Source organism: Pseudomonas sp. PME37.24/025 (assembly GCF_055556615.1).
This window is the reverse complement of the sequence record NZ_JBVHNK010000020.1, coordinates 1-94,578: the sequence shown is the minus strand read 5'-3', so window position 1 is coordinate 94,578 and position 94,578 is coordinate 1. Positions and strand designations below refer to the sequence as shown.

Annotated in this window: 86 protein-coding genes and 1 pseudogene; 36 read left to right on the top strand and 51 right to left on the bottom strand. The window is 57.9% G+C overall.

All coding sequences use genetic code 11. The features are described 5' to 3' along the window. From ACZ3HH_RS27940 to tnpC, 3 genes are all read left to right on the top strand, one after another. A partial coding sequence (locus ACZ3HH_RS27940; RefSeq protein WP_465809544.1) for an isochorismatase family protein occupies window positions 1-398 on the top strand: 398 nt, incomplete at its 5' end. 176 nt (window positions 399-574) lie between these two features. Further along, a complete protein-coding gene (gene tnpB, locus ACZ3HH_RS27935; RefSeq protein ID WP_429438229.1) occupies window positions 575-910 on the top strand; it encodes an IS66 family insertion sequence element accessory protein TnpB in 336 nt (111 codons plus the stop codon). A gap of 61 nt (window positions 911-971) precedes the next feature. Beyond that, window positions 972-2,549: an IS66 family transposase gene (gene tnpC / locus ACZ3HH_RS27930; protein ID WP_465809542.1), complete on the top strand. Its 1,578-nt coding sequence runs from the start codon at window positions 972-974 to the stop codon at window positions 2,547-2,549. Here the strand turns inward: tnpC and lgt are convergent. The 5 genes from lgt to ACZ3HH_RS27905 all read right to left on the bottom strand — a co-directional run bounded on the left by lgt (window position 2,546) and on the right by ACZ3HH_RS27905 (window position 5,649). After that, window positions 2,546-3,355 (bottom strand): prolipoprotein diacylglyceryl transferase, encoded by an 810-nt coding sequence (lgt, locus tag ACZ3HH_RS27925; RefSeq protein ID WP_429438234.1) that lies wholly within the window; start codon window positions 3,353-3,355, stop codon window positions 2,546-2,548. The genes tnpC and lgt overlap by 4 nt on opposite strands. Before the next feature lie 364 nt (window positions 3,356-3,719). After that, window positions 3,720-4,028, bottom strand: a complete 309-nt coding sequence (locus ACZ3HH_RS27920) for an antibiotic biosynthesis monooxygenase family protein (protein WP_052964378.1) — start codon at window positions 4,026-4,028, stop codon at window positions 3,720-3,722. A gap of 44 nt (window positions 4,029-4,072) precedes the next feature. Beyond that, window positions 4,073-4,786, bottom strand: a complete 714-nt coding sequence (locus tag ACZ3HH_RS27915; RefSeq protein WP_465809539.1) for a helix-turn-helix transcriptional regulator — start codon at window positions 4,784-4,786, stop codon at window positions 4,073-4,075. After that, a complete protein-coding gene (locus tag ACZ3HH_RS27910) occupies window positions 4,779-5,033 on the bottom strand; it encodes a helix-hairpin-helix domain-containing protein (RefSeq protein WP_465809552.1) in 255 nt (84 codons plus the stop codon). Before ACZ3HH_RS27910 ends, ACZ3HH_RS27915 begins: the two co-directional genes overlap by 8 nt. A gap of 235 nt (window positions 5,034-5,268) precedes the next feature. Further along, complete coding sequence (locus ACZ3HH_RS27905) at window positions 5,269-5,649, bottom strand: hypothetical protein (protein ID WP_465809538.1); 381 nt, start codon at window positions 5,647-5,649, stop codon at window positions 5,269-5,271. A gap of 373 nt (window positions 5,650-6,022) precedes the next feature. Here ACZ3HH_RS27905 and ACZ3HH_RS27900 point away from each other — a divergent pair, with 373 nt between their 5' ends. After that, window positions 6,023-6,673 carry a competence protein CoiA family protein gene (locus tag ACZ3HH_RS27900; RefSeq protein ID WP_465809536.1) on the top strand — a complete coding sequence of 217 codons (651 nt, stop codon included), beginning with the start codon at window positions 6,023-6,025 and terminating at the stop codon, window positions 6,671-6,673. A gap of 168 nt (window positions 6,674-6,841) precedes the next feature. On the opposite strand, the gene ACZ3HH_RS27895 is transcribed toward ACZ3HH_RS27900, so the two are convergent. Further along, complete coding sequence (locus tag ACZ3HH_RS27895) at window positions 6,842-7,057, bottom strand: hypothetical protein (RefSeq protein WP_465809534.1); 216 nt, start codon at window positions 7,055-7,057, stop codon at window positions 6,842-6,844. Window positions 7,058-7,392: 335 nt separating this feature from the next. Between ACZ3HH_RS27895 and ACZ3HH_RS27890 the strand changes: the two genes are divergently transcribed. The 3 genes from ACZ3HH_RS27890 (at window position 7,393) to ACZ3HH_RS27880 (ending at window position 9,394) form a co-directional block, all read left to right on the top strand. Beyond that, window positions 7,393-7,761 carry a 4-fold beta flower protein gene (locus ACZ3HH_RS27890; RefSeq protein WP_465809532.1) on the top strand — a complete coding sequence of 123 codons (369 nt, stop codon included), beginning with the start codon at window positions 7,393-7,395 and terminating at the stop codon, window positions 7,759-7,761. Between the two features lie 333 nt (window positions 7,762-8,094). Next, the gene (locus ACZ3HH_RS27885) at window positions 8,095-8,997 is read left to right on the top strand and encodes an endonuclease/exonuclease/phosphatase family protein (RefSeq protein WP_465809530.1); all 903 of its coding nucleotides are present in this window, start codon (window positions 8,095-8,097) and stop codon (window positions 8,995-8,997) included. Further along, window positions 8,990-9,394, top strand: coding sequence for a hypothetical protein (locus tag ACZ3HH_RS27880; protein WP_465809528.1), 405 nt, complete (start codon window positions 8,990-8,992; stop codon window positions 9,392-9,394). The genes ACZ3HH_RS27885 and ACZ3HH_RS27880 overlap by 8 nt, the downstream gene beginning before the upstream one ends. Window positions 9,395-9,724: 330 nt before the next feature. On the opposite strand, the gene ACZ3HH_RS27875 is transcribed toward ACZ3HH_RS27880, so the two are convergent. After that, window positions 9,725-11,023 carry an N-acetylmuramidase domain-containing protein gene (locus tag ACZ3HH_RS27875; protein WP_465809526.1) on the bottom strand — a complete coding sequence of 433 codons (1,299 nt, stop codon included), beginning with the start codon at window positions 11,021-11,023 and terminating at the stop codon, window positions 9,725-9,727. Continuing rightward, window positions 11,023-11,616, bottom strand: coding sequence for a hypothetical protein (locus tag ACZ3HH_RS27870; protein WP_465809524.1), 594 nt, complete (start codon window positions 11,614-11,616; stop codon window positions 11,023-11,025). The genes ACZ3HH_RS27875 and ACZ3HH_RS27870 overlap by 1 nt, the downstream gene beginning before the upstream one ends. 532 nt (window positions 11,617-12,148) lie before the next feature. On the opposite strand from ACZ3HH_RS27870, the gene ACZ3HH_RS27865 reads away from it, so the two are divergent. Together ACZ3HH_RS27865 and ACZ3HH_RS27860 are read left to right on the top strand one after the other, a co-directional pair. Continuing rightward, the gene (locus tag ACZ3HH_RS27865; RefSeq protein ID WP_465809522.1) at window positions 12,149-14,269 is read left to right on the top strand and encodes a hypothetical protein; all 2,121 of its coding nucleotides are present in this window, start codon (window positions 12,149-12,151) and stop codon (window positions 14,267-14,269) included. Continuing rightward, entirely contained in the window at window positions 14,244-14,429 is a 186-nt protein-coding gene (locus tag ACZ3HH_RS27860; protein ID WP_465809520.1) for a hypothetical protein, read from the top strand. The genes ACZ3HH_RS27865 and ACZ3HH_RS27860 overlap by 26 nt, the downstream gene beginning before the upstream one ends. Window positions 14,430-14,828: 399 nt before the next feature. Here ACZ3HH_RS27860 and ACZ3HH_RS27855 read toward each other — a convergent pair whose 3' ends face one another. Next, window positions 14,829-15,653 (bottom strand): hypothetical protein, encoded by an 825-nt coding sequence (locus ACZ3HH_RS27855; RefSeq protein WP_465809518.1) that lies wholly within the window; start codon window positions 15,651-15,653, stop codon window positions 14,829-14,831. A gap of 672 nt (window positions 15,654-16,325) precedes the next feature. Between ACZ3HH_RS27855 and ACZ3HH_RS27850 the strand changes: the two genes are divergently transcribed. Then, complete coding sequence (locus ACZ3HH_RS27850; protein ID WP_465809516.1) at window positions 16,326-17,873, top strand: hypothetical protein; 1,548 nt, start codon at window positions 16,326-16,328, stop codon at window positions 17,871-17,873. Between the two features lie 100 nt (window positions 17,874-17,973). Then, the gene (locus tag ACZ3HH_RS27845; RefSeq protein ID WP_465809514.1) at window positions 17,974-19,950 is read left to right on the top strand and encodes a hypothetical protein; all 1,977 of its coding nucleotides are present in this window, start codon (window positions 17,974-17,976) and stop codon (window positions 19,948-19,950) included. Between the two features lie 396 nt (window positions 19,951-20,346). Here the strand turns inward: ACZ3HH_RS27845 and ACZ3HH_RS27840 are convergent. From ACZ3HH_RS27840 to ACZ3HH_RS27820, 5 genes and pseudogenes are all read right to left on the bottom strand, one after another. After that, window positions 20,347-20,445: pseudogene (locus tag ACZ3HH_RS27840) on the bottom strand (response regulator); the annotation flags it as partial. A gap of 170 nt (window positions 20,446-20,615) precedes the next feature. Further along, on the bottom strand, window positions 20,616-21,947 hold the full coding sequence (locus ACZ3HH_RS27835; RefSeq protein WP_367372441.1) for a deoxyguanosinetriphosphate triphosphohydrolase: 1,332 nt from the start codon (window positions 21,945-21,947) through the stop codon (window positions 20,616-20,618). Window positions 21,948-22,186: 239 nt separating this feature from the next. After that, window positions 22,187-22,528, bottom strand: coding sequence for a hypothetical protein (locus tag ACZ3HH_RS27830; RefSeq protein WP_465809512.1), 342 nt, complete (start codon window positions 22,526-22,528; stop codon window positions 22,187-22,189). Further along, complete coding sequence (locus tag ACZ3HH_RS27825; RefSeq protein ID WP_367372439.1) at window positions 22,525-22,914, bottom strand: phage holin family protein; 390 nt, start codon at window positions 22,912-22,914, stop codon at window positions 22,525-22,527. The genes ACZ3HH_RS27830 and ACZ3HH_RS27825 overlap by 4 nt, the downstream gene beginning before the upstream one ends. A 1-nt stretch (window position 22,915) precedes the next feature. Further along, a complete protein-coding gene (locus ACZ3HH_RS27820) occupies window positions 22,916-23,230 on the bottom strand; it encodes an ElaB/YgaM/YqjD family protein (protein ID WP_465809509.1) in 315 nt (104 codons plus the stop codon). A gap of 305 nt (window positions 23,231-23,535) precedes the next feature. On the opposite strand from ACZ3HH_RS27820, the gene ACZ3HH_RS27815 reads away from it, so the two are divergent. Then, a complete protein-coding gene (locus ACZ3HH_RS27815) occupies window positions 23,536-24,744 on the top strand; it encodes an ammonium transporter (RefSeq protein ID WP_465809507.1) in 1,209 nt (402 codons plus the stop codon). A 1-nt stretch (window position 24,745) separates the two neighbouring features. On the opposite strand, the gene ACZ3HH_RS27810 is transcribed toward ACZ3HH_RS27815, so the two are convergent. Then, the gene (locus tag ACZ3HH_RS27810) at window positions 24,746-26,458 is read right to left on the bottom strand and encodes a cation:proton antiporter (protein ID WP_465809505.1); all 1,713 of its coding nucleotides are present in this window, start codon (window positions 26,456-26,458) and stop codon (window positions 24,746-24,748) included. A gap of 210 nt (window positions 26,459-26,668) precedes the next feature. Here ACZ3HH_RS27810 and ACZ3HH_RS27805 point away from each other — a divergent pair, with 210 nt between their 5' ends. The 3 genes from ACZ3HH_RS27805 (at window position 26,669) to ACZ3HH_RS27795 (ending at window position 28,362) form a co-directional block, all read left to right on the top strand. Then, entirely contained in the window at window positions 26,669-26,905 is a 237-nt protein-coding gene (locus ACZ3HH_RS27805) for a glutaredoxin family protein (protein ID WP_465809550.1), read from the top strand. Between the two features lie 173 nt (window positions 26,906-27,078). After that, window positions 27,079-27,399, top strand: coding sequence for a hypothetical protein (locus ACZ3HH_RS27800; protein ID WP_007895054.1), 321 nt, complete (start codon window positions 27,079-27,081; stop codon window positions 27,397-27,399). A gap of 72 nt (window positions 27,400-27,471) precedes the next feature. Next, a complete protein-coding gene (locus tag ACZ3HH_RS27795; RefSeq protein WP_123357674.1) occupies window positions 27,472-28,362 on the top strand; it encodes a pseudouridine synthase in 891 nt (296 codons plus the stop codon). 89 nt (window positions 28,363-28,451) lie between these two features. On the opposite strand, the gene ACZ3HH_RS27790 is transcribed toward ACZ3HH_RS27795, so the two are convergent. After that, window positions 28,452-28,673 carry a YgdI/YgdR family lipoprotein gene (locus ACZ3HH_RS27790; RefSeq protein ID WP_007895056.1) on the bottom strand — a complete coding sequence of 74 codons (222 nt, stop codon included), beginning with the start codon at window positions 28,671-28,673 and terminating at the stop codon, window positions 28,452-28,454. 76 nt (window positions 28,674-28,749) lie between these two features. Continuing rightward, a complete protein-coding gene (gene mobA, locus ACZ3HH_RS27785) occupies window positions 28,750-29,352 on the bottom strand; it encodes a molybdenum cofactor guanylyltransferase MobA (protein ID WP_465809502.1) in 603 nt (200 codons plus the stop codon). A gap of 81 nt (window positions 29,353-29,433) precedes the next feature. Between mobA and moaB the strand changes: the two genes are divergently transcribed. Together moaB and ACZ3HH_RS27775 are read left to right on the top strand one after the other, a co-directional pair. Continuing rightward, a complete protein-coding gene (gene moaB, locus ACZ3HH_RS27780) occupies window positions 29,434-29,973 on the top strand; it encodes a molybdenum cofactor biosynthesis protein B (protein ID WP_008075630.1) in 540 nt (179 codons plus the stop codon). Beyond that, window positions 29,957-31,183, top strand: a complete 1,227-nt coding sequence (locus ACZ3HH_RS27775; protein WP_465809500.1) for a molybdopterin molybdotransferase MoeA — start codon at window positions 29,957-29,959, stop codon at window positions 31,181-31,183. The genes moaB and ACZ3HH_RS27775 overlap by 17 nt, the downstream gene beginning before the upstream one ends. A 62-nt stretch (window positions 31,184-31,245) precedes the next feature. Here the strand turns inward: ACZ3HH_RS27775 and ACZ3HH_RS27770 are convergent, their stop codons facing one another. Beyond that, window positions 31,246-31,554, bottom strand: coding sequence for a hypothetical protein (locus ACZ3HH_RS27770; protein WP_007895062.1), 309 nt, complete (start codon window positions 31,552-31,554; stop codon window positions 31,246-31,248). A gap of 326 nt (window positions 31,555-31,880) precedes the next feature. Here ACZ3HH_RS27770 and yegS point away from each other — a divergent pair, with 326 nt between their 5' ends. Further along, on the top strand, window positions 31,881-32,798 hold the full coding sequence (gene yegS, locus ACZ3HH_RS27765; RefSeq protein ID WP_465809497.1) for a lipid kinase YegS: 918 nt from the start codon (window positions 31,881-31,883) through the stop codon (window positions 32,796-32,798). On the opposite strand, the gene ACZ3HH_RS27760 is transcribed toward yegS, so the two are convergent. From ACZ3HH_RS27760 to ACZ3HH_RS27750, 3 genes are all read right to left on the bottom strand, one after another. After that, entirely contained in the window at window positions 32,782-33,441 is a 660-nt protein-coding gene (locus ACZ3HH_RS27760; RefSeq protein ID WP_465809495.1) for a response regulator, read from the bottom strand. The two genes, yegS and ACZ3HH_RS27760, sit on opposite strands and share 17 nt — an antisense overlap. Then, entirely contained in the window at window positions 33,438-34,331 is an 894-nt protein-coding gene (locus ACZ3HH_RS27755) for a sensor histidine kinase (protein ID WP_465809548.1), read from the bottom strand. The genes ACZ3HH_RS27760 and ACZ3HH_RS27755 overlap by 4 nt, the downstream gene beginning before the upstream one ends. A 450-nt stretch (window positions 34,332-34,781) precedes the next feature. After that, complete coding sequence (locus ACZ3HH_RS27750; RefSeq protein WP_465809493.1) at window positions 34,782-35,252, bottom strand: hypothetical protein; 471 nt, start codon at window positions 35,250-35,252, stop codon at window positions 34,782-34,784. 459 nt (window positions 35,253-35,711) lie between these two features. Here ACZ3HH_RS27750 and ACZ3HH_RS27745 point away from each other — a divergent pair, with 459 nt between their 5' ends. Both ACZ3HH_RS27745 and ACZ3HH_RS27740 read left to right on the top strand, forming a co-directional pair. Further along, complete coding sequence (locus ACZ3HH_RS27745) at window positions 35,712-36,647, top strand: chemotaxis protein CheV (protein ID WP_052963960.1); 936 nt, start codon at window positions 35,712-35,714, stop codon at window positions 36,645-36,647. A 266-nt stretch (window positions 36,648-36,913) separates the two neighbouring features. Further along, window positions 36,914-37,720 carry an MOSC domain-containing protein gene (locus tag ACZ3HH_RS27740; protein ID WP_465809491.1) on the top strand — a complete coding sequence of 269 codons (807 nt, stop codon included), beginning with the start codon at window positions 36,914-36,916 and terminating at the stop codon, window positions 37,718-37,720. A gap of 74 nt (window positions 37,721-37,794) precedes the next feature. On the opposite strand, the gene ppnP is transcribed toward ACZ3HH_RS27740, so the two are convergent. The 8 genes from ppnP to ACZ3HH_RS27700 form a co-directional block, all read right to left on the bottom strand. Next, window positions 37,795-38,079: a pyrimidine/purine nucleoside phosphorylase gene (gene ppnP / locus ACZ3HH_RS27735; protein WP_007895072.1), complete on the bottom strand. Its 285-nt coding sequence runs from the start codon at window positions 38,077-38,079 to the stop codon at window positions 37,795-37,797. Between the two features lie 74 nt (window positions 38,080-38,153). Next, window positions 38,154-38,702 carry a 3'-5' exonuclease gene (locus tag ACZ3HH_RS27730; protein WP_465809488.1) on the bottom strand — a complete coding sequence of 183 codons (549 nt, stop codon included), beginning with the start codon at window positions 38,700-38,702 and terminating at the stop codon, window positions 38,154-38,156. A gap of 71 nt (window positions 38,703-38,773) precedes the next feature. Then, a complete protein-coding gene (locus ACZ3HH_RS27725; RefSeq protein WP_465809486.1) occupies window positions 38,774-40,726 on the bottom strand; it encodes an acetyl/propionyl/methylcrotonyl-CoA carboxylase subunit alpha in 1,953 nt (650 codons plus the stop codon). A gap of 116 nt (window positions 40,727-40,842) precedes the next feature. Next, complete coding sequence (locus tag ACZ3HH_RS27720; RefSeq protein ID WP_465809484.1) at window positions 40,843-41,640, bottom strand: enoyl-CoA hydratase/isomerase family protein; 798 nt, start codon at window positions 41,638-41,640, stop codon at window positions 40,843-40,845. Beyond that, window positions 41,637-42,794, bottom strand: coding sequence for a citronellyl-CoA dehydrogenase (gene atuD / locus ACZ3HH_RS27715; RefSeq protein ID WP_052963949.1), 1,158 nt, complete (start codon window positions 42,792-42,794; stop codon window positions 41,637-41,639). Before atuD ends, ACZ3HH_RS27720 begins: the two co-directional genes overlap by 4 nt. Before the next feature lie 134 nt (window positions 42,795-42,928). Further along, window positions 42,929-44,545, bottom strand: coding sequence for a geranyl-CoA carboxylase subunit beta (atuC, locus tag ACZ3HH_RS27710; RefSeq protein ID WP_465809481.1), 1,617 nt, complete (start codon window positions 44,543-44,545; stop codon window positions 42,929-42,931). A gap of 2 nt (window positions 44,546-44,547) precedes the next feature. Then, complete coding sequence (locus ACZ3HH_RS27705) at window positions 44,548-45,462, bottom strand: SDR family oxidoreductase (RefSeq protein ID WP_465809479.1); 915 nt, start codon at window positions 45,460-45,462, stop codon at window positions 44,548-44,550. Between the two features lie 12 nt (window positions 45,463-45,474). Beyond that, window positions 45,475-47,277, bottom strand: coding sequence for an acyclic terpene utilization AtuA family protein (locus tag ACZ3HH_RS27700; protein ID WP_465809477.1), 1,803 nt, complete (start codon window positions 47,275-47,277; stop codon window positions 45,475-45,477). A gap of 178 nt (window positions 47,278-47,455) precedes the next feature. Here ACZ3HH_RS27700 and ACZ3HH_RS27695 point away from each other — a divergent pair, with 178 nt between their 5' ends. From ACZ3HH_RS27695 to ACZ3HH_RS27680, 4 genes are all read left to right on the top strand, one after another. Further along, complete coding sequence (locus ACZ3HH_RS27695; protein WP_465809475.1) at window positions 47,456-48,082, top strand: TetR/AcrR family transcriptional regulator; 627 nt, start codon at window positions 47,456-47,458, stop codon at window positions 48,080-48,082. Between the two features lie 92 nt (window positions 48,083-48,174). Further along, window positions 48,175-48,969, top strand: a complete 795-nt coding sequence (locus ACZ3HH_RS27690) for a substrate-binding periplasmic protein (protein WP_465809473.1) — start codon at window positions 48,175-48,177, stop codon at window positions 48,967-48,969. A 165-nt stretch (window positions 48,970-49,134) separates the two neighbouring features. Continuing rightward, entirely contained in the window at window positions 49,135-49,974 is an 840-nt protein-coding gene (locus ACZ3HH_RS27685; RefSeq protein WP_465809471.1) for a sugar-binding protein, read from the top strand. Between the two features lie 149 nt (window positions 49,975-50,123). Further along, complete coding sequence (locus ACZ3HH_RS27680; RefSeq protein WP_465809469.1) at window positions 50,124-51,137, top strand: GNAT family N-acetyltransferase; 1,014 nt, start codon at window positions 50,124-50,126, stop codon at window positions 51,135-51,137. A 154-nt stretch (window positions 51,138-51,291) separates the two neighbouring features. On the opposite strand, the gene ACZ3HH_RS27675 is transcribed toward ACZ3HH_RS27680, so the two are convergent. Further along, a complete protein-coding gene (locus ACZ3HH_RS27675) occupies window positions 51,292-51,840 on the bottom strand; it encodes an RNA polymerase factor sigma-70 (protein ID WP_007894994.1) in 549 nt (182 codons plus the stop codon). Between the two features lie 380 nt (window positions 51,841-52,220). On the opposite strand from ACZ3HH_RS27675, the gene ACZ3HH_RS27670 reads away from it, so the two are divergent. Together ACZ3HH_RS27670 and ACZ3HH_RS27665 are read left to right on the top strand one after the other, a co-directional pair. Then, window positions 52,221-65,204, top strand: coding sequence for a non-ribosomal peptide synthetase (locus ACZ3HH_RS27670; protein ID WP_465809467.1), 12,984 nt, complete (start codon window positions 52,221-52,223; stop codon window positions 65,202-65,204). Between the two features lie 200 nt (window positions 65,205-65,404). After that, window positions 65,405-66,217, top strand: a complete 813-nt coding sequence (locus tag ACZ3HH_RS27665; protein WP_465809465.1) for an alpha/beta fold hydrolase — start codon at window positions 65,405-65,407, stop codon at window positions 66,215-66,217. Between the two features lie 121 nt (window positions 66,218-66,338). Here the strand turns inward: ACZ3HH_RS27665 and dsbG are convergent, their stop codons facing one another. The 4 genes from dsbG to ACZ3HH_RS27645 all read right to left on the bottom strand — a co-directional run bounded on the left by dsbG (window position 66,339) and on the right by ACZ3HH_RS27645 (window position 70,544). After that, complete coding sequence (gene dsbG / locus ACZ3HH_RS27660; protein WP_465809463.1) at window positions 66,339-67,106, bottom strand: thiol:disulfide interchange protein DsbG; 768 nt, start codon at window positions 67,104-67,106, stop codon at window positions 66,339-66,341. Next, the gene (locus ACZ3HH_RS27655) at window positions 67,082-67,948 is read right to left on the bottom strand and encodes a TlpA family protein disulfide reductase (RefSeq protein ID WP_465809461.1); all 867 of its coding nucleotides are present in this window, start codon (window positions 67,946-67,948) and stop codon (window positions 67,082-67,084) included. Before ACZ3HH_RS27655 ends, dsbG begins: the two co-directional genes overlap by 25 nt. Continuing rightward, window positions 67,948-69,684: a protein-disulfide reductase DsbD gene (dsbD, locus tag ACZ3HH_RS27650; RefSeq protein WP_465809459.1), complete on the bottom strand. Its 1,737-nt coding sequence runs from the start codon at window positions 69,682-69,684 to the stop codon at window positions 67,948-67,950. The genes ACZ3HH_RS27655 and dsbD overlap by 1 nt, the downstream gene beginning before the upstream one ends. Window positions 69,685-69,848: 164 nt before the next feature. Beyond that, the gene (locus tag ACZ3HH_RS27645) at window positions 69,849-70,544 is read right to left on the bottom strand and encodes a hypothetical protein (protein ID WP_465809457.1); all 696 of its coding nucleotides are present in this window, start codon (window positions 70,542-70,544) and stop codon (window positions 69,849-69,851) included. A 323-nt stretch (window positions 70,545-70,867) separates the two neighbouring features. On the opposite strand from ACZ3HH_RS27645, the gene ACZ3HH_RS27640 reads away from it, so the two are divergent. The 5 genes from ACZ3HH_RS27640 (at window position 70,868) to ACZ3HH_RS27620 (ending at window position 75,518) form a co-directional block, all read left to right on the top strand. Beyond that, window positions 70,868-71,548, top strand: coding sequence for a response regulator (locus ACZ3HH_RS27640; RefSeq protein WP_030132275.1), 681 nt, complete (start codon window positions 70,868-70,870; stop codon window positions 71,546-71,548). Beyond that, window positions 71,545-72,870 (top strand): ATP-binding protein, encoded by a 1,326-nt coding sequence (locus ACZ3HH_RS27635; protein WP_465809454.1) that lies wholly within the window; start codon window positions 71,545-71,547, stop codon window positions 72,868-72,870. Before ACZ3HH_RS27640 ends, ACZ3HH_RS27635 begins: the two co-directional genes overlap by 4 nt. 297 nt (window positions 72,871-73,167) lie before the next feature. Next, window positions 73,168-73,653, top strand: coding sequence for a GNAT family N-acetyltransferase (locus tag ACZ3HH_RS27630; RefSeq protein ID WP_008075586.1), 486 nt, complete (start codon window positions 73,168-73,170; stop codon window positions 73,651-73,653). Window positions 73,654-73,796: 143 nt separating this feature from the next. Beyond that, complete coding sequence (locus ACZ3HH_RS27625; RefSeq protein WP_465809452.1) at window positions 73,797-75,209, top strand: diaminobutyrate--2-oxoglutarate transaminase; 1,413 nt, start codon at window positions 73,797-73,799, stop codon at window positions 75,207-75,209. Between the two features lie 81 nt (window positions 75,210-75,290). Next, entirely contained in the window at window positions 75,291-75,518 is a 228-nt protein-coding gene (locus tag ACZ3HH_RS27620) for an MbtH family protein (RefSeq protein ID WP_007934245.1), read from the top strand. Between the two features lie 249 nt (window positions 75,519-75,767). On the opposite strand, the gene ACZ3HH_RS27615 is transcribed toward ACZ3HH_RS27620, so the two are convergent. The 10 genes from ACZ3HH_RS27615 to soxR all read right to left on the bottom strand — a co-directional run bounded on the left by ACZ3HH_RS27615 (window position 75,768) and on the right by soxR (window position 83,556). Further along, window positions 75,768-76,685, bottom strand: coding sequence for a metal ABC transporter substrate-binding protein (locus ACZ3HH_RS27615; RefSeq protein WP_465809449.1), 918 nt, complete (start codon window positions 76,683-76,685; stop codon window positions 75,768-75,770). Then, entirely contained in the window at window positions 76,686-77,585 is a 900-nt protein-coding gene (locus ACZ3HH_RS27610) for a metal ABC transporter permease (protein WP_007906536.1), read from the bottom strand. Further along, a complete protein-coding gene (locus tag ACZ3HH_RS27605; protein ID WP_465809447.1) occupies window positions 77,585-78,448 on the bottom strand; it encodes a metal ABC transporter ATP-binding protein in 864 nt (287 codons plus the stop codon). The genes ACZ3HH_RS27610 and ACZ3HH_RS27605 overlap by 1 nt, the downstream gene beginning before the upstream one ends. After that, window positions 78,445-79,374 carry a metal ABC transporter substrate-binding protein gene (locus tag ACZ3HH_RS27600; RefSeq protein ID WP_465809445.1) on the bottom strand — a complete coding sequence of 310 codons (930 nt, stop codon included), beginning with the start codon at window positions 79,372-79,374 and terminating at the stop codon, window positions 78,445-78,447. The genes ACZ3HH_RS27605 and ACZ3HH_RS27600 overlap by 4 nt, the downstream gene beginning before the upstream one ends. Before the next feature lie 35 nt (window positions 79,375-79,409). After that, window positions 79,410-79,985, bottom strand: a complete 576-nt coding sequence (locus tag ACZ3HH_RS27595; RefSeq protein ID WP_465809546.1) for a DUF6162 family protein — start codon at window positions 79,983-79,985, stop codon at window positions 79,410-79,412. An 8-nt stretch (window positions 79,986-79,993) separates the two neighbouring features. Continuing rightward, the gene (locus tag ACZ3HH_RS27590) at window positions 79,994-80,314 is read right to left on the bottom strand and encodes a hypothetical protein (RefSeq protein ID WP_465809443.1); all 321 of its coding nucleotides are present in this window, start codon (window positions 80,312-80,314) and stop codon (window positions 79,994-79,996) included. Next, entirely contained in the window at window positions 80,311-80,853 is a 543-nt protein-coding gene (locus ACZ3HH_RS27585; protein ID WP_465809441.1) for a thiamine pyrophosphate-binding protein, read from the bottom strand. Before ACZ3HH_RS27585 ends, ACZ3HH_RS27590 begins: the two co-directional genes overlap by 4 nt. Continuing rightward, a complete protein-coding gene (locus ACZ3HH_RS27580; protein WP_465809439.1) occupies window positions 80,850-82,055 on the bottom strand; it encodes a PepSY-associated TM helix domain-containing protein in 1,206 nt (401 codons plus the stop codon). Before ACZ3HH_RS27580 ends, ACZ3HH_RS27585 begins: the two co-directional genes overlap by 4 nt. A gap of 329 nt (window positions 82,056-82,384) precedes the next feature. Then, window positions 82,385-82,843, bottom strand: a complete 459-nt coding sequence (locus ACZ3HH_RS27575; protein WP_192344136.1) for a VOC family protein — start codon at window positions 82,841-82,843, stop codon at window positions 82,385-82,387. A 245-nt stretch (window positions 82,844-83,088) separates the two neighbouring features. Further along, window positions 83,089-83,556: a redox-sensitive transcriptional activator SoxR gene (soxR, locus tag ACZ3HH_RS27570; protein ID WP_465809436.1), complete on the bottom strand. Its 468-nt coding sequence runs from the start codon at window positions 83,554-83,556 to the stop codon at window positions 83,089-83,091. A gap of 94 nt (window positions 83,557-83,650) precedes the next feature. Between soxR and ACZ3HH_RS27565 the strand changes: the two genes are divergently transcribed. Then, window positions 83,651-84,016, top strand: a complete 366-nt coding sequence (locus ACZ3HH_RS27565; protein WP_465809434.1) for an antibiotic biosynthesis monooxygenase — start codon at window positions 83,651-83,653, stop codon at window positions 84,014-84,016. On the opposite strand, the gene ACZ3HH_RS27560 is transcribed toward ACZ3HH_RS27565, so the two are convergent. The 4 genes from ACZ3HH_RS27560 to msuE form a co-directional block, all read right to left on the bottom strand. Further along, window positions 84,013-85,116 (bottom strand): sigma-54 interaction domain-containing protein, encoded by a 1,104-nt coding sequence (locus ACZ3HH_RS27560; RefSeq protein ID WP_465809432.1) that lies wholly within the window; start codon window positions 85,114-85,116, stop codon window positions 84,013-84,015. The two genes, ACZ3HH_RS27565 and ACZ3HH_RS27560, sit on opposite strands and share 4 nt — an antisense overlap. A gap of 24 nt (window positions 85,117-85,140) precedes the next feature. Further along, the gene (locus ACZ3HH_RS27555; RefSeq protein WP_465809430.1) at window positions 85,141-86,328 is read right to left on the bottom strand and encodes an acyl-CoA dehydrogenase family protein; all 1,188 of its coding nucleotides are present in this window, start codon (window positions 86,326-86,328) and stop codon (window positions 85,141-85,143) included. Between the two features lie 210 nt (window positions 86,329-86,538). Further along, a complete protein-coding gene (gene ssuD / locus ACZ3HH_RS27550) occupies window positions 86,539-87,684 on the bottom strand; it encodes an FMNH2-dependent alkanesulfonate monooxygenase (protein ID WP_465809428.1) in 1,146 nt (381 codons plus the stop codon). A gap of 10 nt (window positions 87,685-87,694) precedes the next feature. Next, window positions 87,695-88,258, bottom strand: coding sequence for an FMN reductase (msuE, locus tag ACZ3HH_RS27545; RefSeq protein ID WP_008006482.1), 564 nt, complete (start codon window positions 88,256-88,258; stop codon window positions 87,695-87,697). Between the two features lie 390 nt (window positions 88,259-88,648). On the opposite strand from msuE, the gene ACZ3HH_RS27540 reads away from it, so the two are divergent. From ACZ3HH_RS27540 to ACZ3HH_RS27525, 4 genes are all read left to right on the top strand, one after another. Then, window positions 88,649-88,918 (top strand): hypothetical protein, encoded by a 270-nt coding sequence (locus ACZ3HH_RS27540; protein WP_465809426.1) that lies wholly within the window; start codon window positions 88,649-88,651, stop codon window positions 88,916-88,918. A 101-nt stretch (window positions 88,919-89,019) separates the two neighbouring features. Then, a complete protein-coding gene (locus tag ACZ3HH_RS27535) occupies window positions 89,020-89,634 on the top strand; it encodes a LysE family translocator (RefSeq protein ID WP_465809424.1) in 615 nt (204 codons plus the stop codon). 205 nt (window positions 89,635-89,839) lie between these two features. Beyond that, window positions 89,840-91,006, top strand: a complete 1,167-nt coding sequence (locus tag ACZ3HH_RS27530) for a cysteine desulfurase family protein (protein ID WP_465809422.1) — start codon at window positions 89,840-89,842, stop codon at window positions 91,004-91,006. Between the two features lie 55 nt (window positions 91,007-91,061). Further along, on the top strand, window positions 91,062-92,870 hold the full coding sequence (locus tag ACZ3HH_RS27525; protein WP_465809420.1) for an aminopeptidase P family protein: 1,809 nt from the start codon (window positions 91,062-91,064) through the stop codon (window positions 92,868-92,870). Window positions 92,871-93,039: 169 nt separating this feature from the next. Here the strand turns inward: ACZ3HH_RS27525 and ACZ3HH_RS27520 are convergent, their stop codons facing one another. From ACZ3HH_RS27520 to ACZ3HH_RS27510, 3 genes are all read right to left on the bottom strand, one after another. Beyond that, complete coding sequence (locus tag ACZ3HH_RS27520) at window positions 93,040-93,321, bottom strand: hypothetical protein (protein WP_030132257.1); 282 nt, start codon at window positions 93,319-93,321, stop codon at window positions 93,040-93,042. 169 nt (window positions 93,322-93,490) lie between these two features. Then, complete coding sequence (rhtA, locus tag ACZ3HH_RS27515; RefSeq protein ID WP_367372388.1) at window positions 93,491-94,378, bottom strand: threonine/homoserine exporter RhtA; 888 nt, start codon at window positions 94,376-94,378, stop codon at window positions 93,491-93,493. Beyond that, window positions 94,375-94,578 (bottom strand): hypothetical protein (locus tag ACZ3HH_RS27510; protein ID WP_465809417.1); only part of this gene is annotated, 204 nt, incomplete at its 5' end. The genes rhtA and ACZ3HH_RS27510, both read right to left, overlap by 4 nt.

The window sequence follows — 94,578 nt, the reverse complement described above, 5'->3', positions numbered from 1 at the left end:
GTGCTCCAATTTTTCTCTCGCGCCACATCGGGCCCGCTGGATCTCCAATCGAACCAGGCAGCCCGTTGACGATGGTTGCGCAGGAACTGAAACTTCTGGGTGGAGAGGTGGTATTCGAAAAGCGGCGGCCTAACGCCTTCGAAATGACCGACCTGGCGGACAATTTGCGGTCTCGCGGGGCTACCGGTGTGGTAATCACTGGCATGAAAACTCAATACTGCGTCGACAGCACCTGCCGTGCTGCTCGTGATCTTGGCTTCGATGCGGTACTTGTCGCCGAAGGTCATACCTGTTCAGACACGCCAGTGATGAAAGCTAAGGACATCGTTGCTCATCACAATGCAACTCTTGACGGGCCGTTCTGCCAGCTAGTTCGGGCTGAGGAGTGGAGCTTCTAGCAGAGCCCGAAACTACGGGAATACACATGACTTGCCGTAAGCACTGGCACCATGTGACATTCCCGTGCTTTAAATGGGACGTTATGGGTCTGCTGTATATCAAAGATACGAACACCGTCGCATCTGGTGATAGGCCGCAAGATGTATTGCCGGAACGCTTACCGTGGACTTACTCAATGATTCGCATCGACGCCATCTGGCTCGCCACCGAGCCCATGGACATGCGTGCCGGCACTGAAACGGCGCTGGCCAGGGTGATCGCGGTGTTCGGTGCGGCGAAGCCGCACTGTGCTTATCTGTTCGCCAACCGCCGCGCCACTCGTATGAAAGTGCTGGTGCATGACGGGATTGGCGTCTGGCTGGCTGCTCGCCGGTTGAACCAAGGCAAGTTTCATTGGCCCGGTATTCGGAATGGCTGCGAGATGGCGCTGGATACCGAGCAACTTCAGGCCTTGGTGCTCGGTCTGCCCTGGCAACGCGTTGGGGCTGGCGGTGCAATCACACTGCTTTAACGCCTGCCATTAGCCCATTGGTCTATCGCCGCAAACGGCCTGCTCTGGCAAAATTCGCGGCATGACTTCATCGCCCAATCTCGACCAAATGTCCCCTGACCAACTGCGTGCCCTCGCGGCGCAGTTGCTGTCCCAGGTTGATTCTCTCGGGCAGCAAGTCGACCGGATGGGCAAGAAGAACGACCGCGACCAAACCATCATCGAGCAGCTCACCCACGAAATCGCTTGGTTCAAACGTAACAAGTTTGCCAAGCGCAGTGAGCAATTGAGCCCTGCCCAAGGCAGCCTGCTCGACGACCTGCTCGACACCGACATCGCGGCCATCGAAGCCGAGCTGAAGGCGTTGAATCCGCCGGCTGCGCCGGCCGAACCACGCAAGCAGCCTAAGCGTGTTTCCTTGCCAGCGCAGTTTCCGCGTACCGTGATTTATCACGAACCCGACACCACCCAATGCGCCTGCGGCTGCCAGCTCCAGCGCATCGGCGAAGACGTCAGCGAGAAGCTGGATTACATCCCGGGCGTGTTCACCGTCGAGCAGCATGTGCGCGGGAAATGGGTCTGCCGCAAATGTGAAACGCTGACTCAGGCTCCGGTTCCGGCCCAGGTAATCGACAAGGGCATCCCGACCGCTGGGCTGCTGGCTCACGTGATGGTGGCCAAGTTCGCCGACCATTTGCCGCTGTATCGGCAAGAGAAAATCTTTGGCCGCGCCGGCCTGGTTATCGCCCGCTCGACCCTGGCGCAGTGGGTCGGCCAAACTGGCGTGCAGCTCCAACCCTTGGTCGACGCACTGCGCGAAACAGTGCTTGCTCAAGGTGTGATCCACGCTGACGAAACGCCGGTACAGATGCTCGCGCCGGGCGAAAAGAAAACCCATCGCGCTTATGTCTGGGCCTATTGCACTACGCCTTTTTCGGCGCTCAAGGCAGTGGTGTACGACTTCAGCCCAAGCCGTGCGGGCGAACATGCACGCAACTTTCTTGGCCAGTGGAATGGCAAGCTGGTTTGCGATGATTTTGCCGGCTACAAAGCCAGCTTCCAGCAAGGCATCACCGAAATCGGCTGCCTGGCCCACGCCCGCCGCAAGTTTTTCGATTTGCACGCGACGAATAAAAGCCAACTGGCTGAGCAGGCGCTGCACTCAATTGGCGGGTTGTACGAAATTGAACGGCAAGCGCGGGAAATGACCGACGAAAATCGCTGGCGAATACGCCAGGAAAAAGCGGCCCCCCTTATCGACGCACTGCATACCTGGATGTTGGCCCAGCGCGACCTTGTGCCCGAAGGGTCGGCTATCGCCAAAGCTCTGGATTACAGCCTTAAGCGCTGGACGGCACTGACTCGATATATCGAGGACGGGGCTGTGCCCATCGATAATAACGCGGTCGAAAATCAGATAAGGCCGTGGGCACTTGGACGCTCGAACTGGTTGTTCGCCGGGTCGCTACGCAGCGGTAAGCGGGCAGCTGCGATCATGAGCTTGATCCAGTCGGCACGCATGAATGGGCATGATCCATATGCCTATCTCAAAGATGTGCTGACGCGGCTGCCGACGCAGCGGGCGAATGAGATTGAGCAGCTGCTGCCGCACCGGTGGCAAAGCTTCACCCTTCTTGCCCACAGCGGGCCTATTGCCTAACTCGTTTGCTCGCATAGCAATTTTCTACCACTCCGTTTGGCTAGAAACATGAGCATCAGCCCGACGAGAATAGGCGGAATGCTCAACAGTTGGCCAACGTTTAGTGGCAAGGAATAGTCATAGCTGGCTTGGTGCATCTTGGTGAATTCAAGCAGGAATCTCGCCGAGAAGACTGCTGACAAAAACAACCCGCTCAGGAACCCCGGTTCCAGGGAGAGGCGGCGTTTCTGGTACAGCAAGAACATCAGCAAAAACATTGCTAGATAGGCGCATGCTTCATAGAGTTGTGTGGGATGCCTAGGCAGCGTATCAATTCGGGAGAATACAATTGCCCACGGAATATCGGTCGGATTACCGGCGATCTCAGAATTGAAGAAATTGCCCACTCTGATCAGGCAGCCGCCCAAAAGAGCTACTATGGCAATTCTGTCCAGCAGCCAGAGATAGCCAATGTCGGAACGACGTCGGCAGAATAGATAGAGGCTAAGGGCGAGTCCAATAGCGCCGCCGTGGCTTGCTAGCCCGCCTTTCCAGATGGCTAGGATTTCCGCAGGATTGCTGAAGTAAAACGCTGGATCATAAAACAGCACGTGCCCAAGTCGGGCGCCGAGCACTGTACCCAAGCCGAGATAGATCAACAGAGCGTCCAGGTCACCCTCAGGCTTATCTTCTCGTCTGAAGATAAACCTCATGATCGCCATACCGAAGCCAAACGCGGCTGCGAACAGGACACCGTACCAATGGATATCGAGCACTCCGAACCGCATCAGTACAGGGTCGGTGTTCCATACAAAATACTGCTCCATCGCGCAATCTCTCCTTGTCTAGCAGACGCTTCCACTTGCAGTTATCCCTTTCCCTGTAAATCAATGCGCTACAGATGAAGCCTCATGGGCCGCAAGCTCTGTCACAGGAATCAGTTCGCAACCATATCAGTTCATCGGCCATGGAGCACTTAGCCGCAGGAATCAGGGCATATGGCATAGAGGTGATTGATAGCTCTGAGTCACGCGATGCGAGTTGGGCGGACGATACGTTTTTTCGAAACGGTTTTACCAGATAACGTCAGTTTGCAGCCCGGAGCCTAGCAATAGGTAATGGAAGTGACGACACCGATGCCTGACAGCAAAGGCATCGCTGTCTCTTGCCTGCTCTGGCAGTCCGTCGGGGTCAACTCATCTCTGGAACGAGGTGACTCATGAACGTCAGGTTTTCAATAGCGTACATATACTCGGAGAATCTCGGATCTCCATCGTTGAACGCCTTTGCCACTTTCTGTGCGTTCTCAAGACTGTCCCACATTGCCAAATCCGCGAAGATTCGGTCGTCGCTCATAGGGCAGTACGCGTGGTACTCAATCAAACCCGGAAAGGTCTTTAACGTTTCACGGAGCCCTGCGCGGAGCACAGGCACTTGCGCAACGCATTCCTGTTTGACCTTGAAAATGGCTAATTCGAGTACATGAGATGAGCGCTGCATAGGGATGACCTGCTGTGTGTTAGGGAGCCCCAATTATCAGTGGCTCATACTGACAGCGTAGTGTCAGTAGTGGTGATCGCTTTCCACTGGCTTGCCTGGTGTTTCATATACGCTTGGAGATCAAGTGCAGGATTGTCGGGTGATGGTTGTTGGGCAATGGCGATGGAGGCTATGCGATCGACCCGAAAATCGCGGTAAGCCGCCCTGGCACTACACCAGCTTCCAACCGTCCACTTTCCTCCCCAGTAGAAAAGGCCAAGGGGGGAAATGAGGCGTTGCGAAACTGCACCGTCCAAGCTGGTATAAGTTATCGTCAGCGCCTGAGCGTTTTCGATGGCATTTCGAAGGGTTGCCAAATGGCCACGCGTCGAGGAAGGTGTTGTTCCAAGTGCCCTGATTTTTGCCGTGCTGGGGTCAACCTTGTGATGGACTATGGATGCTGAGATTTTGCTCAACAACATCCTTGCAGCAGCACTTAGATCGTTATCGGCGGAAGCGGAAAGCATTTCCATCCCGAGCATCAATGCATCCAGTTCGAGCCTGTTCAACGTTAAAGGCGGCATCTCAAAATCGGCATCCAAGGCATACCCCACGCCAGCGGTACCATAGATTGGGATTCCACTGAAGGAAAGGTCGTCGATGTATCGATAGATTGAGCGAACGGAAACGCCAATTCGGCTAGCCAGTCGTTCAGCAGAGATTGGCTGATGGACACGAATCAGATTTACCAATTGAAATAAGCGATCAGCTTTACGCACCTGGTGTGCTCAACTGAGAGTCCTTTGCAAGCTCAATGGCCGCGGTAATGGCGGCCCGAGCTTGGGGGCTATTCTTCCAGCAAGTCGATCCCAATGCTGCCGATGCCTGAGCCAGGATGTCACAAGCATTCGCTTTGCTGAGCACAGCTAGCGAGTCAATGCCCATCTGCTCAAGGCGAGCGATAACGGCCGGCCCCACGCCCTTTAGGGCCAACAAGGCATTATGTTCCGTCAGTGGAAATGGCATCCGTAAACTCCTGTTATCGGCCAATGAGGCAACCGGAGTTTGCCCGACGAGAGAGGGCATCTCAATAGATGGACTAAGCGTAAGCATCAGGAAGGTGGGTTCGGCAGACGGACGATACGCCTGCCAACCCAGCGCGCGGGTGAGATCGAGCAGCTGCTGCCGCATCGATGGATACCGGCCTGACTAACGTAGAGCGATTCGGTCGCACGCTTGTCGGAAGCAAGCTATCGCCTGCTCAATCTGGCAATGCCTTAGCAATTGCCGCTTCAAGCATAGGTTTGGCTGCGTCATGCAAGAGTTGGCCGTGAGCGCCTACGACATGTTCGAAATCAAGCCTCAGAAGCCTCTCGAAGTCGGCGACAAGGCTGCCCCCCTCGGGCGTGACGCGTTTCAGCCAAGGGCCGCCAATAAGTAGCGTCAGCTTAAAACCCATCATTCGAAGTACGCATCTGCTAAGGAAAGTCGTGTAACTCCAGTCGGCCCAATATTGAATGCTATCCGTGGTGATGAGCAGTTTTAGATTCTTCAGCAGAAGACACGCCTCAGGGTATTTGGCCGCTTCATACACGATAAACTGTGCATCAGGCATCGGCGGAGACGCTGCGGCGTTGATCACATGGTTTGCCATAGGCACCTTGTAAGTCGTTACAGGGTTTGGCCTTCTCAACCCATCATTATTCCTTGTTGCTCGGGGTTCCGAATGCAACGCCACTGTTGACAACATAATCTCAATCTAACGACTGACTTCTAGGTCTCATTGCACCGGAATCGAACCCCCAACGACTTTTTCAACTGTATCAGACGATCTCTGCCCTTCTAGAGGGGTCATTTGCATCGATTTCTGTCGGTGCTGACCGACTGCTTCGGGTCGGTAGCCTGCCTAACGAGCGAAAACTTGATCGATCAGGTGTCGATTTTCGGGCTTGCGCCACCCTAGAGCAGTGGTAGATTGTTGAAACTCGTCGATTCAAGGATAGAAGCCAAAGCTCATGTTTTTAGCGCAAAGCGCCAATGGCATCCGAATCTCCGCTACACGTGACGAACGTGGGTTTTGCCCAAGCTGTAATGAGCAACTGACGGCAAAGCTGGGGGATATCTATGTATGGCACTGGAGCCATAAGCCCGGACAGGCATGCCCATACCGGAAGGCCACAACCTTCTGGCAATACGCATGGATAAGCCACTACCACTCCATGGGTGGGGGGTGGGAAGTTGAGGCCCAAGCGGGTAGTTTTGATTTTGACGGAGTCAATCGGGAGACAAAGCACTCCTTGATGCTGGCAGAAAAACTAGATCAGCCAGCGCTTCAAGCCTTTCTCATTGCCTCGCGTGAACAAGGCCTGAAGCCCATCATCATTTTCCATCCGAAAGTCTTCAAAGGCTTTCAGTTCAAAGACAACCAATTCCAGCACCCTCGTCGTGCCGACAACAGTTGGGTTTTCTTCTTTTCACATGCCTTTCATGGGCACAAGCGAACCGCTTCGTTATGGCTAGATATAGATAAGGGAATTGCCCCCTGCTTCGGATTGAGTGCCGGGGTCTACAACCTGTACTACTCCGGAGACTCCCACGCAGCAATCACCGTTAACCCTACTCCCAGATTGAAACGCCTGCTCGTACCGAAGGGTGTGACTGATTGAAAATCAGCAGGTTTAGGAGATTAGTCAGGTAGATGCTCTAAATCGCCCCAGGTTTCGTAGGCGACACGACCGGCCGCTGTGGGTCGACAGCTGCCCGTGAGGTGAACCGGACTCGTTCCCCGAATCAACCTCAACATGACTGTCGACAGGCCTTGGGTATGCAATCGGTTAACCGATGTCCAACTTTTTCAATCGAGCCAGACCTTGTTTGATATGGCCAGCGTTTTCAGCCATGGTCCACAGTGCGCCACGGACATTTTCGCCCACCTCCTGTGCCCCTTGCTCCTCAACCAGCAGTGTCAATTCCATAATGGCCGCCTCCAGGGCCTGCTGGTTTTCGAACAACCTTTCCAGTACATCTGGCAGTGAATAATCGCTTGGCATTGTGTCGATTCCTTTCGAGAAAGCCCAAGCATAGCAACGATAGTGCCCGCAGTTGTAGCCTGGAAGAAGTGGCGAAAGAGTTGTGTGGCTGAGCCCAGCAGATTTGGGAATGGGGGACAATGGGGGATGGGGCAAAAATGGGGAAAACCGTACGCCAAACCGTGCCATTCGATGCCTACTATGCATTTATGCAAGCAGGCAAGAACGGGCGTTACGGCCAGTAAACACGGGCCTCTAGCGCCAAAGCCGCCACATACCCAAGCACAATCAGGGTGTGATGCTCGGGGGCCGAGCTATGCTTTCGATCACATTTCTAAAGGCGGGAGGGAAAGCTCATGGCCTATGTGACTTTCTATGATCGGCAAGGCTGTGCGGTGGCTTGGTTCGATGACGAGCAGGAAAATCCTGCCATCTATCTTTATAGCGGTAGGCCGGTTGCCTGGATCTCAGATGAGTCCGTCTATGCTTATTCGGGAGCGCATCTCGGGTGGTTCATTGACGGTTGGATTCGAGACTCGCATGGTCGTGCCGTGTTCTTCACTCCAAATTGCGGCGGTGGACCAGTCCGACCTGCGCGCCATGCCCGCCCTGCGAGGGGGGCACGACAAGCGAGACCTGCACGCAGTGCTCGTCATGCTCGCCCTGCTAAGCCTGTTAGAACGACATCTTGGTCTCCACTGAGTGGTGACGCTTTCTTTTCATGATTAGGCTTTAGGGCATATTTAGGGCAAATCAAGGGCCGTATCAGACCGCAATAGGCCGAGAGCGCACCGAGAAAACCGAGATTTTGTTGGCCTGTAGCGGCCTACGCAAATGGCCGAAGGGGTTCGAATCCCTATCCGCGACTACATTTGCCCCAAGCGACTGCCAAGCAATGGTTATGATCAACAACCTGCCAGTATCCTACTCAAAATTAATGAGGAGATGGAGGCGCAGATTGCATCCTCCTACTGAAAGAAATCTGTTATTTTTTGCTCCTTTCCATTTCGTAAAGTGCTTTTTTCAGGTTGGAGTCGGCGTGTGCTAGGGAAAGTCGAATGAATATAACGTTCGCTTGGTGGAATGTCGGTCTAAAACCTCCTGTCGCGTCCGCAAAAGAGCCCAGCGCAGCGTCAGCCCTACGACCATGGTTCGGTTTTTGCCACCTTGACGAGCTAATGAACCTTGATTTAATTGCATTCGGTGAGGTTTCGGACTCTTTCGTTCGTACCGCTGGCCAGTCATTTCTCCGGGCGGGATTTGAATCTTTAAGTATTACAGGCAAAGAAGGACGTATAATTTTCGATATCGCTATTTTTTATCGAAGTGAGAAGTTGGAGTTTGTAGAAAGTACGAATATCGTCCATCCACACTATTCTGGCAGCCTTAGAGTGGCGGTTAGGGTCAAATTTGTGATTGCAGAAACTAAAGAGATATTTTATTTTTACGTTTCTCACTGGCCCAGTCAGATGTCACGCCCTGAGCTTGGTAGAGACGAGCTTGGATATGCGTTAAGAGCAGACATAGACTCTATTTTTGAGGAGGATGGGTTTGACGCGAAAATAATACTTATGGGGGACTATAATAATGAGCCGTTCGATAAACCTATTTATGATAAGTTAGTCGCGACACGAGATAGGCGGGTGGTGGTGGATAAGCCGTACATTATGTACAACCCTTTTTGGCGCAGCTTAGGTGGGTTGCAACCATATAGCCGCAGTGGAAAAATTTCGCCATGTCATGGCACCTATTACTACAAGTCTAGCTCCCATGTAACAAAATGGTTCACCTTTGATCAGATAATAGTCTCATCCGCTTTCATGGGGCATAGTACTTGGCACTTAGACGAAGAACGTACCAGTGTCTTTAACTATCATGAGGATGCTTATTTGAATGGGTGTTTTTTCAAAAACTTCGATCATTTACCTATATTTGGAAGGGTGACAAAACATTATGACTGATTTCAGATCAGCCCTCGCAGCTGGGCTTGGTATGGCAAGAAAAGTTGATCTAAACAAAAAAGAAATCGATGATAAATTTGAGTATATATCTGAGATGCTTTATGAAGGGACATCACGGAATGTGGCATTGGTGTTCACTGAAAATTTGGGTCACAAGGAAGCCATAATAGGGAATCGAGTACAAAATATATATGTTGTCTCTCAACGTGATTCGGGTAAGGGGGCGAAGATAGGTACCGTTGTTCGGGACGAAAGCTATGGATATCCTGTATCGATTGAAGCAGCGTCCTCCAAGTTTGTTTGTGCAACTGCGGAGGAAATAGAAATTGCATTTTCTGAGATTGTTCAAATAGGTACAGTGGCAAATGCGATATTCAGCCTGGTTGATGAAGAATAATAGTGAGGTGGGATTTTTTCTAACTGTGATAGTAGCTCAGTATAGAGGCGATGTCGGACTTGGCATGTCTATAAATACTGACTTCTACCATCGCGGTCAGCTTCCTATCTTAATCTACTCGGGCCAATCAAATCTCGCTATTCTTGCCGTGCTGATGTGGAGTGATCCTGCTGAAAACCAATGATTAAAAGCGTCAACCTTACGTGCTATAAACTGAGGATTGAGTTGCCCTTAATTTCGTGACATACCGAATGTTCGCAACTGCCGTATCAAGGACCAGACGTTGGCAAAGCTTGTCGGTAACAAGCAAGGGACCGTGCCAGCGGGTGTTTATTTTCCGTGTTTGAGTTTTTTATAAGCCGCTTCCAACTTGTCGTCATAAGCATTTGCCCGGTAGCCAGATCCATTGTAAGCATAGGCAAAATTCGCCCAGTTCAGGTCCCTTAACAGGTCGACAAGAGGCGTTTTTCGAAAGGTCTTAAATTTTATGAATTCACAAAATGCCTTTAGGTGGTCACGCTCATGACTTCGCATGCAGCCTACATACTCATCAACACTTTTATAGCCCAGATCTCTCCAATGATATCCCATTATTTGAAACAGCCCCCAAGAAGCGGATTCCAGAGCCGCAGCCGGATGAATCATCTGGGCTCTCGCAAGCCGATCACGCTCTTTGACAGCATTGCCATAGTGCTCCCGGGTCCAATGAGGGTAGAGAATGTCACGATTCCCCGAAGCCAGACGCTGAGGGTCAAGGCCATATTTTTTCAGGCGTGTCCAAAACACATGCCCTTCGAAAAGGGTTTTCGGGAAGCCATCTATAAACCCACGGCCATTTGACTCAACCTTGTAGACTGCTCGAACTATCTCCGGAGTCAGGTTAAGGTCAGTGGCGGCGTCGGTTATATCGACATCAGCCAGCCAGAAAATATTGGCAGATTTTGTAGGGTCGGCAATCGAAGCATCCAACGTGTTCCATGTCTTCGGACCAACTATGCCATCCACAATCAGTTTATTATCACTCTGAAATTTTATAACTGCGGCTTCTGTATTGCTATCAAACTCTCCGCTTGGACTTTCGATAAGTTGTAGTTTCCGAAGTTTTTCTTGAAGTCTTAAAATGAGTGTGTGATCTTGACTGCCCTTGCGCAAGTTTACCAATTCTCCAGCGTCTGCCATCTGGATAATCGCTGAATGTCGATCTTCGCTGGAGACTGCTACTAACTCAAGATCCTGAGAGAGTTGCTCTAGGTCAGAAACGACACTTGTTGGCCAGGCGCCCAAGTTTCTTTCAAAGTGAGAAGTGTCAACGTTTGACGCATCACGGCCACCCCAGCGGTTTCTATCATCGAGATCTTCCCAGTGCTTGCCTACCCCATCAAGTTCATTAATAGAGGATACCCAAGCAAAATTGCCGCCAAGCTCTTTGAAAAAATTCAAATCCATGGCACATTTGCGTAAGTGCATGCTGTCCATTGTCTTGGCTCTACCTTCACGTAGGTAAATCTCTTGCATCTCCGGTTTGCGTTCCAACTCGCCGCCAGTAACAAAGAAACCGGTCGACTCAGCAAAAGTCAAAAGATTTCTTATGTCATTCAGGAATTTGATTTGCTCATGAATTAAGCTCATTATCTTTGTTCATCTTTAGAGGTTTGCACTTTAAGCACCTGACTGAGCTGTGCTGATTTATTTGCACTACCTTGTGAGCTACCGAAGTAGAATCCAAGTATTTGAGTCAGCGCCGCAGATAGCACACCAAGAATATAAATCACCACTTCCTTTTGCTTCTGCACTCCCCCGTCATCCGTTATTCCCAACAGGTGAATAAAATAGGCAAATAGAGTAAATGTTAAACATACAATACCTACCGCCAATCCAGGCTGTATGGCTTTTGCATACCATGGAACATTAGGATCAGTTAGAATGTTGCTCATATTTGCTCTGGCATCTGCAATATCAGCAAGTTGTACCTTGTAGTGATCGAGCTGGAGTTTCGACTCTTCAAAACCAATTTTATTGTTCTCAAGCTGTATCCTCAATAATTCCTCTTCGTGCTCCATTTGAAAAGTTTTAAGCTTCTGGATATCCTCATTGCTGAAAGCCGCTTGGTCTAGCTTGACTCCGGTCTTTTCTTCTACGAACTCTTTACCTTTAACCAGAGCTGCATTGGCCACGAGCCTGAGTCCAGCTGTTATAAGTCCTGCAATAAACGGAGCCATCATGCCTCCTGGTTTCCCGGCTTAGCTACGTAAAGTCATAGGAGTGCAACATAGAGTTTCAATTTCTAAACCTGAAATCCTACTGCAATTTAATTTAGCTTATCGCAAGCTTGCATTTTGTCCGCACCTTTCACGACCGTTTGTCTGAAACGTTAGTTGTCGAGACTTACTGTTTCACTGACAATACACCCGTTAGATATTTCAATTAGCTATAATTGTTAATTCATTTTTATTTCGAGTTTCAACGAACAGCGCTTCTCGCCCTTAAATCATCGCCAAGCTACCACTTCGGGCATATTAGCTATCCACGGGTATTGCTCTTTCTTCTTGTATCGCACCACGTCCTGCACCACATCGAACTCCATAGATGGGTACCGCGAATGATTCTGAACTTGCAGGGTCGCATTTCCTAAGCTTTGCTGATCGGCAGGGTGGCGTTATGTCTCCACCTGCAGCGACCCAAAGATGGCACGCATGAGCGCCTTGGACAGCCTTCTCTGCTCATAACTTCGATTCCCAAGGGAGGTAGTCACCCATGAGCAAATTCTCTCTGTCCATCCTTAATGTCGCTGTCTTGGCAATTGCGATCACAACCGCAATCACTGGCTGCTCCGGGATGTTCGACACGATAGCCGACACGGTATTGGCCAACGAAGTGCGCTTTGATGATCGAGAAGCCCCACGTACGGCTTACGCGATTTCGGCTTCTGCTGATGAAGTGCAATTGGTGGGTGGGCAAGGCAACGGCCTGAGTTGCAGCCTGCCGCCTGGCACGCAGACGTTGGCATTCACCCGCGGGAGCAAACAAGCACCTATTGCGTTGCAAATGCGCCAAGCCTGTGCCTTCCATGACTACTGCTATCGCCACGGCAACGCGACCTACGGTTACAGTCAGGCCGACTGCGATTTCATGTTGCAGCAGCAGGCCTTCCGCTTGTGCAAGTACATCAATCCCAAAACGACCATCAGCAAATGCGAGACCAACGCGCGCAAAGTCACCCTTGGCGTGCGCTTGGGCGGTTTTGGTAATTTCAAGAGTGCCCGCGCGCCAAAAGACGAGAAGGCCTCCACCTTCCTGGAGTTCGATCCTTACCCGGTGCGAGCTAATACCCACCGGGTAGTACGCATTGCGGATGCTCCACGTCAGTGGGTGCGCGATGGTCTGCTTCCTAAGGCCGCTTACCACTTCGACATCCGGCCTTCAGGTAGCCTGGTGCATGTCTTGGGCTGGAAGTCCGACGGCAGCATGGTCTGCTCAAGCTTCAAATTGTCTGCCTCGTACGACGCCATCAACGGCCCGCCTATGGTGGTACGTGATTCGCCTGGCGGAGAAGACTGGTTCGTGTGGTGGAAGCGCCGCGAATTGACCGACACATATGGTGATTTCGCGCTCCTTCCACCCGGTCGTGCAACGCGCCAGGACTGGGTGGAAACTGCAGGCGGTGTTACTACGAACACAAGCGCAGGGCAATGCGAAAGCAAGGAGATGTGGAGCAGCAACGATGATGGCCCGGCCCCTGTGCCACTAGCCTTCGTTATCAGAAACCGGAACTTTAAGTTTTCTGAGCTGCATCCTGTTAACGCGGCTAACACGCCGGGTGTGGTGCGCCTTATGGGCTTGAGTACCCATTCGTGCAGCGAAGGCACAAAGGACTACTCGCCGTGCGTGGTGGACGTGGCATTTGACACGACGCTACGGCAGTTTCGCGAGGAGCCTGCGAGCCGGCACCTGTATCGCGTCACTGAGCGTAACTGTAGAAAAGACAAGTCGGATGGCACACCCCTAGATAGTTGCGACCGCTATCGTAATTATGTGGGTGCGCCATTTGTGATTGCGCACGATAGCCCGCCATCCTTGATCTGGATGCGCCGCGGTACCGGCAACGGCGATGGCTATGAGAACGGTGCCATGGTGCGCCACTACACCGTGGGCAAGCCCGGTAAGGATGTAGCTATCGACCTTGGAGAGAAGGTGCTGACGGAGTTTCCCGAAGCCATGGAGCCAGCTTTCATTATCAACGCGACATCGGCCAGCCCAACCTTTGTGAGCCTGGAGGCTGGTAGGGACGGGGTCCAATTGCATACGCAGACTGCAGCACCAAAGGGCGAGCAGTCTGCGACAACCACGTTGGAATGCTTCCGTAACGCGCCTACCTCTTGGCTGCACCGTCCCACCTATTTGGTACAGGACCCACACGACGCGAGCCGGAGTTACATCGTGTTCTCACGTGTGCGGCTGAACGATATACAGGGCAAGGTGTTCGCGCAGGCCGCCGAACTGGAAGTCGCCGTGGCCACACTAGCTAACGGCGCATGCCCTGGTTCTGGTGTTCGAGAGTCTACCTTCCCTACTTTCTTCAAAGGCTTTGCTGAGAAGCATGAGCAGGATGCCGCCGTTGCCGTTGCCATTGCCGTTGCCGCCGGCAAAAAAACCAGCAATGCCGATATCGACTTGGCGAAGGAGGCTATTGGTCCATATGCTGAACGGGTACGCGGCGGTCAGATGGTGCTAGCCGATGTAACCGACGACGGTGTCCCAGATCTAGTGCAGGTTGCCGAGATACAGAGCGAGCGGCGTTTCCGTGCCGGTTTATTGAAGGGCAGCATCGACACTTTAGGTCTGCGCTTCAGTGAGTTTTCTGATCACAAACCCTAATAGCTTTTTGATGATCATGCCTACTGATAACGATCTGCAGAGCGCGCTTGGGCGCTGGTGGATCCTGAACTCCGGCGTCCAGTTGAGCGCCTACGGCCATGCTTTGGAGGCGTTTGACCTTGCTGAGGCAAGCCATTACCAAGCTGTGGTGCAGCAGTAAAGGTGGTATTGGTGAAGCGCAAGGGCGGCTAACCTTCAAAATCGAAAGTTCACTGACCCAGAGGAAATCAGTGAAGCCGACATTGAAGAGGCTGCGTGTGAGTGTCGTGATTTGTAGCGCCTAGAGGGCGTCGTACTTTGCCAACGCAGTATAGGCGCTCTTACGCTGTACCCGGCGCCCTCCTGTTCAGTACGAGTATCAGTCTCTCTGGCCCTTAAAGTATTTGCGGATTACATATTTACTTCCGGATGAGTTAGTTGTTTTCATCTTTCTAGTAAAAACTCCCTATTGCATACCAGTACATCAAGTGCATGAGGGCGTTGTCCGGCGCCAATGTTTGATCGCCAGTGCCCTCTCTACATGCATGCCCGTGTGCAATGCTAGGTTAGGCAGTGCCAGTTATTCCATTTGTTGCCGGAACCAGGATGGAAGTGAACAATGCTCTTTTCCAGCGACTCGTAATACGGGGTCATTAATCATGAGTTCGACTTGATCACCATATAGTGTCCAGCCGACAAGTTGCAGTCTTGCACTCATATCTCGGACTACCAGGTCGGATTGCTCAAGCCTTTTTTTTGAATATTCACCCGGTAGAACCTTGGTAGTGTGGCTGGTGAAATCATACAAGATATTGATATCTATTTGATTATCGCTATTTATTAAGTCATCCCTTTTCACTTTTACAACGGCTCTACCTATAACTTCTGCATTGATCGGCTCGTTGCGTAAAGTGTTAGCCTCAATGGCCGCCATAATGCTGGAGTTGCGAGGATCACGTAGAGACTTAAATGTTGGTGCAAAAAGGCCCGACGTACTGGCAAAAACTTGAATGTCAAATCCTGAGTTTGTTTTTTCAATTGCAGCATAACCGGTGGCGGACAGCTCTATGCGCTCTATTCTTAGGGCACACCCCTTATCAATTTGAAGATTGATCGGTTCCGTGCGGAAATATATGTAGTCTGATCCTCTGTGCGCAGCGGTTAAGTACCATGCGGATAGCTCGTACTCTCCTAAGAATGAGGAGTCGATTGCTGTCAAACCTATGGTCGGGTAGCCGGAGTGTATGGTTACTAATGTTGCTGCCACAAGTGTTGCCCAAAATATATTGAAGGCGACCTTTAATTTTGGCGAGTGAAAAATGCGACCAAGGAAAAGCATCCAGATGTATGGAGTGAAAATTATCAATACCCAAAATAGTTTCTCGGATAAGGTGGGAATGATCACTGGATTTCCGCCTAAGATCCAAAGGGCGCGACCCCCCAAGTATGGGGCTAAAGTTAAGGCGGATAGGAGGGTGAGGATAACGGTGAGGACTCCGTCTGGCACCTTCAAACCGGAAAGAATCTCAAGTAAATTTTTGCTCTGCGGGAGCATGTTGCGCTTTAGGCTATTGCGACCTAGTCGCCTAGCAGGGAGAGGCTGACGCGGTAGCATATACGTTATCCCCTACATTCCACCTATAATTAATGGGTAGCTGCCGCGCATCCAAGATGCTTTGTTTCTGTGTCTAGCTTGTTGCATACGTCAAAGTCTAGGGGAAAGTTAGAAAATTTCCTCGACTGTTGCTACAAATTTTTCGTTTGAGCCTGGAGGCACTCATACGAATGCACTGTCCTGAGAGCAACTTCCTTCATGAGGCAGTTAAACGGCAGGTTTGGCCGAGGCTGTGTAAAAACGTTTTCGAGCGCGGCAGGTACTCAAAACCGGACTGGAAATCGTGCTTCTGCGTGAAATCCATAATTAGCAAAGCTCAGAGAATGCGAATCTTCAAATTAGGCGCCTCTTGAGCTCGTGGAACAGTTCGCTTGTGCTTTCAAAAGCCCGTTCTACACTTGCTGAAATCGTACAGAGCCATCATTTTGATGTCATGCAATATGACTCAAGGAGGAGTGTGTAATGAAACGTTTCGTTCCTACGCGCGATTGGAACATCATCCCTCTGCTGGTGACCTGTGTACTACTAACCAGTTGTATCTCGGTTCCAACGGGAACGACGCAGGTCTATCGCAAATCGGATGTTGCCAAGCCTGCAACCCCTCCAGCACAACCAGCCGCGGGTGCGGTGGTGTTTGACAAAACGCTGTTCAAGAACGCAGTCGATCCCCATTTGACCATCCGCAAGGCCGGTACTGATAAAAGCAACGCTGATGTGTTTGCCATCTATCTCAGCGATGGCTATTTCAAGTACCTGAAAGACATGGGCGGTGTTAACGAGGTTGTGGTGGTGGCCGAGTTCACTGAAACCAACGCTGGCACGGAGTCAGATACTGTTACCCGTGTACTGGGCCCCTATTTCGGCGTGTCCGACAAAGCCCGTACTCCATTCCTCAACAAGCTGCTCTACGGTCCGAAAACACTCGACGCCGACCACCTCAACATGAAGCTTACGGTGATTGAGTACGACCAGGGCGAGAACCAGAACTCTGCCGCATTCCTAGACTTCATCCAGTCCGTCACCCAAACCCTTTCCCTGGCCAACCCGGTCACAGCTGCGGAACAAGCCTTCGCCAAGGAAATTGCCAAGAGCCTTCTGAGCTTGAACAAAGATGATGTAGTCATGGAAATCGACATGAACTTCACCGGCAATGCCGGTCAGTTGGCGAAGATGGATTACAACGGCTCCTACATTCCTTTGAGTGTGGGGGACTATGTCTTGATCAACAAAGAGCACTGTGTTTCGGCCAATTGCTTTTTGCAGATGACGAATGAAGGAAGTTCCTGGAACCCCTTCGCCTGGATCGGTGATATCGCCATGCTGGTGCCCACTGCCGTGCGCCGTGGCTGGGCGGATACACCCGATGGCCCAGCGCTGGCAGACATTAATAGCGACGAACTGGATTACGTCGATCACAGGCTTACCAAGAAAAAACCAGTGAACCCAACCGATATCCCTGGTTCCGCCCTTCGGTCCAATCCCGAGTCCTTCACTGACAAAACCTGGCTCGCTCTGTCCATCGTCAAGGGCGGCGACGCCTCACTCTGGCAGAAACGCAAACTGTTGACCCAGGCAGAAACCTCCATCCAGAAAATGATCAAGGTCCGCGGTGGGCCAATGGCCTTCAGCCAGGATTATCAAACCGCCAGACAGGCGCTGGAGGAGGCCCGAGAGGCCGAGCGCCTGAGCAGTTCTGGCGTTACTTTCGTCTCCCCACTGTCTGCCAGCGGTGACTTCATCCCCACCACAGGCGACGGTGAATACTGCCTGTACCACTCAAACAACCTCACTGAGGTAGTGGCTGGTTTCTACCGCATGGATACCAAGAACGTGCCCCAGCAACTGCCATCCACCGCCATCGTCAAGAACGCTGCGAAAACCACACCCAACAACACCTGCTTCACTGTCACGGCCTCAGCGCGCACGGTAGGTACCTATGACATGATCGCGGCGTACAAGGTCGCAGGCGAAGTCTTGACCCAGAAGGTTCGCTACAAAATCGAAAAATAAACTCAGGCCCTTTTTATTCCAAACCTCTCCACTTGGCTGAGGTTGCGAATAGGGGGAGCTCAACGAATTACAACGACAACAACAATGAAGGGGATTCGTGATGCGGGCTCTCTTAATGGTGATAGGTTTTATAGTTACGCTGCCAGCAATGGGGACAGAGATTGTTTGGTCAGTTGAAAATGGCTTTCCAGTCTTCCGTGGTACGGAGGCATTCAAGAAGATCAAAAACAGTTGGAAGCCCGGGCTATCAGCAAGCGATTTCCTGGCAACACAGAGCGCGGCAAGCCTAAGAGAGCTGCTACCCAAGACGTCGGAAACGCTATGGAACCCGGCAACCGGGCTTTATGACAAAAAAGCCCTGTTTAAACGTGATCACACGATTGTCGCCCAGGTCAGGGGAGCGCCCGAGGGTGCTTATTGCCTCTGGTTCCGAGATGGAAAGCAATACGGTAAGTCGGTGCCGTGCACCGATGATTTCAAGATCTCGCTTCCTGAGCGCGTGAGCACAAGGCTTAGTGTGGAGCCTGTTGATGGTGAAAAGGGTTTAGCGAACGTTTTCATTAAGACCCACACCATCCTTGCATTCGGAGACTCCTTCGCAAGCGGAGAGGGAAATCCCGATAGAGCAGCCCAGGGTACGGGAAAATCGACCGACGATCTAATTAAAGGAAGCCGAATACTGAGCGCTAAGGATATGGCCGAAGGCCGATTCTCAGAAGGGGCGGATTGGTGGGACACCACCTGCCACCGCTCGTTACTCTCCTGGCAATCGATGTACGCCCTAAAACTTGCGGTTTCTGACCCGCAGTTAGTGGTCAGATTTGCATCGTTCAGCTGCTCTGGAGCTGAAATTTACGATGGATTTTTCCGAGCACAGATGTCACCGCCAGCGAACGATGTATCCAACCGGGTGTGGCGCTGGTCAACTCGCGATGGTGGCAACATTCTTGAGCTTGTTCCAGAGCACGCGGGTGAGCCTCTAAAAGAAGATAAAGTAAGAGGTGAACTGCTGAATAAATCTCAGCTGAACGCTGCGATTCACCTTCTCTGCCCGGAAAACCCTTACCACGCCGGCTCGTATACTTTCCGGCCGGAAACGACAGCTCTTGGTAACAGGAAGTACTACGGCGCTGTGAAATACGATGCTTGCCAAAAGCAAATGCAGACAGTCGATGAAGTCCTTCTTTCCTTTGGAGGCAACGATTTCGGTTTTTCCGGTGTAGTTACATGGGGTCTGGTTCCGCGTGAAATAAACGAGAGCGGGTGGTCTGACTCAACTAACGTGATCCTTGCCGGGATCGGTGGTGTGCAAGACTTTGTGCACATGACTGGCCTGAACGGTCTCAGGCTCTTCCTTGGCGTGATCAATCCGGAAAGAGCCGAAAATGCAGCCAAAATCCATCTTAATAAGGTGTATAGCGACCTCGGCTATGCGCTCACGAAGTACCTGCATGTCCAGCCCGACAAAGTGCAGGCTCTGCTCTATCCCAACCCCATACAGACACCGTTCCAAGAATACTGCAAGAACCGGCTGAACATGGGCAATGTAGCAATGACCGAATCTGTCGTTCAGTACCTGGGCGCTAATCGTGGCAAAAAATTCATGTTCCTGATTGAAGCATCGAATGGGACGAAAATCGAACAGCAATTCATCAAGCACCTTCGCGAGGAGCAGCAAGCAGCCATAGGGAATAGTAAGTACACAAAATGGAACTCTATCGACTCACAGCAAGCGTTTCAGGGACGTTCATTGTGTGCGGTATCCCCCGAGTGTGATGCTGGCGCTAATTGCCTGGAGTCAGAACGTTTTGTCTGGACCGAGGGCGGGGAGCTCAAGGCAAACCATCCTTCAATGACACCAATTCCAACCTTTGCGCGTTGGGAGCCCTATATCAGCACGCGAACCCGGGGTATCAGGACCGGAAACGACGCTTTCATGACAATGGCCCGCTTCAATTCCAACGGCGAACTTCTTGATGACTGGTTTCGAGGGGCTGTACATCCGGATGCCAGAGCTCATTCAGCTATTGCCGATCTCCTCGTATTGCCGACGATCAAGGAACCTGAATCCAATTGAACGATACCGCTCTCGCAGGTATTTGCTCTGCGAGACGCTTTCACGCACGCTGCCCTTATGCCAATGAGACGCAGAGAGGGCATAGGTGCCACGGCACCGCCTGGAGTCAGCACTTAATTGTCTCCGTGTTATGGGACTCGTGCTTCCCACGAAAACAGGAGCCTGCTCCCTAACTGCAGGTTTCTCCTTGAGTGACCGTCCGCTTTTGGCCGATTGTTGCCTGACGCCAAGGGCAGCAATCCACAGCCGATTTCTGCCCGTTGGCAAGGGTTGTAATCGATCAAGCGCAGCTTCTGCAATGGTTGTTTCAGTCAAAGAAAAGTCGGTGAAGGGTAGGGCTTATACGGGCCGATTCAGCTTTTAATGACCCTGGTTCAAAATCTAATGAATCTCTATGCCATAACTCTCGAGCAGGTATTGAGTCGCTCGTAGCTGAAAGGGATGATCTTCCACCAGCAAGATGCGCCAATCATGTTTGAACATAGGTGTTTTCATGCGTCATCTGTCGAGCAGGGGAGTGCGATTATTTCGCGAGACAGCCGAACAATCGATCAGTCCGCTCTGCACAGTGTGTAGGGCGATTCTGTCGACGTTGAAATACACATGAATGTCGAGACATTCGATCAGCCGTTCAGAGGTCTCTGACACGGCTAACCTATATGCTTCTATCCGTGGCTTGAACGACCGGTCATTTCCAGCGCCATTTCACTGGCATAGCTGTCGGTCATGCCGGCGATGAAATCAATCATGCGCAAGAAGGAGGTGTGCAAAGGGCCCTGAGGATCGGGCGCATTGTTGCCCAACAGGTCGAGTATGCGGCGGTGTTTGAAGGATGGCGTGCGACCGTTGTGTTGTTCCAGTGCCGCGCCGCAAAAGGCGTTGAGCAGGATTTCCAGGGTGGTGTAGGCGCCTATTTCGTGGAGTGTCTTGCGCTTGTCCTGGAAGATTTTTTTGCGCGCCATGTCCTTGGCATTCAAGACGCAGCGTTTGGCGGGGCCATGCATATGTTCCACCAGGTCGCCAGGTAGCGTGCCGGCCAGCAGCGCGTCCTGTTGCTCGACGAAGGCTCGGGCTGCTGCGTTGGTCAGGTGTTCGATGGCTTTGCCCCGCAGGATCGCCAGTTTGCGCCGACGCGAATCCTGGGGACCGAGCTGGCGATAGGTTTCCGGGAGATCGTCGCCCACCAGGTCCAGCAGCAGGGACTCGACTTCGGCGTATTCCAACAGCTCCATTTCCAGGCCATCTTCCAGATCGATCAGCGCGTAGCAGATGTCGTCGGCGGCCTCCATCAGGTACACCAGCGGATGACGCGCCCAACGCTGTTCTTCCAGCTGGGGCAGACCGAGTTTATGAGCGATCTGTTCCAGCAACGGCAGTTCGCTCTGATAGCAGCCGAACTTGTGCTTCTTGTAGCCCAGTGAGTCGGCGTGCCGAGCCGTCCACGGGTATTTCAGGTAGGTGCCCAGCGTGGCGTAGGTCAGCCGGGTTCCCCCTTCGAACTGGTGGTATTCAAGCTGGGTAAGCACCCGGAAACCTTGGGCATTGCCTTCGAAATTGAGGAAGTCATTGCGTTCGGCTTCGCTCATGGCATCCAGCCAGCCACGGCCTGCGGCCTGCTGGAACCAGTGGCGGATCGCGTCTTCACCAGAATGACCGAAGGGCGGATTACCAATGTCATGGGCCAGGCAAGCCGATTGCACCACCATGCCCAGGTCGCTCGGTTCGCACCAGTCGGGCAGGGCGCTGCGGATGGTTTCACCAACGCGCATGCCCAGCGAACGGCCGACGCAGCTGACTTCCAGCGAATGGGTCAGGCGCGTGTGGATATGATCGTTGCTGGAGACCGGATGGACCTGGGTCTTGCGCCCGAGACGGCGAAACGCGCCCGAGAAAATGATGCGGTCGTGGTCTTTATGGAAAGGGCTGCGGCCGAGTTCTTCCGGGCTGTGTACAGGCTTTCCGAGGCGTTCGCGGGTAAGCAGGGTTTGCCAATCCAAGGCTGGTTTCTCCGTCAGGTGACTGATCCCCTAGCTTCCCGGTTCAAGCGGGTCCCTGCAAGGAGAACTAGAGCCCTGCGGCATCGATATCGATGAGTAGCAGGCGCTCGCCGTTATCGAAAAATAGCCCGGAGGTTAGGCAGTGCTGGGCCTGGACACCATGCAGGCACGCAGGATTAACCTCTCGATAAAGAGGTTAATCCTGGTGATATTGAAAGAATGCAGCCAAACAGGACTGATTAATGTTTGCGCGAAGAGCTCTGCATGATCAGCTTGATCAGTGGCCCCAGCGTGACGCCCAGGCGAGCCAGCCGAGTCAGGCTGCCAATACTGCCACCCTTGGCACCTTTGCCGGTCAGAAAGCCCAACCCGATCACGGCCGCGATCCCCCAGAGCGGAGCGTGTTTGATGCCGAGACCGTCTTGCAGGTTTTGCGTCATGCCACGCACCCGTTGCAGGGGGTGCAGGAGGTGTTGGGATTCGTGGCGAATTTCCTGGCGATGCATTTCCATGCGCAGGCGGATCAGCGCTTTGCGCATTTCCGTGCGTGAGCTGTTGCGGGGAAGTTCAGACATGCTCATGGCAACAGACGCTCCCGATCATTGGCCAACTCTTCCAGGGTGCCATGGAAGGGCGAGGATTCATCGAAAATCGCTGCTCTCAAGCGCATCGCACAGAACAACGCTGCGAGGGTATAGAACACACAGAGCCCGATGATTGCTGCCAGGCGATAGGTGTCCCAAAACAGGATCAACACCAGCGTCGACAAGCCCACCAGCAATAACAAGGCAAAGACCAGCGTCAGGCCTGCAAACAGCAACAGGCTTACGGTGCGTGCTTTTTGTTCCTGCAATTCAATGCCGAACAGTTCGACATGACTGTGCAGCAGTCCAAGAAACGCGGCACCGAGGCGCCGCGGTGATGAGCCGGTGCCCGTCGCGGACGGGTCGGATTCGCCGATCGCCATATCAGCGCCGAGTGGCTAGCAAGCCAATCAGGAAACCCACGCCAGCCGCGATTCCGACTGATTGCCATGGGTTTGCCTGGACGTAATCTTCCGTGGCGGTGACAGCGGCTTTGCCGTGCTCGCGCACAGAGTCTTCGGTCAATCTCAGGGTTTCCCGCGCGCGCAGCAGACTGTCATGGATCTGCTGGCGCAACTCATCGGCCTGATCGCCAGCCAGGGATTTGGTGTGTTCCAGCAACCTTTCAGTGTCGGTGACCAGCGTCTGAAAATCTTCCATCAGAACTTCTTGAGCAGTCTTTGCTGTGGTGCGTGCCATTGGTGATCTCCGTAAGTGGCTTCTGAAGCGTTCGAGTATGAGCCTTGCGTGAAGGTTCAGTACAAATGACTGGTACAACTTTTGCTATGTCGTGGTGCGTCAGCCTGCGCCATTGCGCTGTTGCCGGGCATGATTTCAGGAAAACCTTAACTCAAATAATCAAAACTCGCGCAGAGACTGCGGTCTTGTGCGCCAAAGCGGTTCATCCAGATTAGCGCTGCTCTCTGGATGAGCTGCAACTTGGTGCGTCAGTCATCCGCGCGAACTGCTTTGGTGCTTTTTTCAGCCTTCAGGTCTGCCAATCCATGGAAAATCTGCAAAGTGCTGTGGACAGTCTGGTCCATAGCTCCAACACGTTGTTCATCCTTATCGGTGCGGTCATGGTCCTGGCCATGCACGCCGGTTTTGCCTTTCTCGAGGTGGGCACGGTTCGACAAAAGAACCAGGTCAACGCCTTGTCGAAGATCCTCAGCGACTTCGCTATTTCGACCCTGGCCTACTTCTTTATAGGCTATTGGATTTCTTACGGGGTTACTTTCATGCAGCCGGCGGCGGTGATTACTGCCGACCATGGCTATGGGCTGGTGAAGTTTTTCTTTCTGCTGACCTTTGCTGCGGCAATACCGGCAATCATTTCCGGAGGCATCGCCGAGCGCGCCCGGTTCGTCCCGCAGTTGTGTGCGACCGCGCTGATCGTGGCGTTCATCTATCCCTTCTTCGAAGGCATGATCTGGAATGGCAACTTTGGCCTGCAAGCCTGGTTGCTGGAACGCTTTGGCGCCAACTTCCATGACTTCGCAGGCTCCGTGGTGGTTCACGCCATGGGCGGGTGGCTGGCACTCGCGGCGGTGTTGTTGCTCGGCCCAAGGCAAGGTCGTTATCGCGATGGGCGACTCGTGGCATTCGCACCGTCGAGCATTCCCTTTCTCGCGTTGGGTTCGTGGATTTTGATCGTCGGCTGGTTCGGCTTCAACGTGATGAGCGCTCAGACCCTGCAAGGGGTCAGCGGGTTGGTGGCGGTGAACTCGCTGATGGCCATGGTCGGCGGCACCATGGCGGCGTTGATCGTCGGGCGCAATGACCCGGGCTTCCTGCATAACGGCCCGTTGGCCGGGTTGGTGGCGATCTGTGCCGGATCGGATCTGATGCACCCGGTGGGCGCGTTGGTGACCGGTGCCATCGCCGGGGCACTGTTTGTCTGGTGCTTTACTGCGGCTCAAGGCAAATGGCGCATCGATGATGTGCTGGGCGTCTGGCCTCTGCATGGGCTGTGTGGTGTCTGGGGCGGGATAGCTTGTGGCATTTTTGGTCAAACCGCCTTGGGTGGTTTGGGGGGCGTGAGCCTGATCAGTCAGTTGATCGGTACTTCTCTGGGGGTGATTGTGGCGCTGGCCGGCGGTTTTGCGGTGTATGGCGCGATCAAGGCGTTCCATGGTCTGCGCCTGAGCCAGGAAGAGGAGTATTACGGCGCGGACTTGTCGGTGCACAAGATCGGTGCCGTAAGTCAGGATTGAATTACTGTTCCTCATCGTCAGCACCAGGGTAAAAACCGTGCAGCAGGCGATAGCGGTCACGCCGTACCTGGTCGACCCGGTCTCGTACCTGCTGGCCGGGTATGCCCAGCATGATCAGTGCGTGGGAGGCGAGCATCAGGCTGGACTCCAGCAACTCGGGTACGACTTCGCTGGCGCCAGCGGCCTTTAACTCGGCCAACTGACTGTCGTCCCGTGTGCGCACCAGTATCGACACGCTCGGGTTGAACCGGCGCGCCTCCTTGAGTATCAACAGTGCGATGTCCGTCTTGTCCACGGCAACCACCAGCAGTCTGGCGCGTTCCAGCCCTATCGCGACCAGCAGCTCGCCGCGACGTGAGTCGCCGTAATGAACACAGCTTTCATTGACGGCTGCTTCCTGAACCCGCACCGGGTCGGTATCCAGCGCAATGTAAGGTTGATCTATATTACGCAGGACGCGCCCGATGGACTGGCCTACACGGCCGTAGCCACAGATCACGACGTGATTGTGCAAGCCTGCATTGAGCGCGCTGATTTCTTCGAGTTCGGCTTCTTCGTTGGGCTTGTGGTGCAGACGTGTGGCGATGTGGGGAGCGGCGCGCAGCAGTAAAGGCGTCACCAGCATCGAGCAGAACGTCGCGGCCAGCAGCAGGCCACCGAAGTTGGCGGGCATCAAATTGTTCTGCTGCATCTGCGCCATCAGGGCAAAGCAGAATTCGCCCCCTTGAGCCAATGCCAGGCCGCTGCGCCAAGCGGTTTCGACATCGCTGCCGCGCCATTTGACCAGCAGCGCAACCACGGTGCCTTTGATCAGCAGCAACCCTAACGTCAGACCGAGAATCAGCACGCCATGGCTGGCAAACAAGCGCAAGTCGATCAACATGCCGATACTGACGAAGAACACCCCGAGCAGAATGTCGCGGAACGGACGGATGTCCGCCTCGATCTGATGTCGGTAATGGCTTTCGCCCAGCAGCATGCCGGCGAGAAAGGCGCCCAGGGCTGGGGAGAGGCCGAGCAGGTGAGTCAGCCAGGCCGTCAGCAAAACGATCACCAGCGCCAACAGCACGAACAGCTCTGCGGACCGGGATGCGGCGACTTCATGAAACAGGCGTGGCAAAAACCAGCGGCTGATCAGCAGCAGACCGACGAACAGGACGATAGTCTTGCCCAGCGTCAATGGCAGAGCCCAATACCAGACCTGGTCGCTGGTGCCGGCGAACACCGGTACCAGAGTCAGCAGCAACACCGCGACCACGTCCTGGAACAACAGCACGGCGATGGCATTCTGACCGTGGCGGCTGAAAAGCTCACCGAGACTGCTCAACTCTTTGCTGACAATGGCGGTGGACGACAGCGCCAAACCGGTACCGAGTAACAGTGCAGGTATGGTCGGCATGCCAAACAGCATCAGCAAACCGCCCAGCACTATCCCGGAACCCAGCACTTGCAGGCTGCCCAGGCCAAATACCACCCGGCGCAGTGCGAGCATTTTCGCCAGGGAAAACTCAAGCCCGAGGGAGAACAGCAGGAACACCACGCCCAACTCGGCAAGGTCGGGCAACTCTTCGCTTTCATTCACCCAGTTGAACGCGGTCGGCCCGATCATCAGCCCCACGCACAGGTAGCCCAGCACCGGTGGCAAGCGCAGACGCTGGAACAGTGCGATCACCACCAGAGAGGCGGTGAAGATGATCAACAGATTGGCGAACACAAGAAGCTCCGGTGAAGGTTCTGGCTATACAAGCGTAGAGGTAAAAAAAACACGAGCATCGCGCAAGTGCCGGTTGAGGCGAATGATTTGCATCAGGAGTTTGCCGAAATATCTTGAAATCGGCCATTGCTCAGGCAGGTAGGGGCATTGGCTCGACTGCTTTTGATCGCGGGCCTAGAATGAGCGCTTACTTCGATGGGTCTTGTCGTCATGCTTCCTGAATGTCAGCTTTTCGGCACCCTTGGTTGCCATCTTTGTGAAGTCGCTGAAGCCATGCTGATGGAATTTGTCGAGCGTGGTCTGTTGGTGGAGCTGGTGGATATCGCTGACGATGAAACCTGGTTCGAAGCTTACAGCCTGCGTATTCCGGTGTTGCGACGGGTCGATACCGGCGCTGAGCTGGGCTGGCCGTTTAGTGCCGATGAAGTGGTGGCGTTCCTGCGCTGACTCTGACACTGACACTGCTGGCGATGCCCCACCCGTCGCGGTCCTCGTTTCATCCATTGGCGAAAGGTCGGTTATTCGGTTACTGTATGTGTATACAGTTATTCGGATTGCCTGCCATGCTTTTCCCGGTTTTGGGTTTAGGCCGGCGATCCCGGACGTCAGAGGGATGAACCTTGGTCAATGTCGAGCAATTGAAGAACAGCGTGAACCGGATGTCGGCGGACGTGGTGCGTGAGGCCGTCCTCGAATTGCGTCTGGATGGCTTGGTCACGGAGGGTAAAACGCCCTTCAACAAACTGCATTTCAACACCTGTTTCGCCGAAATCGAAGCCTTGTTCCAGCGTGCGGGCTATCACCGACAACTGGATGTCGTGGGCTATCAGGGTTTGTTGTATGCGCTTTATGATCCGGGGCGCTGGGAAGCGGTCGATGTGCTGCGCTGGCTCAAGGAGTTCACCGAAGCGGCCGCTCGAACACAGTCGATACCGGCCTGAGGATTCTCTTCTAGGTTCGTTCCGGCCACTGTTGGATAATGCCGCCCTGCATTGAGGGTTAGAGCTTTTCGTATGTCCATTTCATCTTTTTCTGCTGCACATAACCAGGCCAGCACGCTTTATCTGCCGCCGGGGCCGTGGCAGACCGTGCTCGATTGCCTGTGCGAACATTTCAGCGCCATCGGTCGTGAACAATGGCTGGACAGAATTGCTCGCGGTCGTGTCCTCGATGGGCAAGGCCTGCCGATCGCCCTGGACCTGCCTTACAAGGAAGGTCTGCGGATTCATTATTTTCGTGAGGTACCGGACGAAAAACCGATCCCGGTAGTAGAGTCGATCCTTTATGCCGACGAGCATTTGGTGGTGGCGGACAAACCACACTTTCTGCCCGTGACTCCTGCCGGCGAATACGTTGAGCAGACGTTGCTACGGCGGCTGATCCGTCGCCTGGATAACCCGCACCTGGTGCCGTTGCATCGCATCGATCGGCATACGGCGGGGCTGGTGCTGTTTTCAGCCAACCCTCAAAGTCGGTCGGCGTATCAGTCATTGTTTCCTACACGCCAGATCGAGAAGCGCTACGAAGCAATTGCCCGGGCATTGCCTGAGCACTCTTTCCCGCTGGTCCATAAAAGTCGACTTATCGATGGCGAGCCGTTTTTTCGCATGCAAGAAGGTCCGGGCGTCAGCAATACCGAGACGGCTGTCGAGGTCAGGGAAAAAAACGGTGAACTCTGGCGTTATGCGCTGTACCCGGTGACGGGCAAGAAACATCAATTGCGAGTTCACATGACGGCCCTGGGGGCCAGCATCTGCAATGATCCATTCTATCCGCAGGTGCTCAAGGACGTAGAAGATGACTATGCCAATCCCTTGAAGCTGTTGGCCCAGGGGCTGCGATTTGTCGATCCGGTCACGGGGCAGGAAAGAGAATTTGAAAGCACCATCACCTTGCAGTGGTGATCACTGAACCGATAATTTTGCTTTTCGGCACGCACGAAAAAGCCCGCTATTAAAGCGGGCTTTTCTGTATCTGGTTGTCGCCGCAAAGATTACAGATCTTTAACGGTACGGACCTGATCTTTGTTGACGCGGGTGTGCTTGCCATCCAGTTGTTCGAACTCGTAAAAGCCCGATTCTTCATCGTACTTAGGCGCGTCGACGGCCTGGATTTCTCGACCGTCATTCAAGGTGATCACTGTAGGCGATGCGCAACCGGCGAGGGTCGCAAGGCCCAGTGCGAGCATGAAAGTGGCGAGGGTCCGTTGAGTCATGAGTGTGTCTCCGAATGGGAATTCTTTTGGTTGCCGAGCTTGAGACGTATACAACGCGCGCAAGTTCCTTCGCGTGTCAGTCTGACACAGTGTGGTGCGTGCTTAACAGTTCCGGCGTATTGAGATTGGCCAGGCGGGGGTCGTTATCCGGGCATTGCAGGGCTGTGGCGCCCAGCTTGCGCATGAGGCGACCCGGGCTGCGCTCACCTTCGTTCCAGGCGGTCTCGAAAGCCGCTGAAAGGGCGACGGGAATCATGCACAGCAACGGTTCCCAGTGTTCGCCATGACGCAGCATCAACGGTTTGTCCGGATGCTGTCCGGCGGTTTCACGCATGCTCTGGAGCAGCGCGGCATCGATGCGTGGCACATCGCAGGGCAATACCAGTAGGTGAGTGTGGCGGGCGGCCTTCAGGCCTGCGCGAATACCCGCCAACGGCCCCGGAAAGTCGCCTTCGTCGTCATGGACCAACTGATCCGCATAAGGCGCGTATTTTTCCAGGTTTCTGTTGCAGGAGATGATCAGGTCATCACTCAGTGGGCGCGTCTTACGGTGCAGATGCGCGATCAGCGGTTCGCCGTGCCAATCCAGCAAACCCTTGTCCTGACCGCCCATGCGTTGGCCGCGACCGCCAGCCAGGAGCAGAATGGAGCAAGGCGCCACAGGTGTATTCGAGGTCATCGCTCTTCTCCATGGGGGCGGCGAAAAAATGAGGCGCTGTGATATAACACCGGGCTGTTTCTCCTACAACTGGACGAGCCTATGAAAGCCAAGGCTGATGTACCTTTCGCACCGCTCAACATCGCGGTGCTGACTGTCAGCGATACCCGTACCCTGGAAACCGATACCTCAGGCCAGGTCTTCGTCGACCGTTTGAGCGCTGCCGGTCATAACCTGGCGGCCCGTGTACTGCTTAAAGATGACCTCTACAAAATTCGCGCGCAAGTCGCCAACTGGATTGCCGATGAGGTCGTGCAAGTGGTGCTGATCACCGGCGGTACCGGGTTCACCGGTCGCGACAGCACGCCCGAAGCCGTGAGTTGCCTGTTGGATAAACAGGTTGATGGTTTTGGTGAGTTGTTCCGGCAGATATCGGTAGCGGATATCGGCACCTCGACGGTTCAGTCTCGGGCCTTGGCCGGTCTGGCCAATGGCACGCTGGTGTGCTGCTTGCCGGGCTCGACCAATGCGGTGCGCACCGGTTGGGACGGTATTCTTGCCGAGCAACTGGATTCGCGTCACCGTCCGTGCAATTTCGTGGCCCACCTGAAACAGGCGGCACCCTGTGAAACCCGCGGGTAAGCCAGGTAAGGCTGGCAGTCTGATGGCTGTCGAGGTGGCATTGGCGCGTTTACTGGAAATGGCCGACGCCTCGAAGATTCGTGAGCACGAGTGCTTGCCGTTGGCGCAGGTTCAGGGGCGCGTACTGGCCATTGATCTGGTCTCGACACTGGATTTGCCGCCTTGGCCCAACAGTGCCATGGACGGTTATGCCTTGCACCTGGCCGACTGGACGGGAGAGCCGTTGGTGGTCAGTCAGAAGATTTTTGCAGGCCAGGCCCCGGAGCCCTTGATGCCGGGTACCTGTGTGCGAATCTTCACCGGCGCGCCTGTGCCTGCAGGTGCCGACTGTGTGGAAATGCAGGAAAACACCGAGGTTCAGGCGGATGAACGGGTACGTTTCACCGAGACCATGAGCCCAGGAAAGAACATCCGTCCACAAGGTCAGGAAGCCACTGTCGGTGAACTGATCCTGCCCGCCGGAACGCGTCTGGGGCCTATCGAGCAGGGGCTGGCGGCATCGCTGGGATGCGCTGAGCTGGACGTGGTTCGCAAGGTTCGTGTTGCTGTCTTGTCTACCGGTGACGAGTTGATTGAGCCTGGTCAGGCCCTCGGCCCGGGACAGATCTACAACAGTAATCGAGTATTGCTCTGCAGCTGGTTGCAGCGATTGGGTTGTGAGGTGATCGATGCCGGCATTCTTCCCGATGATTTAGCGACTACTCGTGCCCGCCTTGGTGAGCTAAAGGATGTCGACCTGATTCTCTCGACCGGTGGCGTATCGGTGGGAGAAGCCGACTTTCTGGGCATTGCCTTGCGGGAAGAGGGTGAATTGACTCTGTGGAAGCTTGCCATCAAACCAGGCAAACCATTGACGTTCGGGCATTTTCGCGGCGTGCCTGTGATTGGTCTGCCCGGCAATCCGGCGTCGACCCTGGTGACTTTTGCTCTGTTGGCAAGGCCCTACCTCTTGCGCCGCCAAGGCGTAAAAGAGGTTGAGCCCCTGAAGTTCCAGGTGCCGGCAGGGTTTGTCTGGCCCAAAGCTGGTAACCGACGTGAGTACTTGCGTGGGCGTCTGGAGAATGGCCGGGCAATTATCTACAGGAATCAGAGCTCTGGTGTACTGCGCAGTGCTGCCTGGGCTGACGGGCTGGTTGAAGTGCTGGAGGACCGTACGCTGCTCGAGGGTGATTGTGTGAGCTTCATCCCGCTGAGTGAAGTCTTGAGCTGATACAGGCGCTGGTTTTGCCACGCAAGCCCGATTGATCGCATTGGGCTTGCGTGCATACCATTCTAATGTGCCAGAAGTGTCACGACCTGGTCGAAGCGGCTGTTGGCGATCCAGGTCAGAAGTCCCAGGATCACGGCTGTTCCGCCAGCTGAATAGGCAAGCCTGTGTTTAATGGATTTGACGTCACCCCGGACTTCATCCATGTCTCTTCGGATGTACTTGAGGTGTGTCTCCAGTTCAATAACGCGAGGTTCCATATCAACTTCTCCGGCGGGCTTTGCACTGTTTTTGAGTTCAGCCTGATGATTGGCGCGATTTTCAGCGAACGGCGCGACCGGAGTAACCGGTAGTCTGAGGTCATGGCTTTGCATGGAGTAACTGGCTCCTTGCGTTAAAACCGTTCGAGTGGCCGATGCCAATGTTGCGTGCGCTTTTTGAGGCCCTTAAGGTGGTTCCATTCATTGTTTTCACGTCCCTGTATAAATTAACGGGTGATGACTGATAGCCGAGACACGACGGTGTACCAATTGCCCGGGTGGGTCAATTGAGCCGATTCCTCATGTTTTGTAAGAAAAAATACCGCTCTGTAGGACTCACGTTTCCTGCCCTTGGAAATAATTAAAATCTTTGCGACTTTTATGAAGGGCTGCGAGGTCAACATATCCTATGGAATTTGCGGATATGGGGAGTGGCCAAAATGAGCGAGCGCAAGGCGCTGTTGATCCTGCATGGCAAGCAGGCACTCAATGAGGAGGTTCGTGCAGCTGTTGAAGGCAAGCGCCAGCAGGGCTGGGAACTGGCTGTTCGACTGACCTGGGAGGCCGGCGATGCGCAGCGGCTGGTGGAAGAAGCGCTGACGGCAGGTTATACGCAGCTGATTGCCGGCGGCGGCGATGGTACTTTGCGTGATATCGCCGAAGCCATGGCGGCGCATTCGAGGAAGGCCAGTCTGGTACTTTTGCCCCTGGGCACCGCCAATGATTTTGCTCGCGCTGCCGGTGTGCCTCTGGAGCCCGCTCAGGCATTGGACCTTCTGGAGGTTGCCCCGCGAGCCATTGATCTGGGAGAAGTTGGCGGGCAGGTATTCCTGAACATGGCCACCGGCGGTTTTGGCAGTCAGGTCACGGCCAATACCTCCGAGGATCTGAAAAAAATTCTTGGAGGCGCCGCTTATCTCTTCACGGGTTTATCGCGCTTCAGTGAGTTGCATGCGGCCTATGGCGAGTTGCAGGGACCGGATTTTCACTGGCGCGGCGAATTGCTGGCATTGGGCATTGGCAATGGTCGACAGGCTGGTGGTGGTCATATGTTGTGCCCGCAGGCGCTGGCTGACGATGGTCTGCTGGATATCAGCATTTTGCCCGCGCCACAGGAAGTGGTCGGTACCTTGAGGGACCTGCTGACCGATGGCTTCGGGATCGACAATATGTTTGTGCGAGCTCGCTTGCCATGGGTCGAGATCAAAGTCTCGGAGGGTCTTTATATCAACCTTGATGGTGAGCCTCTGGAGGGCGATAGTCTGCGTTTCTCGGCGCGCCCGGCGGCATTGCGGGTGCATTTGCCCGAGGGCTCGCCGCTGCTGAGTGTCTCGAGTCCAGCTAATCGTCCAGACTGATGATTTGCTCGCGCACGGCGAACAGCACCAGGCCGGCCACATCGTAGATCTGCAAGCGTTTCATGATTTGCGAGCGGTGGGTTTCGACAGTCTTGATGCTCAGACCCAGGCCATTGGCGATTTCCCGGGTGGATTTGCCGCGAACAATCAGTCGCAGGATTTCCAGCTGACGTGCCGTCAGGTTGTGCGAGTCCTGGGTTTGCGCCTGATTTTTCTGGGTTCGGGTCAGCGCCTGGTTGATGACGGTATGGGCAATGGCCGGGCTCAGGTATCGCTCGTTATTGCGCAAGGCATCCAGGGCATGTTCGAGTTCGGTGGGCGTGGTGTCCTTGAGCAGGTAGCCATGAGCCCCTGATTCCAATGCCTGCATGATGAGCGCCGGGTCGGTGTGCATCGACAGGATGAGCACTTTGCACTGCGGGCGTACTCGCTTGAGTCGCTGCAAGGCTTCAAGGCCACCGGTTTCCTTCATGGAAATATCCAGCAGAATGATGTCCGGGGATAGCTGCTCGACCATCTCGACCAACTGCGAGCCGTCATTGGCCTCCCCGATTACCGCATAACCGGGAATATCCAGCACCAGAGCGCGCACGCCAGCCCTGATCAGCGAGTGGTCGTCCACCAGAAGTAAGTTACAAGTCAATGCATAACCTTATTCGTACTGGCCCGTTCTAGCGCACGGGGCGCCCAGGGGAAGAGTGCTTCTATTTGAGTGCCTTTGCCCGGTTCGCTGGTCACGGTCAGTGTGCCACCCAACTGATCAATCCGTTCCGACATTCCGGCCATTCCGCGTTGCCCCTCGCGAGCAGGATCTGCCGCTGGCGCGAAACCCAGACCATCGTCGCTGATCAACAGCGTCAGGCCCTGAGGCAGGCGTTGCAGGCGAACCAACAAATTTTTGGCCTCGGCGTGACGCAGTATATTGGTAACTGCTTCTTGAGTGATTCTAAAAGCTGCCACCGCCATTTCCTCAGATATGCCCGTCAGGCGTTGATGGCATTCCAGGCTCCAGTTCACGGAGGTATTGGCCAGGGTCCTGAGTAAATGTGCACGCAGACTGGCTTCCAGCCCGAGACTGGTTAGTTGCCGTGGATTGAGGATGGCCGAGACGTCCCGAACCTTGGTCAGGGTTTCGTCCAGCGTATCGCAGAGTACCGAGCACTGACCCTGCAGTTCTTCGGGTAGTCGACGTTTGAGCCATTCACTTTGAAGTTTTGCGGCGGTCAGCAATTGACCGATGTCATCATGCAGTTCCCGACTAAGGCGGTGGCGTTCGTTTTCCTGCACTTCCAGCAGACGGTCAGCCAGTTCTTGAGGTTGAAACTTTATCGATTTGCGCGAGAGACAATGTCCCACCCAGACACAGGTCAGCGCTGCACTGTTGAGCACCAGCAGACTCACCGGCAGAGGCATGGACAAGCTGTAGACCAGCAGGCTGCCAAGCGCCGAGCAGATGCACACTAAAAGCGTGAACCGGCGCGCGTTTTTTCGGGAGGGTGGCCACAGGGTAATTGACTTGAGGCTGGCGTACATAGCGGATGGAGCCAATGGATGTTCGCTGCGGGTAGACCGGCCATAAGGGCTGACGGGTCTCTGTGTGGAAGTCGTTGTGTCAAGTCGCCTTCAATGGCTGCGGTGCAGTAACTGAAATACAGCCTTGAATGTGTTTGGCTTGAGTCACTCTGCCATTAATTGGCGTCAACTAATGGTCGGCATAATACCACTTAAGATACCGTTGGTCGCGTTCGGTATATAGCTCTATACAATCAGGAAATATAGTTTTTGGACGATAGTTCCATAATGGAAAGCTTTTGAGTTTTATCGTAGGAAGATATCGATTGCCAGGCATTTTGTTTTATTGGACAGGCATTATCTGAAGTCGAGACAGGGATAGCTATTTGTTTCGCGCTGTCGTCGAATGGTCAGAAATATTCAATTGCGACATGACAATAAAAAGCGCAACACGGCCAAAGGCCAGTGATTTCAGGCTTGCCGTTCCGCGAACGAAACGAGCCTGAACGGTCTGGAGTGGCTGTGCGGCTGAAACTGATTTTGTCCCACTTGAAATGCAAACGCTTCAATCAGTGAGGTCTGTTCAGTGTCATCAAGACCGAGCTGGCCAGTAGTCTGGTCAATGAGTTCGAGTTGCCAGGCCATTAATGTGAAGCAGTCCTTGAGTGCGTCCAGGGCTTGATCGTGCAGGTCCATGTGGTTTTGAGCGTGATTCAGCAATCCATGAATGTGCAGCGAGAACTCCGAAACCGCCGCCAGTGCCAAGGCATCGGCCTTGCTGGACAGCTTGAGAAGGGTGCTGAGCATGCAATCGATGGCGTCCTTGTCATTGCTGATCAATTGCAAATGACTCAGGCATTCCTCGGATTTGGCCAAGAGTGTTTCAGCCTCGACGAGAAACTCGGGAAATCGCTGAGCCCACTCTTTGGTGTCGTTCGGCATGCTTATCTCCACAACGTCATGTCAGATGAGGGAATGTCGTGTGTGCCGACGAGAACCATACCGGCGCTGCCAGGCCTTAGTGAGATCGCGCTCTGGCAGGTTTGAGCGCCAGCTGGGGAACTCGAGAGGGTGGATGGCCACTGACCTGCGATCGCACACAAAAGCCTGACTCCGTTCATGCAATGAGAATGGCGTCACATTAATGGCTATTGGATATTGCGAATATCAGGTTGGGCCTGATTGTTACTAGGGGAATCCCTTACGCAGGGGAACCTAACGTGCAAACCGAGGTCGCGCCGCAGGGAACAAAAACAGATGAAAAATCGCGGAGTCAGTAAAGCATGATGTTAATGTGACATCAATGCCTGGTCGTGGCATTTTGTTTGGGGGTCAAGGTCCGGCCAAAACAGCCGATAACTCCCTTTAGTGAATTCAACAGAACAAGCCCAGGAGTCATCAATGGCCGGCATTCTCGACACGGTAGACCAACGCACGCAACTGGTGGGTGAGAATCGCCTGGAAATTCTCATGTTCCGGCTGGCCGGACGACAATTGTTCGCGATCAACGTCTTCAAGGTCCAGGAAGTGCTACAGCTGCCGAAGCTGACCCTGATGCCCCAACGCCATCCCTTTGTTTGCGGAGTGGTCAACCTGCGTGGCCAGACGTTGCCCGTGATCGACCTGTCCCAGGCTATCGGCATGCGGCCGCTGGTGCCAAGCCCCACCAGTACGATCATCGTCACCGAGTACAACCGATCGGTGCAGGCGTTTCTGGTCGGTGGCGTGGACCGCATCGTCAACATGAACTGGGAAGCTATTTTGCCGCCGCCGGCCAGTGCCGGTCGCCAGCATTACCTGACCGCCATCAGCAAGGTCGATGATCAGTTGGTAGAAATCATCGACGTCGAAAAAGTCCTGGCCGAAATCGTTCCGTACAACGCCAAGGTCTCGCGCGACAAACTCGACGATCCGGTTCTGGAGCTCGCCCGTGGCCGTGAAGTGCTGCTGGTGGATGACTCGAACGTGGCCCTGTCGCAATTGCGCGATACCTTGGGTCAACTGGGCGTGAAGATGCACATCGCCAGCGATGGTTTGAAGGCGCTGAACATGCTCAAGGCCTGGGCCGATACGGGCGAAGTCATGACCGACAAGCTGCTGATGATCTTTACCGATGCGGAAATGCCGGAAATGGACGGCTATCGCCTGACTACCGAAATCCGCAACGACCCCCGTTTGCGCGGCCTTTATGTGGTCTTGCACACTTCGCTGTCAGGTAGCTTCAACGATTCGATGGTGAAGAAAGTCGGCTGCGACAACTTCCTCTCCAAGTTCCAGCCCGACAAACTCGTCGACGTGGTGCGCCAGCGCCTGATGCTCGACGCAGTGCCTGCTTGATAACTATCTGGAAAAAAGCGCGGTGGCTCGGGCCGCTGCGCAGTCAATGGGGGCAAGCCCCAATGCCGGTAAGTTGATCGACGAAAAGCCTGTGGGAGCGAGGCTTGCCCGCGAAGAATGTTCAGGTATTACGCGTCATCGTTCTTCGCGGGCAAGCCACGCTCCCACAGGTTCTGCGTCTTAACTTTTGCCCCTTCGCCACAGGGTCTTTGATTCGGCAATCAAGCTCGTATAGGGTGGCGTTTTTACCCACCAGGGAGCTGGCCATGCTGCGTCTGAGCGCGCTTTATCGTTTTCCATTGAAATCCGGCAAGGGCGAGACCTTGAATCAGGTCAGCCTGGACAAACTGGGGCTGGACGGCGATCGACGCTGGATGCTGGTGGACGAAGCCAGTGGGCGCTTTCTGACCCAGCGCGCGGTCGCGAAAATGAGTCAGCTGTCGGCGTTGTGGAATGCCGATGGCGGCTTGACCCTCAGTGCCCCGGGCCATTTACCGATCGATATTGCGTTGCCTGACGGCGATGCTGATCTGCGTGGGGTGACCATCTGGCGCGACACCTTGCGCGTCCCCGATGCTGGCGATGCGGCGGGTGCCTGGGTCAGTGAGTTCATCGGCAAGCCGACGCGTCTGGTGCAAGTGCCGCTTGATCGCGCACGGACCACCCAGTCCGGTTACGGCAAGGACGACGATCAGGTGGCTTTTGCTGACGGTTTTCCGCTGTTATTGATTGGTCAGGCGTCACTGGAGGACTTGTCGAGCAAGGTCGGGCGACCACTGGAGATGTTGCGCTTTCGGCCCAATCTGGTGATCGAGGGCAGCGAGGCGTATGCCGAAGATGGCTGGAAGCGCATTCGCATCGGCGATGTCGAGTTCCGCGTGGTCAAGTCCTGCTCACGCTGCATTCTGACCACCATCGACCCGCAGACCGGCGAACGCAGCGAAGATCGTGAACCGCTGGCGACCTTGCAGAAATACCGCACCGAGGCCGACGGCGCGATGTTCGGTCAGAACCTGGTCAACGACGGCAATGGCCGCCTGGAAGTCGGCATGCCGGTGACGATCCTCGAATAACAGCCCTTCAGAATGAAAAAATGCCCGTGTCCAAGGACACGGGCATTTTTTTGTCGCTGTGAAAACCCAGGGTTTTAGCCGCGGTATTCGCACAGGTAAGCGGTGTCGACGGCCACTTTCAGCTGGAACTTGCTGTTGGCGGGTACGTTGAACTGGCTGCCGGCGGCGAAGGTTTCCCAGGTGTCGCTGTCAGGCAGTTTGACGGTCAGGGCGCCGGACACCACGTGCATGATTTCACGCTGGCTGGTGCCGAATTCGTATTCGCCCGGTGCCATGACGCCGATGGTCGCTGGACCTTCAGCGGTGCCAAAGGCGATCGACTTGACGGTGCCGTCGAAGTACTCGTTGACTTTAAACATGGGCGGTTCCTCGAAAAGGGCTAAAAAGGGCCGGCCAGTATGCACAAGGTGTCGATAGGCGTCACCTCCTGCACTCAAGGATTAGCGGGGAAAATCAACGGTAACAAACGTGCGGTATTGCGCGCGTCTTCCAGCGCCCGATGCTGCTGACCGGTGAACTGCAGGCCCGCCAGTTGCAGGGCTCCATTGAGCCCCAGCGGGCGCTCGAGCCGACAAGCCTTGGCGAAGCGTTGCTTGAGGTTCATGTGCGGCACGCGGCTCAGGGCGCTGTCGAGTTGCAGGCGCTGCCAGTCTTGAAGCAGTTGTTTGCGGTCGTAATCGCCCCAACTGGCCCAGCCTTCCAGGCGTGCGTGATGTTGGCCGAGCCAGCGTTCGAACAACGGCCAGATGCCGGTGAGCGGCTGTGCGGCATCGATACTGGCCTGGGTGATGTGGGTCAGTTCCCGGCAAAACGGCGTCAGCAAGGGCCGGCGCAACGGGCGCACGAAGCACTGGAAGTGATCCAGTTCCTGGCCTTTGCGGTCCACGAGGGTGGCACCGATTTCGATGATTTCCATTTCTGTTACCGGCCAGCCACCCTCATCGGTGGTGGCTTCCAGATCAATGACCAACCAGTGAGGCATCGCAGGGTTCCTGGTATCCGCGTCCTGATAGGGCTTGAGCGTAGCCAAACGCGGCGGATCCGCCTAGCGGCTTATTCGACCTCTAACAAAATCTGACGATTTTTGACCTGATCGCCTACCTTGATCTGCAACCGTTTGAGCACTCCGTCGATACCCGATTTGAGCGGATGCTCCATTTTCATTGCTTCAAGCACCACCAGTAGTTGACCTTTGCTGACCGGGCTGCCCTCACTGACTAGTACATCGACGATTGCCCCGTCCATCGGCGCCTTGAGCGTGCCGGAACTGACACTGACCTGGCCGCTGACCAGCGCCTGAGTCCGATCGACCAGCCGCAGGCTGCCGGGGCGCGTGAACAACCACAGTTGCCCGGCTTCGAGGCGATAGGCATGGCGTTGGCGGATGCCGTCGATTTCCAGGGTAGCCCAGCGTCCGTCGCATCCGATGACCTTCAGTTCGAGGTTGCGGGCGCCGATCTGAGCACGGTAGGGTTTGCCAGGCTCAGCATTCAATTCCACCGGCCAATCCTGATCCTCCAGGCCGATTCGGTAGTGCAGAGGCACGCTGGCGTTGTTGCGCCAACCGGCCAACGGGGCGCGGTGAGCCTGGGCTGAAGCCTGATAAAACAGTGCCGCAGCGATGGCCAGTTCTTCGGCGCTCGGCACATCGGGGAGTTGGTCGGCAAAGTACGTGGGGATGAACCCGGTGCTGAACTCGCCGCTGATGAACTGCGGATGTTCCAGAAGGCTGGCGAGCAAGCGCTGATTGCTTTGCACGCCCAGCAGCACGCTGTCCTGTACCACCCGCAGCAACTTGCGCCGGGCTTCTTCGCGGGTGGAGCCGTGGGCGATGAGCTTGCCCAGCATCGGATCATAGAACGGGCTGACAGACTGGCCTTCGATCAGGCCATGGTCGATCCGCACACCGCCCAGTAACGCAGGTTCCCAGGCTACGATTCGCCCGGTTTGCGGCACAAATCCCTGGGCCGGATCTTCGGCGTACAGGCGCACCTCCATGGCATGCCCGTTGAGCTGCACCTGCTCCTGTCGCAACGGCAGTGGCAGTCCTTCGGCAACATGTAACTGCCAGGCCACCAGATCGAGGCCGGTGATCAGCTCTGTTACCGGGTGTTCCACTTGCAGCCGGGTGTTCATTTCCAGAAAGTAAAAGCGCCCGCGAGCATCCAGCAGGAATTCCACAGTGCCGGCGCCGACATAATTCACGGCGCGCCCGGCCTGGAGCGCGGCTTCGCCCATGGTTTGGCGCAACTCGGCGGTCATTACCGGGCAGGGCGCTTCCTCGATGATTTTCTGGTGGCGGCGCTGGATCGAACAGTCGCGCTCACCGAGGTAGATCAGGTTGCCGTGCTGATCGCCGAACACCTGTACTTCGACATGACGCGGATCGATCAAGGCTTGCTCGAGGATCAGTTCGTCGCTGCCAAACCCATGCTGCGCTTCGGAGCGTGCGGTACGGAGTTGCTCCAGCAATTCTCCAGCGCGGTGGACCAGACGCATGCCACGACCGCCACCGCCGGCACTGGCCTTGATCATCAGCGGGTAGCCGATGCGTTCGGCTTCGCGGCTCAGGGGCGCGTCGTCTTGTTCGCTGCCCTGATAGCCTTTGATGCAGGGCACGCCCGCTTTGATCATGGCGAGTTTCGACAGGCGTTTGCTGCCCATCAATTCAATGGCCTCGGGGCTGGGGCCGATGAAGATGATGCCGGCCTGTTGGCAGGCGAGGGCGAATTCTGCGTTTTCCGAGAGGAAGCCGTAACCGGGGTGGATCGCATCGGCACCGGTGCGCCGGGCGGCGTCGATGATTGCCGGGATGTTCAGATAAGACTGCTGCACCGGGGCCGGGCCGATGTTCACGGCTTCGTCGGCCATCTGCACATGCAATGCATCGGCGTCGGCGTCGCTGAACACTGCGACGGTGCGGTAGCCCAGCTCTTGCGCAGTGCGCTGGATGCGGCAGGCGATTTCACCGCGGTTGGCGATCAGGATTTTGCTGAAGGCGGGCATGGGATATTCCCTTTGTATTGCGGTGAATGTGATGGCCCCTTCGCGGGCAAGCCCGCTCCCACAGGGATCTGTGTCGTTCACAAAATCCTGTGGGAGCGGGCTTGCCCGCGAAGCTCTTAAATAGCCCAACCCGGTTTACGCTTTTGCATAAAGGCCGTGGTCCCCTCGACCCCTTCATCCCCGGTCACCGCTTCACTGAACCACTCGGCCGCCTGATCCAGCAGGCCATCCGAGAGTTGCACCGCACTCGCCAGCAAGAGTTTTTTGGTCGCCGCATTCGCCCCCGGTGCGCAACACAACACATGGGCCAGCACCTCATCGAGGCGCTCGGCCAAGGCTTGCGGGTCATGCTCGACAAAATGCACCAACCCCATGCGCCGCGCGTGGGTGCCGTCAAACCGTGCGGCGGTCAGCGCCAGTCGGCGGGCCTGGGTCAGGCCGATACGCTGCACCACGAACGGCGCGATCTGCGCCGGCAACAGGCCGAGGCTGGTTTCCGGCAGGCCGAATTGCGCCTGATGATCGGCCATCGCGATGTCACTGACGCAGGCCAGACCGAAACCACCGCCAAGCACCGCGCCTTGCAGCACGGTGATGACCACTTGCGGCGCGTGCTGGGTTTCTTCCAGCAAGGCGCCGAATGCACGGTTCAATTCGCGGTAGGCGGTCGCGCCTTGAGCGCGGGCATTGGCCATGTCCTTGATGTCGGCACCGGCACAAAAATGCCCGCCGGCACCGCCGATCACCAACGCGCGAACCTGCCGGTCATCCCGCACCGCCGCCAGCACCGCGCGCAGCTCGGCGACCATTTGCAGGCTCATGGCGTTGCGACTGTCGGGGCGATTGAGGGTGATGTGCAGGACGCCGTTATGCCGTTCGAGCAACAGGGTCTGGCAAACGGGAAGGGTGTTCATTTCTTTTTCCCCGGCAGGATGCCCATGAGTTTGCAGATGATCCCCAGCATGATTTCGTCGGCACCGCCGCCGATCGACACCAGTCGCACGTCGCGGTAAGCCCGCGCCACCGGGTTGTCCCACATGAAGCCCATGCCGCCCCAATATTGCAGGCAACTGTCGCTGACTTCCCGGCCGAGTCGCCCGGCCTTGAGTTTGGCCATCGACGCCAGACGAGTGACGTCCTGGCCTTTGATGTACTGCTCGGTGGCCTGATAGACCAGCGCCCGCAGGCATTCGATTTCGGTTTGCAGTTCGGCCAGGCGGAAATGAATGACCTGATTGTCGATCAGCGCATTGCCGAAGGTTTTGCGCTCCTTGCAGTACTCGATGGTGCTGTCGACGCAGTACTCCAGGCCTTTGATCATGTTTGCCGCGCCGAACAGCCGTTCTTCCTGGAACTGCAGCATCTGCATCATGAACCCCGCGCCTTCGTGGCCAATGCGGTTGCGTTGCGGCACGCGCACGTTGTCGAAGAATATCTGGGCGGTTTCCGAGCTGCGCATGCCGAGCTTGTCCAGGTGCGAGCTGAGGCTGATGCCGGGGCTGTTCATCGGCACCATGATCAGCGACTTGTTGATGTGCGGTTTGTCGTCCGAGGTGTTGGCCAGCAGGCAGATGAAGTCGGCGCTCGGCGAGTTGGTGATCCACATCTTGCTGCCGTTGATCACGTAGTCGTCGCCGTCCTTGCGGGCGGTGGTTTTCAAACCCGCTACGTCGGAGCCGGCACCGACTTCGGAGACGCCGATACAGCCGACCTGCTCGCCGGTGATCGCCGGCCGCAGGAACTCTTCGCGCAGTTCATCGGAGCCGAATCGCGCCAGGGCCGGGGTGCACATGTCGGTCTGCACGCCGATGGACATCGGAATACCGCCGCAATGAATGGTGCCGAACTCTTCGGCGGCCACAATCGAATAGCTGTAATCGAGCCCCATGCCGCCGAATTTTTCCGGTTTGGAAATCCCCAGCAGACCGAGGTCGCCCGCCTTGCGAAAAATTTCATGGATCGGAAAACGCCCGGCCTTTTCCCATTCATCGACATGAGGATTGATCTCGTGATCGACGAATTGGCGGACGGTGCGGCGCAGTGCTTCGTGTTCCTGGGTGAAGATCATTTTTTATTGTTCTCCTGACGAACCCGATCGTTCCCATGCGCAGCAAAGGAACGCCTCTATGGACGCTCTGCGTCCGCCGTTGGAACGCGGAGCGTCCCGGGCTGCATTCCCACGCAGAGCGTGGGAACGATCAATCAAAACCTCGCGACGCCGAAACTGTTGGATTGCAGCGAACGAACCTCGGCCTCATGGCAGATATCCAGCAAATACCCGAGCAACGTGCGGGTATCCCGCGGATCAATCAGCCCGTCGTCCCACAGATTGGCGCTGCCATACAGCGCGGTGGACTGGCTGTCGAGTTTCTGCGCGGTGACCTGTTCCAGCATGTCGAGCATTTTCGGGTCGGGCACCAACCCTTCCTTGAGCTGTTTGGCTTCGGTGACGATCCGCAGCACTTTGCCGGCCTGGGCGCCGCCCATCACCGCGGTGCGGCTGTTGGGCCAGGCGAAGATGAAGCGCGGGTCGAGGCCACGGCCACACATCGCGTAGTTGCCGGCGCCGTAGGAACCGCCGACGACGATCGTCAGTTTGGGCACCCGAGCATTGGCCACCGCTTGAATCATTTTGGCGCCGTGCTTGATCACGCCTTGTTGTTCCGACTCGGTGCCAACCATGAAACCGGTGGTGTTGTGGAAAAACAGCAGGGGCGTCTGGCTCTGGTCGCAGAGCTGAATGAACTGTGCAGCCTTGCTCGCACCTTTGGGCGTAATCGGGCCGTTGTTGCCGATGAAGCCGCAGGCTCGACCCTGAATCTGCAAATGCCCGCAGATTGTTTGCTGGTCGAACTCGCCCTTGAATTCGAGGAAGTTCGAAGCGTCGGCAATCCGGGCGATGATTTCGCGCACGTCGTAGGGTTTTTTCGGGTCATCCGGGATCAGACCCAGCAGTTCGTCGATGGGGTAGAGCGGTTCTTCCCACCGACGTTCGGGTAACCATTGCAGCTGATCGTTCCACGGCAACAGGCTCATGATCTCGCGCACCTGACGCACGCCATCGGCATCGTTCTCGGCCAGGTATTCGGCGGTGCCGGCGGTTTGCGCGTGCATCTCGGCGCCGCCCAGTTCTTCATCGGTGGCGACTTCACCGGTGGCGGCCTTGAGCAGCGGCGGCCCGGCGAGAAACAGCTTGGCCTTGCCGCGCACCACCACCACGTAATCCGACAACCCCGGTTGATAAGCACCGCCCGCCGTGGCCGAGCCATGGACCACGGTGATTTGCGGCAAGCCCATGGCCGACATCCGCGCCTGATTGGCAAAGCTGCGCGCGCCTTCGACGAAAATCTCCGCCGCGTAATTGAGGTTGGCGCCGCCGCTTTCGGCGAGAGTGATTACCGGCAGTTTGTTTTCCATGGCGATCTGTTGCAGGCGCAGGGACTTTTTCAAACCACTGGGGGAAATGGTTCCGCCCTTGATCGCGCTGTTGTTCGCCACTACTAGCACCCGTGCGCCGGACACGTAACCGATCCCGGCGATCAAACCGCCTCCAGCCGAACTTCCGTCCTTGTCGTCGTGCAGCTTATAGCCGGCCAGGCTCGCCAGTTCGAGGAACGGCGCGCCGGGGTCGAGCAGCCGGTTAAGCCGCTCCCGGGGCAGTAGTTGCCCGCGTTTGTCGAACCTGGGCTTGGCTTCGGCGGCTTTGCTCAGCAGGTTCTGCTCGAGCTGACGGACCTGCTCGATGCCGGCCAGCATGGCCGCGCGGTTGCGGGCGAACGCTTCGCTGAACGGATCTACCTGGGACTGGATGACCGGCATGGTTACTCCTTGTCCTTGAGCTCATCTGGTTTGGATATGTCTGGTTTGAGCGCGTCAGGTCTGAGTACTTCGGGTAAATAGGCGCGATGAAAGCCGTTGTACGAGTGGCTGTTTTGCGCCTTGTGCATCGGCCAGGCCCGCCCGCCGAGGCTGGCGGCGCCGTCGATGCGCAACGTGCTGCCGCTGACAAAAGCGGCTGCCGGGCTGAGCAGAAAAACAATCGCCGCGCTGATTTCCGATTCGGTGCCGATGCGCTTGAGCGGTACGTGTTCGCACAGGGTCGGGATCACGGCCCGGAACGCACCTTCGTAGGTGTCCATGCCGCTGGAGGCGACCCAGCCTGGCGCGACGGCGTTGACCCGCACGCCGGCATAGCCCCATTCAAACGCGGCGGTCTTGGTGAAGTTGTCCATGCCCGAGCGCGCCGCGCCCGAGTGACCCATGCCGGGCATGCCGCCCCACATGTCGGCGAGCATGTTGACGATGGCGCCGCCATGCTTGCTCATGGACTGATTGAACACCTCACGGGCCATCAGAAAACCGCCCACCAGGTTAGTGCGCAATATGGTTTCGAACCCTTTCTGATTGATCGACGCCAGGGGCGAGGGGTACTGCCCGCCAGCATTGTTGACCAACCCATGAATCGGACCGTGTTTGCGGATCAATTCGCTGACCAATTGCGTGACGGCGTCTTCATCGCGGATATCGCAGACCTGCCAACTGGCTTTACCGCCGTCTTCGGTGATTTCAGCGGCGACCTTTTTCAGTTTCTCGGCATTACGTCCCACCAGCAGCACATGTGCGCCGAGGGCTGCGAGCTCGTGAGCGGTGCAACGACCGATGCCGCTGCCGCCACCGGTGACGATGATGTTTTGGCCCGCGAACAGGTCGGGTTTGTAAATCGAGTCATAAGCCATGGCGACGGTCCTCTAGTTGACCTGATCGGCGATGCGCTGCGGCACCGGAATCTGGATCTCCAGCAGTTGTTGGGCGAATGCCTTGCCTTGCGGATCGATCCGCAGGCTGGCCACGCCACCGCCGCCGAGCGCGTTTTCCAGAAGAAAATTAAAGCTCTGAGTGCCGGGTAAATACCAGCGTTCGACACGCCCGTGGATCGGGTCGAGGACATGGCTCATCCAGTCGACCATCACCGCAGGTGTCAGCGCTTCGGCGATCCACGGCAGGTAGTCGGGATGGCGGGCCATCACGCCGATATTGCTGTGATTGCCCTTGTCGCCGGAGCGCGCCACGGCGAGTTTGATCAGGGCCACGCTGGCGTCGGCGCGCTCTGCGGGTTGGGGCGGCTCGAACGGTAGCGGCAAGTCAGACGGGTCGAGTACATCGAGGGCGGGCAGGGCGCATGGGTGGCGCTCACCGGCGAGGTCGATTTCCAGGGTGCAGGCCGTTTTGTCGATCAGGAATGAAAACAGCCGGATCAGCGGGTACACCGTCGGCCGCCCGCCGACAATCCCGGTCAACCCCGGCGCCATGCCGGTGGCGGCTTGGGCGATTTCCCGGGAAAACAGAATCAAAGCCTGTTTGCTTGGGTGGCGCACGGCGAGTTTGATCACCACTTCGCGGCTGTCCTGACGCTGGCCATGAGGGCCATAAGTGGCTTCGCTGCCCAGCAGTTCGATGTTCACTTCGCTGTAGGACGCCCAGCCGCGCTGGCTGAAGATTTCCGAAGTCTTGTTGATGATTGCCTGGCTGACCCGTCGGGCCTTGGCCACGGCATTGATCCCGGCAATCAGGCAACTGGCGGTACAGCGGAAACCGTCCGGATACGTGGCGCTGACCTTGTACTGATCGGTCGGCGGCAAGCCTTTTGCGCCATGCACCTGAACCGCGTTTTTGCCTTGTTGCACAAGTTTGACCTGACTGAAATCGCACACCACGTCGGGCAGCAGATAGGCCTGCGGATCGCCGATTTCATAAAGCATCTGCTCGCCCACCGTCAGGGGCGTAACCAGGCCGCCGGAACCATCGGGTTTGCAGACGATAAACTGGCCGTCGGCACCGACTTCGACGATTGGAAAACCGATGTGTTCGTAATCGGGCACGTCGTGCCAATCGGTGAAATTGCCGCCGGTGCATTGGGCGCCACATTCAATGAGATGCCCGGCCAATGCAGCCTGGGCGAGTTTGTCGTAGTCGTGCCACGACCAGCCGAACTCATGCACCAGCGCGGCGCTGACCACGGCGCTGTCGACCACGCGCCCGGTAATCACAATGTCGGCGCCCAAACGCAGGGCTTCGACGATGCCCGGCGCGCCGAGATAGGCGTTGGTCGACACGCACATCGGCGGCAGGGGCGTGCCACTGAACATCTCATGGAGGCCAAGGCTGCTCAGGCGTTTGAACTGAGGTTGCAAGTCGTCACCCGACAGTACGGCGATCTTCAGCGCCACCCCGGCCTTGTCGCAGGCAGCTTGCAGGGCAGCGGCGCAAGCTTGTGGATTGACGCCACCGGCATTGCTGATGACGCGGACCTTCTGTTCCGCGAGCTGGTTGAGGAGGGGACTGAGCACTTCGATGAAGTCGCTGGCGTAGCCGGCCCCCGGATCTTTCATCCGCGCGCCGGCCATGATCGACATCGTGATCTCGGCCAGATAATCGAACACCAGATAGTCAAGCCGCCCGCCTTCCACCAGTTGCGCGGCAGCGGTCGAAGTGTCGCCCCAGAATGCGCTGGCACAACCGATGCGAATTGCTTTAAGCGCAGTCAACTCCATAACCACCTCCGACAGAAGTGCCTCGAGACTACCAAGCAAGCGCTTGGTTTGTAAATGTCTGAAATATCTTCTTCCCAAGCGCTTGCTTGGTCGCCCCCGCCAGCTTAAATTGCCCGCGCAACCCCGCTGTTTTAGCGGGCAGCGGCGCAATTGATTGATCGACTGTAGGAGAGAACGGGTGGACGAGCAAAAAGCCCTGAGGGTGATGCGCGAATTGGTCGACAGCGGCCAATTGACCGACCCGGACAGCGCCCGCGGCAAACTGCTGCAAGTGGCCGCTCACCTGTTTCGTAATAAAGGTTATGAACGCACCACCGTGCGTGACCTGGCCGGTGCGGTGGGTATTCAATCAGGCAGTATTTTTCATCACTTCAAAAGCAAGGACGAGATCCTGCGGGCAGTGATGGAAGAGACCATTCGCTACAACACCGCGTTAATGCGCGCAGCCCTGGCCGAGGCCGGCAGTGTGCGCGAGCGGGTTCTGGCGCTGATTCGTTGCGAATTGCAGTCGATCATGGGCGGCAGCGGCGAGGCCATGGCAGTGCTGGTGTATGAGTGGCGTTCGCTGTCAGCGGAAGGTCAGGCGCAGGTTCTGGCGCTGCGTGATATTTATGAAGACATCTGGCTGCAGGTGCTGGGCGAAGCCAAGGACGCCGGTTTTATCCGTGGCGACGTGTTCATCACCCGCCGTTTCCTGACGGGCGCGTTGTCCTGGACCACCACCTGGTTTCATGTCGATGGCAGCATGAGCCTCGATCAATTGGCCGATGAGGCGTTGATTCTGGTGCTTGAAGAACGGCAGTGAGCCGTCTATCTCGGCAAGAAACTGGCTAAGTTGGCGAAACCGCCTAGCTTGTATGCATTGATGAGTATTTTTTTGGGGAGTGGGCTGTTTTGATGTCTTCATCAATTCGAACGGCGTCGCGGCTTTTGCTGGCGGCGCTTGCAGTGTGCTGCGTGTTGCCTTCTCAGGCTGCACAATTGGTGCGGGTCGGTGCCGCGCATTTTCCACCCTATACCGTGCGCCCGGAGTCCGGTGCCGACACCGGGCTGTTGCCACAACTGGTGGAAGCGCTGAATCAGTTGCAAACCGACTATCAGTTTGTGCTGGTGCCCACCTCCATTCCCAGGCGTTTCAACGACTTCAAGGAAGGCCGGGTCGATATGGCGATATTCGAGAACCCGGACTGGGGCTGGAAGGACATTGCGCATACCGACGTCGACATGGGCCTGGAAGATGCAGAAATCTTTGTCGCGCAGAAGAAACCCGATCGCGATGAGAATTACTTCAAGGACCTGGCGGGCAAACGCCTGGCGCTGTACAGCGGCTATCACTACGAGTTTGCCAGTTTCAATGCCGATCCCAAGTATCTGGCCGACAGCTACAACGCCACGCTGACCTATTCCCACGACAGCAACCTGTTGATGGTGCTGCGTGGGCGAGCGGACATTGCCTTGGTGACCCGCTCTTATCTGAGCGATTACCTGCTGCGTAACGAGAAAGTCGGCGAGCAGTTGCTGGTGTCGCAGCGCATCGATCAGGTCTATCACCATTACGCTCTGATCCGCCCGCAGGCGCCGATTACTGGAGAAGCATTTGGCAAGTTGCTGCAAGGCCTGCGAAACAACGGCCAGATGCTGAAGATTTTCGACCCCTACAAAATTGCCCTGGTGCCGGTGGGCAAACCCTGACTGAGACAATTCCTGAGTTCAAGGGGGGAGCAGACGACCATTCATCGGCCTTTCGTGTTATTCGATTAGAACTATCAGATTTGACAGTAGACGTTTCGCCGTCTTAGCTCCTTTCCTGCACCGACCCCTTGGAGGGGTTGGTCTCATCCAGAAAGGACTTCTGTCATGTCAAACCCCTCGTTGGTTTCTCTTTCCTGCGTTCCCTCTCCTGTGGTGGCGCAAGCTGTCGACAATGTACTCATTCTGAAAAAGCCTGATGATTCGACCGGTGTCACGGTCGAGGTGGCGCGTTGGCCGTTCATGGTGGTCAATCAAAAGGTGACGTTGCATGTCTGCGGTCAACAGGCCGACGGCTCGCCAGTGATGCTTCGAGTGGCGGATGCCGAGCCCGTCACGCAACAAGAGTTCGCGGAAGGCTGGCGTCGGAATATTGCCTGGGCGTCTTTGCAAAACCTGAAAGACCGAAGCCCTCTCGCGTTTGTTTTTCAGGCCGCGCTGGATGGAGGCAGCTGTGGTAGCCCGGCGCTGTTCCCGCCATTGTGTCTTGAGGTTCAGGTACCTTTTGACAATACAACGACCTTCTCGGAAAAAGACGGCACCAATAACTGGAATGGCTGGATGAGAGGGGAGGCAGCGACTGATCCACGGGATCTCACCATCACCGAAGACGGGGATATCTACGTATTACTCGACTACACCTACACCAATAACTCTGCTGGCACAGTGTTGAAGAAGGCCTTTCAGGGGTTGGAGGTGGGTCGCTCCTATGAGTTCGGGTTGACCGTGCGCAGGTGGAATGACAAATATTCAGTTCCGGTGCTGTCACTCAACAGCGGAGAGCAAATCATTGCCCCCGCGACGGAAATTCCGTCAATGGCCTGGGCGCCGCTCAAAGGCACTTTCACCGCGAGCGCCTCGCAGATGGAGTTGCAGATCGTTAACCATGTCGCCACCGGAAACGGGAATGACTATGCGTTCCGCGAAATCTGGGTCAGGTCGATCTGACACCTGCGCAACGTCAATGGCCTGGAACTGACCCAGGCTGTGCATGCCACCGCGAACGCTCATAAAGGTTCGCGGTGTTTTTCGTTAAATTTCCATGCCTGGCTCACGTCCCCTCAGTTAACTGTCGACGATTACCGTGAGCCCGACCCATGTCCAGTCTGAATGACCTGACCACCCTGGCCTTGCCGTCAGGCAACTGTCTTGTAGCCGATGAAACCGCCAGCCGCCTGAGCCTCAGCCTGCAAGGGCAGCCGTTGATCGAACTGCGGCTGACCCGCGAGCCCGAGTTGCATCTACGGCTGGAGGAGCGCTTCGGCCGCCCTGACGGTCAGGCTTTCTGGGCGGCCTGCTATTGGCTGTTTGCGCGTGACGCGGCTTGTCAGCGTCTGACCTGGCACCTCGATGATGTGCCCACTGAAGCCTTGCTCAGCGGGTTGCTGATCGCGACCGAAGTCACCGGTCATTATCGCTGCGAACGCACGCTGTTCTGGCAATTGCCCCAGCCTTGGCTGGGTGAGTCGCGCACCGGCAGCTATCCGAAGCAAATGGTCATCAGCGGCGGCAAGCGCCATCCATTGCGTGCAGTGAAACCCCATGGTGAGGTGTATCGACGCTTCGATGCGCGGCTCGGTGCGTGGGTCTCCCTGCGCACGGTAGACATCGAGCATGACCTGGCGCGTTTCAACCGCTGGCAGAACAGCCCGCGAGTGGCGAGTTTCTGGCAGGAGGAGGGCAGTCTCCAGAAGCATCGCGAATACCTGAGCAAGCTCGAAGCGGACCCGCACACCTTGACGCTGATCGGTTGTTTCGATGATCAGCCGTTTGCCTATTTCGAAGCCTATTGGGCCAAGGAAGATCGCATTGCGCCGTTCTATGATGCCGGCGATTACGACCGTGGCATTCACATGCTGGTGGGCGAAGAACATCACCGCGGCCCGCACAAGGTGGCGAGCTGGCTATCGGCGCTGGTGCACTACCTGTTTCTCGATGATCCACGCACGCAACGGGTGGTCGCCGAGCCTCGCGCTGACAACGCGAAGATGATCGGGCATATGCACAATCAGTGTTTCCACTGCGAAAAAGAGTTCGACTTCCCGCACAAGCGCGCGGCGCTGATGATGTTGGGGCGTGAGCGGTTTTTTGATCGGTGTTCGTTGGCTTGATGCATGAGGCTCAAGACTTGCTTTGGTGTTGAGTCAGCCATCGCGAGCAGGCTCGCTCCCACATTGAATCTCCTGTGAACACGCAATTTGTGAACACCAAAGATCGAATGTGGGAGCGAGCCTGCTCGCGATGGGGACGCCGAGATTCAAGATATTAACGACGGGCGAAGGTATCCGCACGATTGCCCGACACCTTGCGGCAATGCACCAGCGCATCACGAATCATGAAGTTCACCAGGGTTGGCGAGACGCCGAGTTCCTTGGCGATGTCTTTTTGCGGCACACCGTGCAGGCGGTACATCTCGAAGGCGTAACGGGTGCGGCTGGGCAACTCCGTCAGCGCATCGGCAATGTTTTCCAGGGTCGAGAAGTTCATATGCGAGGTTTCCGGCGAAGCGCCCTGAATCACCACGTTCAGACCTTCCTCTTCCGGGCCCGAATACTTCTGCTCCAGCGCCTGCTTGCGGTAATGATCGATCGCCAGGTTGCGCACGATCTGGAACAGATAGCTGAGCTGAGCCTTGATTGACGAGGTGATCTGCGGCGCCGATTGCAGCCGGAAGAACGCATCCTGCACCACATCTTCGGCGCGTGATCGGCAACCGGTGATGCGGGCGGCAATCTTGACCAGAATCAGTCGGTTGTCGACGAAGGCCTGAAGTAGCGGTGAATCGCACCTGCTTGTGGATACTTGTTCCGTCATTGGAAATCACCTTGCTGCAAATAGGGTCGTGGGACGACAGGGGGGTCGGAGTCGTCCTACGCATAGAGCGACAAATTATGTTGAATGATAATGATTGTCAATTGAGAAAGAGAATTAATGCTCCACAAAAGAGCAGAGTGAAAACTGCGACACCCTGACTCACCTACCGACCTCAAGCCTGCTGGCGCTCTAGCCTGGCGACTAATTATTTCAAGACCTCATCCGTTCTCATTGGTGAATGGCTGCGGGCGCAAGCCCCGGCCAAACCAGCATTCCCAAGCCTTGCGCGGTCGCGAAGACCGCGTCCTGCATACCCAATGAATGGGTGTGACGTACGAAAACCGATTCCACTTGCAAGCCGAATTCAGGCAGGAAACCTCATGACCGACGCGTTCGAACTCCCCAGCACACTGGTCCAAGCCCTTCAGCGCCGCGCGGCCCTGACGCCGGACCGGGTGGCCTTGCGTTTTCTCGCCGAAACCCAGGATCAGGCTGTGGTGCTCAGTTATGGTGAGCTCGATCAACGGGCGCGAACCATTGCCGGCGCGTTGCAGGCCGAGGTGTCGTTCGGTGATCGCGCGGTGTTGCTGTTTCCCAGCGGCCCGGATTACGTTGCGGCGTTTTTTGGCTGTCTGTACGCAGGTGTCATTGCAGTGCCGGCCTATCCGCCTGAATCGACCCGTCGTCATCACCAGGAACGTCTGCTGTCGATCATTAGCGATGCCGAGCCGCGCTTGCTGTTGACCAGCGCCAACCAGCGCGACGCGTTGCTGCAAATCAACGAGGCGCCGCCGCTGCTGTGTGTCGACACCCTCGACAGCGCCCAGGCCGAACGCTGGGTCGCGCCGGACTTGCACGGCGAGCACATCGCCTTCCTGCAATACACCTCCGGCTCCACCGCGTTGCCTAAAGGTGTGCAAGTCAGTCACGGCAACCTGGTGGCCAATGAACTGCTGATTCGCCACGGATTCGGCATTTATCTGAACCCCGACGACGTGATCGTCAGCTGGCTGCCGCTGTACCACGACATGGGCCTGATCGGCGGCCTGTTGCAGCCGATTTTCAGCGGCGTGCCGTGTGTGTTGATGTCGCCGGCGTACTTCCTCGGCCGGCCATTGCGCTGGCTGGAAGCGATCAGCGAATACGGCGGCACCATCAGCGGCGGGCCGGACTTCGCCTATCGACTGTGCAGCGAACGGGTCAGCGAATCGGCGCTGGAACGCCTCGACCTGAGTGGCTGGCGCGTGGCGTATTCCGGTTCCGAACCGATTCGCCTCGACACCCTGGAACGCTTCGCCGAAAAATTTGCGACCTGTGGCTTTACCTCGGACAGCTTCATGGCTTCCTACGGCTTGGCGGAAGCCACGCTGTTCGTTGCCGGCAGCCCACGCGGTCAGGGCATCCCGGCGTTACGCGTGGATGATCAGGCCCTGGCGCAGAACCGAGCCGAACCGGGCGATGGCAGTCCGATCATGAGTTGCGGCATCAGCCAGCCGGATCACGCGGTGCTGATTGTCGATGCCGTATCGCTCGAAGAACTCGCCGACAACGTGGTCGGTGAAGTCTGGGCCACCGGGCCGAGCATCGCCCATGGCTACTGGCGCAACCCCGAAGCCACGGCCAAGACGTTCGTCCAGCACGCCGGCCGCACCTGGCTGCGCACCGGCGACCTGGGCTTTTTGCGTGACGGTGAACTGTTCATCACCGGGCGCCTGAAAGACATGCTGATCGTGCGCGGTCACAACCTTTATCCGCAGGACATCGAGCAGACCATCGAACGTGAAGTGGAGGTGGTGCGCAAAGGTCGCGTGGCCGCATTCGCAGTCAACATCGAGGGGCAGGAAGGCATCGGCATCGCCGCGGAAATCAGCCGCAGCGTGCAGAAAATCCTGCCGCCCGAGGCGTTGATCAAAGCCATCCGTCAAGCGGTGGCCGAGGCGTATCAGGAAGCGCCGAGCGTAGTGGTATTGCTCAATCCGGGAGCGCTGCCGAAGACGTCCAGCGGCAAGTTGCAACGCTCCGCCTGCCGCGATCGCCTGGCCGATGGCAGCCTCGACAGCTATGCGCTATTCCCGTCGGCAGACATCGCCAACACGTCTGAGACCTACACCGGCTCAGAACTGCAAATCCTGATCGGCCAGATCTGGCGTGAGCAATTGCAGGTCAAACAGGTCAACGCCGACGACCATTTCTTCCTGCTCGGCGGCAACTCCATCGCCGCCACTCAAGTAGTCGCGCGCCTGCGTGAAGAGTTGGGGCTGGAGCTGAATCTGCGCCTGTTGTTCGAAGCGCCAACCCTCGGCGCATTCGCCACTGCTGTCGCTCAGCAACAACAGGATGGCGGCGTAGCCCAAGGCGCGATCATGCTCTTGTCGCGCAGTGATGCCATGCCGCAATCCCTGGCGCAAAACCGTTTGTGGATCACCTGGCAACTCGACCCGCAGAGCAGCGCCTACAACATTCCCGGTGCCTTGCACCTGCGCGGCGAACTGGACGAAGACGCCTTGCGCGCCAGTTTCCAGCAACTGATCGAACGTCACGAATCCCTGCGCACACGGTTTTTCGAGCGTGACGGTGTGGCCCTGCAACAGGTCATTGCTGCCGGCGAATTCAACCTGCAAGTGATCGACATCAGCGACCTTCCAGTCGCCGAGCGTGAAGCCCGCGCGCAGCAGATCCGCGAGGACGAAGCCTGCACCCAGTTCGATCTGGAAAAAGGCCCACTGCTGTGGGTGACCCTGGTGCGCCTCGGCGATGAGGACCATCAACTGCTGGTGACCATGCACCACATCATCGCCGATGGCTGGTCGCTGAATGTGCTGATCGACGAGTTCTCGCGCCTGTATGCGGTCGCCTCTCAAGGCCAGACCGCAAGCCTTCCTGTGTTGCTGACTCAGTACGCCGACTACGGCAGTTGGCAGCGTCAGTGGTTGGCGCAAGGGGAGGGCGAGCGTCAACTCGCTTACTGGAAAGCGCAGTTGGGCGTTGATCAGCCGACGCTGAGCCTGGCCACCGATCATCCGCGCTCGGCGCAACACATTCGCAGCGCCGCCCGCCACACGCTGCGTTTGGACGCAAGCCTGAGCGATGCCATTCGCCAGACCGCCCAGGCTCATGAGTCGACGCCGTTCATGCTGTTGCTCGCGGCATTCCAGAGTCTGCTGCATCGCTACAGCGGCCAACGCGACATCCGCGTCGGCGTGCCGAATGCCAACCGTCCGCGCCTGGAAACCCAAGGGCTGATCGGCTTCTTCATCAATACCCAGGTGCTGCGCGCCGAGGTGGATTCGCGACTGCCGTTCGTTGAGTTGCTGGCGCAAACCCGTCAAGCCGCATTGGGCGCGCAAGCGCATCAGGACCTGCCGTTCGAACAACTGCTCGAAGCCTTTCCGCAGGCCCGCGAACAGGGTCTGTTCCAGGTGATGTTCAACCACCAGCAACGGGATCTCAGTGCGCTGCGTCGCTTGCCGGGACTGCTCGCCGAAGAGTTGCCGTGGCACAGTCGCGAAGCCAAGTTCGATTTGCAACTGCACAGTGAAGAAGACCGCAATGGTCGCCTGAGCCTGTCATTCGACTACGCCAGCGAGTTGTTTGACGTAACGACTATCGAGCGTCTGGCCGAGCACTTCGCCAACCTGCTGCGCGATGTCTGCGAGTGTCCGCAAAAGTCCATCGGCGACCTGCAACTGCTGACCCCGAGTGAGCACGATCAGCAATCCGCCTGGAGCGCCGTACCGTGCATCCCGGCCAGCCAATGGCTGCCTGAGTTACTCAACGAACAAGCGCGCCAGACCCCGGAGCGCACCGCGCTGCTGTGGGACGGTGGCAGTCTGGACTTCGCCGAACTGCACGCTCAGGCCAACCGCCTGGCGCATTACCTGCGCGACAAAGGCGTCGGCCCGGATGTGTGCGTGGCCATCGCCGCCGAGCGTTCGCCGCAGTTGTTGATCGGCTTGCTGGCAATCATCAAGGCCGGCGGCGCTTATGTGCCGATGGACCCGGATTACCCGGCTGAGCGCCTGGCCTACATGCTCAGCGACAGTGGCGTCGAGCTGCTGCTGACCCAAACCGAATTGCTCGATCGCTTGCCGGCCACCGACGGCGTCAGCGTGATTGCCATGGACGCCCTGCATCTGGAGAACTGGCCAAGCCATGCGCCCGGTTTGCACCTGCACGGCGACAACCTGGCTTACGTGATTTACACCTCCGGTTCCACCGGTCAGCCGAAGGGCGTTGGCAATACTCATGCGGCGCTCGCTGAACGGCTGCAATGGATGCAAACCACCTACCGTCTGGACCAAACCGATGTGCTGATGCAAAAAGCGCCGATCAGTTTTGACGTGTCGGTGTGGGAGTGCTTCTGGCCGCTGATTACCGGTTGCCGTCTGCTGCTCGCCGGCCCCGGCGAACACCGCGATCCGCACCGCATCGCGCAATTGGTGCAGCAATTCGGCGTGACCACATTGCACTTCGTGCCACCGTTGCTGGCGTTGTTCATCGATGAACCGCTCAGTGCCGAATGCACCGGCCTGCGTCGACTGTTCTCCGGTGGTGAAGCGTTGCCCGCTGAACTGCGCAATCGTGTATTGGAAAACCTGCCGGCGGTGCAACTGCACAACCGCTACGGCCCGACCGAAACGGCGATCAACGTCACCCATTGGCATTGCACAACCACCGATGGCGAGCGTTCGCCGATTGGCCGGCCATTGGGCAACGTCCTGTGCCGCGTGCTCGACAGCGACCTCAATCCGGTACCGGCCGGTGTGCCGGGCGAACTGTGCATCAGCGGTATCGGTTTGGCCCGTGGCTATCTGGGTCGCCCAGGCCTGACCGCGGAGCGCTTTGTGGTCGATCCACTGGGCGAGCAGGGTGCACGTCTGTACCGCACCGGTGACCGCGCTCGCTGGATCGCCGACGGAGTGATCGAATACCTCGGTCGTCTCGATCAGCAAGTCAAACTGCGTGGTTTTCGTGTCGAGCCGCAAGAGATCGAAGCGCGTCTGTTGGCACAGTCTGGCGTCGCCCAAGCGGTGGTGCTGGTGCGCGAAACGGCGGCGGGTGGGCAGTTGATTGGTTACTACACTGCCACTGAAACCAGCGAAACCATCGATGCTCAAACCACGCGCCTGAAAACCGCACTGGCGGCTGAATTGCCGGAATACATGGTCCCGGCGCAACTCATGCGTCTGGATAAAATGCCCCTGAGCCCGAGCGGCAAACTCGACCGCCGCGCGTTGCCGGAGCCTCAATGGCAAGTTCGCGAACACGTCGAACCGGTCACTGCCCTTGAGCAACAAATCGCCGGCATCTGGCGTGAAGTGCTGGGCCAAACACAGATCGGCCTGCGCGATGACTTCTTCGCCCTCGGCGGCCACTCATTGTTGGCCACGCAAATCATTTCCCGCACCCGCCAGGCTTGCGACGTCGAGTTGCCGCTGCGGACGCTGTTCGAGGCCAGTGAATTGGGCGCGTTTGCCGAACAGGTTCGCTTGATCCAGGCCAGCGGAAAAACCAACAAACAGCCGCCGATCGAGAAGGTCGACCGCAGCCAACCGGTGCCACTGTCCTATTCGCAGCAACGCATGTGGTTCCTCTGGCAGATGGAACCGGACAGCCCGGCCTACAACGTCGGCGGCATGGCGCGGTTGCGCGGCGTGCTGGATGTCGGGCGTTTCGAAGCGGCGCTGCAAGCGCTGATCATGCGTCACGAAACCCTGCGTACAACGTTCCCGAGCGTCGACGGCGTGGCCCGCCAACAGGTTCATCCGGACACCCGCCTGCGCATGGACAGGAAGGATTTCTCCGCACTGGCGGTCGACACCCGCGAACAACGGGTACAGCAACTGGCTGATGACGAAGCCCATAAGCCTTTTGATCTGGAAACCGGGCCATTACTGCGCGCTTGCCTGGTCAAGACCGCCGAGCAGGAGCATTACTTCGTCCTGACCCTGCATCACATCGTCACCGAGGGCTGGGCGATGGACATTTTTGCCCGGGAATTGAGCGCGCTCTACGAAGCGTTCGTCGATGACCGCGAATCGCCGCTTCTGCCGCTGCCAGTGCAGTATCTGGATTACAGCGTGTGGCAGCGTCAGTGGCTGGAATCCGGCGAACGTCAGCGCCAACTCGATTACTGGACCGCGCAATTGGGCCGCGAACATCCGCTGCTGGAATTGCCGGCCGATCGTCCGCGTCCGCCGGTGCAAAGCCACCAGGGCGAACTGTTCCGTTTCGATCTGAGCGATGACCTCGCGGCGCGGGTTCGTGCCTTCAACGCCTACAACGGTCTGACTCTGTTCATGACCATGACTGCCGCGCTGGCGGTGCTGCTTTATCGCTACAGTGGCCAGACCGATTTGCGCATCGGTGCGCCGGTGGCCAACCGCATTCGCCCGGAAAGCGAAGGGCTGATTGGCGCGTTCCTCAACACTCAAGTGCTGCGTTGCCAGCTCGACGGTCAGATGTCCGTCGGCGAGTTGTTCGAGCAGGTTCGCCACACCGTGATCGAAGGCCAGTCCCATCAGGACCTGCCGTTCGATCATCTGGTGGAAGCTTTGCAGCCAACCCGCAGTGCGGCTTACAACCCGCTGTTCCAGGTGATGTGCAATGTGCAGCGCTGGGAGTTCCAGCAGAGTCGCACCCTGGCCGGGATGACCGTCGAGTACCTGGCCAACGATGCGCGAGCGACCAAGTTTGACCTCAACCTGGAAGTCACCGACCTCGACCATCGCCTCGGTTGCTGCCTGACCTACAGCACCGATTTGTTCGATGAACCGCGCATTGCACGCATGGCCGGGCACTGGCGCAATCTGCTGGAAGCATTACTCGCCGATCCGCAACAACGCCTCAGCGAACTGCCGTTGCTGGAAGCCACTGAACAGCAAAACCTGCTCGACAGCCTCGGCATTGAGCCGGGCGAGCATCGCCTCGATCAATGCATCCATCACCTGTTCAGCGAGCAGGCGCTGGTGCGCAAGGACGCGCCGGCCCTGACGTTCGCCGGGCAAACCTTGAGCTACGCCGAGCTCGACAGCCGCGCCAATCGTCTGGCCTGGATGCTGCGCGAGCGCGGAGTCGGGCCACAGGTTCGGGTCGGTTTGGCCCTGGAGCGTTCGCTGGAGATGGTCATCGGCCTGCTGGCGATTCTCAAGGCTGGCGGTGCCTATGTGCCGCTGGACCCGGAATACCCGCTGGACCGCTTGCACTACATGATCGAAGACAGCGGCATCGGTTTGCTGCTCAGCGATGCAGCGATGTTCGCGGCGCTCGGTGAATTGCCGGCCAGCGTCGGCCGCTGGTGCCTGGAAGACGACGCCGCTGCACTGGCCAATTACCCGGCCACTGAGCTGCCGTTTATCAGCCTGCCGCAACATCAGGCGTACCTGATTTACACCTCCGGCTCCACCGGTAAACCGAAAGGCGTGGTGGTGTCCCACGGTGAAATCGCCATGCACTGCCGCGCGGTGATCGAGCGCTTCGGTATGCGTCCGGACGACTGCGAGTTGCACTTCTACTCGATCAATTTCGATGCCGCGACCGAACGTCTGCTGGTGCCGCTGTTGAGCGGCGCGCAGGTTGTCCTGCGTGCGCAAGGCCAGTGGGATGCGCAAGAGATTTGCGGGCTGATTCGTCAGCACCACATCAATATTCTTGGTTTCACTCCAAGCTACGGCAGTCAGTTGGCGCAATGGCTGGCAACCCAGGGTGAAACCCTGCCGGTGCGCATGTGCATCACCGGCGGTGAAGCGCTGACGGGCGAACATTTACAGCGGATTCGCGCGGCGTTCAAACCGAGCCTGTTTTTCAACGCCTACGGACCGACCGAAACCGTGGTCATGCCGCTCGCCAGCCTGGCACCTGAGCAACTGGAAGAAGGGCTGGGCAGCGTGCCAATTGGCAGCGTGATTGGCGCTCGCGTCGCTTACATCCTCGACGCCGATCTGGCGCTGGTGCCACAAGGCGCAACGGGCGAGTTGTACGTCGGCGGTACCGGTCTGGCGCAGGGATATCACCAGCGTCCGGGCATGACCGCCGAACGGTTTGTTGCCGATCCTTTTGCAGCGAACGGCGGACGTCTGTACCGCACCGGCGACCTTGTTCGTCAGCGTGCCGATGGACTGGTCGAGTACCTCGGCCGGATCGACCATCAAGTGAAGATCCGTGGTTTCCGCATCGAACTGGGCGAGATCGAAACCCGTTTGCTGGAACACGAATCCGTACGTGAAGCGGTGGTGCTGGCCCTCGACGCACCGAGCGGCAAGCAATTGGTTGGCTATCTGGCCACCAGCGTCGCCGAACAGGATGAAGCACAACAAACCACATTGCGCGAAGCGTTGAAGGCGCACCTCAAATCGCAGTTGCCGGATTACATGGTGCCGACGCACTTGATCCTGCTGGCGAACATGCCGCTGACCGCCAACGGCAAGCTCGACCGCCGCGCACTGCCGGCCCCGGACCCGGAGTTGAATCGTCAGCAGTACGTGGCGCCGAGCAACGAACTCGAGCTGACCCTGGCCGGCATCTGGTGCGAAGTGCTGAACGTCCAGCAGGTCGGCCTCAACGACAACTTCTTCGAACTGGGCGGCGATTCGATTCTGTCGATCCAGGTGGTCAGCCGTGCGCGGCAGCAGGGCATTCATTTCAGCCCACGGGACTTGTTCCAGCACCAGACCGTGCAGACGCTGGCCGTCGTCGCGACCCGCACCGAGCAGGTCACCGCAGAGCAAGGTTTGCTCACGGGCGAATCGCGTTTGACGCCGATTCAGCACTGGTTCTTCGACACTGAAATTCCGGAGCGTCAACACTGGAACCAGGCGTTGCTGCTGGAACCAACAGTGGCGCTGGAGCCCCATCGTCTGGAGCAAGCGCTGCTGGCGGTGATCGAACAGCACGACGCTTTGCGCCTGCGCTTTACCGACGTCGCCGGCCATTGGCAGGCCGAGCACCAGGCGGTTTCCGACGCTGCCGTGCTGTGGCAGGTGAAAGTGCCGGCCATAGACAAATGCGTGGCGCTGTTCGCCGATGCCCAGCGCAGCCTCGACCTTGAGCAAGGGCCGCTGATGCGGGCGCTGCTGGTGGATGATCCTGAGGGGCAGCAACGGCTGTTCATCGCCATTCATCACTTGGTGGTGGACGGGGTGTCGTGGCGGGTGCTGCTGGACGATCTGCAAACGGTTTATCGTCAACTCGAGTCCCGGCAGTCAGTAAAACTGCCGGCGAAAACCAGCGGCTTCAAGGACTGGGCCGCACGGCTGCAGGCTTACGCCGGCAGCGAATCCCTGCGTGAAGAATTGAGCTGGTGGCAGACGCAACTGGCCGGCTCAAGCGCTGAATTGCCCTGTGATCGTCCGCAGGGTGGTCAGCAAAATCGTCACGCGCAAACCGTCAGCGTGCGCCTCGACAGCGAGCGTACCCGCCAACTGCTGCAACAGGCGCCGACGGCCTATCGCACTCAGGTCAACGATTTGCTGCTGACCGCATTGGCCCGTGTGTTGTGTCGCTGGAGCGGTCACGAATCGGCGTTGATTCAACTCGAAGGCCACGGTCGCGAAATCCTGTTCGACGAGATCGACCTGACCCGCACCGTGGGCTGGTTCACCAGCGCCTATCCACTGCGCCTCACACCCGTGAATGAGCAGGGCGCATCGATCAAGGCGATCAAGGAGCAACTGCGCGCGGTGCCGCACAAAGGTTTGGGTTATGGCGTGCTGCGTTACCTGGCCGACGGTGTGTGCCGTCAGACCATGGCTGCGTTGCCGGTGGCGCCGATCACCTTCAACTACCTGGGTCAGTTCGATCAGAGCTTCGGCAGCGATGCGCTGTTCCGTCCGCTCGATGAACCGGTCGGCGCGGCCCACGATCCACACGCTCCGCTGCCCAACGAGCTGAGCGTCGACAGTCAGGTGTATGGCGGTGAGTTGGTGCTGCGCTGGACCTTCAGCGCCGAACGCCACGATCTGCAAACCATCACCGAACTGGCAGAGGCGTATCTGGGCGAATTGCAAAGCCTGATCCAGCATTGTCTGAGCGACAACGCAGGCGGCCTGACACCGTCGGACTTCCCGCTGGCCAGACTGACTCAGCTGCAACTCGACGCATTGCCAGTCCCGGCGGCGATGATCGAAGACGTCTACCCGCTGACCCCGATGCAGGAAGGCATGCTGCTGCACACCTTGCTCGAACCGGGCACCGGCCTCTATTACATGCAGGACCGCTACCGCATCAACAGCGAACTCGACCCGCAACGTTTCGCTCAGGCCTGGCAAGCGGTGATCGCCCGTCACGAAGCCTTGCGCGCATCGTTCTGCTGGAACGTCGGCGAAGACATGCTGCAAGTGATCCACAAACCGGGCAGCACGCCGATCGAATATGTGGACTGGAGCGCGGTTGCCGAAACCGAGCAAGAGCCGACGTTGCAGGCGCTGCTGAAAAGCGAGCGTGAGGCCGGGTTCGATCTGCTCAATCAGGCACCGTTCCACCTGCGCTTGATCCGCGTGGGCGCGGCGCGTTACTGGTTCATGATGAGCAACCACCACATCCTCATCGATGCCTGGTGCCGTTCGCTGCTGATGAATGATTTCTTCGAGATCTACACCGCCCTCGGCGAAGGCCGCGAAGCGCAGCTTGGGCTTGTGCCGCGTTATCGCGACTACATCGGCTGGCTGCAACGCCAGAGCCTGGCCGAAGCGCGGCAGTGGTGGCAGCAGAACCTGCGAGGTTTCGAGCGCACCACGCCGATTCCGAGCGACCGGCCGTTCCTGCGTGAACATGCCGGCGACAGCGGCGGCATGATCGTCGGCGACCGCTATACGCGGCTCGAAGCCCGCGATGGTGCGCAATTGCGCGAACTGGCTCAGGCCCATCAGCTGACCATCAACACCTTCGCCCAGGCAGCGTGGGCGCTGGTGTTGCGCCGTTTGAGCGGTGATCGCGACGTGCTGTTCGGCGTCACGGTGGCCGGGCGGCCGGTGGAAATGCCTGAGATGCAACGCACGGTCGGGCTGTTCATCAACAGCATCGCACTGCGGGTGAAAATGCCCGAGGACGATCAGCGTTGCAGCGTTCGTCAGTGGCTCACCGGTTTGCTCGACAGCAATATGCAACTGCGTGAATACGAATACCTGCCGCTGGTGAGCATCCAGGAAAACAGCGAACTGCCTAAAGGCCAGCCGCTGTTCGACAGCCTGTTCGTGTTCGAAAACGCGCCGGTGGAAGTCTCGGTGCTGGACCGTGCGCAGAGCCTCAACGCGACCTCGGATTCGGGCCGCACCCACACCAACTTCCCGTTGACGGCGGTGTGTTATCCGGGCGATGACCTTGGCTTGCACCTGTCTTACGACCAGCGTTATTTCGACGAATCCACGGTCGAGCGCATGCTCGGTGAATTCAAGCGCCTGCTGCTGGCGCTGGTCGAAGGCTTCCATGGCGACATGGCGGATCTGCCGCTGCTGGGCAACGAAGAGCAGGACTTCCTGATTCATGGCTGCAACCAGAGTGAACTCGAGTATCCGCTGGAGCAGAGCTATGTCTCATTGTTCGAAGCGCAAGTTGCCGAACATCCGCAGCGAATTGCCGCCAGTTGTCTGGATCAGCAACACAGCTACGTTGAGCTGAACCAGCGCAGCAACCGTCTCGGCCATGCGCTGATTGCGGCCGGCGTCGGCCTGGATCAACCAGTGGCGCTGCTCGCCGAACGTAACCTTGACCTGCTGGGCATGATCATCGGCAGCTTCAAGGCCGGTGCCGGTTACCTGCCGCTGGACCCGGGCCTGCCGAGTCAGCGTCTGAGCCGGATCATCGACCTGAGTCGTACGCCGTTGCTGGTCTGCACCCAGGCGTGTCGTGAGCAAGCCGTCGCGCTGCTGGAAGAGTTCGGTTGTGCCAACCGGCCTCGATTGCTGGTCTGGGAAGACGTGCAGGCGAGCGATGTTTCGGTTGCCAATCCGGGCATTTACAGCGGTCCGGATAACCTCGCCTACATGATCTATACCTCGGGTTCCACCGGCTTGCCGAAGGGCGTGATGGTCGAGCAGCGCGGCATGCTCAATAACCAGTTGAGCAAGGTGCCGTACCTGAAACTGAGCGATGTCGACGTGATCGCCCAGACAGCCTCGCAAAGCTTCGACATTTCCGTCTGGCAGTTTCTCGCCGCGCCGTTGTTCGGTGCTCGGGTGGACATCGTGCCGAACAGCATCGCCCACGATCCGCAAGGTTTGCTGGTCCATGTTCAGAGCCAGGGCATCACCGTGCTGGAAAGCGTGCCGTCGCTGATTCAAGGCATGCTTGTTCAGGAGCGCATGAGCCTCGATTGCCTACGCTGGATGCTGCCGACCGGTGAAGCAATGCCGCCGGAACTGGCGCATCAATGGTTGCTGCGTTACCCGGAAATTGGTTTGGTGAACGCCTATGGCCCGGCGGAATGCTCGGACGATGTGGCGTTCTTCCGCGTCGATCTGGCTTCGACGCGCGGCAGTTATCTGCCGATTGGCACGCCGACGGATAACAACCGTTTGTACCTGCTCGATGGCGCGCTGGAACTGGTGCCGTTAGGAGCGGTGGGGGAGTTGTGCGTGGCTGGTATCGGTGTGGGGCGCGGCTATGTGAGTGATCCATTGCGCACTGCGCAGGTGTTTGTGCCGAACCCGTTCGGTGCACCGGGGGATCGCTTGTATCGCACCGGCGACCTGGCCCGACGTCGCAGCGACGGCGTGCTGGAATACGTCGGGCGTATCGACCACCAAGTGAAGATCCGCGGTTACCGCATCGAACTGGGTGAAATCGAGGCCCGTCTGCACGAACAACCGGAAGTTCGCGACGCGGCGGTGGGTGTGCAGGAAGGTGTCAACGGCAAGCATTTGGTCGGCTATCTGGTTGCAGCGGATTCGGCGCTGAATCCGAACGAACGACTGGAGCGTATCAAGCAACGTCTGCGCGCCGAATTGCCGGAATACATGGTGCCGCTGCACTGGGTGTGGCTCGACAAGCTGCCGCTCAACGCCAACGGAAAACTCGAGCGCAAGGCCTTGCTGGCGCTGGAAATCGGCCAGTTGCAAAGCCAGGATTATCAGGCGCCGCGCAATGAGCTGGAGCAGACCCTGGCGGACATATGGGCTGAGGTGTTGAAGGTCGAGAAGGTCGGCGTGCGTGATAACTTCTTTGAACTCGGCGGCCATTCGTTGCTGGCCACACAGATCGCCTCGCGGGTGCAAAAAGCCCTGCAACGCAACGTGCCGTTGCGGGCGATGTTCGAGTGCAGCACGGTGGCGGAGCTGGCCGAGTACATCGACGGGTTGGCGGCGAGCGACATTACCGAGGAGAAGGTGGATCGGTTGAATGACCTGATGGCGGAGTTGGAGGGCCTGTGATTCTTTAGTGTTTGCCCTGGCCCCTGCGCGAGCAAGCCCGCTCCCACATGAGTCCTGCGAACACAGGCCCAGTGTGGGAGCGGGCTTGCTCGCGAAAGGGCCAGGGCAGACACCACAAAGCTCCGGGTTGACTGCCGCTCCCCACCGGCTCAGTCTTCCCTTGTTTTTTAATGGATCCAACTTCACCAGGGAGATAGTCAATGCCCTTCGTAACGGTTGATGGACAAGCGCTTCACTACATAGATCAAGGCACAGGCCCAGCGGTACTGCTGGCTGGCAGTTACCTGTGGGACCAGGCCATGTGGGCGCCACAGATTGCGGCGCTGTCGCGGCATTATCGGGTCATCGCCCTGGACCTGTGGGGGCATGGCGAATCCGGGCGGATGCCCGAGTGCATGACGTCGCTGGATGACGTGGCGCGCCAGGCACTGGCATTGCTCGATCACCTGGACATCGATCGCGTCACGCTGGTCGGTCTTTCGGTGGGTGGCATGTGGGGCGTTCGACTGGCGCTGTCGGCACCGCAACGGCTCAACGGTCTGGTGCTGATGGACGCCTATGTCGGCGTCGAACCTGAACCGACTCGTCAATACTATTTCTCGCTGTTCAAGCAGATCGAAGACAGCGGTGTAATCTCGCCGCAACTGCTCGATATTGTGGTGCCGATATTCTTCCGTCCGGGCATCGATCCGCAGTCGGCGCTGTATCAGGATTTCCGCGCAAAACTGGCTGCGCTGCCGGCCGACCGTCTGCGTCAAAGCATCGTGCCGATGGGGCGGATTACCTTTGGTCGTGATGATTTGCTGCCGCGGTTATCCGAGTTGAATCCTGACACCACGCTGTTGATGTGCGGCGATCAGGACAAACCGCGGCCGCCGTCGGAAACCAAAGAAATGGCCGAGTTGATTGGTTGCCGGTATGTGCTGGTGCCGGAGGCGGGGCATATCTCCAATCTGGAGAACCCGCAGTTCGTGACTGAGGCTTTGCTGGCATTTCTAGCCCTGAGAAATTAGTAGGTCATATAGACGCCATCGCGGGCAAGCCCGCTCCCACAGGAGGTCGAATAACCCTGTGGGAGCGGGCTTGCCCGCGATGGCGTTGCTGCTGTCACCACAAATCCGACGACCGAACTACTTACTTAGGCCCCAGAATCTTCACCAATTTATCCGGCGTCGGCGCGCCTTGCTGTTGTTGCAGCTGGCCCTTGTCGTCCATGTAGAAAATCGCCGGGGTGGCGGCCAACTCCAGGTCTTCCATCAACTTCATGTTCGCCGCGTACTTCGCCTGAATCGCCGGTGGCACGTCTTTCAAGGCCTTGAGCGAACTGCTCTTGCCGGATTTCTCGTGCTCTTCCAAGGCTTTTTGCGGGTCCTTGGCGGCCAGCAGCGCGGCGGATTTGCCCGGGCTGTCTTCGCGAATGATGCCGACCATGATGTGCCGCAACTGCACCTTGCCGGCCTTGACCCACGGCCGCGCCTGTTCCCAGAACATGTTGCAGTACGGGCAATTCGGGTCGCTGAACAGATAGACGATTCGCGGTGCGTCCTTGTTGCCGTCACCGATCCAGTTGCTCGCCTCCATCTTGCCCCAGACTTCCTTGGCCATTGGCGCGTAGACCAGTTTCTGTAACGGCGCGCTGCTCAGGTCATTGCCTTCGGCGTCATACAGGTTGCCTAGCAGTACATGTTTGCCGTCCGGGGTCAGGTAGAGCGCCATGCCGCGGTTCTGGTATTGCGCCGCGTAACCGCGCAGGCCGTCGGGGGCGTCGAACTGGCCGACGATTTTCGCGCCCTTGGCTTCGATCTTCTTGATCGCTTCAGGCAATTCTTCGGCCTGTACCGACGGCAAGTGCAGCAGGGCGGCACCCAGGGTCAAGGTCAGCAGGTGGCGGAGGCGGAGCATGGCAATTTCCTTGAAGGCGTGGCCGAGGTGGCCGGGTTCGGGGTGTCGAAGTTTTCCAGGGCGCGGGCCAGGCTGGCTTCGGAGAGCTCGCCCAGATGGCTGCCCAGCAGGTGCCCGTCGGGGCTATAGAACAGCGTAGTCGGCAATGCCATGGAGCCCACGGCCTGACCCAATCGACCGCTGCCATCGAACAACACGTTAGCCAGGCTCAGGCCCTGGGTTTCGAGAAAGGTGCTGACGCTCTGCATGCTTTCGGCCTGGTTGACGAACAGGAAGGTCAGGTCCGGACGCTGTTGCTGGGCGTTTTCCAGCACCGGCATTTCCCGGCGGCACGGTGGGCACCAAGTGGCCCAAAGATTGATGACCAGCGGCCCGCCCTGGTAGTCGCTGAGCGGTATGGTTTGGCCGGCGGCATTGCGCAGGGTGATCTGCGGCAGGCGCGTGCCTTGTTCGTAAATACTCAGAGAGAATGTCGCCAGCAACCAGAACGCCAGACCACTGACCACGCCAAAGCCCAACGGCCGGCGCAGGACCGGGCGACGCCAGCCTCGATACAAGGCGGCGAGCACCAACACGACCACCCCGGGCCAGGCGAGAAAACCACCGTCGCGCAGGTCGATGATCTGCCATGGATCGTGCCGATACTGCGCCCAGTAGGCGATCACGAAACCGACCCGGGCCGCCAGCATGCCCAGCAGGAACAGGCTGAACAGCACCGACTCCGGGTTCTCGCCACCACGCTTGGCCACCCGCCAGCCGACCAAGGTCGCCAGCGCCAGGGCACTGATCAGCAGCAGGTGATTAAGCGCGATGGCAAAGGTGCCGAGGGTAAAAGTCAGCATTAACGAGCGTCTCGGGTGGTGGTCCAGCGTTGCAGGAAGGTGCCGGCATCGACCTCACCGGTGATGCGCTGGCTGCGGCGCTCTTCGCCGTCGGGGGCGATCCACAACAGGCTTGGCGGCCCCGGCACTTTATAACGGCTGAGCAGTTCACGGCTGGCGGCATTGTCGGCGGTGACGTCCAGCCGTAGCAAGCGCACATCACTGAGCGCTTCCAGGACCTGCGGTTTGCCGAAGACCTGTTTTTCCATGACTTTGCACGACACACACCAGTCGGCGTAGTAGTCCAGCAGCACCCATTGCCCCTGGGCCTTGGCCGCATCGAGTTCGCGTTGCAGGACGGCGGGCTCCTTGACCGTGGTGAATGCCTCATGCGCGCTCGGCGCGGCAGCGCCGGTACGGCCGGCGCTGTACACCTGCAACGGCTGATACGGATCGTCACTGCCGCCCGCCGCACCGACCACCAGCAGGCTGCCCCACAGTCCCAACAGCAGTGAACTGGCGCCGAACAGGTGGGCAACTCGGCCAAATCCTTGCGACTGCTTCCACGCGCTGTAGGCGGCGATCAGCAACAAGGTGCCACACAGACCGAGCCACAATGATTCATCCAGCACCGGGCGCAGCATCAGCAGCGCGGTGGCGAGGAAGAGGAAACCGAACACGCCTTTGAGCAGGTTCATCCACGCACCCGGTTTGGGCAGGAAGCGATTGCCGACAGTCACCAGCAGCAACAGCGGCACACCGATGCCGATGCCCATGGCGAACAGAATCAGCCCGCCGTGCAGCGCATTGCCGCTCTGGGCGATATAGAGCAAGGCCCCCGCCAGCGGTGCGGTCATGCACGGACCGACCAGCAGGCCGGACAAAGCCCCGAGTACACCGGCACCGATCAGGCTGCCACCGCGCTGATTGCGCGAAACATGCTCGAGCCGATCTCGCACGGCCACCGGCAACTGCAGCTCAAAGAAACCGAACATCGGCAAGGCCAGCAGCACGAACACCGCTGCAAAGCTGCCCAACAGCCATGGATTCTGCAGCAGCGCTTGAAGGTTCGCGCCAAGCAGCGCAGCCAGAACGCCCATCGCCGCATACACCAGCGCCATGCTGGTCACGTAACTGCCGGCCAGGGTAAAACCGCGTTTGGGCGTGGCACCGCTGCCAACGATCAAACCCGCCAGAATCGGCAGCATCGGCAACGAACAAGGCGTGAACGCCAACAGCAGCCCCAGGCCGAAGAACACCAGCAGGCTCCAGCCCAGCGCCCGTTGCTGAAGGCCGCTGGCCAAGGCCTGGTCGGGCGCTTCTTCATTAAATGCGGTAAGGACGTTACTTGCGCCAAGGTCGACCACTTGAGTTTGCGGCGGATAACACAAACCGGCATCGGCGCAGCCCTGGAAGCCAACTTTGATCTGACCAGTGGCTCCGGCCGGAATCTTCAGCTCCAGGCCCTGGCGATAGACCTGCTGTTCGCCGAAGAATTCGTCGCTGTGGGACTCGCCCTCGGGCAGCGCTGGCACCTGCTCCGGGGCCAGACCGTCGAATTTCAGGCGTTTCTGATACAGATAATAGTTGTCGGCAATTTGCCAATAGAGCTGGGTTTCCCCGGATTCAAGGCGTTCGGAGGTGAAGATGAACGCTTTTTCCACCGGGAGAAAATCGGGTTTGGTTTCGAACGGATTCGTTCCCGCCTGGGCCACACCCGAGATCAACAGAACAAAGAATAAAAACAATTGACGCATGGGTAAGCCTTATCCCTGTGCAAGTGAGGTGCACAGTGGCGGGCGTCGATTAACCGATGATTAACCGTGTCCATGGGGCTTGCCCTGACAGGAACAGGGGGGGCTGAACTATCGAGAAGGGCGAGGTGCGGTGCCGGGGCGCCGCACCGCACCTCGGTGAATACTCAGTCTCTCAACAGCCCTGGCCAAGAGTCGTCATCGACTTTTTTCGGACCGGTTTCTGCCCTGTTATCTTTTTGGTTATATCGGATGTATTCATTGTTGGTCAGAAAGATGTAGTAATAAGTGTCGATAAGCGGGGCGTCGTTTTGCACGGCTGTTATGATCCGATGTTTATAACGATCCAGTCCAGGCCAAGAGCTTGGTGTTATGGGGTCGTAGGTTATTTTCTTTGTTCCGTAATTGAAAGTGATGTAGTAGCCATCGTTTGTCAGGAATTTGAAGACGGACTTTAATCCAAAAGTTTCCCACCACGTACCGGCAACGATACGATCAAAGTAAGGAAGTAATGAGTGCCATAGCGAATTTTCAAGGCGATAATTTCCAGTTACCTTGTCAAGGTCCTGATCGTACTTACAGACCATTGGAGTGTCGCCAGCATAATAGAATAGCCATAGAATGTCATCCCCCTCTCCCCGGGTACCACCCAGTGCACTGGAGGTGAATCCAAAGCGCAGATTCTTGACGTGAGCGTGAAAGCTTCCCCAATTACTGGATGTTATATCGGTGGGATATCCTTCTTCGACCTTGTTTTCAGCGATATCAAATCGGGAATATTGATTGGTGTCTTTGAAGAAGAAAAAAATTTTATCTGCTCCTGCACGCCAATCGACAGCAACAACGTTATTAAGTGTAGACATGATCTGATTCCTTTCAGTCAGGTGAAACGTGTGTTCAATAATTGAATGGCTGTTTTGAAGTGTTTGTGGTTTCGGGTTTAGGTTATCGCGATGTAATGCTGTTTTGTACGATTTTTATGGGGGTGTTTGTTTCGGTTTGAAACCGGAATCTTTATACCCACTAAGCAAAGCGCTCAAATGACGAGGCGATTATCAAATACCCATCTGATACGCTGGTGCGATAGCGCAGCACAAGGCCCTGCTTCTCGTCGGTGATGGGCCTTGCCATAATTGCGGCTTAATCCATCTCTGTTTGACTCGCCTTTTTTGCTCACGGAGCTCCCATGCACGTACTGGTTTGTGAAGACGATGAGCTGATCGCCAGCGGCATCGTTGCCGGGTTGACCGCTCAAGGCCTGACCGTCGAGCACGTCGCCACCGCATCAAAGGCTCGGGCGATGCTCAAGGTCGCCGAATTCGACGTCATGGTGTTGGACCTCGGCCTGCCCGATGAAGATGGCCTGAAGTTATTGCAGCAGTTGCGTCACCATGGCCTGGAAATCCCGGTGCTGATTCTCACCGCGCGGGATTCGGTCACCGACCGGGTAGACGGCCTGCAAGCGGGCGCCGACGACTATCTGCTCAAACCGTTCGACCTGCGCGAACTGGCTGCGCGCCTGCACACCTTGTTGCGACGAGTGGCGGGGCGCAGCGTCAACCTGATTGAACACGGTCGTTTGACCTACGACCCGAGCAGCCGCGAAACCCTGCTCGGAGGCCAATCGGTGGATTTGTCGCGCCGTGAGCAATCGCTGTTGCAAGCCTTGCTGCACAATCGCGGCCGGGTACTGTCCACCGAGCAACTGAAGGACAGCGTCTACGGTTTCAACGACGAGCTGGAAAGCAACGCCCTGAACGTCCATATCCATCACCTGCGGCGCAAACTCGGCAACGGTATCGTCGAGACGGTGCGTGGCCTGGGCTATCGCCTGGGGCCGGCCGATGGCGGAGAACAATCGAAGTGATGAGCCTGCGTTTGCGCCTGAGCCTGACCCTCGGCGCCGCGTTCGCGCTGATCTGGGCCCTGGCCGCCGCCTGGATGCTCAGTGATCTGCGCAACCAGATGATGTTTTCCCTCGACCAGCGGCTGGTGGCGTCGGCGCGGATGGTGGCCGGGCTGCTGGAGCAGCTGCCAGCGTTGCCAAGCAAGGGCGAGGGCACTCATTTCAGTGCAGAGCAGCTGAGCATCCCTGGCGGCATGGCCTGTCAGGTCAGTTCATTGCGCGGCGAAATCCTGGCCCGCAGCCACAGCAGCCCCGAACAAACCCTGGAAGCCGAAAAAATGGGCTTCCACGATCAAATGATCGACGGCGCACCCTGGCGCAGCTTCACCCTGGCGCGCGGTGATGTGCGCATTACCACTGCCGACCGACAGATCGAGCGCGAAGCACTGAACATGTCCATTCTGCTGGCGGCCTCGGTGCCGGTCGGCGTGGCGCTGCTTGGTTGCCTGTGCCTGTTGTGGCTCGGCATCGGTCAGGGATTGGCACCGCTCAATCGTATGCGCGATGCGCTGATGCGGCGCAGTGCCGATTCTCTGGAACCGTTGCAAATCCAGCCGTTGCCCAGCGAACTGCAGCCGCTGCTGGAAACCCAGAATCAGTTGTTCCAGCGCATCGGCAAGACCATCGAGCGCGAACGGCGCCTGACCGGTGATGCCGCACACGAGTTGCGCAGCCCGCTGACCGCGATCAAAACCCACCTGCAAGTGGCGCGCATGACCGAAGGCAGCGCCCGGGATCAGTCCCTGGCGCGGGCTGAAGAGGGCGCTGACCGGTTGCATCGCACGCTTGAACAATTGCTGCTGCTGGCGCGCGTCGAGGGCAGTCTGTCGTTCGATGATGGCGTGCAGTGCAGCGCCGAGCAGGTGGCGAAACTGGCGATTCAGGATGCGGCCAGCGGTGATCGTCAGCGGATCAAATTTCAGTTGCCGAGCACATTCTCCGATGCGCCGCTGCAAATGCCCGCGGTGTTATCGATTGCCGCATTGCGCAACTTGCTCGACAACGCCTTGCGCCATACCCCGGGCGAAGGGGCGGTGGAACTGAGCCTGGAAACCACCAACAATCGCGTGCGTTTTTTGGTCCGCGACCACGGCCCGGGGATTGCCGAAGATGACCTGCAACACCTGACCCAACGCTTCTGGCGCAACGGCCAGAGCACCGGTTGCGGCCTCGGCCTGGCGATTGTCCAGGCCATCGTCCAGCGCTGCGGCTGCACCCTGCATTTCGACAGCCGGCCGGATGGCTTGCGGGTTGAATTGACGATGCCGTTGCAGCCGGTGTGATGGTTTGGGAGCGGACTGTCAGTCACATCATTGTTGAATGTGTCGCCACCATCGCGAGCAGGCTCGCTCCCACATTTTGATCGGGGTAGCCATAGGTTCCGTGATCAACACAAAACCACTGTGGGAGCGAGCCTGCTCGCGATAGTGGCGACTCGGTTTCCCAGATAAACCAAGACAGTTGTTCCCACATTTGTTCTGTGTTGCACACCAAATGTAACGTCTCTCCATTAGCCACCCGGCCCCCACAGCGCTATCGTCCCCGGCAGCTTTGACTCAATGGATTGAGGTAACAGCGCCATGGATGCATCGATACACATCTGCAAGGCAACGCCTGCCGACGCCGGGATCATTAGCCGGATCGTCGAGCGCTCCATTCGCGTCGGCTGCGCGCTCGACCACCGCAACGATCCGCGAACCGTCGCCACCTGGACTCACAACAAAACCATCGAACACGTGCAACCCTGGCTGGCCGACTCGCGGTTGTACCTGAACATCGCCCTGTTGCAGGACAAACCGATCGGTGTGGCCATGGCGGCAATCAGCGGCAAGGTCGCGTTTTGTTACGTGCAGCCGGAATGGTTTCGGCGAGGCGCCGGACAAGCGCTGGTGCACGATCTCGAAACCTGGTTGATCGCTCAGGGTTTACCTCACGCGCGGCTCAACAGCACCCGTACCGGCGAGGCGTTTTACCATCGTCTGGGTTACCGGGCTTGCGCTGAAACCTTCACCGTGGCGGGACTCCACGCCATCCCCATGCACAAGGCGCTGTCGCCACCTTCATAGAAAGCTGATCGAGGGTCTAAATCCTTGAGGTCCTGATGCGTTTCCAGAACAGGAAAACCTGCAAGTGCGCCCCGTGACTGGAACGCGCACCTGCCCGGTGTGCAGTTTTGGTCACTATCACCAGCGTATTGAGGGATCGAGAGATGTCAGTCGCTACCAGCCTTATCGAAGATCAGCCGGCCCGGATCGTCTCGACGCCTGCCGAGACGCTTTATCAGTTCAGCGAATCGCCATTGCTGGCCCGTCAGAGCCAGCAGGAATCGAATGCTCGCAGCTACCCGCGGCGCATTCCCCTGGCACTCAAGCGTGCCAAGGGCATTTATGTCGAAGACGTCGAAGGCCGCAGTTTCATCGATTGCCTGGCCGGTGCGGGGACTCTGGCCCTGGGGCACAACCATCCAGCGGTGATCGAAGCGATCCAGCAAGTGCTGGCCGATGAACTGCCGCTGCACACACTCGACCTGACCACGCCGGTCAAGGATCAGTTTGTCCAGGACCTGTTCGGTCTGCTGCCGCCGGCATTGGCCGCTGAAGCGAAGATCCAGTTCTGCGGCCCCACCGGTACCGATGCGGTCGAAGCCGCGCTGAAGCTGGTGCGCACCGCCACCGGGCGCAGCACCGTGTTGTCGTTCCAGGGCGGTTACCACGGCATGAGCCAGGGCGCGCTGAGCCTGATGGGCAGTCTGGGACCGAAAAAGCCGTTGGGCGCGTTGCTCAGCAGTGGCGTGCAGTTCATGCCGTATCCCTACGATTACCGTTGCCCGTTCGGGCTCGGCGGCGCGCAGGGCGTGCAGGTCAACCTCAATTACCTGGAAAACCTGCTGAATGATCCCGAGGCGGGGGTGCAATTGCCCGCTGCCGTGATCGTCGAAGCGGTGCAGGGCGAGGGCGGGGTGATTCCGGCCGATCTCGACTGGCTGCGCGGTTTGCGCCGCATCACCGAGAAGGCCGGCGTAGCGCTGATCGTCGATGAAATCCAGAGCGGTTTTGCCCGCACCGGCAAGATGTTCGCCTTCGAGCACGCCGGGATCATTCCCGACGTGGTGGTGCTGTCCAAAGCCATCGGCGGCAGCCTGCCGCTGGCGGTGGTGGTCTATCGCGACTGGCTCGACACCTGGCTGCCGGGCGCCCATGCCGGGACCTTCCGCGGTAATCAGATGGCGATGGCCGCAGGCTCTGCGGTGATGCGCTACCTGACAGAGCACAAGGTTTGCGAGCACGCCGCCGCCATGGGCGAACGCTTGAGTGAACACCTGCACATCCTGCAACGGGATTTCCCGCAACTGGGCGACATTCGTGGACGTGGTTTGATGCTGGGCGTCGAATTGGTTGATCCGACCGGCACACCGGACGCCCAAGGTCATGCACCGATATTCGGTCGTCTGGCGCCGCTGGTGCAGCGTGAATGCCTCAAGCGTGGGTTGATCCTCGAGCTGGGCGGGCGTCACGGCGGTGTCGTGCGTTTCCTGCCGCCGCTGGTGATCACTGCCACAGAAATCGATCGGGTTGCCGACATTTTCGGCAGGGCCATGGCCGCAGCCATCGCCAGTCTCTAAATTTTTTGGTGCCTTGAACGTTCCTTCTACATAACGGCTGCGCACGCCGCGCAGCCCACCCTACAGCGATGGAGAGACAGCATGACGTCAGTATTCGACCGCGAGGACATCCTCTTTCAGGTCGTGGTCAACCACGAAGAGCAATACTCGATCTGGCCTGACTACAAAGCCGTGCCACAAGGCTGGCGCACCGTGGGCAAGAGTGGCCTGAAAAAGGAATGCCTGGCCTACATCGAAGAGGTCTGGACCGACATGCGTCCACTGAGCCTGCGCCAGAAAATGGAAGAACAGGCGGCTGTGGCTCACTGAGCTGTCAAGTGAGACGCGGAGCGTCTCTGGCTGCATTCCTTTGCGGCGCGTGGGAACGAAAAGCCCGCTGAACCAGTGACGGTCAGCGGGCTTTATCAGGCCTGGAGGTTTGTGTCGCCTGTCAGACCGTCATCGCGGGCAAGCCCGCTCCCACAGTGGATTGGTGTTGTTGCATAAATAGAGTGAACACCAAAAATCCCTGTGGGAGCGGGCTTGCCCGCGATGAACGATAACGCGGTCCAACTGACGTTACACCCCGCTCAACCCCCTGATTACCAAGTCCACATTTCCCTCAAGCTCGGCCACCGGATCCACCGCATCGACACTCAACACCACCAGCCGACTACCAGCCTCGGCAATTACCGCTTTCACCGCGTCCGACGGCTGGCGATGATGCAACACCACCGCCACATCATTGTCCTTGAGCGTCGCGCCCAATTGCTTGAGCGCCTCCGGTGTCCACTCGGCATCCGATCGTGCATCAAGGCCAATCAGCTCCAGATTAAGGCCTCCTATCAGATAGCCGAAATGATCGCTCAGGCTCATCACACTCAGGTTGTCGGCATTGGCCAAGCGTGACTCACTGTCAGCGCTGAGTTTGAGCAGGCGCTGTTTGAGCGTTGCCAGGTTGGCGTCGATCTTCGGTTTGGCCGCTGGCGCCAGGCGCACCAGGTCTGCCGCCATGACATCCGCCATCCGGCCCATGTTGTTGCTGGCCAACCAAGGCTGACTGTTCAAACCGTCGACCTTATTGCCGGGCTGCACGGCGATGCCGGGCAGGGCGCCGTCCACTGGGCGGGCGGCGTCGATTTCAATGATGCGGATATTGCTGCGACGGGCGTTCGGGTACAGCGGATCGTCCGGCCATAGCGAGCGCAGGCCGATGACCGCATCGGCGTCGATCGCCAGCTTATTCAGTGCTGGAGCGCCGCGGCCTGTGAAGTAAGCGGTCTGCCGGCTGCCAGGCAGATTGGCCGGTGCGGCACGCTCAAGATTGACATCGGTGCCTTTGAGCAGAACTTCGCCCAAACCATAAGTGATCGGCAAGGACGCCAGCACTCGTAACGGCTTGGCGCTGTCAGCCGCGAACAGTGGGGTATTGACCAAGCCGCAGAGGGGCAATGTGAAGGTTAATGCCAGACTCAGTTGACGCAGAGAAAAAGACATTTATCCGAGGTTCCCTTTCAGACTTGGAACGATGCCGCGAGCAATCGCGGCCAGGGCGAAGGCGATACCGGCCACCAGAATGATCGCGGCACCGGACGGGATAGGCAGGTCAAAGACAATCGGCGCGAGAATTCCGCACAGCGTGCTCACCGTGGCAATCAGCACCGAACACCAGAAGAAACCCTTCAACGACTGGCTGAGCAAGCGCGCGGCCGCTGCTGGAATTACCAATAGGGCGCCGACCAGAATCGCCCCGATGACTTTCACCGCCGCCACCGTGATCAGGGTCACCAGAATCACGAACAGGTAATCCAGGGTCTTCACCGCCACACCGCGTACCGCCGCCAGTTGCGGATTGAAACTGGCGAGCATGATGCGGTTGTACAGCGGCAGAGCCAGCGCCATCACCAGCGAACCAACGATGGCCAACACCAGCAGGTCATTGCCGTTGACCGTCAGCACCGAACCGAACAGCACGTTTTCCAGAATGTGTACGTTGATCTTGCCCGCCAGAATCAACAACAGGCTGGCACCCAAGGCCAACGACACAGAAAGGAACACACCGATCAAAGTATCTGGCGCCAGCCCGGTACGATTGCGCAGGTAGTTGAGCAAAATGCCGAACAGCAGGCAGTAACCGAACAGGCTTCCATAAGGCCCGGTGTAGGGCTCGCCGAGCAGAATGCCGATGGCCACGCCGGTCAGCGCCGCGTGACCCACCGCTTCGGAGAAAAATGCGAAACGCTTGACCACCACCAGCGTACCCAAACCGCCCAACACCGGGCCGATCAGCAGCCCGGCGAGCAGGGCATTGACCACAAATCCATAGGCCAGCGCTTCCGGCAGGTAACCCGACGAGGCCCAACCCTGGACCATCAAACGAAAGGCTTCGTAACTCATCAGGCAGCGCTCCGGGGATGGGTCGAGAACAAGGTCAGCAGTCGCTCCGGGGTCAGTGCCTGTTTCGGTGTGGCATCGAACAGTACCCGGCGATTGAGGCCGGTGACCCGGTCCGCCAGTCGCCCGACCGCTTCCAGATCATGCTCGATCCACAGCACGGTGATGCCACTCTGGCGCCAGTCACCCAGCAGCCGTTCGAACACTTGAATACCGGCCTCATCAAGGGCCGACATCGGTTCGTCGAGCACCAGCAGCTGTGGCGCCGGAATCAGTCCCTGGGCCAACAAAACGCGTTGGCGTTCACCGCCGGAGAGCGCGCCCATGCGCCGCTTGCGCTTGTCCTGCATGCCGACCCGTTCCAGTGCTTCGCCGATGGCCGCCGCGTAATGTTTGCTCAACCCGAGGAACGCCGGGCGCCGCTGGCACATGGCGGCCATGAAGTCATCGACAGTCATCGGTAAACCGCGATCGAATTCCAGCGCCTGAGGCACGTAGCCGATGGTCCCCGGTTCGCCAGGCCATTGCAGGCTCAGGTGACCCTGATGCGGCATTTGCCCGAGCAGGGTTTTGATCAGCGAACTCTTGCCGCCACCGTTAGGGCCGACCAGTGCATGCACGCTGCCGGGCCGGACCTGAAAGGTCACCTTGTCGAGGATCGTCGTGCGGCCCAGCGTGAGGCTGACCTCGGCGAAATCCAGCGTTGGTCCCGAAACCTGTGGGAGCGAGCCTGTTTCCGGGCGGCGATCCGACGAATACGGTGTGTCATTTAACGATGATGTTGACTGACTGGACGCTTTCGCGAGCAGGCTCGCTCCCACAGGGGATTCGGGGATGGTCTGGCTGATGGTTTCTTTAGCGGTCATGCGCCGGACTCCTGAATCGCCCGGACCACGGTGTTGAGGTTGCCGGTCATTTCTTTTTCGTACTTGTCGGCGGTGTATTCGCCATAGGAAATGTGCGACAGCGGATAGAGCTTCACCCCGGATTCACGCTGGATGGTCTCGACGTAGGTGGACGGGAAATCCATCTCCGAGAAGATCACTTTCACGTCCAGTTCCCGCAGTTGATCGATGGTCTTTTTCAGCTGGCTGGGGCTCGGTTCGATACCGTGGGCCGGCTCGACCACGGCAGTCACTTCCAGGCCAAACTCGCGCAGCAAATAGTCGTAGGCGGCATGCACCGTGGCCACGCGCAACTCCGCGTTCGGCGCCTGGGTCAGTTTTGCCAGGGCATCGGCGCGCATCTGCCGCAGGCGTTTGCCGTAGGCGCGGGCGTTCTGGGTGTAGGTTTTGGCGTTGCTCGGGTCAAGCTTGCCCAGTTCCCGGGCGATGTTGTTGACCTGGGCAATGGAGGCGCTGATCGACAGGAACGTGTGCGGGTTGACGACCTTGCCGGCACCCCGGGCAGCGACGCCGGTGGCGGCCAGCAGGGGCACGTTTTCGTTGGCTTCGATCACCTTGATGTTCGGGGTTTCGCTGGCGGCGATCATGCGATCGGCGAAGTCGTCATGGCCCACGCCGTTAAGCACGATCACGTCCAGACCGCTGATGCGTTTGATGTCTTCGGCCCGAGGTTCATAGGCATGCGGGTTGAAACCGGCCGGGATCAGTGGCACCACTTCGGCCTTGTCGCCGACGATGTTGGCCACGTAACTGTAATAAGGGTGCAGGGTGATGCCGATGCACAGGCGCTTGGCTTCGTCTGCACTGGCCAAAGGTGTCAGCAAACAGGCAAACAGGCCGACCAGCAGCAAGCGAAAAAAGGCATGACGTTGAGATGAACTAGGCATGGGAAAGCGGTCTTCTCTCGGGTGAAGGCGAGGGTTCAATGCCGATGCTGGCGGGTGACGCCGGCATCGAATTGCGCGACGATCTGCTGCCAGCCGGCACCGTTGAGCGCAGCGTCGGTGAGATCGTTCGGAACGGGGAGGGCGCTACCGCGGTTGAGCCAGATGTCCGGCGCGGAGTCGTCTTCAGCGGTCAAGCGCATCAAAAACGAGCCGGCGACGGTTGGGGTCTGGCTCTGGCCGAAGTACGCCTTGGCGTCCAGCAACTGCCAGGCATGGCCGCCGCGGCTGACAGAACTGGCGTCCTGGGCAAATGGTGCAAAGCCTTCATCGGCGAGGGTGGCGGGCGTGGGCAGTGCTTGCTGTTCCTGACGCAACAGATGAATTTCATCCAGCGTGACCCGCAGGTCAGCGTAAATACCTTGCTCGGATGCGCTCAGATCACGGCGGGCATCCAGTTGATGGCTGCCAACGCTGCTCACTTCCTGAGGCTCGCCACGCCAGGCGACTACCGACCCGGCAACCGCCAGGATCATCAGGCACAACAGCAACACATAGAGGGTTTCATGGCCGGCACCGGCCGGGCGAACAACTTGGGTGGTGGGCGAGATCATGCTCACGTTCAGGGCGCCTCGATGTCGGCTTGGTCGATCTCGACGACATGGCCGGGACCGGCGTCGAACAGCACATAGAACTCAGCGCCGGGCTTCTTGAACGTCAGGGTCGAATCGGCGCCGAGCTTGCCCGGCACCAGAATGGTTTCGTCGTAGCCGATCACGTCCAGGGTCACGCCCGGTGCGCCGCTGCCGTCGGAAAAACCGCCGGTGCATTGAATCTGTTCGGCGTCGATGGCTTTGCATTCGCACATCGGGTTATGGGCCAGGGCGCTGGTGCTCAAGGCGACGCAGAACATCAATAGAACGGGGCGAAAAGCGCTGATCATGGTTTGCCTCCTTGTTTGTTCAGCCATGCGAGAGTGGCCGGGGATGCCTGGCTCAGGGGGATGGACGCTTGATGCATGGCGCCGTCCCAGCCTTCCATGGTGATCCACAGCTCGGCGTCGGTTTTGGTCTTTTCAGGCACTGGCAGCATCGCGCCCATGCGGTATGGCGTGCCGAAGAAAATCACCCCGGCCGCGCGCAGGCTGCGAGGTTTGCCGATGCGCAGGTAAGTCGCCTTGACCTGATCGCGACAGCGTTCGCACAGCGCTGCGTTGAAGCCTTTCATGTAGCCGGCGGGGCCAGTCAATCGCGGCGCTTCATTGCGCAGTTCGGCCAGTTGCAGGCTCCAGGGACCGACCTGGATTTCGCCGATTTCCCGCTCTCCCAGTCCGCTGTCACCGCGAAACAGCGAGGCGTCGGCAAAGTATTTGGGCATGAAGCCCAATGGGATCAGCAGCAAGAAAATGTTGATGTGCAAGCGCCATTTGCGCCAGAGCAGGTTCGCCCGGGTAGGCTGCGGTGCAGAGATCGTCTTGCTCACAGGTTGCCCTCCGGAGTCTGTTGGTTCATGACCGTTTGCGGTCTCGACACCGGACGCGGAGCCTTGTTGCTGCGCTTGAATGCATTGGCGGTGGCCAGGGCGGTGCGTTTGGTCCAGATCAGCAACCCGCTGAGTATCATCATGCTCAGCAGCAAACCGAAGAAGAACCAGATCAGCTTGATCCATATCCCGCCAAAGTCACCGGTGTGCAACGGACGCATCGACTCGGTCACGAATTCCAGACCGGTGCGATCGCTCAGCAACCGCGTGCTGGCGATATCGCCGTTGTACGGGTTGACCTCGGCCGTCTGGAACATCAGCGGATACCAGCTGCGACCGCCGACCGAAAGATGGCTGTAAGCATTGCTCGGCAGGGTGACGAAACTGGCATCGAGTCCGGGGATCTGCTCTTGAGCGACCTTGATGGCTTGTTCCAGATTGATCATCGGGGCCGGCTTTCCGGTGCTGGTCAGCGGCACGCTTTCTCGCGAGACGACCGACACCACCGGTTCCGTGGTAATCGAAATCTGGTTGTCGAACAGAATCGCCTTGATCAGGAACCAGACACCAGTGATCGAGATCACCGCAATGAACCAGATCGACCAGATGCCGCTGAGCCGGTGAAAGTCGCCCCAGAAAATCCGCGCGCCATGACGAATGCGCAGGGTCGGTCGGAAAAAGCCTTTCCAGAACCGTTTGTAGACCACCAGCCCGGTCACCAGCGACGCCAGCATCGGCAGCGCGAGGAACGACACCAGATACCAGCCCCAGCTGTAGCCATTGGTGAACGGCACCAGCCACCAGCCATGCAGTGCTCGGGTGAACGCCTTGAAGTTGAATTGTGGAGCGGTGCCCTGAATCACCCCGCTATAGGGATTTACATAGACCGTCACCGAGCGTCCGTCCGGGTAACTGACGTCCACGTCGAGGGCGAAATGCGACTCGTCGGGGCGACTGATGCCCTCGACCAGCGTCTGGGGTTCGGCCTTTTTGATGGCGGCGATGATCTCGTCATAATTGAGCCGCGGCGCATCGTCCGAAGGCGGGCTGGCACGCATTTGCGGATTGGCGAGCCAGACGATCTCCTGACTGACCACCGCCAGCGTGCCGGTCACACAGACGATCAATACAAAGAACCAGATGGGCAGCGCCAGCCAGCTATGGACCAGAAACCAGAGTTTTGAGCGGGATTTCTTCGACATGATTAAAGGTCTTGTTTCGATGAGAGGAACGCTGCTGTGGGCTTCCCAGCGTTGCGGTCCATGAAAAGTCCGGCCGTGGCTTTTGCCTACGCGACCGACTGCATCTAAATAAGACGTATGAGCATCGGAAATCCCGAAAAGGGATATGAAAGTAAATGTTTCGTATTTCTGCTGCCTTGTGCGGGCTTGCTCGCAAAAGCGATCTGAGGATCAACATAAGATGTTGAATGTGATGGCCCCATCGCGGGCAAGCCCGCTCCCACAAGGATTGCGTAAACCCTGTGGGAGCGGGCTTGCCCGCGATGGGGCCGGATCAGGCAACGAAGATCTCAACCCTGCTTAAACATCTCCTTCGCCCGCTGTTCGATCTGCTCCTGAGTCAGATCTTCCTTGCGCGTGGCCAGAAACCACAAATGCCCATAGGGATCCTTCAAAGTCCCCGAGCGGTCGCCATAAAACTGATCCTTGACCTCGGACACCTGCGTGGCACCGGCATCGATTGCCTGTTTAAAGGACTTGTCCACATCGTTCACATACAGATGCAGCCCCACGGACGGCGACTTGTCCGGATTGCTCAATGGGCCTTGGTCACAGGGTGTACCAAGCATGATCGGGCAGTCGCCGATACGCAGCTCGGCGTGACCGATGCCGCCATCGGGCATGGCCAGGCGCATGACTTCGGTGGCGCCAAAGGCTTTCTTGTAGAAGTCGATGGCTTCGGCAGCTTTCTGAATACCCAGATAAGGGGTGATGCTGTGATAACCCTCTGGAATAGGTTTTACGCTCATGACGGTTCTCCTTTTGTTGTGGGGTTAAGGTGTTCCTTCGCCGATTTCCGGTCGAACAACTATAGGTCAGCCCTTTCCCCGCAACCGAGTGCCCGACGAGCAGCAGATTACTTCCCAAACCTCCATCGACTGGCAGGACGCCATCGCGAGCAGGCTCGCTCCCACAGTAGTTTTGTGTCGTGAACGAGAATTGGGTCTGAAACAAATCCAATGTGGGAGCGAGCCTGCTCGCGATAGCCGCACCGCTATTTCCGATCAACCCCCGACTCAAGCAGCTGCGCCCCCGGCCCGTGCTCACCCAATACATCTCCAAAGTTACGCAGCGGACACGCCTCCATCGACAAACATCCACACCCGATACACCCATTGAGCCTGTCCCGCAGCAGGGTCAGCTGATTGATCCGCTCATCCAGATCCCGGCTCCACTGCGCCGACAACACTTTCCAGTCCGCCGCCGTCGGTGCACGGTTATCCGGCAGGGATTTCAACGCCTCGCCAATCTCCGCCAGCGGAATCCCCAAACGCTGAGCCACTTTTATCAGCGCCACCCGGCGCAATACTTCCCGCGGATAACGCCGCTGGTTGCCCTGATTTCGATTGCTTTTGATCAGTCCCTTGGACTCATAAAAGTGCAGCGCCGTGACCGCCACACCACTGCGGGCGGCCACTTGGCCGACGGTCAGTTCTTTATGCAGGTTTTGCGAGGTGATCATTTAAAAAATGCCCCTTGACCTCTAGTTAGCTCGAGGTTTTACCCTGCAGGCCTTCGGATCGCAAGATCCGGCTTACAGTGAGTGGGGACTATTCATGCACGCGCCAGAGAAGAATCGCAGCTTCACCCAACTGATCGAATTCGAGATCGAACCCCGTCAGCAGGCCGCGCTGGTGTCGGCACTGGCGGCGCACACCGAACGTCTGGCCCAAGGCTATACAGGTTTTCTGAGTGCCAGCATCCAGGCCAGCGACGATGGCCGGCGAGTGCTCAACTACCTGCAATGGCAATCCCGCGAAGCCGGAGAAGCCGCCTTTCAGAGCGTCGAAAGCGGCGAACAGGATTTCTGGCAACTGATTCACACCCATCGGGCGAAAACCGTGACCTTCGGATCATTTCAGGTGCTGCATAGCCTGGCGCTTAGTCACGACAACGCGTTGCACTGCACGCTGATCGGCTAGATCGACAACTGCATTAAACGCTCACCCTGTACGTTCTCCGTGGGGCGGCGTTTATTCACCGCCAGCTCGCCGATCTTGATCAGCCGGGTTCGGGTTACGTTGCGGCTCAGCCCCAGCAGGGCAGCAGTGTGCACCTGGTTGTAATGACTGAAGCGGTAAGCTGCCCGCAACAGCGCATCTTCGACTTTCTCGTGCAGCGCGCCGGCCTGTTCCTCGAAGAGCTTTTGAAAGGCCCGATCGAGCAAGGCTTCCGGTGAGTCGTCGACGCTGGCGTGATAGTCGTCCTGACGTTCGATGCGCATGTTCGACAGGCGCAAGTCATCGCGCTCGATCACACCATTGCGGCAGATCAACAGCGTGTGGTGAATGACGTTTTCCAGTTCACGAATGTTGCCCGGCCAACTGTAGCTGCGCAGTTTGTGTTCGGCCTCCTTGCTGATGGTGATGCTGCCGTAACCCAAACGCTGGCTGTAGGCTTCGACGAAATGCCGGGTCAGCGGCAGGATATCGCCGGGACGCTCGCGCAACGGACTCAGTTCCAGGCTGACTACATCGAGGCGGTAATACAGGTCCTCGCGAAAGTGCCCGGCATTGATGGCTTTTTCCAGTTGCACATTGGTCGCCGCCAGCACGCGCACATCGATGGGAATGCTCTTGCGCGAACCCAGCCGCACCACTTCGCGCTCCTGCAACACCCGCAGCAATTTCACCTGAATCGCCATCGGCAGATCACCGATTTCGTCGAGGAACAAGGTGCCGCCATCGGCCTCTTCAAACCAGCCGGCCTTGGCACTCAGCGCCCCGGTGAAAGCACCTTTTTCATGGCCGAACAGCTCGGCCTCCACCAGCGATTCGGAGAATGCACCGCAGTTCACCGCCACGAACGGCCGGTTGCGCCGGGCGCTGAGGTTGTGGATGTGTCGCGCCACCAGCTCCTTGCCGGTGCCGGTTTCGCCGATGATCAGTACGCTGGCCTCACTCGGCGCGACCTGCTGCAAGTGCGCCAGCAGGGCCTGGGATTTCGGGTCTTCGAACACCTGTGCCGTGGCGCGAATCGAGGTGGCCAGCGCGGGCGAGGGCGGTAAGGTCAGCAGTTGCATGGGTCAGGCTCCATGAGTGGAAGGCTATGAATAGAAGGTCGGGATCGGCAGGGACTGGTTCAGTGCCCAGTCACCCAGTTCATGGAGTTTGTAATCCACCGGGTCGTGCAGGGTTTGCGTGCGCAAGTTGCGCCAATGGCGGTCCAGCCGCAGTGAGGCGTGAGTCGAGCGGGCGCCGGTCACTTCGAACAAACGGCTACAGAGTTCCAGGCCATTGCGCGTCGCTGCGACCTTGGCGGTGGCGATGGCGGTGGCCAGATGTCCGCGTTCCTCGGCGCTCAGAGTCGGCCCCTTGGCCCAGGCTTTGTCGAGCAACTCGGCGGCGCGTTGCACCAGCAATCGAACACCTTCCAGCGCCACCCAGAATTCGCCGTAATGGCTGAGCACGTAAGGATCCTGCCGCACATCCGCAGCACTGGACTTGTGCCAAGGACGGGTCTCGGTGAGGGTGTATTGCCGCGCTTCTTCAAAGGCGCCCTCGGCAATACCAAGAAACATGTGGGTGAACGTCAGCTGGGCAATCAAGGGGCGCAGGCAGGCGAACGGCGTGCTCAACGGACCTGGGTCGAGCAGCAATTCCGACTCTTCGACCCGCACCCGTTCAAACGTGGCGCTGCCGCTGTCGGTCTGGCGCTGACCCATGTTGTTCCAGTCGTTGTGCAGCGTGATACCGCTGCGCCCGCTGGGAATCGCGGCGATCAACAGCTTGCCGCCGGCACTTTCATCGACGGCCGAGGCGATCAGCATTTCCGAGTCGCTGGCGCCGGAGCAGAAGCTCTTCTTGCCGGAAAACTCGCGCCAACTACCTAGGTTTTTCACCACGGTGCGGGTGTCCAACGGGTTGAGGGCGTTGCCCCAGAACCAGTTCTTGCGCGCCGTCTGTTCAAACCACGGTTGCCATTGTTCGGGCCGGGCGAACAGGCGCACGGTGGCGAGCATCAGATGATGAAAGCCGAAGACGTGAGCGATCGAACTGTCGACCTTGGCGAACTCGCGCACGATGTTCAGGGTTTCACTCCAGTTGGCGCCGAGGCCGCCGTACTGGACGGGAATGCTTAAAGCGAGCAGGCCGCTGTGGCGCAAGGCATCACGTTCGGCTTTCGGCGTACCACCGCGTTCATCGCGCTCGACAGCGGTCAGGGCAAACTCGGCCGCCAGCTGGCGGGCGGTCTGCAAGGGGGACAACAGGGCGCTTAGCGGCTTGGCAGTCACGCGGGGTTCCTCTTAGGACTCATCTCAAGTTTCCAGGGGGAATGGGGCTCTTGTGGCGAGGGAGCTTGCTCCCGCTCGGCTGCGAAGCAGTCGTAAATCGGCTTGTGCGGTTTTTCAGAAGATCCGCGCTCACCGGTTATAGGACTGCTTCGCAGTCCAGCGGGAGCAAGCCCCCTCACCACAAATTTGCGGATCCACAGGAGAGCGGTTTCAGGCCGTGGCTTTGGCCGGCAGCACATCATTGGCAATCATTTCGCCAAACGGCCCGGTGAGGTTGGTGACGCCACGTCCGGCCAGGCTGGCATACGGCTCGGGCAGCAGCGGGAACACCAGTTCGGCAAAGCGATAAGCTTCTTCGAGATGCGGGTAGCCCGAGAAGATGAAACTCTCGATCCCCAAATCCGCGTACTCCTTGATCCGCGCCGCCACTTGCTGCGGGTCGCCCACCAGCGCGGTCCCGGCACCACCGCGCACCAGACCGACACCGGCCCAGAGGTTGGGCGAAATTTCCAGGTTGTCGCGACGGCCGTCATGCAACGCGGCCATACGTCGCTGGCCTTCGGAATCAAATCGCGAGAACGACTTTTGCGCGGCAGCAATGGTTTCGTCGCTGATGTGCTCGATGAGTTTGTCCGCGGCTTTCCAGGCCTCTTCGGCCGTCTCGCGCACGATCACATGCAGGCGAATCCCGAACTTCACCGTGCGACCGTTTCGCGCCGCGCGCTCTCGAACATCGGCCAGTTTTTCAGCCACGGCGGCAGGCGGTTCGCCCCACGTCAGGTAAACGTCGACCTGCTCGGCAGCCAGGTCATGAGCGGCCTCGGACGAGCCACCGAAATACAGCGGCGGATAAGGTTTCTGCACCGGTGGATACAGCGCTTTGGCGTTCTGCACTCGCAGGTGTTTGCCTTCGAAATCCACCGATTCGCCTTGCAGCACACGGCGCCAGATCTTCAGGAATTCATCGGTGACTTCGTAGCGTTCGCTGTGATCGAGAAAACTGCCATCGCCACGGTTTTCATCCGGGTCACCGCCGGTTACCACATTGATCAGCAAGCGGCCGCCGGACAGTCGATCCAGGGTCGCGGCCATCCGTGCCGAGACCGTCGGCGAAATAATCCCCGGACGAATCGCGACCAGATACCGCAGGCGTTCGGTCAGTGGCACCAGGGCCGAGGCGATCACCCACGAATCCTCGCAGGAACGCCCGGTAGGAATCAGCACGCCGTGGTAACCCAGACTGTCGGCAGCCTGGGCGACTTGTTTCAAATAGTTGAGCGTCACCGGGCGCGCGCCCTGTGTGGTGCCCAGGTAATGGCCGTCGCCGTGGGTCGGCAGAAACCAGAAAACATTCATGAAGAGATCCTTAAGCGATTTTCAGCAGATTTTTGGGGTGTACGCCGAACAACGGCGCCGCGCGTTCTGCAGCAAGACGAATGCGGGCCTTCAAGGGCTCACTGGTTATTTGATAATTGGAGAAGTCGGCTTCGGTGGCATAGACGCCAATCGGCAAGGTCAGGGCCTGGAAGAAACTGAACAGCGGCCGCAACTGATGATCGAGCACCAGCGCATGACGTTCGCTGCCACCGGTGGCGGCCAGCAGCACCGGAGTGTCGATCAGCGCGTTGAGGTCGATCAGGTCGAACAGGTGCTTGAGCAGGCCTGGGTAGGAGCCGCGATAAACCGGCGCGGCGACGATCAGCAAGTCGGCGCTTTCGATCGCTTGCAGCTCGGCTTCGATATCGGCGCTCAGTTCCTGACGCGACAGCGCGGCGCCCAGTGGTCGGGCGATATCGCCCAGTTCGATCAGCTTGCTCTCGATCGGCAACTGCTCGGCCAGTTCGGCCAACAGCGCCTGGGTCAACACCAAAGTGCGAGACGGACGCCAGGTACCGCCGGAGAGGGCAACGACTTTCAATGGACGCGACATGATCAGTTCCTTTTTTAAACAGTTGCTCAGCGAGCAGTGATGAGTCACCGGAGTTGAGCAAGAGCTGTACCAATCCTTGGGAGCCCCGTTTTCCGTGGCTTTCAGCGCGGTTGCTGGCAGGCACTGTTCGATTTGACCGGCTGTTTGTTGATTGACTGTTGCCAGGCAAACAGTTGCGTGGGCAACAGTGCGTGAGGCGATGGAGTTGTTTATAAAGGCTCTTTGTTATTCCGTAAAAGACCATAAATTAATATTTATAGATCATTTGGAGATATGAGGCCGGCGTTTACCAAAGTCGATAGCGACTATCGAGAGCGTTGATTTCTCCCCTTCAAGCGGCGCGGGTAGCCTGTGTTCATTGCCCCAAACACAGATCTCCGGACGTCCGAAATGAAATCTCTACTCGCCACTTCCTTGCTGCTTGCCATCTCCGTTCTCGCCGGATGTGCCAGCCATGTTTCACCGGAATTGCGGCCCTACACCGCCGAAGAAACCCGGGAACTGGCGCTGGAGGCCCTGAATCGTCGTGGCTTGTCCTTCGACGAGTACCACGCGAAGAAAGCCGAATTGCTTGGCCAGCCGGCAAAATCGTTCAGTTTCGACAAACAAGGCGAGATGAACGCCGAACGCGCAGTACAGCTGCACGGCCGCCAAAGCTGAGCGACAACTGTACTGCTCGAACTTTCACGCAACTGTCCGTGGGTTTCCCTCAAGGCGTGCGATAGGGTCAACACCTGACTGACCCTGATGGACTGCCACCCATGACACTCTCGCTCGACCTGCTGCTGGGCTTTGCCCTGTTTGCCCTTGTCACCTCGATCACCCCCGGTCCGAACAACACCATGTTGTTGGCCTCTGGTGTGAATTTCGGCTTTCAGCGCACCATTCCCCACATGCTGGGTGTCACTTGTGGCTTCTTCGTCCTGGTGGTCGCTGTCGGTTTCGGCCTGGGCACGGTGTTTCAAACCTATCCAATGCTTTACACCGTGTTGCGCTATGTCGGCGCGGCGTATTTGCTGTACCTGGCGTGGAAGATTGCTCATTCCGGGCCGGTAGCCGAGGGTGAACAGGGCGAGGGCAGGCCGATCAGTTATTTGGGTGCGGCAGCGTTTCAATGGGTCAACCCCAAGGCCTGGATCATGGCCATCGGTGCCATCAGCACCTACACGCCGATGCAGGGCTATTTCACCAATGTGATTGTGATTGCCGCGGTTTTCGCCTTGATCAACCTGCCAAGCGTCGGGGTGTGGGCCGGTTGCGGCACGCTGTTGCGCAATGTGCTGCGCGATCGCCGCTGGTTGCGGCTGTTCAACTGGGGTATGGCCTTATTGTTGGTGGCTTCGATGTATCCGTTATTGCTCGAAAGTTTTAGCTGACGCATTGCTTCATCCGGTGGCCCGATGCCTGTTAAGCTCGACTTCAGGAGCGTTCCTACGCACTTTTAAATGAAGTTGTTCTTCTTTAATGGCCTCCGATCAGGTATTGCTGTCGTTCTGAAAATTCAGCGTCGCTCATGAGGCGGCGCTTTGACATTTCCAGTGACGAGCTTCCTGATCCCGGAACACGCTCTGCGAGTCTTTTATGAATAAACGTCCGTTGTATTTCGACTACGCCGCCACCACGCCGGTGGATGAGCGGGTCATCAAGGTCATGGTCGAGTGTCTGGGTTTCACAGGTAACTTCGGCAATCCAGCGTCCAGTTCCCACGCCTTCGGCCAACAGGCCCGGCAATCGGTTGAGCAAGCACGGCGCCAGGTCGCCGAATTGGTGGGCGCCCAGGCGGAACAGATCGTCTGGACTTCCGGCGCCACCGAATCCAACAACCTTGCCCTCAAGGGCGTGGCCCAGGCCCGGGGTGTATCCGGCGGCCACATCATCACCAGCCAGATCGAACACAAAGCGATTCTCGACACTGCAAAACAGTTGCAGGACGCAGGCGTTGCGGTGACGTATCTGGTACCCGATGCTGAAGGCCTGATTACCCCGCAGGCAGTCAGCGAAGCGATGCGCGAGGACACCTTTCTGGTGTCGCTGATGCTGGTCAATAACGAACTGGGCACCATCAACGACATCCCGGCCATCGGCCAGGTGGTGCGTGATCGCGATGCGTTATTTCACGTTGATGCGGCCCAGGGCGCGGGCAAAGTGGCGATTGATCTGGCCCGGTGGCCGGTGGATTTGATGTCGTTCTCGGCGCACAAGGTCTACGGTCCCAAAGGCATCGGCGCGCTGTATGTCGGTCCTCGTGCGCAGCAGCGTCTGCAGGCGCAGATCCACGGCGGCGGTCACGAGGGCGGGTTGCGTTCCGGCACGCTGGCGACGCACCAGATTGCCGCAATGGGGGCAGCCTTCGCGTTGGCGGCCACCTCGTTCGATGAAGAAAAAGCCACTATCGCGCGTCTGCGTGAACGCTTGCTCGAGCCGCTGCTGAGCATTCCCGGCGTGCGCCTCAATGGCAGCCCGACCCAGCGCATTCCCCATACCCTGAGCCTGACTTTCAATGAAGGCGAGTTCAGTTCCGCGGCGTTGAGCGCCTCAATCGCATTTTCCGCGACCTCTGCCTGCAATTCCGCCAGCAATGCGCCGTCCCATGTGCTGCTGGCCCTGGGGCATGACGCTCGCTCGGCCAGTCGCACCATTCGCTTGAGCCTGGGGCGTTTCACCACCGAGCAGGATATCGATCAAGCGGTACACCTGATTAAAGCAGCTTGCGCCGGTGCTCCGGCATTCTGGGCGACAGGTCCTTAAGCGCCGACTCTGATCGGCACCGAATAATAATGATGAGTGGTTAGCAGGAGACACGATGAGTACACAGCCTTTGACCAATGGATTGGTACCCCAGCGCCTGGCGCAAACCCGCGAGCTGATGAGCCGGGAGGGCATTCATGCTCTGTTGGTGCCGTCAGCGGATCCGCACCTGTCGGAATACTTGCCGGGCTATTGGCAGGGACGGCAGTGGCTGTCGGGTTTTCATGGCTCAGTGGGCACGCTGATCGTCACGCCGGATTTTGCCGGTGTCTGGGCCGACAGCCGCTATTGGGAACAAGCGAGCAAGGAGCTCAAGGGCAGCGGCATCGAACTGGTCAAGCTGCAACCGGGTCAACCCGGCCCGCTCGATTGGCTGGCCGAGCAAACCTCTGAAGGCGGTGTCGTCGCAGTCGATGGCGCGGTGATGGCCGTGGCCTCCGCGCGTACTTTGAGCAGCAAACTCCAAGAGCGCGGCGCACGTCTGCGCACCGACATCGATCTGCTGAGTGAAGTCTGGAGTGACCGTCCAAGTCTGCCGAACGAGCCGATCTATCAACACTTGCCGCCTCAGGCGACAGTAAGCCGTGGCGAAAAACTCGCCAAATTGCGTGAGGTGCTGAAAGAGCGCGGAGCCGACTGGCATTTCATCGCCACCCTCGACGACATCGCCTGGCTGTTCAACCTGCGCGGCGGCGATGTGTCGTTCAATCCGGTGTTTGTGTCCTTCGCCCTGATCAGCCAGCAGCAGGCCACCTTGTTCGTGGCCCTGAGCAAAGTGAGCGCCGAGCTGCGCGCCATTCTCGAAGAGGACGGCGTGACCCTGCGCGATTACAGCGAAGTAACCAACGCCTTGCGCGCCGTGCCGAGCGGCGAGAGCCTGCAAGTCGATCCGGCGCGGGTCACGGCTGGTCTGCTGGATAACCTGAACAACGGTGTGAAACTGCTCGAAGGCCTGAACCCGACCACTCTGGCCAAGTCGCAGAAAAGCCTGGCCGATGCCGAGCACATTCGTCGGGCCATGGAGCAGGATGGCGCGGCGCTGTGCGAATTCTTCGCTTGGCTGGAAGTGGCCTTGGGGCGTGAGCGCATCACCGAACTGACTATCGACGAACACCTGACCGCGGCGCGTACCCGCCGCCCGGATTATGTGTCGCTGAGCTTCAACACGATTGCCGCGTTTAACGCCAATGGCGCCATGCCGCACTACCACGCCACCGAAGAAGAACACGCGGTGATCGAGGGTGACGGCCTGTTGCTGATCGACTCCGGCGGCCAATACCTGGGCGGTACCACCGACATTACCCGAATGGTGCCGGTGGGTACGCCGACTGACGAGCAGAAGCGCGATTGCACCCGCGTGCTCAAAGGCGTGATTGCACTCTCTCGTGCACAGTTCCCACGAGGCATTCTGTCACCGTTGCTGGACGCTATTGCTCGCGCACCGATCTGGGCCGAAAGCGTCGACTACGGCCACGGCACCGGTCACGGCGTCGGCTATTTCCTCAATGTTCACGAAGGCCCGCAAGTCATCGCCTATCAGGCCGCGACGGCACCGCAAACCGCGATGCAGCCAGGCATGATCACGTCTATTGAACCGGGCACTTACCGTCCGGGGCGCTGGGGTGTGCGGATCGAGAACCTGGTATTGAATCGTGAAGCAGGCAAGAGCGAATTTGGGGAGTTCCTGAAGTTCGAAACTTTGACCCTGTGCCCGATCGACACCCGTTGCCTGGAACCGTCGCTGCTGACCGAAGATGAGAAGCAGTGGTTTAACGGTTATCACACCGAGGTGCGTGAACGCTTGAGCCCGTTGCTCGATGGCGCGGCCCTTGAGTGGTTGAACACCCGAACCGCAGCTATTTGAACGGTTTGAGTCCAGGCGCTGTTTCCAGCGTCTGGCTCAGGTCATAGGTAGGCGCTGGTTATTGTTAGTCATGGATATCGCCCTTTGCTGAACGGTCATTGACTGATGAGCGTTAGCAGCATCGGGGCGAAGGACTATCGGGCTACGCAAACCCGATAGAAAGGGAGGGTTACTTGCAGATGACGATCATGCTGCGACTGGTATAGCCGGCAGGGTTGAGGCCGAACGGATAGTCACCGGGTTCTTCCACCGCATCACCTGACTTGGCGATGACCTTGTAACCCTTGGGCGCGCACGAATTGGCGGCGCTGGTGTAGCACTTGTCCCACGAAGACGAGAGCCCCGAACAGTTGATATGCAGTCCTTTCTTGCCGTGTTTCATCTGGGGTTTCGAGGTTGCCGCGCAGCCCGCAATTGCAAGTACGGCGATCAGTATCAAAATTCGTTTCATTGCTGTCCTTAATAGCGGCCCCGGATCTACGCCTGGGTCTGCCTGCATTCGCTTTTGCGTGAAGCGTTCTGATATCCCTATCTGAAAAAATCCATGTCTGACACTGAGTTACGTAGCCTAAACATGGCCTAATTGAGCGGCAAATACCAGACCTTCGTCAAATCTCGTTTCAATCCGCTGCGACCGCAGGCTTGGCGGTACTCCCCATGGTCATGGTCGCGCCGACGGAAGCCAGAATGATGCACAGGATAGCCATCCACTGTGACAGGGAAAGGTATTCCTGGAGGAACAACAGGCCGGACAGCGCGCCGATCGCAGGTTCGATGCTCATCAACGTACCGAAGGTCCGGGCTGGAATCCGTGTGAGGGCGACCATCTCCAAGGTATAGGGCAGGGCGGTGGACAGAATGGCGACGCCGATGGCCACGGGAATCAACGAGGGTGTCAGTAACGCGGCGCCAGCGTGGACAATGCCGATGGGAGCCACGAACAGGGCGGCTATCATCACGCCCAACGCAGCGGTCTGCACGCCATTATCAGCACCAGCCTTCTGGCCGAAGAGAATGTACAGCGCCCAGCAGACACCAGCACCGAGGGCATAACCTGCGCCGACCAGATCGATGCTTGCGCTTGTGGCGCCTGTTGGGATCAATAGCAGTAAACCCAAGGCTGCCAGAGCGATCCATAGAAAGTCGATCGCCCGACGTGAAGCATAAATTGCGACTGCCAATGGGCCGGTGAACTCCAGGGCTACGGCGATACCCAGAGGAACAGTGCGCAAGGACATATAGAAGAGGAAGTTCATGCCGCCCAACGCCATTCCGTAGACGATAACGGTGCGCAGGGATTTTGCGGTGAGCTTCGCTCGCCATGGGCGTAATAGCAGCAGCATGATCACACTGGCAAAGATCAGTCGCAGGGTGGTCGTTCCTTGAGCACCGATAACCGGGAACATGCTTTTGGCCAGGGAAGCTCCAGACTGGATGGATGCCATGGCTATCAAGAGCAGGCCAACCGAGAACAGAGTCGAGGCAAGGCTACGGGGGTGATCATTCATTGCGTGGCATCGTCCGAAGTGGCAAGCGAAAGTATTATTGTATGTATTGGGCAATATACTGCGCATTCGTTGCGGGCACGTCTATATATAAGCAGGGATTTTGAACATCCTGATAGAAAAATCAAATCAGGGGTTGACGGCAGATTCTGGAAGTCTATAATTCGCCCCACTTCCGGCGCAGTCGAAACGGAAAACTCCTT

Bases quoted from the DNA above. Each gene is read 5' to 3' on its own strand.
- ACZ3HH_RS27845 (WP_465809514.1), top strand. From the start codon at position 17,974: ATGCGGGCTCTCTTAATGGTGATAGGTTTTATAGTTACGCTGCCAGCA.
- ACZ3HH_RS27885 (WP_465809530.1), top strand. From the start codon at position 8,095: ATGAATATAACGTTCGCTTGGTGGAATGTCGGTCTAAAACCTCCTGTC.
- ACZ3HH_RS27750 (WP_465809493.1), bottom strand. From the start codon at position 35,252: ATGCCGAACGACACCAAAGAGTGGGCTCAGCGATTTCCCGAGTTTCTC.
- ACZ3HH_RS27565 (WP_465809434.1), top strand. From the start codon at position 83,651: ATGCACGCGCCAGAGAAGAATCGCAGCTTCACCCAACTGATCGAATTC.
- yegS (WP_465809497.1), top strand. From the start codon at position 31,881: ATGAGCGAGCGCAAGGCGCTGTTGATCCTGCATGGCAAGCAGGCACTC.
- ACZ3HH_RS27755 (WP_465809548.1), bottom strand. From the start codon at position 34,331: ATGTACGCCAGCCTCAAGTCAATTACCCTGTGGCCACCCTCCCGAAAA.
- mobA (WP_465809502.1), bottom strand. From the start codon at position 29,352: ATGACCTCGAATACACCTGTGGCGCCTTGCTCCATTCTGCTCCTGGCT.
- ACZ3HH_RS27540 (WP_465809426.1), top strand. From the start codon at position 88,649: ATGAAATCTCTACTCGCCACTTCCTTGCTGCTTGCCATCTCCGTTCTC.
- ACZ3HH_RS27670 (WP_465809467.1), top strand. From the start codon at position 52,221: ATGACCGACGCGTTCGAACTCCCCAGCACACTGGTCCAAGCCCTTCAG.
- ACZ3HH_RS27520 (WP_030132257.1), bottom strand. From the start codon at position 93,321: ATGAAACGAATTTTGATACTGATCGCCGTACTTGCAATTGCGGGCTGC.
- ACZ3HH_RS27920 (WP_052964378.1), bottom strand. From the start codon at position 4,028: ATGCAGCGCTCATCTCATGTACTCGAATTAGCCATTTTCAAGGTCAAA.
- dsbG (WP_465809463.1), bottom strand. From the start codon at position 67,106: ATGCTCCGCCTCCGCCACCTGCTGACCTTGACCCTGGGTGCCGCCCTG.
- ACZ3HH_RS27830 (WP_465809512.1), bottom strand. From the start codon at position 22,528: ATGAGCATGTCTGAACTTCCCCGCAACAGCTCACGCACGGAAATGCGC.
- tnpC (WP_465809542.1), top strand. From the start codon at position 972: ATGACTTCATCGCCCAATCTCGACCAAATGTCCCCTGACCAACTGCGT.
- ACZ3HH_RS27625 (WP_465809452.1), top strand. From the start codon at position 73,797: ATGTCAGTCGCTACCAGCCTTATCGAAGATCAGCCGGCCCGGATCGTC.
- rhtA (WP_367372388.1), bottom strand. From the start codon at position 94,378: ATGAATGATCACCCCCGTAGCCTTGCCTCGACTCTGTTCTCGGTTGGC.
- ACZ3HH_RS27610 (WP_007906536.1), bottom strand. From the start codon at position 77,585: ATGAGTTACGAAGCCTTTCGTTTGATGGTCCAGGGTTGGGCCTCGTCG.
- ACZ3HH_RS27700 (WP_465809477.1), bottom strand. From the start codon at position 47,277: ATGGAGTTGACTGCGCTTAAAGCAATTCGCATCGGTTGTGCCAGCGCA.
- ACZ3HH_RS27525 (WP_465809420.1), top strand. From the start codon at position 91,062: ATGAGTACACAGCCTTTGACCAATGGATTGGTACCCCAGCGCCTGGCG.
- ACZ3HH_RS27790 (WP_007895056.1), bottom strand. From the start codon at position 28,673: ATGACTCAACGGACCCTCGCCACTTTCATGCTCGCACTGGGCCTTGCG.
- ACZ3HH_RS27895 (WP_465809534.1), bottom strand. From the start codon at position 7,057: ATGCCAAGCGATTATTCACTGCCAGATGTACTGGAAAGGTTGTTCGAA.
- ACZ3HH_RS27655 (WP_465809461.1), bottom strand. From the start codon at position 67,948: ATGCTGACTTTTACCCTCGGCACCTTTGCCATCGCGCTTAATCACCTG.
- ACZ3HH_RS27770 (WP_007895062.1), bottom strand. From the start codon at position 31,554: ATGCAAAGCCATGACCTCAGACTACCGGTTACTCCGGTCGCGCCGTTC.
- ACZ3HH_RS27705 (WP_465809479.1), bottom strand. From the start codon at position 45,462: ATGGCTTATGACTCGATTTACAAACCCGACCTGTTCGCGGGCCAAAAC.
- ACZ3HH_RS27795 (WP_123357674.1), top strand. From the start codon at position 27,472: ATGTCCATTTCATCTTTTTCTGCTGCACATAACCAGGCCAGCACGCTT.
- ACZ3HH_RS27880 (WP_465809528.1), top strand. From the start codon at position 8,990: ATGACTGATTTCAGATCAGCCCTCGCAGCTGGGCTTGGTATGGCAAGA.
- ACZ3HH_RS27720 (WP_465809484.1), bottom strand. From the start codon at position 41,640: ATGAACACCCTTCCCGTTTGCCAGACCCTGTTGCTCGAACGGCATAAC.
- ACZ3HH_RS27530 (WP_465809422.1), top strand. From the start codon at position 89,840: ATGAATAAACGTCCGTTGTATTTCGACTACGCCGCCACCACGCCGGTG.
- atuD (WP_052963949.1), bottom strand. From the start codon at position 42,794: ATGATCTTCACCCAGGAACACGAAGCACTGCGCCGCACCGTCCGCCAA.
- ACZ3HH_RS27685 (WP_465809471.1), top strand. From the start codon at position 49,135: ATGTCAAACCCCTCGTTGGTTTCTCTTTCCTGCGTTCCCTCTCCTGTG.
- tnpB (WP_429438229.1), top strand. From the start codon at position 575: ATGATTCGCATCGACGCCATCTGGCTCGCCACCGAGCCCATGGACATG.
- ACZ3HH_RS27590 (WP_465809443.1), bottom strand. From the start codon at position 80,314: ATGATCAGCGCTTTTCGCCCCGTTCTATTGATGTTCTGCGTCGCCTTG.
- ACZ3HH_RS27615 (WP_465809449.1), bottom strand. From the start codon at position 76,685: ATGTCTTTTTCTCTGCGTCAACTGAGTCTGGCATTAACCTTCACATTG.
- ACZ3HH_RS27825 (WP_367372439.1), bottom strand. From the start codon at position 22,914: ATGGCGATCGGCGAATCCGACCCGTCCGCGACGGGCACCGGCTCATCA.
- msuE (WP_008006482.1), bottom strand. From the start codon at position 88,258: ATGTCGCGTCCATTGAAAGTCGTTGCCCTCTCCGGCGGTACCTGGCGT.
- ACZ3HH_RS27595 (WP_465809546.1), bottom strand. From the start codon at position 79,985: ATGATCTCGCCCACCACCCAAGTTGTTCGCCCGGCCGGTGCCGGCCAT.
- ACZ3HH_RS27850 (WP_465809516.1), top strand. From the start codon at position 16,326: ATGAAACGTTTCGTTCCTACGCGCGATTGGAACATCATCCCTCTGCTG.
- lgt (WP_429438234.1), bottom strand. From the start codon at position 3,355: ATGGAGCAGTATTTTGTATGGAACACCGACCCTGTACTGATGCGGTTC.
- ACZ3HH_RS27535 (WP_465809424.1), top strand. From the start codon at position 89,020: ATGACACTCTCGCTCGACCTGCTGCTGGGCTTTGCCCTGTTTGCCCTT.
- ACZ3HH_RS27820 (WP_465809509.1), bottom strand. From the start codon at position 23,230: ATGGCACGCACCACAGCAAAGACTGCTCAAGAAGTTCTGATGGAAGAT.
- ACZ3HH_RS27600 (WP_465809445.1), bottom strand. From the start codon at position 79,374: ATGCCTAGTTCATCTCAACGTCATGCCTTTTTTCGCTTGCTGCTGGTC.
- ACZ3HH_RS27560 (WP_465809432.1), bottom strand. From the start codon at position 85,116: ATGCAACTGCTGACCTTACCGCCCTCGCCCGCGCTGGCCACCTCGATT.
- ACZ3HH_RS27745 (WP_052963960.1), top strand. From the start codon at position 35,712: ATGGCCGGCATTCTCGACACGGTAGACCAACGCACGCAACTGGTGGGT.
- ACZ3HH_RS27900 (WP_465809536.1), top strand. From the start codon at position 6,023: ATGTTTTTAGCGCAAAGCGCCAATGGCATCCGAATCTCCGCTACACGT.
- ACZ3HH_RS27645 (WP_465809457.1), bottom strand. From the start codon at position 70,544: ATGTCTACACTTAATAACGTTGTTGCTGTCGATTGGCGTGCAGGAGCA.
- atuC (WP_465809481.1), bottom strand. From the start codon at position 44,545: ATGCCGGTCATCCAGTCCCAGGTAGATCCGTTCAGCGAAGCGTTCGCC.
- ACZ3HH_RS27730 (WP_465809488.1), bottom strand. From the start codon at position 38,702: ATGCCTCACTGGTTGGTCATTGATCTGGAAGCCACCACCGATGAGGGT.
- ACZ3HH_RS27605 (WP_465809447.1), bottom strand. From the start codon at position 78,448: ATGACCGCTAAAGAAACCATCAGCCAGACCATCCCCGAATCCCCTGTG.
- ACZ3HH_RS27875 (WP_465809526.1), bottom strand. From the start codon at position 11,023: ATGAGCTTAATTCATGAGCAAATCAAATTCCTGAATGACATAAGAAAT.
- ACZ3HH_RS27620 (WP_007934245.1), top strand. From the start codon at position 75,291: ATGACGTCAGTATTCGACCGCGAGGACATCCTCTTTCAGGTCGTGGTC.
- dsbD (WP_465809459.1), bottom strand. From the start codon at position 69,684: ATGCGTCAATTGTTTTTATTCTTTGTTCTGTTGATCTCGGGTGTGGCC.
- ACZ3HH_RS27580 (WP_465809439.1), bottom strand. From the start codon at position 82,055: ATGTCGAAGAAATCCCGCTCAAAACTCTGGTTTCTGGTCCATAGCTGG.
- ACZ3HH_RS27865 (WP_465809522.1), top strand. From the start codon at position 12,149: ATGAGCAAATTCTCTCTGTCCATCCTTAATGTCGCTGTCTTGGCAATT.
- ACZ3HH_RS27575 (WP_192344136.1), bottom strand. From the start codon at position 82,843: ATGAGCGTAAAACCTATTCCAGAGGGTTATCACAGCATCACCCCTTAT.
- ACZ3HH_RS27640 (WP_030132275.1), top strand. From the start codon at position 70,868: ATGCACGTACTGGTTTGTGAAGACGATGAGCTGATCGCCAGCGGCATC.
- ssuD (WP_465809428.1), bottom strand. From the start codon at position 87,684: ATGAATGTTTTCTGGTTTCTGCCGACCCACGGCGACGGCCATTACCTG.
- moaB (WP_008075630.1), top strand. From the start codon at position 29,434: ATGAAAGCCAAGGCTGATGTACCTTTCGCACCGCTCAACATCGCGGTG.
- ACZ3HH_RS27630 (WP_008075586.1), top strand. From the start codon at position 73,168: ATGGATGCATCGATACACATCTGCAAGGCAACGCCTGCCGACGCCGGG.
- ACZ3HH_RS27805 (WP_465809550.1), top strand. From the start codon at position 26,669: ATGCTTCCTGAATGTCAGCTTTTCGGCACCCTTGGTTGCCATCTTTGT.
- ACZ3HH_RS27690 (WP_465809473.1), top strand. From the start codon at position 48,175: ATGTCTTCATCAATTCGAACGGCGTCGCGGCTTTTGCTGGCGGCGCTT.
- ACZ3HH_RS27815 (WP_465809507.1), top strand. From the start codon at position 23,536: ATGGAAAATCTGCAAAGTGCTGTGGACAGTCTGGTCCATAGCTCCAAC.
- ACZ3HH_RS27680 (WP_465809469.1), top strand. From the start codon at position 50,124: ATGTCCAGTCTGAATGACCTGACCACCCTGGCCTTGCCGTCAGGCAAC.
- ACZ3HH_RS27725 (WP_465809486.1), bottom strand. From the start codon at position 40,726: ATGCCCGCCTTCAGCAAAATCCTGATCGCCAACCGCGGTGAAATCGCC.
- ACZ3HH_RS27740 (WP_465809491.1), top strand. From the start codon at position 36,914: ATGCTGCGTCTGAGCGCGCTTTATCGTTTTCCATTGAAATCCGGCAAG.
- ACZ3HH_RS27665 (WP_465809465.1), top strand. From the start codon at position 65,405: ATGCCCTTCGTAACGGTTGATGGACAAGCGCTTCACTACATAGATCAA.
- ACZ3HH_RS27870 (WP_465809524.1), bottom strand. From the start codon at position 11,616: ATGATGGCTCCGTTTATTGCAGGACTTATAACAGCTGGACTCAGGCTC.
- soxR (WP_465809436.1), bottom strand. From the start codon at position 83,556: ATGATCACCTCGCAAAACCTGCATAAAGAACTGACCGTCGGCCAAGTG.
- ppnP (WP_007895072.1), bottom strand. From the start codon at position 38,079: ATGTTTAAAGTCAACGAGTACTTCGACGGCACCGTCAAGTCGATCGCC.
- ACZ3HH_RS27910 (WP_465809552.1), bottom strand. From the start codon at position 5,033: ATGCCATTTCCACTGACGGAACATAATGCCTTGTTGGCCCTAAAGGGC.
- ACZ3HH_RS27675 (WP_007894994.1), bottom strand. From the start codon at position 51,840: ATGACGGAACAAGTATCCACAAGCAGGTGCGATTCACCGCTACTTCAG.
- ACZ3HH_RS27890 (WP_465809532.1), top strand. From the start codon at position 7,393: ATGGCCTATGTGACTTTCTATGATCGGCAAGGCTGTGCGGTGGCTTGG.